Genomic DNA, 114256 nt, shown 5'->3' with positions numbered 1-114256 from the left:
CATCTGCGCCTGCCCGGCGGCGAAGGTTGTTTTGTCGGCGTGCCCGAGCGGACCCCGCACGAGGTGCTGGCGTCACACGGGATGAAGCCGGACGCGCCCTATGTGCTCGACGCGGCGCATGACGTCACGGTGACACCGTGGCGTCGGGCGTAGGTGCACTGCAACAACGCTCCCTGCAAAAACGCCCTACACGTCCCCGTAAGCCGCCTCGACCGGCCGCGTGGCGCGGCCATAGCCGATGATCATGCAGAGCGCACCGATGATCGAGAGATTCTTCAGCGCATCGACCAGCATCTTTGCGTTGTCGGGCGCCGCCAGATTCCAGAAGTCGTAGAACAGCACGGTTGCGACCGCGACGTAGACGATCAGCAGCATGGCGAAGAACCGCGCCCCGAAGTTCAGCGCGATCATCAAGCCGGCGATGATCTCGAGCGCGCCGACCGCGATCGCCAGCAGCTGCGGCGTCGTCATGGCGGTCGCCGTCTCGATCTGCTTGGCGTAAGGCGCGATGATGTCAGGCACCACGACCTTGGTGGCAATGAAATCGGCGGTCGCCTGGATGGCGAACAGTTTCGTCGCGCCCGTGTAGATGAACAGCACGGCGAACAGAATTCGCCCGAAAGTCACGAACGCTGGCATGATCGGCCTCTTGGCTCAGGCTTTCTAAGATCGGAACTTGGACGAAAGTCCTGAGCGATTATGAAGAGTCGTTGGCCGGTTTACAAACGGGGAAATGGAGAACTGTTTTGAAAAGATTGAAGGGCGGATGCGCCGGAGGTGCGCTCCCTCGCCCCGCTCTTGTCCGCCGAAGCCTTGGCGAAGGCGGATGCGGGGCCGCGACGAGCTTCGCTCGCGCTGAGAGGGTTGGGGTGAGGGGAGCCTCCACGGGGGCGGTGAGAATTGGACTCGCGGAGAGTCCCCCTCACCCGGATCGCATCTGACGATGCGATCCGGCCTCTCCCCGCAAGCGGGGAGAGGCGAAGAGGTCCCGCCTCAGGTAAACAACGTCGGCTGCTGCCGCGCCGCGCGCTCCTGCGCTTCCACGACTGCGACCGCAGTCATGTTGAGGATGCCGCGCGCGGTCACCGAGGGGGTGAGGATATGCGCCGGGCGCGCCGGGCCGATCAGGATCGGGCCGACGGGCAGTGCATCCGCGAGCGACTTGATCATCTGATAGGCGACGTTGGCGGTGTCGAGCGTCGGCATGATCATGATGTTGGCCTCGCCCTCGAGGTTGGAGTGCGGCAGCACCATCTTGCGCGCAGCGGCCGAAAGTGCCGTGTCGCCCTGCATCTCGCCGTCGGCCTCGATCTCCGGATGCTTCTCCTTCAGGAGCTGGGTCGCCCGGCGCATCTTGCGCGAGGACTCGGTGTCGTAGCTGCCGAAATCGGAATGCGAGACGAAGGCGATCTTCGGCTTGATGTTGAAGCGCTGGACGTGGACCGCCGCGAGCGAGGCGATCTCGGCGAGTTCTTCCGCGCTGGGGTTGGGGCGAACCTGCGTATCGGCGATGAAGAACGCGCCCTTGCTGGTGATCAGCAGCGCCAGCGCCGCATAGTCGCTGATCCCTGCCGAGAAGCCGACGATCTCGCGGACATGGCGCAGATGGCTCATGTAGCGGCCCTCGACGCCGCAGAGCATCGCATCCGCCTCCCCGCGCGTCACCGCGAGCGCGGCGATGACCGTGTTGTTGGTGCGTACCACCGTGCGCGCCGCATCCGGCGTCACGCCGCGGCGGCCGGCGACCTCGACATAGGACTGCACGTAGGATCGGTAGCGCGGATCGTCCTCGGGGTTGACGAGGTCGAAATCCTTGCCGGCCTTGATCGACAGGCCGAAGCGCTTGATGCGCGCCTCCACCACGGACGGACGACCGACCAGGATCGGCGTGGCCAGCTTCTCCTCCAGCACCACTTGCGTGGCGCGCAGCACGCGCTCGTCCTCGCCTTCGGCATAGATCACGCGCACCGGCTGGGTCTTGGCCTTGGCGAACATCGGCTTCATCACGAGGCCGGAGCGGAAGGCGAAGCGCATGAGCTGCGCGGCATATTCGTCGAAATTGGTGATGGGGCGCGTCGCGACGCCCGACTCGATCGCGGCCTTCGCGACCGCCGGCGCCACGCGCAGGATCAGCCGTGGATCGAACGGGCTCGGAATCAGCGAGCCCGGACCGAAGCCTCCCATCTCGCCGGTGTCGACCCCTTGCGCCACCGCATCCGACGGCGCCTCGCGCGCGAGCTGCGCGATGGCTTCGACGGCGGCGTGCTTCATCTCCTCGTTGATGGCGCTGGCACCGACGTCGAGCGCGCCGCGGAAGATGAAGGGAAAGCACAGGACGTTGTTGACCTGGTTCGGATAGTCCGAGCGGCCGGTGCAGATCATGGCGTCGGGGCGCACCTTCCGCGCTTCCTCCGGCATGATTTCGGGCGTCGGATTGGCGAGCGCCATGATGAGCGGCTTGTCGCCCATCGCCTTGGCCATCTCAGGCTTGAGGACGCCCGGTGCCGACAGCCCGATGAAGATGTCCGCGCCGCCGATGACGTCGGCGAGCGTGCGCTTGTCGGTCTTCTGCGCATAGACCGCCTTCCAGCGGTCCATCGAGGTGTTGCGGCCCTCATGCACGAGGCCGTCGATGTCGCAGACCCAGATGTTCTTGCGCTGCGCGCCCATCGACACCAGAAGATTGAGCGTCGCAATCGCGGCAGCACCTGCCCCTGACGCCACGATCTTGACGTCCGACAGCTTCTTGCCGTTCAGCCTGAGGCCGTTGGTGATGGCGGCGGCGACGATGATCGCGGTGCCGTGCTGGTCGTCATGGAAGACCGGGATCTTCATGCGCTCCTTCAGCCGCGCCTCGATCTCGAAGCACTCCGGCCCGCGGATGTCCTCGAGATTGATGCCGCCGAAAGTCGGCTCGAGCGCCGCCACGGTCTCGACCACCCGGTCGATGGTGTCGGCGGCGATCTCGATATCGAACACGTCGATGCCGGCAAACTTCTTGAACAGGACCGCCTTGCCCTCCATCACGGGCTTGGAGGCCAGCGGGCCGATATTACCGAGGCCGAGCACCGCGGTGCCGTTCGAGACCACGGCGACCAGGTTGGCGCGGGTGGTCAGCGTCGCCGCCTCGGCCGGGTTCTTGGCGATCTCGGTGCAGGCAGCCGCAACGCCCGGAGAATAGGCAAGCGCGAGGTCGCGCTGGTTGGCAAGCGGCTTGGTCGCCTGGATCTCGAGCTTGCCGGGGCGCGGCAGACGATGATAGGCGAGCGCCGCCTGGTGGAGGTCATCAGAATAGGACGACATGCGGTCTCTTGCCTCGCGTTACCGGCCTCAAACTACGTTGTCCTGACCGGTCTGTCGCGGGTCGCGGTATTCCGGGTCATGGAAACGGGATGAAGCACGGCCGGCGCCCCGGTGGCAACATCCGATTCCGCCCCCATCAACAGGCCGCACGGTCAAATATTTGAAAACCATAGCTTTCCCTGGACCGCCCCGCGCTTTGCGAATATGGCAGGTTGCGCAGTGCAAAACGAGCAACTGGAGCTGAGAATGAAGCGGATCCTGATCGGCCTGATCGCACTCGCCGTGCTCGCCGCGGGCGGATGGTTCGGCTTCAACCTCTATGCCAGACATCGCGCCACCGCGGAGATCGAGGCCGTCTTCGACCGGATCCGCAGCCAGGGCGGCAAGGCAAGCCACGGCAAGGTGGCGTTCGACGTGACGAGCCGGACGCTGACCATCGAGGACATCGCAGTCGATCCCGCCGGGCAGCCACAGGCGCACGTCAAGATCGCCGGCATCAAGGGAATGGGCCTCCGCCAGACCGATGAGACCCGCTTTGCGGCCGACAGCATCGAGATCTCCGGTTTCGAGGTCGCGCTGGACGAAGTCGGCCCCGGGAAGCTGAAAGCCTCCTACAAGATCCCGCAGATGATCATGCGCGATTACGCGGGCCCAGTTCACGTCCAGAATGCGCCGGCGTCAGGCGCCCTGATCGACTTGTACCGATTTGTGCTCGATCAGTATGCGAGCGTGACCGCATCTTCAGTCACGGCACCGACCCTCACCATCGCCTTCGATGCCGGCAAAGGCGCCGCCGGCAGCGGCGAGGTCGTCTATTCGGGGCTCGCGATCCAGAAGCTCGGCAAGGGCAAGGTCGACGCGATGAAGGCCGACCGCGCCTCCTTCACGATCAACGTGGAGCAGGCCGGCAAGGCGGACAAGCTGACCGGCGAGATGTCCGACCTCATCATCAATGATTTCGACTCGACCGCAATCGCCGCCGCCCTCGATCCGCAGAAGGCCAACGACGACAGCTACCATCGCGTTTACGGACAAATGTCGAGCGGCCTTTACGTGGCGACGTCGACGCACGGCGTGCGGATGCAGGTCGACGGCATCGCGATCGCCGATATCGCGGTCCAGCCGTCAAAATTCCGGCCGGCCGAGATTCTGGCACTGCTGCCGACGGACCGCTCCGTCCAGCCGACCCCGGCGCAATCGCGCGAGATGATGGAGAAGCTCGCCGGCCTCTATGACGGCCTTCGCGTCGGCAAGATCGAGATCGGCACCATGTCGATCACGACCCCGCAAGGGACGCCCCGGCTCAGGGCGATCAGATACCAGGAGGGCGAGTTCGCGCTCGAAGGCCTGGATGCGCCGACGCCGCAAGGCCAAGTGAAGATGGAGCGCTTCGCGCTCAAATCGCTCAGCCTGGCGAACCTGTTTCGTTGGGCCGCGAGCCTCACCACGCCCGGGCAGCCGCCCTCGCCCGATCAGATGCTGGGCCTGTTCCGGGTGCTCGAAGGCGCCGAGATCAAGGGCGTGGTCTCGCCCTACAAGAACACGCGGCAGCTCGTCACCATCGACACGATCAGCCTGAACTGGGGCCAACTGGTCGGGTCGATCCCGAGCAAGGCCAATCTGGTCGTGAAGATGGTCGCCCCCACCGATCCGGCCAATCCCACGCAGCTGCCGCTGACGATGGCCGGCATCGACAAACTGGCAATCAACCTCGATCTCGGCGCGGCCTGGACGGAGTCCTCGGGCGCGCTGGCGCTCGCGCCGGCCACCATCGACCTCGGCAACCTCGCCAAGGCGCAGGCCCGCCTCGCACTCGCCAACGTGCCGCGCGGCGTGTTCACGGCCGACCCGGTGCAAGCCATGAGCCAGGCCGGGCAGATCGAAGCCGGCGCGATCGAGCTCTCCCTGCGCGACAGCGGCGTCGTCGATCTGCTCGTGGCGCAGTTCTCCCGCATGCAGAATGTCAGCCGCGACGCGGCGCGCGGCGCCATCGTCGAGATGATCCGGGCACAGGGCGAGAAGATCGCGGCCGCCAATCCCGATGCCAAGACCGCGGTCGATGCCATCGCCGGCTTCGTCGAGACGTCAGGGCAAACGCTCACCATCAAGCTGACGCCGCTCGGCAAGGTGCCGATGCTTCAGCTGCTCGGCGCCCTGAACAGCGAGCCGATCGTCGCGCTGGCACAATTCCGCATCGAGGCGTCGACGGGGTTGTAGGCCGAGCGTTCGCTCGGCGGTCTCGTGTCCCGGACGCGGCGCGGCATGAAATGACGCGACGCAGAGCCGGGACCCAGGGTCACCGTCCGTGAAGTCTGGGCCCCGGCTCTGCAGCGCACCGCTGAAGAAGCGCTGCGCTGCGTCCGGGGTACGCATTCACTTCTGCGGCAGGTTCACTCGCACATGCAGCTCGCGGAGCTGCTTGGTCGTGGCTTCCGACGGTGCGCCCATCAGGAGGTCCATGGCCTGCTGGTTCATCGGGAACAGCGAGATCTCGCGCAAATTGGTGGTGCCGCACAGCAGCATCACGATGCGGTCAACGCCCGCGGCCATGCCGCCATGCGGCGGCGCGCCGTACTGGAAGGCGCGGTACATGCCGCCGAAGCGGTCAACCACCTCCTGCTCGCCATAGCCGGCGATCTCGAACGCCTTCACCATCGCTTCCGGCACGTGGTTGCGGATGCCGCCCGAGGCGATCTCGTAGCCGTTGCAGGTGATGTCGTACTGGAACGCCTTGATGGTCAGCGGATCCTGGCCCTTCAGCGCCTCGAGGCCGCCCTGCGGCATCGAGAACGGGTTGTGCGAGAAGTCGACCTTCTTGTCGTCCTCGTTGTACTCGTACATCGGGAAGTCGACGATCCAGGCGAGCTCGAACCGCTCCTTGTCGGTGAGGTTCAATTCCTCGCCGACCTTGTTGCGGGCAAGACCCGAGAACTTCCAGAACTTGTCGGGATCGCCGGCGACGAAGAAGGCGGCATCGCCTTCCTTGACACCGATCTGCGCGCGGATTGCAGCGGTGCGCTCAGGTCCGATGTTGTTCGCCAAGGGACCAGCGCCCTCGCCGCCCTCGCGCCACATGATGTAGCCGAGACCGGGCTGGCCTTCACCTTGCGCCCACGAATTCATGCGGTCGCAGAAGGCGCGGCTGCCACCGCCCGGCGCCGGGATCGCCCAGACTTGGTTCTTGGGGTCTTCGAGCATGCGCGCGAACACCTTGAAGCCGGAGCCGCGGAAGTGTTCGGAGACGTCCTGCATCTCGATGGGGTTGCGCAGGTCCGGCTTGTCGCTGCCGTATTTGCGCAGCGCCTCGGCGAACGGGATGCGGCGCCAGTTCTTGCTAACCGGCTTGCCCTTGGCGAACTCCTCGAACACGCCGGTGATGACGGGCTCCATCGCCGCGAAGACGTCTTCCTGCGTGACAAAACTCATCTCGACGTCGAGCTGGTAGAACTCGCCGGGCAGACGGTCGGCGCGCGGGTCCTCGTCGCGGAAGCACGGCGCGATCTGGAAGTAGCGGTCGAAGCCCGACATCATCAGCAATTGCTTGTACTGCTGCGGCGCCTGCGGCAGCGCGTAGAACTTGCCGGGATGGATGCGCGAGGGCACCAGGAAGTCGCGCGCGCCTTCCGGCGAGGACGCGGTCAGGATCGGGGTGTTGAACTCGAAGAAGCCCTGCCCCTCCATGCGCCGACGCATCGACTTGATGATTTCGACGCGCGTCATGATGTTCTGGTGCAGTTTTTCGCGACGCAGATCCAGGAAGCGATATTTGAGCCTGATATCCTCAGGATATTCCTGGTCGCCGAACACCGGCAGCGGCAGGTCGCCGGCCGGGCCCAGCACCTCGATCTCGCTGACATAGATCTCGATCTTGCCGGTCGGCAAATCGTCGTTGTCGGTGCCTTCAGGGCGGCGGCGGACCTTGCCGTCCATCTTGACCACGAATTCCGAGCGCAGCTTTTCGGCCAGCGAGAACGCCGGCGAGTCCGGGTCGACCACGCACTGGGTCAGGCCATAATGGTCGCGCAGGTCGATGAACAGCACGCCGCCATGGTCGCGAACGCGATGGACCCAGCCCGAGAGGCGGATCGTCTCGCCGATGTTGCTCTCGCGGAGCGCGCCGCATGTATGTGACCGGTAGCGATGCATGGTCGTCCCAAATTGATGTCTGAGGAAGCGAATCGGACGACTGAGGTGGCCGGTCCGAAAGTTGCGGCAGGGTTTACCCGACGAGGCCCAAGGCGGCAACCAAGGGAACGGCCTGTTTCGGGCCCGGAAGGCCCATTTTTGGCCGATCTGGGCTCAAGCCTTTGCCATCAGGCGTTCCCCGCCTATCTTTACCTCCATGACCGTCCATTTCCCCTTCCAGAACTCCTATTCGGCGCTGCCGGACAGCTTCTTTGCCCGGGTCGCGCCGACCCCGGTCGCAGCCCCCCGGCTCATCAAGCTGAACCGGCCGCTGGCGGTCCAGCTCGGCCTCGACCCGGATATGCTGGAGACCCCTGAGGGCGCCGAGATCCTGGCGGGCAAGACGGTTCCTGATGGAGCCGACCCCATCGCCATGGCCTATGCCGGCCACCAATTCGGGCAGTTCGTGCCCCAGCTCGGCGACGGCCGGGCGATCCTGCTCGGCGAGGTCATCGACCGGGACGGCGTCCGCCGCGACATCCAGCTCAAGGGAAGCGGTCCCACCCCGTTCTCCCGCCGCGGCGACGGCCGCGCTGCGCTCGGGCCCGTCTTGCGCGAATACATCGTCAGCGAAGCGATGTACGCGTTGGGCATTCCGACCACACGCTCGCTTGCCGCCGTCGTCACCGGCGAGCACGTCATCCGCGAGACCGCGCTGCCTGGCGCGGTGCTGACCCGCGTCGCCGCGAGCCACATCCGCGTCGGCACCTTCCAGTTCTTTGCCGTCCGCCGCGATACCGACGCGATCCGCCGGCTCGCCGATCACGTCATCGCCCGTCACTATCCCGAGCTGCTCGGTACCGAGCGGCCCTATCACGCGCTGCTTGCCGGCGTCGTCGCGCGCCAGGCCGAGCTCGTCGCGCGCTGGCTGCTGGTCGGCTTCATCCACGGCGTGATGAACACCGACAATTCTTCGATCTCGGGTGAGACCATCGATTACGGCCCCTGCGCCTTCATGGATGCCTACAATCCCGCGCAGGTCTTCTCCTCGATCGACGAGATGGGCCGCTACGCCTACGCCAACCAGCCGCGCATCGCGCTGTGGAATCTGACCCGGCTGGCCGAGTGCCTGCTGCCCCTGTTCGGCGAGGAGCAGGAGAAGGCGGTCGAGCAGGCACAGGACATTCTCGGCGCATTCCCCGAGACATTCAGCAAGGCCTATCAGGCGGGCCTGCGCAAGAAGGTCGGCCTGTTCACGGAGCGCGACGGCGACGAGGCCCTGATCCAGGACCTGCTCGACGCCATGGCGAAGAACCAGGCCGACTTCACCCTCACCTTCCGCAGGCTGGGTGACGCCGCCGGCGATCCGGCCGCGGACGACGCCCGCGCAGAGTTCATGGACCCCGCAGCCTTCGATGAGTGGGCCCGGCGGTGGCGCGAGCGTCTCGCCGCCGAGCCGCAATCCGCCGCCGAGCGGCAGTCCGCCATGAACGCCGTCAACCCGCTCTTCATCCCGCGCAACCACCGCGTCGAGGCCGTGATCCAGGCCGCGGTCAACGATGACAACTACGCGCTGTTCGAGGAATTGGTGAAGGTGCTGGCGAAACCGTTCGAGGACCAGCCGGACTATGCGGCTTATGCCGATCCGCCGCTACCGGACCAGCGGGTGTTGCAGACGTTCTGCGGGACGTGAAAGCTCGCACGCCCCCGCATCACCACCTCTAATTGATTCGCTGCATGGATTGCGCCTTGCGCGAATCCATTCCTGTCCGGTGGACGTTGTGGACACGTCCTGCCCGCGGGAACCGCTGTCATCAAACTGAAACACTCGCGCTCTAACGGCCTGTCAGCGCCATCTTGCCGGAGGCGCCCGTCCTCCAACAAGTCCCGACAAAGCGCGCCATGCCCTTCAAATTCATTCACATCACCGATACGCATCTCGCGAACCCCGGGCTGAAGCTCTATGGGCTCGATCCGCGCGCCCGGCTGGACGCGGCGATCGCCGACATCAACAAGCACCAGTCCGACGCTGCATTTGCTGTCGTGACCGGCGACCTCACCCATTGGGGCGAGCCTGAATCCTACGCCAATTTCACAGACGCGATGGCTGCGCTGAAAATCCCGTACATCGCCATGGTCGGCAACCACGACAAACGCGTAGCTTGCCTCGACGGCCTGAAGGCCGCACCGCGCGATTCCGACGGCTTCGTGCAGGGCACGCGCACCACCGAGCACGGCCTGTTCGTCTTCCTGGACACGCTGGACGAGACCAGCCACGCCGGCGAGATGTGCGCCAAGCGTCTCGGCTGGCTCGCAAGCACGCTGGCCGCCGCACCGGCCGACATGCCGTTCGTCGTCTTCATGCACCATCCGCCTTTTCCGGTCGGCGTCCACGCGATGGACGAGATCGCACTGAAGCAGAGCGCCGAATTCGCCGAAGTCATTGCGCCCTATCGCTCGCGCATCCGCCACCTCTTCTTCGGCCATGTCCACCGGCCGATCTTCGGCAGCTACGGCAAGATTCCGTTCTCGACGCTCCGCGGCACCAACCACCAGGTCTGGTTCGAGCTTGACGCTGCCGCCGCCGAGCATCTCGCCAGCCACGAGCCGCCGGCCTATGGCGTGGTGCTGATCGACGGCGAGAACCTGGTCGTGCACAGCCACGACTTCCTCGACGAAAGTCTGCGCTTCCCCTTCGAGCCACCGGCAGGAGTGGACGGCCGCGACTATGCGCTCAACTTCCCGGCGCGGTGAGATGAGCCTCGCTGAACCCGCGACTCTCCCGGTCGCGGCAACTGCGCCGCCGCGCCTGCTTCTCCTGAAGCGGTTCTCCGCCCGCTTCAAAGCCTCGCTGCCGGCCTATCTCCTGCTGCTGCCCTCGCTGATCTTCCTCGCGCTGTTCACTTACGGCGCGATGGGACGCGTGATGATCGACGCGCTGTATCAGCGCGCCACGCCCAAGGCGCCGGTCCGCTTCGTCGGCTTTGAGAACATCAACGCGGTGCTCGCCGATCCCGCCTTCACCGGGGCGATCGTCAACAATCTCGTCTACGCCGTCGGCACCGCGATCCCCAGCATCGGCCTGGCGCTCTTGTTTGCGCTGGCGCTGTCGCGCACCAACGCCTTCAACAGCGTGCTGCGTGCCGCGCTGTTCCTGCCGGTGCTGATCCCGATGGTCGCGGCATCCGCGCTGTTCCTGTTCATCTTCCTGCCGAATGTCGGCCTGCTCGACTATTACATCGGCCGCCTGCTGCCGGTGCTGCCGAACTGGCTCGGCGATTCCGACATCGCGCTTTACGCCATCATGGTCATCACCATCTGGAAGAACGCCGGCTACTACATGCTGTTCTTCCTCGCCGGCCTCCAAGCGGTGCCTGAGGATGTGATGGAAGCCGCCCATCTGGACGGCGCCGGTCCGTACCAGCGCCTGCGCCACATCATCCTGCCGGAGCTCAAGCCCACCTTCCTGTTCGTCACTGTCATCGCAACGCTCAATGCGGTCACGCAGGTCGACCACGTCTTCGTCATGACCAAGGGCGGGCCGTCCAACGCGACCAATCTCGTGCTGTTCTACATCTACCAGCAGGCGGTCGAGCACTACGACATCGGCAAGGCCTCGGCGGCCACGCTGCTGACGCTCGCCGTGCTGATGGGCCTCACCGCGCTCTCGTTCCGGACGATGGCGAACCGGGAGGGCGGGCCATGAAGCTGATCGACTGGCTGCTCAAGGACGCCCCGCTCGCCACGCGCCGCGAGATCACGCCGAAGCTCGGCTTCGTGCTGACCGTGCTGCTCGCGATCATCTGGCTCATCCCCTTCCTCTGGATGGGCGTTGCGACACTGCGCCCCGCCTCGGACGGCATCAACGCCATGGCCGAGCTGATGCCGAGCCTGAAGCCGACGCTCGACAATGTCAGGGATGCCTGGGAGATCGGCGATTTCCCGCGCTACGCCCTCAACACCACGATCATCTGCACCGGCATCCTGCTGGTGCAGCTCGTTACCATCACGCTGGCGGGCTTTGCCTTTGCGCGCCTCGCCTTCGCCGGCAAGACGCTGATCTTCTATTTGTTCCTGATGCAGCTGATGCTGGTGCCGGTGCTCTTGATCGTGCCGAACCTGACGCTCGTGGCGCAGCTCGGTCTCTATGACACGCTCACCGGCGTGATGATGCCGTTCTTCGCCTCCGCCTTCGGCACCTTCCTGATGCGCCAGGCCTTCGAGGCGATCCCGACCGAGCTGGAAGATGCCGCGCTGATCGACGGCGCCAGCCTGTTCCAGCGCATCCGCCACATCTACGTGCCGCTGTCGATGCCGAGCTTCTCCGCCTTCGCCATCATCTCGGTCACCAGCCACTGGAACGATTTCCTGTGGCCGCTGATGGTGATCAATTCGCCGGACAAGCGGCCGCTCACCGTCGGCCTCTCCGTCTTCACCGCAACGGCCGAAGGCACCCAGGCCTGGGGCACCATCGCCGCCGGCACGCTGATGGTAATCGCGCCGCTGCTCGTCACCTTCCTGATCTTCCAGAAGCGATTCATCAGCTCTTTCGTCACCTCAGGCATCAAATAGGAGATTTTCCGATGCTGTTTTCCCGCAGGCTCATGCTTGGCCTCGCCATGGCAGGCACTATGGCAGGCGCCCTCGCCTTTCCCGCGCTCGCCGGCGAAGGTCCGACCGAGATCGACCTGTTCTTCCCCGTCCCCGTCGACGGCAAGCTCGCCCGCGACATGGGCACCTTGATCAAGGAGTTCAACGAGACCCATCCCGAGGTCAAGGCGACCGCGGTCTACACCGGCTCCTATGACGACACGCTGATCAAGACGCGCGCGGCCATCAAGGCCGGCAAGCCGCCGTCCGCCGTGATCATGTCGGCGAACTTCCTGCTCGACATGCAGATCGAGAACGAGCTCACCAATCTCGACGGCCTGATCGCCGCCGACGGCAAGACCAAGGACCAGTTCCTCGGCCAGTTCTTCCCGGCGCTGCAGGGCAACGCGGTGATCAACCGCTCGGTCTATGGCGTGCCTTTCCACAATTCGACGCCGCTGCTCTACATCAACGCCGACAAGGCCAAGGAAGCGGGCCTTGATCCGAACAAGCCGCCGCAGACCTGGGCGGAGCTGACCGACTGGGCCAAGAAGCTCACCAAGCGCGAGGGCGACAAGGTGACCCAATGGGGCATCGCGATCCCCTGCGCCTATGACTATTGCGGCTGGATGATGGAAACGCTCACCATGACCAATGGCGGGCGCTACTACAACGAGGAGTTCGGCGGCGAGGTCTATTACGACACGCCCTCGATGCTCGGCGCGCTGACCTGGTGGAACGACCTCGTCTACAAGCACAAGGTCCACGCGCCTGGCGCGACGCCCGGTCCCGCCGTCAGCACCTCCTTCATCTCCGGCAACGCCGCGATGATGATGCTGTCCACGGGCTCGCTGACCTATGTGCGCGACAACGCCAAGTTCAACTACAAGGTCGCTTTCATCCCGCGCAACGTCCGCAACGCCGTGCCGATCGGCGGCGCCTCGCTGATCGTTCCGGCCGGTCTCGAAGCCGACAAGCAGAAGGCCGCCTGGACGCTGATCAAGTGGATGACCTCGCCCGAGAAGAGCGCCTGGTGGAGCCGCGCCACCGGCTATTTCGCCCCCAACATGGCCGCCTACAAGACGCCTGACATGGTCGACTTCCTGAACAAGAACCCGGACGCCAAGACCGCCGTCGAGCAGCTCGACGTCGCAAAGCCCTGGTTCGCGACCTACAAGACCGTCCCGGTCCGCAAGACGCTGGAGGACGAGGTGATGCTGGTCCTGAACGGCAAGAAGCAGCCGAAGGAGGCGCTCGCCGCCGCCCAGAAAGCGGCCGACGAGACGCTGAAGCCGTACAACGCGGAAACGTCGCTGAAGCTGCCGTAAGACCGACGCTTACGTCCAAACGAACTTCGGCGCTCCGTCATACGGGGCGCCGAATGCGTTTCGCAAGATGCGCGCGTTTAGATCGTCACCACGATCTTGCCGAACTGATCGTTCGACTCCAGGAAGCGATGCGCCTCGACGATCTCCTCGAATCGGAATGTCCTGGCGATGATCGGCTTCAGCGTGCCGTCCGACAGCCCATCAAGAATGAATGCCTTGGCCTTCGCAAGGCGCACGGGATCGCGGATGATCTCGTGCACGAGGTAGCCGCGCAGGACCAGACTCTTGGTCAACACGTTGAAGAGCGGGAACGGCGTCGGCGCCGGACTGAGCCCGCCATACTCGATCAGAATGCCGCCCGGCGACATCGCCGCGGTCAGCGGCTCGAATGCGGGACCGCCGACGGCGTCAAACACCACGCGGACGCCGTTTGAACCGGCGATCTCCGCGAGCCGCGCTCCGATGTCCTCCTCGTCCGAGGCGATCACGTGCGCGGCGCCGGCATCGCGCAAGGCGCGCCGCTTGGTCGAGGTCCGCGTTAGTGCAACCGGGACAGCGCCGATCCGGTTCGCGATCTGAATGGCCGCAAGCCCGACGCTGCTCGATGCCGCCGTGATGGCGACGACGTCCCCGCGCCCAAGTCCGGCGATATCGACCAGCGCGCCGTAGGCCGTCAGATATTGCATCCACATCGCAGCCGCGACCTCGAAGCCAAGCTCGGGCGGATGCTTCACGACGAGCTCGGCCGGAAACGTCGCGAGCTCGGCGTAGGCCGGCCATCGCACCATCGACAGCGGCGGCACGATGCTCACAGTGTCATCGGGCGCAAAGCCGGCCACGCCTTCGCCGACCGCCTCAACGATGCCGGCCGCCTCCAGACCAAGGCCGGACGGAAATTTCGCGGACTCGATATACGTGCCCCTCCGCAGCAGCGCCTCGGCGCGGTTGAGACCGAGTGCCCTGACCCGGATTTGAACCTCGCCCTTTGCCGGCGGTGGAACGCTGGCGGTCTCGATGCACAGCACTTCGGGACCGCCGTGCCGGTGAAAGCGAACGATGCGGGTCATGGGATATACTCCAAATCAGTTGAACTGAATGGAGCTATGCCGGTCCCGTGGAAGCGGATAAATCACCCAAACAAGCGAACAGTCGAAACCAGGAGTTTTCAATATGGACCGCCTGACCAGCATGGCCGTGTTCGTCAAGGCCGTCGATCTCGGCTCGTTCGCAGCCGCCGCCGACGCGCTGGAGCTGTCGGGGCCGATGGTCGGCAAGCATGTGCGCTTCCTCGAACAGCGCCTCGGCGCCCGCCTCCTCAACCGTACCACGCGGCGCCAGAGCCTGACCGACGCAGGGCAAGCCTATTACGAGCGCTGCCGTGCCGTGCTCAACGCGGCTGAAGCGGCTGACGCCGTAGTTGCCGACGAATTATCCGAACCGCGCGGCAGGCTGCGCGTGACAATGCCCGCGCTGCTGGGGCGGCACTGCATCGCGCCCTTGTTGATGAAGCTGGCGCGCAAACATTCGCATCTCGAGCTCGACCTCTCCTTCGGCGACCCGATCGCTGACATCGTCGAGGGCGGCTACGATCTTGCGATCCGGACCGGTGATCTCGATAACCAGTCCGGCCTGATTACGCGGCGCTTCGCTCGCCAGCGAATGGTGGTGTGCGGCGCGCGATCCTATTCGCGCGCCCATGGCAAACCGAAATCGATCGACGATCTCGCCGCCCACCAGGCGATCATCTATCGCCGCTCCGGGCGGGTCCGGCCTTGGCTGTTTCCGCGGGACGGTCAGCCTCCGCGCGAGATCATGCCGGCCGGCAGGCTCAGGCTCGACGATCTCGAGGCGATCGCGGACGCCGCGGCACAGGGCATGGGGCTCGCCTGGCTACCCTGCTGGCTGGTCCGCGAACGCCTCAACAACGGCGCGCTGGTCGGTCTCTTCGGGGGCCAACCGGAATTCCTGTACGACTGCCACGCCCTGTGGCCACGTTCGCCGCGGATGCCGCTAAAGGTCCGCGCCGCCGTGGACGCCCTCGCCGCCGCCTTGCCGAAACTGATGCCGTGATGGTGGTCGTCCGCGCCATTAACCCGCTGTCCACCATCCGGCCGCCCGCACCGCCGGTAACCATTGGAATTAACAGACCGTCAACACGCTCCCGACAAGTCTAACGGTTCTGTCGGGGGATTTTGCCGTGGATCTGTTGGTTTTCGAGTTCCTGGGACTGGCGCTGGTCGCCATGTGCGTGGTCGTGGTGGCGCTGCCCTGCGCCCGAAAACCCTCGCAAAGGGTCCGTTACGAATAGGAATTTCGTCGGAAGGAGCGATTCCGGCCCAATTGCAAGGCTCGAATTCGCTTCGAGCCCCTTGACATCACAGCGCTTTCGGCAGAACGGCTGATATCAAGTGTCATGGGCCGTTCATGGATTTGATTACCACCACCGCTGACCTTGCGGCTGCCTGCAGCCGACTGGCCAAGCACCCCGTCATTACTGTCGATACCGAGTTCCTGCGCGAGACCACCTATTACCCGCTGCTGTGCGTGGTGCAGATGGCCAGCCCCGAGGAAGCGATCGTCATCGACACCCTGGCCGTGGGCATCGACCTCAAGCCGTTCTTCGAGCTGATGGGCAACGAGGCCGTGCTGAAGGTGTTCCACGCCGCCCGGCAGGACATCGAGATCATCTGGCACCAGGCCAACATCATCCCGCATCCGGTGTTCGACACCCAGGTCGCGGCCATGGTGCTCGGCTATGGCGACAGCATCGCCTACGACCAGCTGGTCGAGAAGGTCACCGGCCACCGCCCGGACAAGACCCACCGCTTCACCGACTGGTCGCGCCGCCCGCTGACCAAGGAGCAGATGCACTACGCGGTGTCCGACGTCACCCATCTGCGCGACGTATTCGCGGCGCTCGATGCCGACCTGAAGAAGCGCCGCCGCAGCGAATGGGTCTCCATCGAGATGGAGGTCCTGACCTCGCCCCGCACCTACGACTTCCACCCCGAGCGCGCCTGGGAGCGGCTGAAGACGCGGGTGCGCAAGCCGAAGGACCTCGCGGTGCTGATGGAGGTCGCGGCCTGGCGCGAGCAGGAGGCGCAAAGCCGCGACGTGCCACGCGGCCGCGTGCTGCGCGACGAGGCCGTCAGCGACATCGCCACCCACGCCCCCAACACGCTGGAAAAGCTCGCCCATCTGCGCTCGGTGCCGAAGGGGTTCGAGAAATCCAAATGGGGCGCGGACATCGTTGCCGCGGTCGAGCGCGGCCTGGCGCGGGATTTCTCGACGCTGCCGAAGCTGGAGAAGCCGCGCAACAATTCCAACGGCGCGGCCATCGTCGAGCTCTTGAAGGTCCTGCTGCGGATGACCGCGGAGCGCCATGCAGTCGCAAGCAAGGTGATCGCGACCGTCGACGATCTCGAGGAGATCGCAGCCAGTGACGAGGCCGACGTCCCCGCCCTGCGCGGCTGGCGCCGCGAGCTGTTCGGCGATGCCGCGCTGAAGCTGAAGCGCGGCGAGCTGGCGCTGGCGATCGAGAAGGGTCGCGTGATCGGGGTCGAGCGGGCGTAAGCGCGCCCCGCTCTCCCTCCGTCGTCGTCCTGGCGAAAGCCAGGACCCATTACTCCATGGCGGAGTTTGGCGAAGACTCTGCGTTCGGTACTCCAACCGCCACAAATCGATGGATCACGCGGTATGGGTCCTGGCTTTCGCCAGGACGACACCGGTGAATGTGGTCGGCTGCTCCGGCCACATTGAAACGCTCGACCTTACGCCGGCGTCAGCTTCGCCACTTCGCCCTTCATATCCTCCAGCACGCCCGATATCGCCGCCACCAGTTCGTCGATCTGGGTCTTGTTGACGATCAGCGGCGGGCAGATGGCGATGGCATCGAGCATGTTGCGGGAGATCACACCGCGCTCCTGGAGCATGCGGCTGGCAATGCCGCCGACGGCGCCGGGTGTCGCCGCTGCCGTCTTGCGCTGCTTGTCGAGCACCAGCTCGATCGCCGCGATCATGCCGACGCCGCGGACCTCGCCGACCAGCGGGTGGCTGGCAAGCTCACGCAGCTTGCCCTGCATGTAGCCGCCAAGCTCGGCGGCATGTGCGACCAGGCCGCGTTCCTCGATGATCTTGAGGTTCTCCAGCGCAATCGCCGAGCCGACCGGATGGCCGGCCGCGGTGAAACCGTGGCCGAGCACGCCGATCTTGTTGCTCTCATCCGCGATCGGCTCGAACATGCGGTCGTTCATCAGGATCGCCGACAGCGGGAAATAGCTCGAGGTGATCTGCTTGGAGACAACGATCGCGTCCGGCTTGATGCCATAGGTCTCGCAGCCGAACATCTTGCCGGTGCGGCCGAAGCCGCAGATCACCTCGTCGGCGACCAGCAGGATGTCGTACTTCTTCAGGACCGCCTGGATCTTGTCCCAATAGGTCGCCGGCGGCACGATGACGCCGCCCGCTCCCATCACCGGCTCGCCGAAGAAGGCTGCGATCGTGTCCGGCCCTTCCTTCTGGATCAGCGCGTCGAGCTCCTCGGCCCGGCGCGTGGCAAACGCCTCCTCGCTCTCGCCCGGCGCGCCGTCCTTGTAGAAGTGCGGCGAGCCCGTGTGCAGGATGTTCGGCAGCGGCAGGTCGAACGAGCGGTGGTTGTTCGGCAGGCCCGTGAGGCTGGCCGACGCGATGGTGACGCCGTGATAGGCGCGCATCCGGCTGATCACCTTCTTGCGCTGCGGCTGGCCGAGCGCATTGGAGCGATAGGCGATCAGCTTCAGGACGGTGTCGTTCGCCTCCGAGCCGGAATTGGTAAAGAACACCTTGCTCATCGGGACCGGCGCGAGCGCCACCAGCTTCTCGGCGAGATCGATCGAGGGCCCGTGCGATTTGGCGGAGAACGTGTGGTAGAACGGCAGCGCCAGCATCTGCTTGTGCGCAGCCTCGACCAGGCGCTTCTCATTGAAGCCGAGCCCGACGCTCCACAGGCCGGCCATCGCCTCGAAATAGCGCTTGCCCGATGCGTCGAAGACGTAAGGGCCCTCGCCGCGCTCGATCACCAGGGGACCGGCCTGCTGATGGGTGCGCGCGTTGGTGTAGGGATGGAGCTGGTAGGCCACATCCCGGGCCTCTTGCGAATTCGGCAGCATGGACATTTGCGAAAGATCCTCAAGGTCGTCACATCGCCGGCGCGGCCAGCGTCATCTCTTGGCTATTGCGACAACGCAGAACTTGCAACGCCAATTCGTCGGCAGCAGGCGCTCAGCAGCGTTGCACAAAGCCGCACACGGAACAGCTCTCAGGGCGCGCTGTCATCATCATCACCATCGTCGGCGGCAGCAGCGGCTTCCCGCACCTCCACGAGCGCCATCGAGAGCAGATAGACGGTCGTGGGCAAGCCGACGCGGCGCGCCGTCTCGACGGCACGCGACAGGTCGCTTGCCAGCTCCTTGAGCTCGTCTCCCCGTGACAATGTCCCACCCCATCCATCCGCCGATCGCGGCCGCCTATACCGCAACGGCGCCGCTGGTTCTGATCAGTTCGGCGCTGGACTGGATTGTAGCAAAGTTACCGATGACATTCACTACCGCATGCTTGTAGGCGGCGGCATCGCCCGCGCCCGGTTGGCGGCAGGCCACGGCGTCGGCCACCACCTGATAACGATGGCTGCGGTGAAACCCGTCAACGGCGGTGGCGAGGATGGTCTCGTCCAGGGAGAAGCCGACCAACACGCAGCGCACATTGCGGATATTGGACATGTAATCCACAAACCGCGCCGAGCTGTAGGCCGAGGGCAGCGGGTGCTCGAACGTCATCTCGCCGGGCCGCGGCTTGGTCTCGGCGATCCAATCGGTCAGCCTGGATGCCGGATTGAACCAGGCCGCCTGGGCGATGCGCTTCAGATGCATCACGGGCCAGAGATTGTCGCGCCACAGCATCAGGAGTTCCAGGCAGCGCGCAGTGGCCGCCTCGCCGTCGAGGATGACGTGGCGACGCCCTGGGGTCAGATATTCGACCTGGAGATCCGCACAAACCAGGATCGGCGGATCATCGGTGTTGGAAGTCAGCATTATCTTGCGCAGAGCTGCACCAGTTTCAGTGATCGGCGAGCGCGAGATCCCGCAGCGGCGAGGTCACCGCCCGCCCCGCCGAGGCGTCAAGCACGCCCGGCCGGTCCCAATCGCCCTCGGGACGGATGATGACATAGGGATCGCTGTCCAGCGTGATGGCATCCGGACCCGGCTCGATCTCCAGCAGCATTTCCGTGTAGGAAAAATCCGAGAAGGTGATCTTGCGATTGTGGCCGAGCGGCTTGGCGCCGAAATGGGCCCAGAAATCGACCAGCCGGTCCTGCGCCTGGCCGTAGATCTTGCGAAACCCTTTGCGCTTCACATAGTCGACGCTCGCCTGCACCAGCTTGAACGAGACGCGCGAGCGCCGATATTGGTGTCGCACCGCGAGCCGCTCGACCTTGGCGAAATCGCCGAAGAAGCGCACCCGCAGGCAGCCCGCAGGCTCGCTGCCGACAAAGCCGATGAAATGCGCGGCTACCATGTCGTTGCCGTCGAACTCCTCCTCGAACGGACAATCCTGCTCGGCGAGATAGACCGCCGAGCGGATGGCGGTGACCAGCATGAGATCGTTGGGATTGCGCGCAAGGCGGATGGTGATGGCGCGGGAGTCGGGCTTCGCCGGGGGAATCCTAGTGCCGTGCATCTGCAAAACTCCTTGCTTGGATGATCGCGCCCGGCATGCGCATCGGCCGCCGGTGCCATGGGCGCTCGTAGCACCACAGGTCGGGTTGGAAGCTCGGGACAGGCTCGAAGCCGGTCGCCCTCATGATGTCGCGTCCGGCCACGGTTGAAGGCTGCGCATAGCAATCCGCGCCGCGAAATCTCGGCTGTCGGAGGTGCGCCGCGGCCTTGCCGAGACCAGCGATGCCACGGCCCGTCGCCGCGACCGCCCAGATGTAGATGGCAGCAACCTCCTCCTTCGCGGAAGCCAGATAGTGCGTCTCCGGCGCGGTGAGGCAAATCTCGTCGAGCAACAAGGCATCGTGCCCGCGGTCGCTCAGGAACAGGAAGGCCATGCCACCGAGCAGCTTGCCGTTCCGGCTGAACGTCAGGATGCTCTGAGGATCGAAGGTGAAGTATTTTGCAAGCTCCGCGGTTCCGAGCTGCACGCCGGGCACCAGCCGGCGCGCCATCTCGGAAAGTGCCGCAATTTCAGAAAATTGCGCGCAACGGACGTCGACATCCGGACTGAGCGGCAGCGCGTCGAAATCATGCCTTGCGGCAAAGGAGCCCCTTTCCATAGCCTGATCGCCCTTCTATCGTCTGCGGCTTTCGTGCCCCGCTATGTCGAGCTTAGCGGTTGGGGACCAGGAGTATGCAGCAGTTATTGCACCGGGGTGCTGCGATGACGCAGCACCGTGAAGAAGCCCTGGACGCGTCCTGGGACGATTTGAAGCTATTTCTAGCGTGCGCAAAATATAAAAGTTTCCGCAACGCCGCCGAAGAGCTCGGCCTCACCTCGACGACGCTGATGCGCCGGATCGACCGGCTCGAAGAGAGCATCGACTGCAAGCTGTTCCTGCGCGATCAGAGCGGGCTCACGCTCAGCGACGAAGGCACGGCAATGATTGCCGACGTCGCGCATATGGAGCGTCATGCCTTCAACGTCTTCCGGCGCGCCTCGCGCTCGTCGAACGACACGTCGGGCACCGTGCGCGTCGCAGTGACGGAAGGTCCCGGCAATTTCTGGATCCTGCCGCGGCTGATCGATTTCCAGAAAACCTATCGCAAGATCACCGTCGATCTGCGCTGCGCGATGGAGCAGGCCGACGTCGCGCGGCTCGAGTCCGATATCGCGATCCAGCTCGAGCCGCCGACCAACCCCGATCTGATCGTCGCAAAGCTCGGCCGTCTGCACATTTATCCCTTCGTCTCCAAGGAGTACGAAAGCCTCTACGGCCTGCCGGCGACGCTCGCCGAATTGAAGAACCACCGCATCATCAAGCAGAGTGCTCCGCAGGTCGACGACACCGCCTACGCCCGCGTGCTCGGGCTGGAGACGCTCGAGGGCATCGTAGGAATCAAGACCAACTCCTCGGTCGGCGTACTCTATGCGGTTGAGCGCGGCGCCGGCATCGGCTTCCTGCCGACGGTGTCGATCGCGCTCGGCGCACCGTTCATTGCCGTCGATCTCGGCGTGAGCCACCACGCCGACCTATGGCTCACCTATCACAAGGAGTTTCGCGATTCCGAGCGCCACAAGATCGTGGTCGACTGGCTGAAGAAGATCTTCGACCCCAAGACTTATCCCTGCTTCCGCGACGAGTTCATCCATCCGAATGCGCTGGTGCCGATGATGACGGCCGCGCGCGAAGGCTTCGGATTGAAAGGCTATGTCGCGACGACGCCGACATAGGCGCAGGCGAGCTGTGCCTCACCACCGATACTCGAAGCCGACCGTGCCCTGGTGCGAGGTGAGCTCGTTGCGGAACTTGCCGTCGTAATTGACGTAGAGCCGCGCGGTGTTGGTCAGGCTGAGCGAGGCTGACGCGCCGGCATCCATGCCGTAGCGGCTCTCACCGATGCCGGGGACGACGATGCTCTGGGTCCCGAGGCTGACCTGGACCGAGCCGAGGTTCTGGTAAAAATTGTCAACGAACTTGCCGTACGCTGAGAGATCCAGAATCTTCTGGTCGAAGATGAAGTAGCGCCCGACCTCGGCCCCGATCATGACACGCGCGCGCGAGAGCGCCGTCGAGCCGACGTTGAGCGGATCGAGGCCGCCAGCCTCCTGGAATGCCGCACTGGTGGCGCGGACATATTCGAGCGCACCCTTGGGCACGACGCGCATCTGATCCTTGGTCCAGTAGTAGCTGATCTCGGTCAGTGCGCCGTCGACCGCGGCGCGATAGCCGGCGGAGGCAACGCCAAAGCCGGTATCCCTGCTGGAACGGACCTTGCCGAAACCGTGCACCACCGCGAACGCCCAGGTCCACGGGCCTTTGTCGATCGAGCCGTTGAAACCGACCTGGGTCAAATCGAGCGTCGCCGACTGGAGCGCGAGCGGCACGTCGATATCGGTGTGGCTCTGATCGACGGAGAAGCCGAGATTGACGCCAGGCGCGAGTCGCGCGCCGAAGCCGGCGACGCCGCCAAACGTCTTGCGCTTGTCGCCGACGAAATCCCCCTGCGCATCGGTGCGGACCGAAATACCGTAGCCCTCGAACCAGGTGCGGTAACGGGGATCTTCCGTGCTTGCGGACGCGCCGCCGCCGCCCGGATTGGTCCGGAACGCCCGGTTGAAACCACCCGACGCCTGGTTGCCGAGCCGCTCCAGAAACCCCGACCCGAGATTGAGCGTGCTGTTACCGACCGACTGGTCGTAATTGGTCGAGGTCGGCATCGGAATTGGCGTCGGCGACGGCGTGGGCGTTGGGGTTGGGGTCGGCGTTGGCGTCGGGGTCTGCGCGTAGCCGGGCGTCGCCGCCAACATCGCCACGACGAGCGCAAGCAACATCGCGATCGCTGCCGCGCCCCGGCGGACGCGGTTCAGCCCGATCGTCTGCCGTGTCCCGGAGGGCTGCGATGTGCAGCGCATGACGACAAATCCCGAAGCAAATGGCGGCGCGCAAAAATGCAACACGAGCGGCGCACGCATGCTGCGATTTGCGCCGAACTGTTACGGAGGGTCAACCGGCTGGCGCCTTGAGACGGGGGTGATTGCTCCCGATTGTGGTTCCGCGGCCACAGGTCGGAAATTGCAGACGGGCACTCCCGGCCCGGCCTTGAAATTCGCGCATGGCTTGCTAACGCGCGATTTTCGTGTTGCAATATCCGACACAATCGGAATTGGCGCTCGGCTGTGCGTTTCGCGACATTGAGACTCAAGACTCGAACAGACTTCCGGAAGCCCGTTTGTGGCGTGGCACGCGAAAAGCGGCCGCGTCTTTTTTGTATCTAGCGGAGGAGACGAACGATGCCACAAAAGGGCACCGTCAAGTGGTTCAACCCGACCAAGGGCTATGGGTTCATCAAACCGAACGGCAGCGACAAGGACGTGTTCGTCCACATCTCCGCCGTCGAGCGTGCTGGACTCTCCACCCTCAACGAAAACCAGGTGGTTGAATACGACCTCGTGGAGAACCGCGGAAAATCATCCGCGGAGAACCTCAAGGTCTCCTGATCTCTCGTTCCACACGCGAGACATCACGACGATGCCCCCGGCTCTGCCGGGGGATTTTGTTTGTGACGACGAAACGCGACGGCGCCTCAGCTCGCCACGGGCGAAACCAGGAAATTCTCCGACGGTCCGCTGCCCGCCGTCTTGCAGACATCGCCCTCGATTTGGACCTTGCCGGTCGCCAATAGCCGCAGCGCGGCCGGATAGATGCGGTGCTCGACTTCGAGGATGCGTTCCGACAGCGTGTCCGCTGTATCGTGGTCGCTGACGGGAACCGCGCCCTGCATCACGATCGGGCCGGCATCGGTCTCGGGGATCACGAAGTGCACCGTCGCGCCAGACAGTTTCACGCCGGCGCGCAGGGCCTGACCGTGCGGGTCGAGGCCGGGGAAGGACGGCAGCAGCGAGGGATGGATGTTGAGCATCCGCCCGTACCAGGCCTTGGTGAATTCGGCCGTGAACAGGCGCATGAAGCCGCCAAGACAGATCAGCTCGATGCCGTGCTGATCGAGCGCGGCCTGCAGCACCGCCTCGAAGCCGGCGCGATCCTTGCCGAACGGCTTGCTCTCGATCACCAGCGTGTTCACGCCGCTCGCCCTGGCCCGTTCGAGCCCCGGTGCATCGGCCTTGTTCGAGATGACGAGGGAAATTTCCGCCGGAAAATCCCGCGCGCTGGCTGCCTTGATCAGCGCGACCATGTTGGAGCCGCGGCCGGAAATCAGAATGGCGACGCGGCGCTTCATCACGGCGCCAGATCGAGATGGCCATTGTAGACGACGCGATGCTCGCCCTCGGCGGGGATCACGGTGCCGAGCTGCGCCACGCTCTCGCCTGCTTCGGTGAAGACCTGCACGACCCGGTCGACCTTGTCCGGCTCGACGATCGCGATCATGCCGATGCCGCAGTTGAAGGTGCGCAGCATTTCGAGCTCGGCGATCCCGGCCTGCGCGGCCAGCCATTTGAACACCGGTAGCACGGGCAGCCGCGCCAGATCGATGCCGACGCCAAGGTTCTTGGGCAGCACGCGCGGAATGTTGTCGGTGAAGCCGCCGCCGGTGATGTGGGCGAGCCCCTTCACCGCGCCGGTCTCCCGGATCGCGCGCAGGCAGGATTTGACGTAGAGCTTCGTCGGCGTCAGCAGCGCGCCGCCGAGCGTCATGACAGGCGCGAACGGCGCCGGCGCCTCGAAGCCGAGGCCGGACTGCTCGACGATCTTGCGCACCAGCGAGAAGCCATTGGAGTGCACGCCCGACGAGGCAAGACCGATCACGGCGTCTCCGGCGGCGATGTCCTTGCGCGGCAACAGCGTACCGCGCTCGGCGGCGCCGACTGCAAAGCCGCCGAGGTCATAGTCGCCGTCCTTGTAGAGGCCTGGCATCTCGGCGGTCTCGCCGCCGATCAGGGCACAGCCGGATTCCCGGCAGCCATCGGCGACGCCGGCGACGATCGAGGCGGTCGCCTCCGGATCGAGCTTGCCGCAGGCGAAATAGTCGAGGAAGAACAGCGGCTCGGCGCCCTGCACCACGAGGTCGTTGACGCTCATGGCGACCAGATCGATGCCAATGCCGCCATGCAGGCCGGTTTCGATCGCGATCTTGACCTTGGTTCCGACGCCGTCGGTGGCGGCGACCAGGACGGGATCCCTAAAACCGGCCGCCTTGAGGTCGAACAGACCGCCGAAGCCGCCGATCTCGGCGTCGGCGCCGGGCCGCGCGGTGGCGCGCACCATCGGCTTGATCAGATCGACCAGGCGGTTGCCCGCGTCGATATCGACGCCTGAATCGGCGTAGGTGAGGCCGTTTTTGCGGTCGGTCATGCCCGATTTCCAGTGGGGTTGCGGCTGGTTACGTCGAATTCCGGGGACGCGCAATGGCTCGCATGGCGCTCGGCGCCATACTATGTAGATATCAACGGGTTCAGCCTTCAAACGGGGCGGATTCGAGGTCAGGCCGGGTGCCGGGAAGCGCCGCGTGAGTATTCCGAACATCATCACTTTGGGCCGCATCATGCTGGTCCCGATCATCGTCTGGGCCATCGTGTCGAGCCAAATGGAGGTGGCGTTCGCCGTCTTCCTGATCGCCGGGATCAGCGATGCCGTGGACGGCTTCCTCGCCAAGCGCTTCAACATGGCAAGCGAGCTCGGGGCCTTGCTCGATCCGCTCGCGGACAAGGCGCTGCTGGTCTCGATCTATATGTCGCTCGGCATCTGGGGCGCGATTCCGCGCTGGATCGTGATCCTGGTGGTATCCCGCGACATCATGATCGTCGCCGCCGTGATCGTGTCCTGGCTGTTCGACCGGCCCGTCGAGATGAAGCCGTCGAAAGTGTCGAAGCTCAACACCGTCGCCCAGGTGGCATTCGCGGCGCTGGTGCTGGCCGCGCTTGCCTTCGGTTTCAAGCCGGCGCCCTATGATATTATCCTGATGGGCCTCGTCACGATCTTCACGCTCTCCTCCGTGTCGCTCTATCTCGTCGAGTGGGTGCGGCACATGAGCACGATCGAGGCCAAATGAGCGCGAACCGGCCCCGCAAAAGGCCAACTCACGCCCGATCAAGTCGAATCTTTCAAGCGAAGCCGGCCGTCCGGCATGGAGCAAAGCAAGCGTGGCAGGCCGCGTTCACCCCCGACAATTGGCGTTCTCGCTGCCACACGCGGAGAGCCTCAGCCGGGACAATTTCCTCGAAGGTCCCGCCAACGCTGCCGGCCTCGCCTTGATCGACGGCTGGCCGGAATGGCCGAACCGGATCATGTGGCTGGCCGGCCCCGAAGGCAGCGGCAAGAGCCATCTCGCCGCGATCTGGGCCGAGGAGGCCGGCGCCCGCTCGACCACGGCCAATGCGTTGACCGCCGCAGGCGTTCCTGGCGCGCTCGCCACCGGCGCGCTGGTGGTCGAGGATCTCAAGGCCAAGGATTTTGACGAGCGCGCCCTCTTCCACCTGATGAACCTCGCCCGTGAGGACGGCGCCTACGTCCTGTTCACGGGGCGCGATGTGCCGGCTGCGCTGGACATCGAGCTCAACGACCTGCGCTCGCGGCTGCGCGCAGTGCCGGTGGTCACGCTGCTGCCTCCTGACGACCAGCTCTTCCGCGGCCTGATCGTCAAATTCTGCGCCGACCGCCAGCTCACCGTGGACGAGAGCGTGGTCAGCTACCTCGCCACCCGCCTGGAGCGATCCTCGGCCGCCGCCCGGCAGGCCGTCGAACTGCTCGACAGCGAGGCTCTGCGGCTCGGCCGCCCCGTGACCCGGGCGCTGGCCGCCGAGCTGCTCCGCGACGCCTGACCCCGCCCCAACGCCGCTTGACGGCGCGGAACGGCGGAACATCAATGTCATCGAAACGTCATCGCCCTAACACATGCTCCCGGCGGTTTTGCGCGTCAGTCGCAAATTGGGGCAAACTGGATGGACCGACTTCTCATGGACTCCGCGCAAGCTGTTGAAATAAAAGAAAAAGCCCCGGAGACCGAGAGCCTGCCGGCGATCGCATCGAGCCCCGAGCGATTCATCAACCGCGAGCTCTCCTGGCTGCATTTCAACCGCCGCGTCCTGGAGGAATCGGTCAATCCCAGCCATCCCGTGCTGGAGCGGGTGCGATTCCTGTCGATTTCCGCGAACAACCTCGACGAATTCTTCATGGTCCGCGTCGCCGGCATCAAGGCCCAGGTGCGCGAGGGCATTGCCGAGCGCAGCCCCGACGGCCTGACGCCGTCCGAGCAGCTCGCGCTGATCAACCGCACGGTCTCCCAGCTTGCTTCCGACCAGCAGGCGATCTGGCGCGACCTGCGCGCCACGCTGGCCGATGTCGGCATCGTGCTGGTGGACGGCAAGGAGGTCACCAAGGCGGAGCGGACCTGGATCGAGGACTACTTCCTCAACAACGTGTTCCCGCTGCTGACGCCGCTCGCGATCGACCCGGCCCATCCCTTCCCGTTCATCCCGAGCCTCGGCTTCACCATCGCGCTCCAGCTCACGCGCGCCGCCGACGGCAAGCAGATGAATGCGCTGATCCGCATGCCCGGCAAGATCGACCGCTTCATCCGCCTGCCGTCCGAGGGCACGATGCGGCTGATCTCGCTGGAGCAGGCGACCGCCCTGTTCATCAACCGACTGTTCCCCGGCTACAATCTGCATGGACAGGGCGCCTTCCGCATCCTCCGCGACTCCGAGCTCGAAATCGAGGAAGAGGCCGAGGATCTCGTCCGCCTGTTCGAAACCGCGCTGAAGCGCCGCCGCCGCGGATCGGTGATCCGGCTCGAGATCGACGCCAAGATGCCGGAGCAGCTGCGCAACTTCGTGCAGCATGCCCTCTCCGCCGCCGACGACGAAGTATTCCTGGTCGACGGCGTGCTCGCCATGAACGAGCTCTCGCAGCTCACCCGCCTCGACCGGCCCGACCTCGAATTCACCCCTTACGTGCCGCGCCATCCCGAGCGCGTGCGCGAGCATGGCGGCGACATCTTTGCCGCGATCCGGCAGAAGGACCTCGTGGTCCATCACCCCTACGAATCCTTCGACGTGGTGGTGCAGTTCCTCCAGCAGGCAACGCGCGACCCCGATGTCGTCGCGATCAAGCAGACGCTCTACCGCACCTCCAACAATTCGCCGATCGTGCGCGCGCTTGCCGAAGCCGCCGAGGCCGGCAAGTCCGTCACCGCGCTGATCGAGCTCAAGGCGCGCTTCGACGAGGAGGCCAACATCCGCTGGGCGCGCGACCTCGAACGCGCCGGCGTGCAGGTCGTCTACGGCTTCCTCGAACTGAAGACGCACGCAAAACTCTCGATGGTGGTGCGCCGCGAGGGCGGCAGCCTCACGACCTACGTCCACACCGGCACCGGCAACTACCACCCGGTCACCGCGCGCATCTACACCGACCTCTCCTACTTCACCTCCGAGCCGACCATCGGGCGCGACGCCGCGCGCGTCTTCAACTTCATCACCGGCTATGCCGCGCCGAGCGATCTGGAAAAGATGGCGGTGTCGCCGCTGACCCTGCGCAAGCGCATCATCGAGCATATCCAGGGCGAGACCGCGCATGCGCGGCACGGCCGCCCCGGCGCGGTCTGGATGAAGATGAATGCGCTGGTCGACCCCGACATCATCGACGCGCTGTACGAGGCCTCACAGGCCGGTGTCCAGGTCGAGCTCGTGGTACGCGGTATCTGTTGCCTCAGGCCCGGTATCCCCGGCCTGTCGGAGAACATCCGCGTCAAGTCGATCATCGGGCGCTTCCTGGAACACGGCCGAATCTACTGCTTCGGCATGGGCCAGGGGCTGCCGAGTACGAAAGCGGCTGTGTATATCTCCTCGGCCGACATGATGCCGCGCAACCTCGACCGCCGCGTCGAAGTGCTGTGTCCACTGCAAAATCCCACGGTGCATCAGCAGGTTCTCGAACAGATCATGGTCGCGAATCTCAAGGACAATGAGCAGAGCTGGCAATTGTTGCCGGATGGGTCCTCAACGCGTATGAAGACCGCGAAGGGCGAGGAGCCTTTCAACGTCCACAACTACTTCATGACAAATCCGAGTCTGTCTGGCCGTGGAAAGTCGCTCAAGGAATCCTCGCCGCGCCGTCTCACGCGCCGGAACGAACGCCATCCATCCTGATCGGACGTCGACGTGACTCGGTCGCGCAAGCGCGGCTCGAGCGTCGCGGTCATCGACATCGGTTCCAACTCGGTCCGTCTCGTCGTCTACGAGGGACTGGCGCGGAGCCTCATTCCGATCTTCAACGAGAAGACGCTGTGCGGCCTCGGGCGTGAGGTGCAGAGCACGGGCCTGCTTGCGCCCGACGCCGTCGACAAGGCGCTGACCTCGCTGAAGCGATTCCGCGCGCTGTGCCGCGTGATGCAGGTCGGTCGCGTGTTCGCGATCGCGACCGCCGCCTGCCGCGACGCCTCCAATGGCCCCGACTTCATCGCCAAGGCCGAGCGCATCTGCGCAGTGAAGATCGAGATTCTGTCGGGCCCGCGCGAGGCGCGGCTGTCGGCGCTCGGCGTGATTTCCGGCATCCACCACCCCGACGGCATCGTCGGCGACCTCGGCGGCGGCTCGCTCGAACTGATCGACGTGCGCAGGAACAGCGTGCGCAGCGGCGTGACGCTGCCGCTCGGCGGGCTCGCGCTCCAGGACCTCGCCCACAAATCGCTCAAGCGCGCCGACCGTATCGTGCGCGAGGAGCTCGACGAGGTGCCGCAGCTCAAGGCGGGGAGCGGCCGTACATTCTACGCCGTTGGCGGTACCTGGCGCGCGCTCGCGCGCATCCACATCATTCAGAGCGGCTATCCGCTCCAGGTGATGCACGGCTATTCCATCTCTGCAGCGGAAGCGCTCGACTTTTCGCGCCGCCTTCGCCGTCTGGCGGCCGCCGACATGCTCGCCGATATCGAGATCGTTGCCGATGCGCGGCGCCCGCTCCTCACCTACGCGGCGCTGGTGCTGGAGCACATCATCCGCGTGGCAAAGCCCAAGACCATCGTGTTCTCGACCTTCGGCGTACGCGAGGGCCTGCTGCACGAGAAGCTGACGGAAACCGAGCGCAACAAGGACGGGCTGATCTGCGCAGCCGAAGAGCTCAACCAGCTGCTGTCGCGCTCGGCCAAGCACGCCCGCGAGCTGATCGCCTGGACCGATCGCCTGGCGCGCGTCGTGAAGCTGCGCGAGACGGAAGAAGACCGCCGCTTGCGCCACACCGCGTGCCTGCTCTCCGACATCGGCTGGCGCGTGCATCCCGATCACCGCGGCGAGCAGACGCTGAGCCTCGTCGTCAACGGCAATTTCGGCGCGATCACCCACACCGAGCGCGCCTTCGTGGGCCTGTCCGTGTTCTATCGCTATGCGGGCCTGAGCGAGGAAAATCAGCCGCCGGCCACCATGCAGGAGTTGCTGACGCCGGCCCAGCTCGACCGCGCCCGCCTGCTCGGCGCGGCATTCCGCGTCGCGCATCTGATCTCGGCGGCGCGGCCGGGCGTGCTGCCCGCCACGCATTTCCGCAGCCAGGGCCGCAAATTGATGCTGGTGTTCGAGCATCGTCTCGGCGACATCGTCGCCGACCGCGTCGGCAGCCGCTTCCGCCAGCTCGCCCGCCTGGTCAACCGGGCCGGCTCGATCGTGCGTCGGTAGTTCACCTCTCCCTGCGGGAGAGGTGAGATATGCGTCCCTCGGAAAAGTTTACTCTGCCGACGCCTTGGCGTGGCGCTCGGAGGATTCCAGCGCCGCCTGGCTCAGGCTGCGCCGGCGCCAGATGGTGCCGACGACCAGCACGACGATGACGCCGAGCGCCGCGCAGAAATATTCGCCGCCTCCACCGCCATGGCCGAATTGGGCCGGGATGCGCAGTGCACCGAGCATATTGTCCAGCGAGGCACCGAACGGACCGTCGAACAGCGTGTGCAGCTTCGGTGCGACGCCGGGATCGGTCGCGATCACCTCGCCCGCGATCCAGCCGAGCAGCGCGGCACCAGCCCACACCAAGACCGGGAGCTTGGCGAGCAGCGCCATGATCAGCGCCGCACCGGCGACGATCAGGGGAACGCTGATGGCAAGGCCGAGGATCAGCAGCGGCACGCTGCCATTGGCCGCGGCGGCGACCGCAATGACGTTGTCCAGGCTCATGACGATGTCGGCGACGACGACGATCTGCACCGCCTGCCACAGATGCGAGGCCGACTCGACGCCGTCCTCGTCCTCGTTTTCAGGCACCAGGAGCTTGGCCGCGATCACGATCAGCGCGAGACCACCGACGAGCTTGAGATACGGCAGCTCCATTAGGCTTGCGACGATGCCGGTGAAGATGATCCGCAGCAGCACCGCCGCGCCGGCGCCCAGGATCATGCCCCACAGACGGTGCCGCGGCTTGAGGCCGCGGCAGGCGAGCGCGATCACCAGCGCGTTGTCGCCGGAGAGCAGGATGTTGATCCAGATGATCTTTCCGACCGCAATCCAGAAGGTCGGCTCGGCCATCTCATTGCGGAACTGGGTGAAGAATGCCCCGATCGTAGCGGGATCGAAGATCTGCCAGAGCCAGTTCACAATGAGTCCTTTCGCCCCGTCGCTTTAACGTATCGGCTGAATGATCAGCCGACGATCTCGTTGCCCGAGAAGAACTGCGCGATCTCGATCGCGGCGGTCTCCGGAGCATCCGAACCGTGTGCGGAGTTCTCGCCGATCGACTTTGCGTAGAGCTTGCGAATGGTGCCTTCGGCCGCCTTGGACGGATCGGTCGCGCCCATCGCGTCGCGGTACTTGGCGACGGCGTTCTCGCCTTCGAGCACCTGGACGACCACCGGGCCCGAGGTCATGAACTCGACGAGTTCGCCGAAGAACGGACGCGCCTTGTGGACGGCATAGAAGGTCTCCGCCTGTTCCTTGGTCATGCGGATGCGCTTCTGCGCGACGATTCGCAGGCCCGCCTTCTCGATCACGGCGTTAACCGCACCGGTCAGGTTACGCGCGGTCGCGTCGGGCTTGATGATCGAGAAAGTGCGTTCGATGGCCATGATCTTGTCCTTGAGAAGAAAAGCGGTGGTTCGGAGTTGCGGGGCTTATATCGGCGCCTTCGCCAGACGGCAAGCGACCGCCAAAACCCGCCTCCCGGGCGCTTCGCCGCAGGCCGCCCCGGCGGATCCAGCGATGGATTACCGAGATTTCATCGAGATGAACCCAATCTGAAGCCCCCATTCAGGCTTTGGTTCAGCTTCGCCGGCGTAAGGTTGGGTCTATCGAAACCAAAGCCTGATCATCAGGCAGACCGTTTCGGCGGCCTTTCCATCGACGCGATACCCCGCGCCGGCAGTTTTGAGGAGATCACCATGTTGAGGAAACTTTCGCTTGCCGCTGTCGCTGCGGTCGCGCTGGGTGCCGCGCTGGCACCGACCTCGGCCTCTGCTCACTGGCATGGCGGCGGCTGGGGCTGGCACGGCGGCGGCTGGCATCACGGCTATGGCTGGGGTGGCCCGCGCTTCTATGCCCCCGTCTCCTACGGTTATGGCGGCTGCTATGTGCGCCGGCTGGTCCCGACCCCCTGGGGACCCCGCTGGCGGCTGATCAACCGCTGCTACTGAGCCCGACAGCACCTTAACTCAGGGTGCCGGCCCCCCACGGCACCTTCCAAGAGAGGCCCCGGCGATCCCCCCGCCGGGGCCTCGCATTTGAGCAGGCACGACGAATTCATACAATTTTCACGAGAATGTCCGGCATTCCCCACGACCGGCGAAACCATTTGGAGGCCAACGACTTGGTACCGTGTCGTTACTCTGCAACATGGAACCTCGTGATGACGGGCCCTTTCGCCAATGACAGCGAACAAATCGACCGGCGCACCAGCCGCTCGATTTGCGATGCCGTGGGGGAACGGCTTCAGCAGAGACTCCGCCCCGACCCCCGGCTGCCCACGCATCTCGAACAGCTCCTCGACGAGCTGAAGAAGCGCGACCGCGAAGGCGGCGCTCACTGACAGGCCGTAGACATAGAACGGGCTGCGCAAAAACGGGTTGCGTTTGATCCCGGCTGCGGTGACAAGGCCGCATGCTGTCCATCACCGACCTCTCCATCCGCCTCGCCGGACGCCTTTTGATTGACCAGAGTTCCGTGCAGATCACGCCCGGATCGCGCGTCGGCATGGTCGGACGCAACGGCACCGGCAAATCGACGCTGTTCAAGGTGATCCGCGGCGAGCTCGCGGCCGAGCACGGCGCGGTGACCCTGCCGCCGCGCTGGCGGGTTGGCAGCCTCGCGCAGGAGGCGCCGAACGGCCCCGAGAGCCTGATCTCCGTCGTGCTCAAGGCCGATCTCGAACGCGACGCGCTGCTTCACGAAGCCGAGAGCGCCACCGATCCGCACCGGATCGCCGAGATCCAGACCCGGCTGGTCGACATCGACGCGCATTCGGCGCCGAGCCGTGCCGCCGCGATCCTGTCCGGCCTCGGCTTTTCCGCCGCCGATCAGCTCCGTCCCTGCGCCGAATTCTCCGGCGGCTGGCGCATGCGCGTCGCGCTCGCCGCGACGCTGTTCGCGGCCCCCGACCTGTTGCTGCTCGACGAGCCCACCAACTATCTCGATCTCGAAGGCACGCTGTGGCTCGAGGATCACCTCGCGCATTACCCGCGCACGGTGATCGTGATCAGCCACGACCGCGACCTCCTCGAAAGCTCGGTCGACCAGATCCTGCATCTGGAGCGCGGCAAGCTCACGCTCTACAAGGGCAGCTACTCCTCCTTCGAGGAGCAGCGCGCCGCGCGCGAGCTGCTCGATGCAAAGGCGGTCAAGCGCCAGGAGGCCGAACGCGCCCGCCTGCAGGCCTTCGTCGACCGCTTCAAGGCCAAGGCCTCGAAAGCGCGCCAGGCCCAATCGCGCGTCAAAATGCTGGAGCGGCTGAAGCCGATCACCGCGCTGGTCACCGAAGACGTGCGCGAGATCAGCTTCCCCGCGCCGGAAAAAATCCTGTCGCCGCCGATCATCGCCGTCGACAACGCCTCGGTCGGCTACGATCCGGCGACGCCGGTGCTCGGCCGCGTCACCTTGCGCATCGACAATGACGACCGCATCGCGCTTCTCGGCGCCAACGGCAACGGCAAGTCGACGCTGGTGAAGCTGCTCGCCGGCCGCCTCGCGCCGTTCTCGGGCAAGGTCACGCGCGCCGACAAGCTCTCGATCGCCTATTTCGCGCAGCATCAGCTCGACGAGCTGAACGAGGACGCCTCCGCCTACGATCACGTCCGCAAGCTGATGGGCGATGCGCCGGAAGCGAAAGTGCGGGCACGCGCCGGCGCGATCGGCTTCTCCGGCAAGGCGGCCGACACCAAGGTGGCAAAACTGTCGGGCGGCGAGAAGGCGCGGCTGTTGCTCGGCATTGCGACCTTCTTCGGCCCCAACATGATCATCCTGGACGAGCCGACCAACCATCTCGACATCGACAGCCGCGCCGCGCTTGCGGAAGCCATCAACGAATTCCCCGGCGCGGTGATCATGGTCTCGCATGATCGCTATCTGATCGAGGCCTGCGCCGACCGGCTCTGGATCGTCGCCGACCGCACCGTCACCAATTACGACGGCGACCTTGACGAATACCGCCGCCTGGTCCTGTCAGCGCGCAACAGCGAACCCGCCCCGCGCGAGCGCAGCACGGCAGCCGAGAAGCCGCAGCGCCCGAAGTCGGACAATCGCGGCTCGCTCAAGAAGCGCATTACCGAAGCCGAAGCCGAGATCGCCCGCGTCAGCGACATCATCACCAAAATCGACACGGCGCTCGCCCTGCCCGACATCTTCACCCGCGATCCCAAGCAGGCCGCGCAGCTGTCGAAGGCCCGCGCCAATGCGGCCGAGGCATTGGCGCGCGCCGAGGAGCAGTGGCTCGAGGCGAGCACACAATTCGACGAGGCGGCGGGCTAGTCTTGCGACCGCGGAACGTCGGTCCGGGCTCGGCCGGCCAAGGCTCCATCAAAATCTGAAGAACAACCCCATGCACAGTACAGGTATCAAAATACCTGCACGTTTCCATCTGTGGCCACTGGACAATCTGCTCCGCTGCGCCTGGCCCGGTTATCCCCCGAACTGATTGAAAACGGGGCTGGCACGTTGGCGCGCGATACGTACGCCGCGCCTGCTCAAGTCGCGCAACTGCAGGAACATCATTGCAGTCATCAATGCGTCGTTGAAAGCATCGTGCTGCCCAAGAGGCGGAATGCAGAGGTCGTGGAGGATCGCGGCGAACGACAGATCGACCTCGGTATTCGGCGGCGCGTTGCCGTATTTGCGTTCGTAGTAGAGCCGCGACACTTCGATGCGTTCGTTGGGCAGTTCGATTCCCACCAGCGGCAGGATGTACTTGTCCAGCATGGCGATGTCGAAGTCGACATAATAGCCGATCAGCGGGCGCGGCCCGATGAAATGCAGAAAGCCTGGCAGCACCTTCCAGACGATCGGCGACGCTTCGACGTCGGACCGGCGCAAGCGGTGAATCTTGATCGCCTCCGCCTCCAGTTCGCTGTCGGGATGGACGATGGCTTCGAAGCGCGCGCTGGTCAAAATCCGGTTGCCGCGGATCTTGATTGCGGCAATGGCGACGACGTTGTCCGTTCGCACATTCAGACCGGTGGTCTCGCAATCGATGACGACAAACTCGTCGTCCGGAGCGCGATCGAACATGAAGCGATAAGATTGATCGCTCAGGGTCGCCTGGTGCAACAGTCGTTTGATCGCACGGGGCAGCATTCTAGAACATGCCGAGCTTGAAATGATGACCGACAATTTCCCGAAACTTCTTCACCACCTGGAGCGCGTCACGCAGCAGATGACGTTCCATGCTGGACAAGTGCGCCGGTCTTACCAGAGTTCCCGATGCGCCCGCGGATGCGGCCAGCTGCCCGTCGAGCCGAAGCATCAGCAGGAATCGGAAGGCTTGTTTCAAGTCGCGTCCAAAGTCCCGTTGCAGCACGCCGAGATCACAGAGCCGGGAAATCCGCTTGTCGGTGGAGGTCTCGCGCAGGCCCTGCTCGAGCGCCAGGCTGCGAACGCCGTGCACGATGGGAAAGATGCCGCCCTTCTTGAGATCCAGCGCATCGCCGGTGCCCTCCGACGTGATCAGGTTGTTGAAGAGGCCGATCGGCGTTTCAAACGCGTCAACGGCGCGCGCGAAGTGTGCCATGAACGCCTGCTCGCCCCGGGTCATGTCGATCAGCGCCGTCTTGGCGTCGTTCAGGAGCTGCTCATTGCCCGCGATCGCCTGCGCATCGTAGACGATGGCCACATTCATGTGCCCGGCCTGATCGGGAAGCACGATCCAGCGGCGCAAATCCGCGCGATACTCCGAAAGCGGCCGGGACCATAGCGGATTGCGCACCATGATATCGCCCGGACAGGGCGGAAAGCCGAAGCTCTGCAGAGCGACGAAGAATTCCTGGCGGAACGCCTCCAGGATTTCGCCCTGCATCGGACCTGCGAGGATAAGGCCGTTGTCCTGGTCGGTACGGATGGTCTGCTCGCCCCGCCCTTCGCTTCCCATCACGATCAGGCAGCTGCTGGTGCGCAGCTCGGCCGGCGCGACCATTTCGAACAATCGAGACAGCAGGCGTCGATTGAGGTCGGAGACGATCTCCGCAATGACCTCTACCTTGACCCCTTGCCGTCGCAGCACGCGCGTTTGCGTCTCGATCTCCCGCGCCGCGGTGGCGAGGTCCTGCTGACTCGAGGCTCGATCGATGCGGCCGGCAATGACTTGAGCGCTTCCCGCCAAGAACCCCAGCAGATCGATCTCCTCCAGAATTCCGACGAGCTCTTCGCCGTCGCGCACGGCAAGCCGCCGCTTGTTGTGCTTGGTCATGAGCAGGAGGGCCGAGGAGACGAAATCGTCACGGCGCAGCGACACGATGTCGAAATTCGCGAGCTCGCCGACCGGCGTCTGGATGGACTGGCGCCGCAGCACCACCGCTTTGGACAGGTTCATGCCGGTCACGATGCCGATCCGCTCACCGTCCCGGACAAACAGCGCATTGCTGTTGATCTCGCGCATCAGATGCCCGGCGGCCTCGATCGTATCACTGGCAGCCAGAAACACCGGCGGATGCAGGAACAGTTCGCCGACCTTGGCGTGCATCAACGAGCCGTAACGTCCCGTCTCCTCGTCGTTGGCGAGTTCGTCCAGCTTCTGGGATATCTCCCGGTAAAAAAAAGCCGCAAAGCGCGGGTTCGCCTTGATCAGACCGAGCGCGACCTTCCGGGGGATCACGTAGCAAAGCGTCTCGTCGCGGGCGATAAACTGGTGGCCGCTATGGTCGTGAACGAGCGCGCGACTGTCGAACGTGTCCTTGGGACCGAGCAATGCCAGCAGGTCGGCTTCGTTCCGCTCCTCGACGATGCCCTTGATCACGACATAGAGCGCCTCCGCCGGGGCGTCCCGCCCGATGATCGCTTCGCCCGGACTGAAGTACCCGATGTCCAGCGCGGCCCGCAACGTCTCGGCCTCGCTCGGCGTCAGACGATCGAACGGCGGGTTGGTGATGTCGAACGCCTTGGGCATTTCGGCCTTTCGAAGATACGGACCATCCGAGGATCCGACGACTGATCATCGAAAGCGCGGCACCGGCCGGCCCATATGAGCCGGTCGGTACCGAAGCGACGTCCCGCAGATCCTCGCCTAGTGAGCCGTGGCCGAAGCAGCACCGATACCGGTCTGCGATCGGACATATTGCGCGTCAAAGCCATCGCGATCGGCCGCGGCACGCTTGCTGCGGTCCAGGATCGAGACCAGCCAGATCCCCGCAAAGGCGAGCGCCATCGAGAACAGCGCCGGATTGTCCAGCTTGATGGGAGCCGACCCCTTGGCAAAGCCAAGGGTCGCCTCCCAGACTGCCGGCGAGAGGACCACGCCCACAACCGCGCTGAACAGGCCAAGGAAGCCGCCGAACACGGCTCCCCGCGTCGTCAGGCCTTTCCAGAAGATCGACATCACCAGCACGGGGAAATTGCAGGATGCCGCGATGGCGAAAGCAAGGCCCACCATGAAGGCGACGTTCTGGTTCTCGAACACGATGCCCAGGAAGATCGCAAGCACGCCGAGCACCAGTGTCGCAATCTTCGAGACCCGGATCTCGTCCTGCTCGTTTGCGTTGCCGCCCTTGATCACCATGCCGTAGAGATCGTGGCTGATGGATGATGCCCCGGCCAGAGCCAAGCCTGACACGACGGCCAGGATCGTGGCAAAGGCAACGGCCGAAATGAAGCCAAGGAACAGATTGCCGCCGACGGCGTTCGCGAGATGAATCGCCGCCATGTTGGAGCCGCCCTTGATCGCCGCGATTCCGCTCTTGGTCTTCTCGAGAATGCTCCCATCGAGAAACATCGCGTCGGTCGAAACCAGCGTGATCGCGCCAAAGCCGATGATGAAGGTCAGGATGTAGAAATAGCCGATGAAACCCGTGGCGTAGAACACGGACTTGCGGGCCGCCTGAGCGTCCTTCACGGTGAAGAAGCGCATCAGGATGTGAGGCAGGCCCGCCGTTCCGAACATCAGCGCCAGGCCGAGCGAGATGGCCGAGAGCGGATTGGAAATCAGGCTGCCGGGCTCCATGATCGCGAGTTTCTTGGGATGCACCTCTGTTGCCTTGGTGAACAGCGCTTCCGGGCTGAACCCGTACTTGTAGAGGACGGCTCCGGCCATGAACGTTGCGCCTGAGAGCAACAGCACCGCCTTGATGATCTGCACCCAGGTCGTCGCCTTCATCCCGCCGAACGTCACGTAGATCATCATCAGGCCGCCAACCAGGACGACCGCGATCCAGTAGTCGAGACCGAACAACAGCTGGATCAGCTTACCGGCACCGACCATCTGCGCGATGAGATAGAACGCAACCGTCACCAGCGAGCCGCACGCCGCCAGGATACGGATCTCGGTCTGCCCGAGCCGAAACGAGGTCACGTCGGCAAAGGTGAACTTTCCGAGGTTGCGCAATTGTTCGGCGATCAGAAAGGTGACGATCGGCCATCCCACCAGCCAGCCGACGGAGTAGATCAAGCCGTCGTAGCCCGAAGTATAGACGAGGCCCGATATGCCGAGGAAGGACGCCGCCGACATGTAGTCGCCTGCGATCGCAAGTCCGTTCTGGAAGCCCGTAATTCCGCCGCCGGCCGAGTAGAAATCCGCGGCCGATGCGGTCCTCTTGGCGGCCCAATAGGTGATGACGAGCGTCAGGCCAACGAACCCGACGAACATACCGATCGCCGACCAGTTGGTCGCCTGCTTAACGCCGCCGTCGATGCTGCCTGCGGCGAGCGCGATGGTGGGCAGGCCTGCGAGCAGGATCGCCAGGAGCCATGAGAATTTCTTCACGAGCGGTTCTCCTCGACAATCTTGCGGATGAGCACGTCGTAACTGGAATTCGCCTGGCGGACATAGATACCCGTCAGCAGGAAGGCGAGCACGATGACGGACAGTCCGATTGGAATGCCGATCGTCGTCACGCCGCTGCCCAGCGGTATCCCGAGGAACTTGGGAGCGTAGGCGACCAGCAGGATGAAGCCGAAATAGACAACAAGCATAACCGCCGACAGCATCCAGCCCAGCGACGAACGTCGGCGCACGAGCTCCTGGTAGTTCGGATCGCGTTCAATCTTGGCGAGGTTGCTCACATCAATGGTCCCTGGATGATCCTCTGGAGTTCTTGTCGTCAAAGCGGTCCCTTGTCTGGCGGGACCATCCGAGCCTGCACTGCCGGACGGCCAAGCTCCATGATCCAGATCAAGTCCGGTTGATCCCTGTGACGTGCGTGACAAACGGCCAGCGGCCGCGCAGCTGTCGAAGGCGCGCGGCCGAGCAATGGCTCGGAGCCAGCACGCAGTTTGACGAAGCGGCGGGGTAGAGGTTGCTCCGGACTACGCGATGGTTCCGAACTCGGCCACCGGGGCAATCCAATATACGAGATTGCAGCCCGCGAACGAATGCCGGAGCTGATCGACCAGGCGCCTGGCGTCCGCTCCTGGCAGAACGATCTGGACATGCACCTGATCGGCGTGGCCCTTCACACGTTCGGCGGCCGTCGGCAACTGCACGCCTGAGCCGTGTCCCGCGGCATCGGAGACCGTGAAGCCGGACGTCTGGCCCGGCTGCTCGCTGAGAAAGTCGAGCAGCTCCTCGCGCAGCTTTCGCGCCAGGATCAACGACAGGCACACATATTCGCTGGTCATTTTGACTCCTTCGCAGTGCCGCCGAACCGGCGATAGAGGATGGGGAGCAGGATGAGCGTGAGCAGCGTGGACGACAGCAATCCTCCGATCACCACGATCGCCAGCGGCCGCTGGATCTCCGATCCCGGACCGGAAGCGAACAAGAGCGGGATCAGGCCCAATGCGGTGATGCTGGCGGTCATCAGCACAGGGCGGAGCCGCCGCCTGGCACCGTCGACCACGATCTGGTCCTCGCCGACGCCATGCGCCCTCAACTGATTGAAATACGAAACCAGCACGACGCCGTTCAGGACCGCGATTCCGAGCAGGGCGATGAATCCGACAGAGGCCGGAACCGACAGATATTCGCCGGTCGAGACGAGGGCAAACACGCCTCCGATCAGCGCGAACGGGATGTTCACGAGCACGAGCAAGGCCTGCCGGACGGAAGCGAAGGTCGTGAACAGCAACACGAAGATGAGACCGATGGCGACGGGCACGACAATCGAAAGGCGCGCGGCAGCGCGTTGCTGGTTTTCGAACTGTCCGCCCCAGGTGAGCCGATAGCCCTTCGGCAGCGAAAGGTCGGCGGCGACCTTCCGTTGGGCCGCCTCGACGAAGCCGACCATGTCGCGGCCGCGCACATTGGCGCGAACGACGCTCATCCGGTTGCCGTCCTCGCGGTCGATCTTCACCGGGCCGTCGACGCGCTGGATGCGCGCGACCTGGGACAGCGCGACGTGCTGCCCGGAGGCGAGCGTGAGTGGCAGGCTCGCGAGCAATGTGGGCGCCTCCCGCGTCGTCTCGCTTCCCCGGACCAGAATGGGCGTGCGACGGCCCTCCTCGAGCGCGGTGCCGATCGTCCGCCCCTCGATCTGGGTCCGCAGCGCATTGGCAATGGTGTCCACCGTCAGACCGAGACGGCCGGCCTCCATCCGGTTCACGACGACCGTGTAGTATTGCGCACCCTCGTTGAGCGTCGTGTAGACGTCTTCCGCACCCTCGATGCTGGTGAGGATCTCGGACAGTTTCGTCGCGATCTCGTTGAGCCTGCCGACGTCGCTGCCGAAGACCTTCACGGCGACGTCGCCACGCACGCCGCTGATCATCTCCTGCACCCGCATGTCGATGGGTTGGGTGAAGCTGAGCGAGATGCCCGGAAAGTCGGCGAGCACGTTGCGCAGCGCCTTCAAGAGCTCCGCCGTGTCCGGGGCGGCTCTCTCTTCAACAGGCTTGAGCACGAGAAACGTGTCAGTCTGGTTCGGTCCCATGGGATCGAGCCCGAGCTCGTCGGAACCGGTTCGCGCGATGATCCCGGTGACGTCCGGAACCTTCAAGAGCGCCGACTGGATCCTCGCGTTGATCGCGAGGGATTCGTCCAGATTGACCGACGGCAATGTCTCGACGCTGACGATGACGTCGCCCTCGTCCATGGTCGGCATGAAGGTCTTGCCGAGTTGCGAATAGGCGTACCCTGCCGCGACCAGCGCCAGGAGAGCTGCAGCAATAACCTTTCGCTCGTTTCGCAGCGACCAGTCCAGCGCGGGTGCGTAGACGCCCTGCGCGAGGCGGATCAGCAGCGGCTCGCCGTGCCCTGCCGATTTGAGCAGGAACGAGGTCGCGACCGGGATCACGGTGAGCGCCAGCAACAGCGAGCCGGCGAGCGCAAAGATGATTGCGAGCGCAACGGGGATGAAGAGCTTGCCCTCGAGCCCCTGCAAGGTGAGCAGCGGCACGAACACGATCATGATGATCAGCACGCCGGAAGCGACAGGTTGCAGCACCTCGCAGACCGACCGGAAGATGACGTGGATCAGCGGAAGGCCCCTGCCCGGCTCGTGGTTGCCGAGATTTCCGACGATGTTCTCGACCACCACCACCAGCGCATCGATCAGCATGCCGATCGCGATCGCAAGCCCGCCGAGGCTCATCAGATTGGCAGACATTCCAACCGCACGCATGGCCAGGAGCGCAATGACGATCGCGAGCGGCAGGCTGAGGGCGATCACCAACGATGCGCGCCAATTGCCCAGGAACAGCAACAACAGGACGACCACCAGCACGGTCGCCTCGCCGAGCGCCCGCACCACCGTGCCGACGGCGCGACCGACGAGGCGGCTTCGGTCATAGAACACGTTGAGGGATACGCTCTGGGGCAGCGCGGGCTTCAGCTCCTCGAGCTTTGCGCGGACGTCACGCACGAGTTGGCCGGCATTGGCTCCGCGCAAGCCCAGCACCAGCCCTTCAACCGTTTCGCCCTGGCCGTTCTCCGTCACTGCCCCATAGCGTGTCAGGGCCCCGACCTTGACCCGCGCAACGTCGTTCACGCGTATCGGGACCCCGTCGCGGGTGTCCACGACAATGGCCTTGATGTCGTCGATCGTGCGGATGCTGCCTTCAATCCGCACCAGGGCACTGTCCTCGCCCTGGTTGACGCGCCCCGCGCCGTCGTTGCGGCTGTTGGTTTCGACGGCGCGGCGAAACAGCTCCGACGAAATGCCGCGCGCGGCGAGCGCATCGTTGAGCGGGACGATCTCGAACGCCCGCACATAGCCGCCGAGGGCATTCACGTCGGCAACCCCGGGAACCGTGCGCAGCGCTGGTCGGATCACCCAGTCGAGCAGGGTTCGCCGCTCCGCCAGCGACAGCTCGGAGCTGTCGATGGTAAACATGAACATCTCGCCGAGCGGACTGGTGATCGGCGCAAGCCCGCCACTCACCCCCTCGGGAAGGTCACGAGCGATGTTCGACAACCGCTCGGAGACCTGGTTGCGCGCCCAGTAGATATCCGTGCCGTCCTCGAAATCGATCGTGACGTCGGCGAGCGCGTATTTGGTGGTCGAGCGCAGGATCTTCTTGTTCGGCAGGCCCAGCAGTTCGAGCTCGATCGGGACGGTGATGCGCTGCTCGACCTCCTCCGGCGTCAGGCCCGGTGCCTTCATGATGATTTTCACCTGGACCGGTGAAACGTCGGGGAACGCGTCGATCGGCAGGCTGGGGAGGAACGTTGCGCCCGCGCCGATCAGCAGCAAGACGGCGAGCAGGACGAACAGCCGCTGCGAGAGCGCAAAGGCGACCAGACGCTGGAGCATTATTGGCCGGCTCCGAGCCGCGAGAGAATGCCCCGAAGCGCCGAGATGCCCGCGATCGCAACCTCGTCCTTGTCGCTGATCGGGCCGGATATCACGACGTGATCCTGGTCCTCTGCGAGCAGCGTGACCGATACCAGCCGGAAGCCGCCCTCGATGGCTTTGAATATCCAGCTCTGCTCGCCACGACGGACGAGACCGCTATAGGGAATCTCCCAGGCGCTCTCGCCCTCGGAGAGGAAGCTGAGACGGACGGACGCCGTCTGGCCCGGGTGCAATTGGCCGCTGTTCGGCACTTCGGCCCGCACCAGGATGGTTTGCGTCGCCGCATCGGTCGTCTCGGAAATCAGAACGACGCGACCGGGCGTTGCGTAACCTTCGACCTCGACCCGCGCACCGGTGCGGATTGCGCGGATGTTGGCCGCTGGAATGGCGATTTCGGCCCACAACGGCGAAAGCCGGGCAAGCTTGACCAGCGGCGCGGACTGCTCCAGCCGCTGCCCCGGCGAGACCGCGATCTCGACCACGGATCCCGTCTGCGGCGCATTGACGGTCAGCGTCCCGCTGATTGCCGCGTCGCTCGCCAACCGGGAGATCGCATCATCGGAGAGCCCCGCCAACCGGAGCATCTGCCGGCGCTCCGCGACCGCGATGGTGGCCTGGCGCGCCTCGGTCTGGCTCGCCTCGAGAACGCGTTGTGGGACGGCCTTGCCCTCGAAGAGATCGGCGTTCCGCCTGAGCTGCTGGTTCGCAAGAGCCTCCTGCGCGACGGCGTGAAGATAGTCCCGCTGGAGTGACACGAAACCCTGGCTCTCCAACGTAAGAAGCGGCTGGCCGGCGCTCACGCGATCCCCGCGCGCGACGGCCAGATTGGTGACCATGCCGGCAACGGGTGTGCTCACCACCCACAATTGAGGCGTCGGAACGACGATCTGCGCCGGATAAGGCAGTGTCTGGTCGGTTCTGCTCGAAACCGGATGCACGACACGAATGCCGAGGCTTTCGATCTGCGTGGGCGTCAGTTTCATGTCGTCGTCGGCCGCAGCGATGCCGGGGCACCCGACGAGCGAGAGCGCAACAACGACGCGGCACGCCCTGCGTAGAAGACGTTCCATCTGATGGAAAGATCGCATCAATACCAGCTTCGAAGACCGTTGCCGGGTCTTTCTAGGCCGGATGCGATTGAAGGTGTTGACCTACGTCAACGGCAGCCCATTGCGGCAAATCGGGTATTCGAGCTGGCTGTCGCGGACGATGTTGTTGTTTTGGTCGCGCGCGGCGCGCGCTCTTCAATTGCGCGATCCGCGCGAACCAGCGGCAAGGACCGTATGTCGAGGTCGATCGCCCTGGCCGCGTTCGGATCGACGACCAGCTCGTAGCGTTGCGCCGGGACGCGGGCTTGCGCTTACGCCGACTTCTTCTTCGCCTTGGGCTTGGTCGCCTTCGGCATCACAGGCGCCTCCGGCGTGCCCTCGATCGAGGACAGGCGTCCGGCCGTGAACGTGTAGATGCCCGCGCGCGGACCGGTCGTCCATGTGACAACGGCAACGCGCCTGCCGACGGCATCATTGGAGAGGTTCACGTTCGAGGGCGCGCCGATGCCGCGCACCACGTCGCATTCGGTATGGCCGAGCGCGACTGTGCCGCCGGCGGCCGCCGGCGCGGTCGTCGATGCATTGGCATCGGCAGGTCCGGGAGGCGCCGCCATGCCGGGACAGGCGCCGTCGGCGCTGACCAGATCCTCAGCCCCGACCGGCTTTTCGGGAGTCAGCGGCGGCGATTCGATCGAGATGTTCCTGATGAACAGGCGGCTGGGCGTGTTGAACCACTGGGCATCCTTGGACAGCAGATCGGTCCCGCCCGAGCAGCCCGCGACCAGCGGTGCTACGGCAGCCAACGCAACTATGAGCGAGCCGGGAAGCTTTTGATGTCGCACGATAAACTAAATTCCCCGCGTGAAGGACCAGCCCTAAACGATTGTCCCAACATCACTTTGCGGCACGAAGGTGGCCGAAGCCAGCATCACCCGTAAAGTGCAAATTATCATTAATTGCGATCGACCGCTAATTCCGCCGCTGCCACCGACCCCGTTCGTCGGCCTGCCAATAGGTGACATCAAATCCCCGCGCCTTGCAATCCGTCCAGGCACTGCGGGCGAGCGCCAGCGCGTCCGGATCGTCGCCGTTGAACAGCAGCACCATGCGCTCATAGCCCTGCGCATCCTGCGGCAGCGCTGCGTTGTCGACCAGAAAGCGGACATGGGCGCCGTTGGGATTGTCCTCCTCGATCGCCAGCACGATCGGCTGATCGGCGGCATCGTTCACGCGCCATGTCGCGTGCGGCAGGAAGGAATCGTCGCGATAGGTCCACAGATGCGCATCGAGCGCATCGGCGCGTTCCTCCGAGGTCGACTGCACCACGACGCGCCAGCCGCGCTCGAGCGATTTCTCGAGAAGCGGCGGCAACACGTTCTCCACCGTCATGTTTTGCAGATGGTAGAACAGCACTTCAGTCATTTTGGATCATTTGCGCTCGTAGTGGTCCGCCACCAGGCGATCCAGGAGGCGGACGCCATAGCCGCTTCCCCAGCTCTGGTTGATGTCGGTCTTCGGCGCGCCCATGGCGGTGCCGGCGATGTCGAGATGCGCCCAGGGCGTGCCGTCGACGAAGCGCTGCAGGAACTGCGCCGCGGTGATCGAACCGCCGTGGCGGCCGCCGGTGTTCTTCATGTCGGCGAACTGCGAATCGATCAGCTTGTCGTATTCGGGGCCGAGCGGCAGGCGCCAGACCTTCTCGCCGCTCTCGATGCCGGCCGTCAGCAGCCGGTCGGCAAGTTCGTCATTGTTGGAGAACATGCCGGCATGCTCGGTGCCGAGCGCGACCACGATCGCGCCGGTCAGCGTCGCCAAGTCCACCATGAATTTCGGCTTCGTCTTCTTGGCCACGTACCAGAGCACGTCGGCCAGCACGAGGCGGCCTTCGGCGTCGGTGTTGATGATCTCGATGGTCTGGCCCGACATCGAGGTGACGATGTCGCCCGGCCGCTGCGCATTGCCGTCGGGCATGTTCTCGACGAGGCCGATGGCGCCGACCACGTTGGCCTTGGCCTTGCGCGCCGCAAGCGCGTGCATCAGCCCGACGACGCAGGCAGCCCCGCCCATGTCGCCCTTCATGTCCTCCATGCTGCCGGCCGGCTTGATGGAGATGCCGCCGGTGTCGAAGCAGACGCCCTTGCCGACGAAGGCGACCGGGGCCTCGCCCTTCTTGCCGCCGTCCCAGCGCATGATCACGGTGCGGCTCGGCCGCGTCGAGCCCTGGCCGACGCCGAGCAGCGCGCCCATGCCGAGCTTGTCCATCGCCTTGACGTCGAGCACCTCGACCTTGACACCGAGCTTGCGGAGCAGGCTTGCGCGGCGTGCGAATTCCTCGGGGAAAAGCACATTCGGCGGCTCGTTGACGAGGTCGCGCGCGATGATCACGCCGTCGACGACATGGCCGGCCGAGGCAAACGCCTTCTTGGCCGCGGCGACATCGCCCACCGCAAGCGAGATATCGGCGCGTGAGCCGCCCTCCTCGCCGTCCTTCTTCTTGGTCTTGTAGCGGTCGAACTTGTAGGCGCGCAGCCGGAGCCCTGCGGCGATCGCAACCGCCTGCTCGCTCGTCATGGCGCCGTCAGGCAGTTCCGCCATGATGGTCATCGCGGCAGCAGTGGCGGAGAGCTTGCCCGCCGCCACGCCGCCGAATTTGAGAAAGTCGTTCGCCTTCAGGCCTGTCGCCTTGCCGGCCCCGATCACGATCAGGCGGGTGGCCTTCACCCCCTCCGGCGCCAGGATGTCCAGCGCGGCGCCGCTTTTACCTTTGAAAGCGGCGGCCGAGGCCGCCCGCTTCACAAGTTCGGTAGCGCCGCCGAGCGCCTTGGCGGTCGCCGGGCCCAGCTTCAAACCGTCGTCGCAGAACACGACCAGGATGCCACGGGCGGCAGCAGACAACGGGACGAAGCCGACCTTGATGGCATCGGACATGGGTAACTCCTCTAAAACATGGGGCTTTTGCCGCTCGACGGGTCCGGCCACGGGCCGGCGCTGAACGGCGATTCACTGGACTTTCCCCACTATGGGCCACCGGCCGGGCAGATGCCAAGCACCGCCCGTGGCCGCCAGGCCACAAGAGGGAAATATTAACCATATGTTGAGGGTGCCACGGGGCAGCCATTTTGTTGACGGATCAAAGGGATGGTAGTGAGAGAGTAAGCCGGCGTAAGAGCTGTTTGTCCGACCTTGGGGATCCCCTTCCGGGGATTGGTTGGACGGCCAGAACTCCGGCCGACATTGGGGACTTGGTGGGATTCGTGCGGTAGCGCATGGGGTCAATCGATAGGTATATCTTCCGCACGACGCTGGCGTCGTTTGCGCTGGTCCTGGTCAGCCTCACCGGCGTGATCTGGATTACGCAGGCGTTGCGCGGCATCGACCTGATGACGAGCCAGGGGCAGACCATCCTCACCTTCCTCGGCATCACCAGCCTCGTCGTGCCCGCGCTGGTCCTGATCATCTCGCCGATCGCGCTGATGATCGCGATCTCGCACACCCTGAACAAGCTCGCGACCGATTCCGAGATCATCGTGATGAATGCCGCCGGCTTCTCGCCGTTCCGGCTGTTCTATCCGTTCTTCTACGCCACCTGCGTGGTGGCCCTGCTGGTCGCCTTCATCGCGGCCTATCTTGCGCCCGACGGCATGCGGCGGATCAAGCAGTGGGACGCCGAGATCACCGCCGACGTGCTCACCAACATCCTCCAGCCCGGCCGCTTCGCCCAGCTCGACAAGAACCTGACGATCCGGATCCGCGAGCGCCTGCCGGGCGGCATCCTCGCCGGCATCTTCATCGACGACCGCCGCGATCCCAACGAGCGCGTCTCGATCGTCGCCGAGCATGGCGAGGTCATGAAGAACGACACCGGATCGTTCCTGGTGCTGGAGACGGGAAACCTGCAGCGTTTCGAGGTCGGCAAGCGCGATCCCGCGCTGGTGGCGTTCGGCCGTTACGGCTTCGACATGTCGAAGTTCTCCGGCCAGGGCCGCGACGTCACCCTCGGCATCCGCGAGCGCTATCTCTGGGAGCTGTTCTCGCCGTCCGAGGATGATCCCGTCTACAAGCAGATTCCCGGTCAGTTCCGCTCGGCCTTGCACGACAGCCTGTTGGCGCCGATCTATCCGTTCGCCTTTGCCGTGCTGACCTTCGCCTTCCTCGGTGCGCCTCGCACCACCCGCCAGAGCCGCAATTTCTCGATCGGCTCGTCCATCGTCGCAGTGTTCGGCCTGCGCATGGCTGGCTTCGCCTGCTCGGTGATGGCGGTGAAGTCGCCCGCCGCGGTGCTGGTCCAATACGCGATGGTGTTGGGCGCCATCGGCGTCGGGATGTGGATGATCGTCGGCGGCATCGTGGTCGAGCCGCCGCCCCGCCTCATGGAGGCCATCAACAGGTCGAACGCGCGCATCGCACGGTTGTTCGGACGGCCGGCCACCGCATGAGCATGCTCACCAATACACTCGGGCGCTATTTCGCCGGCCGCTTCGTGGTCGCGGCGCTCGGCGTGTTCGCCAGCATCTTCCTGCTGCTGGTGCTGGTCGATTACATCGAGATGGTGCGCAAGACCTCCGGCCTTGCGTCCGCCTCGGCGATCATGGTGGCCGAGACCTCGCTGTTCCGGGTGCCGCAGCTCCTGGAGAAACTGACGCCGTTCTGCATGCTGATCGGCGCCATGACCTGCTATCTCGCGCTCTCGCGAAGGCTCGAGCTCGTGGTCGCGCGCGCCGCCGGCGTCTCGGCCTGGCAGTTCATCTCGCCGGCGCTCGGCAGCGCGCTCCTGATCGGGGTGATCGCCACCGTCGCCTACAATCCGATGTCGGCCAATCTGCGCGAGCTCTCCAAGCGCATGGAGGCCGAGCTGTTCGGCTCGGCGCCCGGCGGCGGCATCCAGGACGCCTCCGGCTTCTGGCTCAACCAGGTGACCAACGACGGCCAAACGATCATCAATGCGGCGCGCAGCGAGCAGCAGGGCGTCCGGCTCACGGGGCTCACGCTGTTCCGGTTTGACACAGAGCAGCACTTCAAGGAACGCGTCGAGGCGCGCGAGGCGGAGCTCGAAGTCGGCCAGTGGATATTCAGGAACGTCCGCCGCTTCTCGCTCGACGGGCCGCCGATCGAGCAGGCCGTTCTGGCGATTCCGACGACGTTGACCGAGGCCCAGGTCCGCAACAGCTTTTCCACACCCGAGACTGTGTCCTTTTGGCAACTACCGAGCTACATCCGCTCCTCCGAAAGCTCAGGCTTCGCGACAGCCGGCTATCGACTCCAGTATCACAAGCTGTTGGCGCAGCCGTTTTTGCTCGCCGCCATGGTGATGCTCGCGGCCTCGGTGTCGTTGCGTTTCTTCCGGATGGGCGGCGTGCAGAAGATGGTTTTGAGTGGCGTGGGCGCAGGCTTTCTGCTCTACGTTCTGTCGAAAGTGACTGAAGACTTGAGCAAGGCTGAGTTGATGCATCCGATCGCTGCGGCGTGGTTGCCCGTGGTGGTGGGCGGCCTCACCGGCTTTTTGGCCTTGTTGTACCAGGAGGACGGTTAGTGACTGCCGTCCATCGAGGGCCCGTGTCTCGTTTGACGCGCCGCACTGTGATGCGCGCGAACGGGCGCGGCTTGTCCGTGCGCAGGCTTCTGCTCGCCGTCGTCGCTGCCGTCTCGCTCGGCGGGCTGATCGACATTGCAGCCGTGGCGCCGGCCTCGGCCCAGTTCACCTATAATCCGCTGCCGCCGCGCCCGAAGCCGCCGAAGGCCGCCAACGACAACCAGATGCTGGTTCAGGCGACCGAGGTCGACTACGACTACAACAATTCGCGCGTCTCCGCGGTCGGTAACGTCCAGCTGTTCTACAACGGCACCAGCGTCGAGGCCGACAAGGTCATCTACGACCAGAAGACCAAGCGGCTCCATGCCGAAGGCAACATCCGCATGACGGATGCCGACGGCAAGATCACCTATGCCGAGATCATGGATCTCTCGGACGATTACCGCGACGGTTTCGTCGATTCGCTGCGCGTGGACACCGCCGACCAGACCCGCATGGCCGCGACCCGTGCCGACCGGTCCAGCGGCAACTACACGGTGTTCGACAACGGCGTCTACACGGCCTGCGCGCCGTGCAAGGACGATCCGAAGAAGCCGCCGCTGTGGCAGGTCAAGGGTGCGCGCATCATCCACGACCAGCAGGAGAAGATGCTGTACTTCGAGACGGCGCAGCTCGAATTCTTCGGCGTGCCGATCGCCTACATGCCCTATTTCTCGACGCCCGACCCGACCGTGAAGCGCAAGTCCGGCTTCCTGATGCCCGGCTACTTCCCCGGCACGACGAACACCGGCTTCGGCGCCGAAGTTCCCTATTATTGGGCGATCGCGCCCGACATGGACGCAACCTTCACCCCGCGCTTCATGTCGCGACAGGGCGCGTTGCTGCAAGGCGAATTCCGTCAGCGCTTGATCGACGGCGCCTATCAGATCCGCGCCTACGGCATCTACCAGCTCGATCCCGGGGCCTTTGCCGGGCAGCCCGGAGACCGCCAGTTCCGCGGCGCTATCGACACCAAGGGTCAGTTCGCGCTGAACGACAAATGGGTCTGGGGTTGGGACGGTGTCCTGATGTCCGACTACTATTTCTTCTCGGACTATCGCCTCGCGGCCTACAGGGACCCGCTCGGATCGTTCCTGAACCTGCCGACCGATGCGATCTCGCAGCTTTATCTGACCGGCGTCGGCAATCGCAGCTTCTTCGACGCGCGCACGATGTACTGGCTGAGCTTCTCGGGCAACCAGAACCAGGTGCCGATCGTCTACCCCGTGATCGACTACTCGAACGTGCTCAACTATCCGGTGTTCGGCGGCGAGTTCAGCTACAAGACCAACTTCGTGAACCTGTCGCGTGACACCGCCGTGTTCGATCCGATCACGACGCTCGCCAACACCAACAGCCTGTGCACGACGGCGTCGGCCGATCCGCTCGCGCGCACGCCGTCGCAGTGCCTGCTGCGCGGCTTCCCCGGCACCTATACCCGCCTGACGGCGGAAGCGCAGTGGCGCAAATCCTTCACCGACCCGCTCGGCCAGATCTGGACGCCGTTCGCCAGCCTCCGTGCCGATGCGATCAACTCCTCGGTCTCGAACCAGCCGGGCGTGTCGAACTACCTGCCGGTCGGCGACACCCAGGCGATCCGCCTGATGCCGACCGTCGGCCTCGAATACCGCTATCCCTTCATCAACGTTCAGCCCTGGGGCTCGACCACCATCGAGCCGATCGCGCAGATCATCATCCGCCCGAACGAGACCTATGCCGGCAAGCTGCCGAACGAGGACGCGCAGAGCATGGTGTTCGACACCTCGAACCTGTTCAGCGTCGACAAGTTCTCCGGTTATGACCGCGTCGAGGGCGGCGGCCGCGCCAATGTCGGCGTGCAGGCCACCACGCAGTTCGACAGGGGCGGCGCCGTCAAGACGCTGTTCGGCCAGTCCTACCAGCTGTTCGGCATGAACTCCTACGCGGTCCAGGACTCCATCAACACGGGCCTGGATTCCGGTCTCGACAAGCCTCGCTCCGACTACGTGGCGAGCATCGCCTACTCGCCCAACCGCACCTACACGTTCAGCGTCCGCTCCCGCATGGACGAGCAGACCTGGAACGTCCAGCGTTTCGAGGCGGAAGGCCGCGCCAACTTCGATCGCTGGTCGATCAGCGTGATGTACGGCAACTACGCGGCACAGCCGGAACTCGGCTATCTGACGCGCCGCGAGGGCATCCTGACCTCGGGCTCGCTCAAGGTCGCGACCAACTGGGTGGTGTCGGGCTCGGCGCGCTGGGACCTCGAGGCCAACAAGATCAACCAGTATGTGCTCGGCGCCGGCTATGTCGACGATTGCTTCGTGTTGGCGGCGAACTATGTAACTTCGTATAGCTATTCGGCGGGCACTACGCCGCCAGTGCTGAGCCATGCGTACATGTTCACGTTCGGGCTGCGTACGCTGGCGACCTCGTCGACGACCAGCAGTACCGGCGGCCTCCAGTAAACGGTTTGAAGTGCCGACCGCGTTGCCCCAATCGCAGGTTCACCGCGGCTGACATGCGAGCGAGATCCATGACGACTGCCTTGCCTTTGTTCCGCCTCCTCCTCGTCCTCGCCGCCCTGTTTCTGGCCGGCACGCCGTCGCGCGCGCAGAACATCGTCGTCATGGTCAACGGCGATCCGATCACCGATTTCGACATCGACCAGCGCTCCAAGCTCGACCTGCTGACGACGCAGAAGACCCCTAGCCGGCAGGAGGTCATCAACGAGCTGATCGACGACAGGGTGAAGCTGAAGGAAGGCAAGAAGTACGGCGTCGATCCCGGCGTCTCCGACATCAACCAGTCCTTCGAGGGCATGGCGCAGCGCATGCGCATCACGACGGATCAGCTGACCAAGTCGCTCGAGGTCAAGGGCGTCCGCCCGGAGACGTTGAAGGCCCGCATGAAGTCGGAGATGGTCTGGACCAGCCTCGTGCGCGGCCGCTTCAAGGAGAAGCTGATGGTCGGCGAGCGCGACGTCGCGCAGGCGGTGCAGGCCCAGGCCGGCGACAAGCTGCAGATCGAGGGCACCGAATACAAGATGCAGCCGATCGTGCTGATCGTGCCGCGCGGCTCGTCTCCGGCCTTTCAGGAAACGCGGATGAAGGAAGCCGAACAATATCGCTCGCGCGTTGCGAGCTGCGAGGAGGCCAATTCGCTGTTCCGCTCGACGCCGAACGCCACCATCCGCGAGAGCGTCACCAAGACGACCGCGGAGCTGCCCGAGGCGCTGCGCAAGGTGCTCGACGACACGCCGATCGGCCATCTGACCGCGCCGGAGGTGACCAAGGCGGGCATCGAGATGGTGGTGCTCTGCTCGCGCAAGCCGACCATGATCGACACGCCGAAGAAGCGCGAGGTCCGCGAGAAGATGTATCAGGAGAAGTACGAGAAGACCCAGAAGGCCTATCTCGACGAGCTCCGCAAGGCGGCGATGATCGAATATCGCAACCGCTGATGGCCAACCACGCAGCAAAGCCCCTCGCCCTGACCCTGGGAGAGCCTGCCGGCATCGGCCCCGACATCACGATCGCAGCCTGGCTCCGGCGCCGCGAGCTGAACCTGCCCGCCTTCTACCTGCTCGGCGACGAGGCGCTGATCGCGCGGCGCGCCAAGACACTGGACAAGACCCTGGGTAAGGCGCTCGGCGCCGAGATCCGGATCGCCTCCGTGAGCGCACACGAAGCCGCGGCCGCCTTCACCGAAGCCCTGCCGGTGGTTGCGACCGGCGAGCGCGCCACGGCCGAACCCGGCCAGCCCGACGCCTCGAGCGCGCCGGCTGCGCTCGCCTCGATCCGCCAGGCGGTGGCCGATGTCCGGGCCGGCCGCGCCGGCGCCGTCGTCACCAATCCGATCGCCAAGAGCGTGCTCTACCGCGCGGGCTTCCGCCATCCCGGCCACACCGAATTCCTCGCCGAGCTCGCCGCAGAGGACGGCCGCGTGCCGCAGCCGGTGATGATGCTGTGGTCGCCGCGGCTCGCCGTGGTGCCCGTGACCATCCACGTCTCCTTGCGCGATGCGCTGTCCCAGCTCACGAGCGAATTGATCGTCTCGACCGTGCGCATCGTCGCGACCGAACTGAAATCCCGCTTCGGCATCGCGCGGCCGCGTATCGCGGTCTCCGGACTCAATCCGCACGCCGGCGAGGACGGCTCGCTCGGCCACGAGGAGCAGACCATCATCGCGCCTGCGCTCAAGACATTGCGCAACGACGGCATCGACGCCAGGGGGCCGCTGCCCGCCGACACCATGTTCCACGAGGCCGCGCGCAGCCTCTATGACTGCGCGGTCTGCATGTATCACGACCAGGCGCTGATCCCGATCAAGACGGTCGCCTTCGACGACGCCGTCAACGTCACGCTCGGCCTGCCCTTCATCCGTACCTCGCCCGATCACGGCACCGCCTTCGACATCGCCGGCACCGGCAAAGCCAATCCGGCGAGCCTGATCGCAGCGCTTGAGCTCGCCAGCCGCATGGCGGCTGCCAAGACCTGATGAGCGCGATCGACGACCTCCCGCCGCTGCGCGAGGTCATTCGCCAGCACGCGCTGTCGGCCCGCAAATCGCTCGGCCAGAATTTCCTGCTCGATCTCAACCTCACCGCGCGCATCGCGCGCGCGGCGGCGCCACTGGACAACTCCACCATCGTCGAGATCGGCCCGGGCCCGGGAGGACTAACCCGCGCGCTGCTTGCGCTCGGCGCCAGGCGCGTCGTCGCCATCGAGCATGACGAGCGCGCGATCCCCGCCCTGCAAGATATTTCCGCGCGCTATCCCGGCCGGCTCGAGATCGTCCACGGCGATGCCATGACCTTCGACCCGCGTCCGCGGCTCAATGGCGAAAGCGCAAAGATCGTCGCCAACCTGCCCTACAACATCGCGACTCAGCTTCTGATCAACTGGCTCACCACCGAACCATGGCCGCCCTGGTACGACATGATGGTCCTGATGTTCCAGCGCGAGGTCGGCGAGCGCATCGTGGCGCGCGAGGACGAGGAAGCCTATGGCCGCCTCGGCGTGCTCGCCAACTGGCGCTGCGAGACGAAGATCCTGTTCGACATCGCGCCGTCCGCCTTCGTGCCGCCGCCGAAGGTCACCTCCTCCGTCGTGCGCCTGGTGCCGCGCGCCGAGCCCTTGCCATGCGATCGAAAAATGCTCGAGCAGGTCGCGGCGGCCGCGTTCGGCCAGCGCCGCAAGATGCTGCGGCAAAGCCTGAAATCGCTCGGCGTCGATCCGGCGCGGCTTGCGCAGGCCGCCGGCGTCGATGCGACGCGGCGCGCCGAGACCATTCCGATATCCGGCTTTGTTGCCATGGCGCGTGAATTGGCGGATATACGCAGCGAAGGCTAAGACAGAAATTCCGGAGGAAAGAAAATGGCGTTGATGCGTCGGCAGTCGCTGGTCAAGTTCGATGCGCCCTTGTGCGAGACCATCGTCGACACGCCAAAGCCGAAAGGCGCCGAGGTGCTGGTGCGCATCGAGCGCTGCGGCCTTTGCCATTCGGATCTGCACATCCAGGACGGCTATGCCGATCTCGGCGGCGGCAAGAAGCTCGACACCACGCGCGGCATGACGCTGCCCTTCACGCTCGGCCACGAGATCGCCGGCGTCGTCGATGAAGTCGGCCCCGACGTTCCGGGCGGCCTCGTCGGCAGCAAGAAGGCGGTGTTTCCGTGGATCGGCTGCGGCCAGTGCCGCGACTGCGCCAATGGCGACGAGAACCTCTGCGTCAAGCAGCGCTTCCTCGGCGTCTCCATCGACGGCGGTTTCGCCACCCATGTGCTTGTGCCCGACGCGAAATATCTGCTCGACTACGATCCCCTGCCCGTCAACCAGGCCGCGACGCTGATGTGCTCCGGCGTCACCGCCTACGGCGCGCTCAAGCGCCTGGTCGACCGTCCGCGCCAGCGCAACCTGCTGCTGATCGGCCTCGGCGGCGTCGGCATGATGGGCCTGTCGTTCGCGCAGGCGATGTTCAAGCAGCCGATCACGGTCGCCGATCTCTCGCCGGCCGCGCGCGACACCGCACTGAAGAACGGCGCAGCCAACGCCTACGATCCGGCCGAGCCCGACGTGATCAAGCGCATCCTCAAGGAGACCGAAGGCGGTTTTGACGAGATCGTCGATTTCGCCGGCAACGAGAAGTCGATGGCGTTTGCGGTCGCGGTCGCCGCGCGCGGCGGCAAGATCGTGGTCTCCGGCCTGATGGGCGGCCAGTTCACGCTGCCCATGGTGCAATGGGTCTACAAGCGCATGACCATCGAAGGCTTCATGGTCGGCACGCTTGCGGAGGCCAAGGAGCTGATGGCACTCGCCCGCGCCGGCAAGATCAAGCCGACGCCGATGCGCGAGGAGCCGATGGGCGACGTCCAGAAATGGATCGACGAATTGCGCGCCGGCAAGGTCGTCGGCCGCATCGTGCTGAAGAACTGACACCGCCCGCGGCGGCCGGACGCAAGTTTCGCCCGCCGCGCGGAACGGCTGCGGCCACGCCGCGTTGGCAGAGTATGTCCATTCGCTGCACCGTCGAGAGCGCATTCTTCATCGCCTGGAGCTTCCTGGAGCAGAGCGGAGAGCTCGGCCCTCCGGACGAGACAGCGAACGTCCTTCTCGACGCCATCGAAGCCCAGCTCAGAACCGGTGAACGCCGGCAGTTGATGCTCGCGAACAGAGCGATCGATACCTGGCGTGCCCACGCGGCGAAGCGCCGGCCGTCGCAGGAAGCCCGCTTCGGGTGATGGGCGGCAGGCGATACCGTCGGGCCCCGTTCCGGAAAATGCGCCCCCAATCGAGCCCAATGCCTGCCCCTTCGATGAAGCCAGGAAGCTCCGCCTCGCGACACCATCATGCCGATCGCCGGCCGATCACTTCGGCCTGACCTTGGAACGTCGCGCGCCTCGGGCGCGTTTGTCTCTCGTGAAGGCAACGACGGAGTCAGAGCGGATGACAAAACCGCTGACGAAGACAGTGCAACCTGTTCCTGAAGAAAATCAGAGCCACAAGGGCGCCGGCAGCGCGCCGTCGGTCCCGGTCGACACCACCAAGGGCCACCGCGACGACGAGAAGCAGAATATTCGCGAGCAGGCGGCGCACGGCAATCTCACCCAGAACACAAGCAACAGGCGCAAGGGATAAGCGATACACCGGGGGGTAAAACGAGGAGAGACGAACGTGGTCAGTCTCGGCAAGTGGTACGATCCGATATCCGAACGCTGGATCGTGCCGCGCGAACCCCGCCCTGAGACGCCATCCTCCCCAACGAGCGAGAACCACGTCCTGGAGCTTCAGAGGACGGTCGAAATCCAGCGCATCTGGCGCGCGCTCGTCGATTGCTGCGCACGCGATTGATGCTCGCGCGCAGCAACGGAGGAACCCGCCGTCGGCTGCACTGTTGTCATTCCGCATGAACGATCCCGCATCGCCCGCAAGGCCAGTCGCAGTCGCGATACGCTATCTGTCGATCATCGTCGGCTGCGCTTGCCTGCTGCTCGCGGCTGTTTGCTTCGCTATCGCGGCGCAAGTCTTTGTTCAGACCGGCGTCTTCGCGCAATCCTACGCGTTGGTGGGCCTCATCAGCGCCGCGCTGGGGTTGCTGGCGCTGAAATTGGCGCGCGTCTGGAAATAGGCTTCGCAATTTCCAGGAAATCACCTCCCGCTCCGTCATTCCGGGATGCGCGCGCAGCAAGCAGGCCCGGAATCCATCGGGCTACGCGTTCTGCCGTGCGATGGATTCCGGGCTCGCCCTTCCAGGGCGCCCCGGAATGACGCGCATGACCAGGCGTGGCCGTCCGCGGACGGAGAAGTCGCGTGGTCCTGACGCCCGGGGTCTGTGCGTCAAGTCCTGCGGTGATGTGGCGGCCCGACCGGGCGCGCGTATCAGCGATCGGCAGGGCGACGGGGGCAATAGTGCATCGCTCCCCGGGGAGAGCACGAAGGACACCGTTAAAACCATCCGCGCAGGGAAGGCCGGGCGACCGGCATCACCTGTGGTCCAAACCGTGTGCACTTCTATCGCGCACGGACGTGCGGGTGCCGCCGGCGCCCGGCCTTCCCTGCGCCCTTTGGCCTCCATCGGGCGGCGAACGGAAGCAAGGCTCGGGCAAGACCTGCCGCGGGAACGCACAGCCGCGCCTCTTTCCCGGCACGATGCGGACGGGCCCGTGGCCGCACAGAATGTCGCACCGCTTTTCGCCCGCGCACCTAGCTGGTACATTGGCGCCATTGCTTTGGGGAATTTTTATGCGCGCGAGGATTTTCAATCGCGTTGTGGGGCTGGCGGCACTCGCCACAGCGCTGCTCGTCGCCGCGGCAACGCCTGCATCCGCCGATAAGCGCATCGCGCTCGTCGTCGGCAACTCCGCCTACAAGAACATCACGCCGCTCGACAACCCGTCCAAGGACGCCAGCCTGATGGCGGAGACGCTCGGCACGCTCGGCTTCACACTGGTCGGCGGCCGCGCCCAGCTCGATCTCGACAAGGGCGCGATGGACATCGCGGTGCAGAGCTTCGGCCGGCAGGTGCAAGGCGCCGACGTCGCGCTGTTCTACTATGCCGGCCACGGTGTCCAGGTCGCCGGCTCCAACTATCTCGTGCCGGTCGGCGCCAATCCGACGCGCGAGGCCGACGTCGACTTCCAGATGACCGACGTCAATCTCGTGCTGCGCCAGATGCAGGGGTCCGGCACGCGGCTCAACCTTGTCATCCTCGACGCCTGCCGCAACAACCCGTTCGGCTCGCGCGGCTTGCGTTCCTCCGACGGCGGCCTTGCGCAAATGCGCGCACCCGAGGGCACGCTGATCTCCTATGCGACGCAACCCGGCAACGTCGCCCAGGACGGCAGCGACGGCCATAGCCCCTACACCAAGGCGCTGGCGACGACGATCCGGACCGCAGGTCTCGACGTATTCCAGACCTTCAACCAGGTCGGCCTCGCCGTGAAGCGCGCCACATCGGGCGCGCAGCAGCCCTGGGTGTCGTCCTCGCCGATCGACGGCACCTTCTATTTCGTGCCGCCGACGCAGACGGCACCGCCGCAGGTCGCGGCGATGCAGCCCGATCCGCTGCCGGCGGATCGCCTGCGCGCCGATCCTGACCGCGTCCCCCTACGCGATGCCGCATTGCTCAGCGAACTCAGCGAACGGCTCTACGAGCTCAATTTCGATCCTGACACACCCGACGGCCTTACTCGCTCCATCACGAAGCTTCAGCAGCGGATATCCATGGCGCCGACCGGAGAGGCGACCGAAGGCCTGCTGCTGCGGATGCGCAAGATGGACGATCTGAAGCCATGGGGCTCGATCGTTTACGGCCCCGACGGCAGCAAATGGGGCATGTCGTGGAACCACGCCTCGCGGCGCGCGGCGGTCGCGGATGCGCGCGGCAACTGCGCCGGCGCCAAATGTCCGATCGAGCTTTCCTTCTATGGCAAGGGCTGCGGCGTCTTCGCGATCTCCGACAAATCCTGGTCGCTGGTCCAGCGCGAGGGCGTCCAGCGCGCCAGGGATGCCGCGCTTGACGAATGCGGCAAGGCTGGCAAGGCTTGCCGCATTATCGGATCCGTCTGCGCCGACGGCTCCGGCCGCTGATACGATTTTCATTTTGGATTATTTGCCCATGCCCAACGCCACTGCCCGCACGTTCGCTCTCGCCTCCCTCCTCGCCCTCGCCTCGTCGTCCGCCTTCGCGCAATCCGGCAGCGCCGGTGGCTCGATCGGCAATGACGAGAAATCGCTGTCCGGCTCGCGCCAGGATCCTTCTTCAGGCCGCTCGGCCGAGCCCGCGCCCTCCGCGCGCCGGAGCAAGCCGGCGGCCGAGGAACGCTCGGCGCCGCGGAGAAGCGGCGGCGGTGGTGGCGGCGGTTTCGACGGCGCCTGGGTCGTCCTCAGCGTCGGCTGCGGCGGTTCGACCTCCGGCGCGGTGGTCGTGAGCTCGGGCCGGGTCATCGGCGAGGGCGTCAGCGGCAGCGTCAGCGCGAGCGGCGCGGTTCATACCTCCGGCGCGGGCAATGGCGTGACCTTCACGGGCGCCGGCCGCCTTTCGGGGCGCAGCGGTTCCGGAACCTTCCGCCGCTCCGACGGCTGCTCGGGAACATGGACCTCGACCAAACAATAATGGTCGAAAATGCCTGATTTCGCGGCGGAACGATCGCCGCGCAGGCCCGATTCAAGCCACATCCTCTCCGGATTTGCGGCTCATTGCCACCCAACTCTTTGAAGAGAAAGGGAAGGTTAAGAGTTGCGTCATGCGTAACCGGGAGACCAGGATGGGCAACCGCACCGCGAAATTCATATCAGCGCTTGTTGGCAGTATCATTGCCGGCGCCCCCCTCGCTGCGGTGTCGCAGAACGCGCCGAGCACGTCGAGCACGGCCAATGCGGCCGCCGACTGCCTCACCTCGCCGAAAAGCACCGCGCCGCAGGGACAGCACTGGCACTATCGCCTCGATCGCGCGACCAAGCGGCAGTGCTGGTACCTGCGTGCCGAAGGCGGCAAGGCGACGCCGAGCGCGCAAGCGACGGCCGACACGCCAAACGCAGATTCAGCAGCGCCGCCGTCGGTGCAGAATGCGCGCGCGGAATACATTGCACCGCAGACTGGTGCCGCGCCGGGCTCGCCGAACATGACCGCACCTGCGCCGGCCGCAACGAGCGCGCCACAGGTCATGCAACAGCCGCCGGGCGCCATCGCCGACAACAACGCGCAGCAGCCCGCCGTTGCCGCGCGCTGGCCCGATGCTTCCGCGAGTTCCGCTGCTCCCGCACCCGCAACGCAGCCGGGCGCGACGCCGGCAAAGGCCAACGCCCCGGTGGCGCTCGCCGCGGCCGAAATTCCCGCCGACAAGCCGACCGGCTCGCTCCAGATGCTCCTGCTCGTGATCGGCGGCGCTTTGGCGATCGCCGGCATCCTCGCCAGCGTCATCTACCGCCTCGCCGGTGCGCGCTCCCGCGTCAAGGCGAGCGACCACCGCCGCGTGAATTGGGACGATTGGGAGCCGCAGGACCAGGACGAGAGCCGCGCGCCCTGGCTCAAGGCGATGCCGGCCGTCACGCCGCGCGCGCAGCCGCCGCGCCCGATCGACTTCGATGCCGCACGCCCGCAGGCGGCACAGCTCGCCGCGATCGACCGCGAGATCGATGTGATCGAAGCGCACGAGCCGGCTGGCATCGTCGAAGTCGCGGAATCCGGCGAGCCCGAGATCGCGGTATTCGACAGGGAATTCGAGATCGAGGCCAGTTCACCCCGGTTAGCCGCGGACCGGGCCGACAGCGATGAAAAGCCGGCTGGTCGCGATGAGGATGCGGTCGACGTCGACATCATCACCGCGATGCTGGAACGGCTGGCGCAGGAAGGGCCGCGGCTGAGGCAGCCTGGCCCTGGCTCTAACCCTGCAGCTGGCCTTGCAAACCTCGCACGAAACCAACGAGGCCAATCCGCCGCTCGCGCTTGAGGCGCTCGGCCTTCAGGATCGATTGCACCTCGGCAAAGGCTTCGTCGACGTCGTGGTTGATCACGATGTAGTCGTACTCGGCCCAGTGGCTCATCTCGTGGCTGGCGCGGCTCATGCGCTTGCGGATCACCTCGTCGGAATCCTGCGCGCGCGAATGCAGCCGCTTCTCGAGATCGCCGGCTGACGGCGGCAGGATGAACACGCTGACGACGTCGGCACGCGCCTTCTCGCGCAGCTGCTGCGTGCCCTGCCAGTCGATATCGAACAGCACGTCCTGCCCGGCCGACAGCGCCGCCTCGACCGGCGCGCGCGGCGTGCCGTAGCGGTTGTCGAACACGGTCGCCCATTCCAGCAGCTCGTCGTCCCTCACCATCGCCTCGAAGCGGGGCTTGTCGACGAACAGATAGTCGCGGCCGTCGACCTCGCCGGGCCGCATCGGCCGCGTGGTCGCCGAGACTGACATTCGCAGGCCCGGCATCCGCTCGATCAACAAGCGCGACAGCGTCGTTTTGCCTGCGCCCGACGGCGAGGACAGCACGAACATCAATCCACGCCGCTCGACACCGTCAGTTCCGTGACCGCCCGTCGTCATCGATCACTCCAGATTCTGGACCTGCTCGCGAAATTGCTCGACCACGTTTTTCATGGCGAGCCCCGTATTGGTCAGCTCGATGTCGTTCGACTTCGAGCAGCAGGTATTGACCTCGCGGTGAAACTCCTGCGCCAGGAAGTCGAGCTTGCGCCCGATCGGGCCGCCCTTGCCGATCAGCTCGCGCGCCTGCGCGATATGCGAGGCGATACGGTCGAGCTCCTCGCGGATGTCGGCCCTGGTCGCGATCAGGATCGCCTCCTGCATCAGGCGGTCGGGATCGAAACGGTCGGAGGTGTCGAGCAGCGTTGCGATCTGCTCGGCGAGCCTGGCCTTGATCGCCTCCGGCTTGCGGCCGGGTGCGGCTTCGGCCTTCTTCGCCAGTTGCTCGACCTCGTCCACCCGCTGGGTCAGGATCTGCCCGAGCGAGGTCCCCTCGCGCTTGCGCATCTCGACGAGATCGGCGAGCGCCTTGTCGAAGGCCTCCGCTGCCGCGGCGCGCGCCGCCTTGTCCTCCTCCTCGTCGCCCTCGGGCTCGGCGACCTCGACGACGCCCTTAATGGCGAGCAGGCCGTCGACGCTCGGTGCCACCGCATCGACCTTTCCGGCGATCATCGAGGCGGCCTTCAGGACGGCGTTGAGCACGTCCTCGTTGACACGGACGGAGGCGGCGGCATTGGCGCGCTTGACGTTGAGATTGGCGTAGACGGTGCCGCGCGACAAAAGCTCGCCGGCGCGCTTCTTGGCGTGGGCCTCGAGCTCGTCGAACCCCTGCGGCAGCCGCACCCTGAGGTCAAAGCCCTTGGCGTTGACCGACTTCAATTCCCATTCGAACGTGTACGGCCCGCTAGCGCCGTGGCTTCGGGCAAAGCCGGTCATGGACGACAGCGCCATCAGGTCAAATTCTCCAGAAACACAGGATTCGCGAGGCCATCAAGGCACGCGAATCTTAAGACTATTTTGCCGGAAAGTGGAATCCGCAAAGTCCCGTAGGCAGGTCTGCGCGGGCCTAGCGCTGGATCACCGGCGACGAGGGCTGCACCGCGCCCTGCCGGGCAGGGGCGGGACCAGCGGGGCGAGGAGCAGCCGGCGGCTTCTTCTGCTGGTTCGGCCGTGCCGGCGTGGTCGCGGTCGGCGTGTCGGCAGCGCCGGGCGCTGCCGCCGCCGGCGGCTGCGCGTCCTCGGCCGGCTCGACCGTGTCGTTCTGGATCTGCTTCTCCATCGCGCGCAGCTTGGCGACGTTTTTCTGGTGCGCGTCGTAGGTCTCGGTGAAGGCATGCCCGCCGGTGCCGTCGGCGACGAAATAGAGGTCGCGGGTGCGGGCCGGGTTGGCGGCGGCTTCGAGCGAGGCGCGGCCGGGATTGGAGATCGGGCCCGGCGGCAGGCCTTCGATCACATAGGTGTTGTAGGGCGAGGGCTGCGTGATCTCGCTGCGCTTGATCGGGCGGCCCAGGGTGCCCTTGCCGCCGACGAGGCCATAGATGATGGTCGGATCGGACTGGAGCTTGATCTTCTGCTTCAGGCGATTGACGAACACGGCGGCAACGCGGCTGCGCTCGTCCGGCTTGCCGGTCTCCTTCTCGACGATCGAGGCCAGCGTCACCAGCTGCTCCGGAGTCTTGACCGGAATGTCCTGGCTGCGACGCTCCCAGATCTCGGTCAGCACGCGCTTGTGCGCCTGCTGCATGCGCTGGATCACCTGCTCGCGCGTGGTGCCGCGCGGGAACTTGTAGGTCTCGGGCAAGAGCGTGCCCTCGCGCGGCAGCTCGCGCACGCTGCCGGTGAAGATATCGTTGTCGGAGAGCCGTGCCACGATCTGCTCGGAGGTCAGGCCTTCCGGAATCGTGACGGCATGCTGCACCACCTTGCCCTCGACGATGGTGGCGATGACGTCGCGCAGGGATGCGTTCTTCTGGAACGAATACTCGCCGGGCTTGAGGTCCGAGCTCGCCTTCAGCGCGGCCACGCTTGCGATGAACACCCACGGGTTGACGTCGGTCACGCCTTCCCGGTTCAGCGTCTCGGCGATGTCGCGCTTGCCGGCGCGCTGCGGGATGTTGACGATCTTGTCTTCCTTGAGCGGACCCGGCGCTTCGAGCACCTGCCGGCCGTAGTAATAGACGGCGCCCGCCCCGATCATGGAGATCAAGAGAAGCGTGATGATGGCGTTGCCGACGATCACGAAGGGATTGCGCGCGCGGTCCGATCGCTTCGGCGGCGGCGGGACCTGCTCGGGCTCGAGCGCTGCCCGCGGACTCCGGGGCGAAATGGGCGGCCTTTCACTCATCGAAGCAACCTGAATCCTGCCGGTTCAATCGCGGCCTGACAACCGTTTGCCCTGCCAAATGCACGCGCCCACTACCATGACTATCGCCGAATACGGCAAAACGGTGGATTCGTTTCAAACGCAAACTAATTGGCCAAACGGCGGACGATCACCGACGCATTGGTACCGCCAAAACCGAAAGAATTCGACAACGCGACGTTGACCTCTCGCTTCTTCGCCGTGTGCGGCACGAGATCGATCGCAGTTTCGACCGACGGATTGTCGAGGTTGATAGTCGGCGGCACGACATTATCGCGAATCGCGAGAATGGCGAAGATCGCCTCGATCGCACCGGCCGCGCCGAGCAGATGGCCGGTCGACGATTTGGTCGAGGACATCGCGACCTTGGAGGCGGCATTGCCGAGCAGACGCTCGACCGCGCCGAGCTCGATCTCGTCACCGAGCGGCGTCGAGGTGCCGTGCGCGTTGATGTAGTCGAGATCGGACGCCGTGAGGCCGGCGCGCTTGAGCGCGGCCTGCATGCTGCGGAAGCCGCCATCGCCGTCGGGCGACGGCGACGTGATGTGATAGGCGTCGCCCGACAGACCATATCCGATCACCTCGGCATAGATCTTGGCGCCGCGCCGCCTCGCGTGCTCGAGTTCTTCCAGGACGAGGACGCCGGCGCCCTCGCCCATCACGAAGCCGTCGCGATCCTTGTCGTAGGGACGTGAGGCCTTCTCGGGTGTGTCGTTGAAACCGGTCGAGAGCGCGCGCGCGGCGTTGAAGCCGGCAATGCCGATGCGGCTGATCGGCGACTCAGCGCCGCCGGCGACCATGACGTCGGCATCGCCCAGCGCGATCAGGCGGGCGGCATCGCCGACCGCATGCGCGCCGGTCGAGCAGGCCGTGACCACCGAATGGTTCGGCCCCTTCAGCCCGTGCGCGATCGAGACGTAGCCGGAGGCGAGATTGATCAGGCGGCCTGGAATGAAGAACGGCGACACCCGGCGCGGTCCGCGCTCCTTCAGCAGGATGGCGGTTTCCGCGATGCCGTTAAGGCCGCCGATGCCGGACCCGATCATGGTGCCGGTCGCACACTTGTCCTCTTCGGTTTCGGGATGCCAGTTGGCATCGTCGAGCGCCTGGCCGGCTGCGGCCATGCCGAAGATGATGAAGTCGTCGACCTTGCGCTGGTCCTTCGGCTCCATCCACTTGTCGGGATTGAAGGTGTCGTTCGACCCGTCGCCGCGCACCACCGTGCAGGCGATCTTAGTCTGAAGATCGGAGACATCGAAGCTCTCGATCCTGCGCGCACCGCTTTCGCCGTTGAGGATGCGTTTCCAGGTCGGCTCGACGCCACAGCCGAGTGGCGAGACCATGCCGAGACCCGTGACGACAACCCGCCTCATATCCGCAAACTCCGCATCGAAAGATTCACGGCCAATAACAAGAAACCGGCTGACCGCTGCGAAGCGGCCCGTCCGGTTTCAATGTTGTCCCCGCGAAAATTGAAGAGCCTTAGCTCTTCGCGTTCTTCTCGAGAAACTTCGTGGCGTCGCCGACGGTGAGAATCGTCTCCGCGGCGTCGTCCGGAATCTCGCAACCGAATTCTTCTTCGAACGCCATCACCAGCTCGACGGTGTCCAGACTGTCGGCGCCGAGGTCGTCGATGAAGCTCGCAGCGTCGACAACCTTCTCGGGTTCAACACCAAGGTGTTCGACCACGATCTTCTTAACCCGCTCGCCAATGTCACTCATTGCATAACCTCGTGTTGTTCCCTGTAGACCCGACCCCCCGGGACGATACGAGCCGTCGTGGTCGTTGACTGCCTTCGCTTACGAACTTTGATTTGGCCCCATCCTAACCGATGCAGGGCCCGGCGAACGACGGCCAAGGCTCCGCATCGCCAATATACAGGGTTTCAAAAACCTGCAATGGCGTTCTTTGCCCATCCGTTGAAGGTCCGGTTACCATACTTCAACTGCCTTGACTACAAGCCTCATTTCGCATCGGAAACGGCCGTTTGCCGCATCCCGCACCGCCATGTGGGCGGCACGGAACGAGGACTTCAGATCATGGCCATGCCGCCGTTGACATGGATGGTTTGCCCGGTGACGTAGGCCGCTTCGTTTGAACTCAGGTAGACGGCGGCCGCCGCGATGTCCTCGGGCGTCCCCAGCCGGGCCGCCGGAACCTTGGTCAGAATCGTCTCGCGCTGCTTGTCATTGAGCGCGTCCGTCATCGGCGTCTTGATGAAGCCGGGCGCGATGCAGTTGGCGGTGACGCCGCGCTTGGCGTATTCGGCACCCAGCGTCTTGATCATGCCGATCAAGCCTGCCTTCGATGCCGTGTAGTTGCCCTGCCCGGGATTGCCGGTGACGCCGACCACAGAGGTGATGGCGATGATGCGGCCGAAGCGCTTGCGCATCATCAATTTGGTGGCGGCGCGCGCCAGGCGGAAGGTCGAGGTCAAATTGACGTTGATGACCTCGTCCCAGTCCTCGTCGCGGAGCTGGACGAAGAGATTGTCGCGCGTGATGCCGGCATTGGCGACGAGGATGTCGACCTGGCCCATCGCGGCTTCCGCCGCAGGCACCAGCGCCTCGACCTCGTCGGCCTTGGAGAGATTGCAGGGCAGCACGAAGGTGCGCTCGCCGAGCTTGCCGGCAAGCTCATCCAGCACTTCCTTCCGCGTTCCTGATATCGCGACCGTGGCGCCCTGCGCGTGCAGCGCCTGCGCGATTGCGCCGCCGATACCGCCGGTCGCGCCGGTGACGAGCGCCTTTTTGCCAGTCAGATCGAACATGGATAACTCCTTCAAAGCACGATCCGGAAACGTGCGCAGCGGTTTTCCGGCAAGATCGTGCGCAAACTAAAGAACCAAAGCGCGATGACGATTCATCGCGCTTCAGGCCTGCTTCGCAGCGGCCAGCGCATCCTTGGCGGCCGCAATGTCGTTCGGTCCGCCCACCGCGACACCGACGGCGCCGTCGGCGATACGCTTGACGAGACCCGTCAGCACCTTGCCGGCGCCGATCTCGAAGAAACGGGTCACGCCCTGCCCGGCCATATAGGCAACCGACTCGCGCCAGCGCACCGTTCCGGTGACCTGCTCGACCAGACGGCGGCGGATCTCATCGGGATCGGTGATGGCGGTTGCCAGCACGTTCGACACCAGCGGAGCTGCCGGAGCCTTGATCGTGACCTTGGCCAGCGCCTCCGCCATCGCGTCGGCAGCCGGTTGCATCAGCTTGCAATGGAACGGTGCGGACACCGGCAGCAGCATCGCGCGCTTGGCGCCCTTGGTCTTGGCGATCTCGACGGCGCGATCGACCGCTGCCTTGTCGCCGGAGACGACCACCTGCCCGCCGCCATTGTCGTTGGCGGCCTGGCAGACCTGCCCCTGAGCCGCCTCATTGGCGACCTCCATGGCGGCCTCGTAATCGAGGCCCAGCAGAGCGGCCATCGCACCGGCGCCGACCGGCACGGCTTTTTGCATTGCGAGACCGCGGGTGCGAAGCAGCCGCGCGGTATCGAAAACCGTCAGGCTGCCGGCCGCGGCCAGCGCCGAATATTCACCAAGCGAGTGGCCGGCGACAAAGGCCGCGTCCCGCCCTACGGAAAAACCGGCTTCAGCCTCAAGCACCCGCAGGGTCGCAACAGAAACGGCCATCAGCGCCGGCTGGGCGTTTTCGGTGAGCTGGAGGGTTTCGGCCGGCCCATCCCAGATGGTGGCCGTCAGCTTCTCCCCAAGCGCTGCATCGACCTCGTCGAACACGGCGCGCGCCACCGGGAAGGCGTCGGCCAGCGCCTTGCCCATGCCAACCGCCTGGGACCCCTGCCCCGGAAATGTGAATGCTGCCGTCATCGGCGCTCCCTGCTTGTCGAGCACGATCCCTGCGAGAACCGGCAGCCGATTACGCGCGGCCTTGGGCCATGGTTCCGGATCGTGCCTCAAAGGGGGCCGTAGACACCGTCCGGGCCTGCAATGTCAAGCCAAGATGGGAACGTCGACCGGCATTCAACTGGGGATGCGCCCCTTAAAAACCACCCGCCTTCTGATCCGCGCCGACCTCGGCGCCAGCCCGCGCGCGGCGCGCGCTGCTGACCAATTGCCCCGGCCGGTCGTCGCGGTTCGGCTTGGCGGTGGCGAGCCGCAGCACGGCGGCGTAGTTCGGCTGCACTTCCATGCGGCCGGCATGACGACTCTCGCTCAGCAGGCGATGGACCTTGGGCAGATTGTAGCAGGGCACGTAGAACAAGAGATGATGCTCGAGGTGATAGTTCACGTAATACGGCGCGATGAACAGGCGCTCGAGAAAATTGGCATGCGTGGTGCGGGTGTTGCGCAGGGGATCGCTGCTGTCGGGGACGACGGCATGCTCGGCGATGTTGCGGATGCGGGTGATGACCATCATCCAGGTGAGCAGCGGCACCAGCCATAGCAGCGGGTAAGCCCACCACACACCGGCCGCCGCAAGCCCTGCAAGCAGGATGGCGTTGAAAACGCATTGCGGGCCGAGCTTCTCCCAGAAATGCGCAGCGCGCTGCCGCCACGGCCAGTCCTGCGGGCCGAGTGCGTTGAGCAGCTGCGCCTTGCGCTGCTGGTAGCCGGTCTGCCCGGTGATGTCGCGAATGAACTTGCGGCGATAGCTCAGCTGCGTGATCGGAAATGGCGCCGACAGCACAAGATCGGGATCGTCCTCCTGCTGGGTGCGCGCGTGGTGCTGCAAGTGATAGCGGCGATAGGCGCGCGTCTCGGCAAAAACGGGATAGGCGCAGAACCACTGGCTCAGCGTCAAATTGGTGTTCTCATCGGCGGAGAGACAACCATGCGCGCCGTCGTGCATGAGGATCGACAGGCCCAGCTGGCGCGAGCCGATGACGGCGACAGCGAAAATGTACGTCAGCGGATTCGGCCACCATGCGACGAGGGCGATGGCACCGGCAATCAGCGCCCAGGCATGCGCGATCAGTGCGACACCCTTCCACGTTACGCGCTGGCGCACGTCGACGAGCTGATCCTCGGTCAGGAAATCGCGGGCACGCATGCGAAGTGCGGTCATGGCCTAGCTCTCCTCATCCGAAGTGGTCGATGCGTCGCGGTCGTCGACGAGGCGCAGGCGCGCGGCGTCGCCGGCAGATTTCGCCTGCTCGCCCAGCACGCGCAGCATCTCGGCGCAGAGCTCATCCGGCGAGCGCCCCATGGCATAGCCTTCGAGGATGACGCCGATGGCGACGGCCCAGAACCGCCGCGAGCTCTCGTCGGGCGCGCGCAGGGAACGCCAGCCGTGGCGCTCGACCTGGCTCGCATAGGCGCGTGCGCCCTCGGCGTGCAGACGCTCGATGGTGCGCTCGACCAGCGGCGCGAGATCCGGGCGACGCCGCGTCAACGTCAACGCCTCGGCGAAGAAGGCCACCGAATCGCTCGCCGTCACCGTCTCGGCCAGCGCGTGGGTGTAGTCCCGCGGCGTGCGCGCCTTCAGCGCAGCCTGCTCGGTCGCGCGGGCGACGTACAGGAGCTCGCGGCAGGCGCATTCGACGAACAGCGCCTCCTTGGTGCGGAAATAGTAGGTGATCTGGCTCGGAAATGCGTCCGCGGCGGCCGCGATGTCGGTGATCGAGGCGCCCGACAATCCCCGCTCCCGGAACAGCGGGCTGGCCGCATCCAGCAGCAACGAGCGCATTTTGCGACCGGCCGAGCGTGTGGCGCGCGCCGCATGCTTGGGGTCGCCGGCGGCCGGCTCGGATGGGGCGCGGGCAGATTTGTCTGCCATGGGATCCTCCCGTTGATTTATTTGTATGCTATACAAACAAATAAATCAAGCCGAGGGCCCCCAGCCCGGGCGCCAGGGGCGAAACCTGGCCCTCCAACCTTGCAAAGCCGGCCAAAATCCGTATAAGGCGCGCATCCGCAGACCCCGGCCGGGAGCTGAACGGACGGTCTCAACAAATCATTCGTGATTTTGGTGTGGCAGGGCCAGTCGGCCCGTCGTCCCGTGTTTCCGCCTTCTGAGCTTAATCCCAGAGTCCTTTCCGAAGGCCTCTTAAGGGCTTGACGCCGGGCGATGCGCCAACATGAGGAAAGGACTTCCATGGCTCTCTATGAGCATGTTTTTCTCGCGCGCCAAGACGCGAGCCCGCAGCAGGTCGAAGAGCTGACTGCGCAGATGACCGGTATCGTCGAGGGTCTCGGCGGCAAGGTCACCAAGACCGAGAACTGGGGCGTTCGCTCCCTCACCTACCGCATGAACAAGAACCGCAAGGCGCACTTCGTGCTGCTCAACATCGACGCGCCGTCCGCGGCGATCGCCGAGATCGAGCGCCAGGAGCGCATCAGCGAAGACGTGATCCGCTATCTCAGCGTCCGCGTCGAGGAGCTCGAGGAAGGCCCGTCCGCGATGATGCGCAAGGCTGATCGCGATCGCGAACGTGACGATCGTGGCGGCGGCTTCCGCGGCGAGCGTGAAGGCGGCTTCCGTGGCGACCGCGAGGGTGGTTTCCGTGGCGGCGATCGTGACGGTGGTGGCTTCCGCGGTGATCGCGGCCCGCGCCGTCCGCGCGAAGAAGCTGAAACCACGACGGATGGGGAGTAAGATCAATGGCTGAAGCTGGTGCACGCCGTCCGTTTTTCCGTCGTCGCAAGAGCTGCCCGTTCACGGGCGCCAATGCTCCGAAGATCGACTACAAGGACTCCAAGCTGCTGATGCGTTACGTCTCCGAGCGCGGCAAGATCGTGCCGAGCCGCATCACCGCAGTGTCCGCGAAGAAGCAGCGTGAGCTCGCCCGCGCCATCAAGCGCGCGCGCTTCCTGGGCCTGCTGCCCTACGTCATTCGCTAAGACGAATTCGGCCGGCGGCGACATCGCCGCCGGCCGCACTCTCGAAGTTTCATAAGGCTTCCGGGTCGTCCGGTCGCCGATGGTTGGGGCGAGATGCCTCTAACCGCTCGGAAGGAGCGGGACAGCTGATGATGGCCTTTGGACTGATAGCCCTGATCGCCGGCGCTGCGTCGGCCCTGATGTTCGCCTCGATCGTTTCGGGCGCGCTGATCTCGCTCGTCCTGTTCTATCTCGCACCACTGCCGCTGACGGTCGCCGCGATCGGCTGGGGACCGCTTTGCGCGAGCCTTGGCGGCATCGCCGCTGCGATCGGCCTCGGCGCCCTGTTCGGCCTGCCCTACTGCATCGCGTTCGCCGTCACCGTCGCGCTGCCGGCGTGGTGGCTCGGCCATCTCGTCCTGCTCAGCCGGCAGGTGGGACATGTCACGCCGGACGCCGCGACCGAGCCGGCGGCAGGGCCTGAGCTCGAGTGGTACCCGGTCGGCCGTATCCTGCTGTGGATCGCCGGCTTCGCCGCGCTGACCACGATCGCCGCCCTGCTCACGCTCGGCACCGACGCCGACACCATCATCGGCACGCTGCGGCGCGGCCTGATGCGCATCCTCCGCGCCACCGATCCGCAAGCCTCCGGCGAAGCCGACCAGTTCGTCGACGCACTGGTGCGCATCGCGCCGGCCGCCGCCACCATCGTCGCCATGATGACGCTGACCCTCAACCTCTGGCTCAGCGCCAGGGTGACGGCGACGTCGGGCCGGCTGCGCCGCCCCTGGCCGGATCTGATGACGGCCGAGCTGCCGCCGATGACGCTCGTGGCGCTCTGCATCGCGCTCGCTTTCTGCTTCACCGGCGGGCTCCTGGCGATCGTCGCGCAGATCACCACGGCGGCGCTGATGATGGGCTATGCGCTGACCGGCTTTGCCGTGCTGCATACGCTGACGCTCGCGCTGAAGAGCCGCACGTTCTGGCTCGGCTCGACCTACGCCGTCGTCGTCGTGTTCGGATGGCCTGTCATCGCGATGGTGATCCTGGGCCTTGCGGACGCCGTGTTCGGCTTCCGCGAGCGCTTCCTGCGCAGCCGCCAGCCGCCGCCGCTCCCGACCCCTTAAGTCCACCCCTGAAACCCAGAACTCACAGAGCACTTCAAAGGAGAACGAATATGGAAGTCATTTTGCTGGAACGCGTGAACAAGCTCGGCCAGATGGGCGAAGTCGTGAAGGTTCGCGACGGCTACGCCCGTAATTTCCTGCTCAAGCGCGGCAAGGCGCTGCGCGCCACCGCCGACAACCGCGCCAAGTACGACGGCATGAAGGCCGACCTCGAGGCCCGCAACCTCGCGTCCAAGGCCGAGGCGTCCAAGGTCGCCGAGAAGATCCAGGGCAAGAACATCATCGTGATCCGCCAGGCCTCGGAAGCCGGCCAGCTGTTCGGCTCGGTCAACGTGCGTGACATCGTCGTCGCGTTCGAAGCCGACGGCATCTCGCTCGCTCGCCCGCAGATCCAGCTCGACGCACCGATCAAGACCATCGGCAAGCACACCATCACCGTCGCCGTTCACCCCGAGGTCGAGGTCGAGATCACCGTCACGGTTGCGCGCAGCCAGGACGAGGCCGAGCGCATCAACCGCGGCGAGGACATCTCGACCCGCAACGAGGACCGCGATGCGGCCGCCGAGGCGATCGCCGCCGCCGGCGAATTCTTCGATCCGGAAGCCCAGCACGACGACGTCGAGCCGGCCCCGGCTGCGGAAGAGACCGAGAAGTAACTCCAACGTCGTCATTCCGGGATGGTCCGAAGGACCAGACCCGGAATCTCGAGATTCCGGGTCCAGCGCCGATGCGCTGTCCCGGAATGACGAAGACAAATCAAAAGCCCGGTCGCTTCAAGCGGCCGGGCTTTTCGTTTTGGCGGCGACGTCCTCGCTCAGCATCGCGATCGAAGCGAGCGCCGTTGCCGTGTGCTTCTCGACTCCGTCGCTGACACAGAACACGTCGGCCGCCACCACCGAGACCTGGCGTCCTGGCTTGATCACCCTTGCCCGGCAGATCAGCTTCTCGCCGACAGCGGGCGACAACAAATTGAGCTTGTATTCCGCCGTCAGCGCCGGCTGGCCGCGCGAAGTGGCGGCCGCGATCGTCGTGGCGTTGTCGACCAAAAAGGCGGTGACGCCGCCGTGGAAAAAGCCGTGCTGCTGGAGCAGTTCCGGCCGGCGCTCCACCGCGATCGTGCAGGTGCCGCGCGACAATTCCGAGAGCTCGGCACCGACGAGGTTCATAAAGCCTTGGCGGCCGACATTGGCATGGATGCGCTCGGCTACGGCCGCAAATTCCGGATCCGCTTCGGCTTGCATGGCATCTCTCCTTATTGTTTGTTGATGCGATCGGGCGGCCGCAGCGCGCGGATGGCGCAGGCGATCAGCGTGTCGGCCTCGCTCCGCGGATCGGCACGATCGCGGCCCGACAGGAAGGCGCGGCAGAAGATCTGCGCCGGGCCGATGAGCTGGCTGATGAACGTCACCGGCGTCATCGGCAGGAGCTCGCCGCCGGCAACCAGAGGCGCGCGCCAGCGTTCGATGCCTTCGGCAAGGCGCGCATTCTGTGCGCGCTGGGCGTCGCGGACGTCCTCGCCCCATTCGCTGCGCGAGATCTCGAAGAGATAGCGGGCCTCGCGCCGGCTCGAGACGACCCAGTCGAGATGCGCCCGGATCAGGCGATCGATGCCCTGTTCGGCGTCGGGCACGGGATCGAGCGCGGCCAGCACCGCGGCGTGATAATGCCGCAGCACCTCCAGGAACAGCGCGCCGGCCAGCTCCTTCTTCGACCCGAAGGCATGAAAGAAGCTGCCGTTGGAGGCGCGCGCCTTGGCGCGGATCGCAGCCACTGTCGCAGCCTCGAAGCCGACGCGGTCGAACACGAACAGCCCCGCCGCCAACAGGTCGTCACGCACGCTCGTCGTCATCGCGCCTCCTAGAGTATCACTCTAGAGTACTGCTCTAATCGCGGTCAAGACGATGCGAAGGCCGCGGCGAGCGCGACCTTCGCAACTTGATCTGAGAATGCGGGTTGGCTTAGCGCGAAATCGGCGGTGCTGGCGGTCCCGATGACTCCGCCGGCGGCGGGGCCGCAGCGGTCGTGGGCGGCGCCGGCTCCTGCGGCTTGACCGCCGGCTCGGAGCTTGCGGCAGGCGCGGCAGGCTTGGGAGCCGCCTCTTCCGCCGCCTTGGGCGCGGCCGGCTCGGCGGGCTTCGTGGCGGCCGCCGGCGGGGCCGGCGTCACCTGCGGCAGCGGATCGGGCCGCAGCGCCGGAGCTTCGCTGCCGCGCGGCTCGACCCTGGCGCTCTCCGGCTTCGGCTCGGCGGGTTTCTCTGAGGCCTTGGCGCTGTCGGGCTTGGCTTCGTCGCGACCGGGCTCGACCTTGGCGGTGTCGGGCTTGGGCTCGCTCTTCCTGTCGTCAGCGGCCGGCGCGGCGGCATCGACCTTCGGCGCCTCTTCGGTCTCCGGCTTGCCGCGCTTGCTGAGACGCTTGGCCTTGCGGCCCTCCGGCGTGGCTTGCCCCTCGGGCTTCGCGCCTTCCTTTACCCCCTCCTCGCTCGGCCGCGCCGCGCGCTTCTGGCGCGCGCCCTCGGCGGCTGGGGCGGCAGCTTCGCCTTCCGGCTTGGCGGCCTCCTGGGAGCGCTGGCGACGGCCCTGATGCTCAGGCGACTGCGCAGGATTGGTGCTCGCCTCCTTGTCCTTGGCGCCGTCCTTCTTGTCCTTGCCGTCCTTGGCCTGGTAGCGGGTGTCGGTGGCGCCGTTCGAAACGAGGTAGGAGGCCAGCACGCCGGCCATGTCGGAGCTGGTCGTGTAGTGCTGACGCAGGAAACCCGGGAGCGAACCCGGCGCGACTGTCTTCAGCAGCCCCCTCGGGCTCTTGTGGCAGGCACTGCAGGTCTGCGCGAAGAGCTGGGATGGGGCCTTGCCGGCCTCGAGGTTCGTCGCCTGCGCCAGAACGGCATCGGTCGCACCGAAGCCGATCAGAAGCACTACCGTCGCGAGGCTGAGCGCTCGGCTCGACATTCCCATCATCTCCATTGAATTTCCGCGAATGCAGCCGGCATCCCGGCGCGGCGGCGGTCACCTTTTACCGGATTGAGCCGCGAATGGAAGCAGGGTCCGCGCGCAAGGATGTGATTAAGCGCTTTTGGAATATCGGCTTTGAATACAGCGCAATAGCGGGAGCGGAATACCCTCCCTAGATTTAGATGCAAACGCATAGGAACCTGAGCGGGACCTGAGCGTCTGATGTGAAAGCCGGGTTGGTCGCATCTCTTCGGGTTCGCTCGAGAGGAAGGTGTCGATGGACCGTTTGTTGCGTCAATTCCTGTCTCAATTCATTCGCCGCGGGTCGATGACGGTGACCACGGCGAAGGGGTCGAAGTTCACCGTCGGCGACGGCTCAGGCGAACCGATCGCAGTCCGTTTCGTGACTGCGGACGCGGAACGAAAGATCCTCATCAATCCCGAGCTCGGGCTTGGCGAGGCCTATATGGACGGCGAGTTCGTCGTCGAGCGCGGCACCATAGCTGATGCCCTCGCGATCCTGCTCGATCAACCCGACCTGTTGCCGCAGTGGGCAAAACCCTGGTGGCACCTGCGCTATCTGACGCGGCATCTGAAGCAGTTCAATCCGCGCGCGCGCTCGCGTCGCAATGTCGCGCATCACTACGATCTCGACGCCCGGCTCTATTCGCTCTTCCTCGACGCCGACAAGCAATATAGCTGCGCCTATTTCGAGACGCCGGAGAGCACCCTCGACGACGCGCAGCTCGCCAAGAAGCGCCACATCGCCGCAAAGCTTCGCGTCAAGGGCGGCGAGCGCGTGCTCGACATCGGCTCGGGCTGGGGCGGCCTCGGGCTCTATCTCGCCGAGACCGCAGGCGCCGACGTCACCGGCATCACGCTGTCGTCAGAGCAGTTGCAGATCGCCAATGCGCGCGCGGCCGAAAAGGGCCTGACCCGATCGGCCAAATTCCTGCTCCAGGACTATCGCGACATTGACGGGCCGTTCGACCGGATCGTCTCGGTCGGCATGTTGGAGCATGTCGGCGTCAGGTTCTACGACGCCTACTTCCAGCGCTGCGCCGAACTCCTGAACGAGGACGGCGTCATGATGCTGCACTCGATCGGCCGTTCGCAGGGCCCGGATTCGACCAATCCCTGGATCGCCAAGTACATCTTCCCGGGCGGTTACATCCCCGCTCTGTCCGAAGTGCTGCCGGCGATCGAGCGTGCTGGTCTCTTGGTCTGCGACATCGAGATCCTGCGGCTGCATTACGCCGAGACGCTGAAGGCCTGGCGGGAGCGCTTCATGGCGCGGCGCGAGGAGGCCGTGCAGCTTTACGACGAGCGCTTCGCCCTGATGTGGGAATTTTATCTGGCGGCCAGCGAGATGACGTTCCGCAAGCAGCACATGATGAACTTCCAGATCCAGCTCACCAAGCGTCAGGGCGTGGTGCCAATCACCCGTGACTACGTCGCGCACGAAGAAGCCCGCCTCCGGGCCATCGAAGGCGGCGCCAAGCCACGGCTGAAGCTGGCCGGTGAATAGAGGCTAGTGGCGCGAGGTTGAAATCGGAGAAGAGCGGAAAGACGCCGTTAACGCCAACTGCGCCCGCAGTTCCGCCAGGATCTCGGGCGCGACCGGCTGGCGGCGGACTTCGGGGCGCTCGGCATGCTGCATGGCCGCGATCAGCCCGGACAGCCAGAGCCGGCTGCCTGCCTCGCTTCGCCATATCCCGTGCTGCCGTTCTGGCCGCATCGCTTGCCTCGTCCCCCTGATGGCGGGTTACCGGGGACAATCCCCTGTCCGCCCGTCCGTTCCGGCTCTACCCCCGAAAGAATCCGGGGAGATGTGATCTGCTTCACATAAGTCTGGTCGGGCCTGGCTTAGACCGTCGCCATGAGCAAAGAGACCCAAACCTCATTCGACGTGCAGGACGACCTCCGCACCGATTACGCCCTGATCGCTACCGGCGTCGGGGCGGCCCTGGTTGCACTGGTCTACCTCCTGCTGGTCTGAGCCCGAGCCGAAAGCGGCCAGCGCGCGTCATTTCGCGCGCTCTTCATACGTCTGCACCCCAATCCATTAGGTTCACTGTTTCAGTATTTTTCCGCGGCACAGTCGCGGCCGCTTCCAGGCCGGGGGGAGTTCCGCAAAAATCCGTCAAGCGCGGCGCATGCTGCGGCTGCTAATCATCCACCATTTTAACTGAGCGGTTGATAGCGGTCAGCTTTTGCTTCCGCTTTGGGCGCAGGCGGCGCTTTATCCCGGCCCCGCATCCGCCCAAGAAAATTGCTAAGCACGTCCGACCATGGCCCTGACTGATTCGAACGTTCTCAAACTCGCGCCTGACGCAGGAACTCCGACCTATCGGAGCGCGCCGCACAATATCGAGGCGGAACAGAGCCTTCTGGGCGCCATCCTGGTCAACAACGATGCCTTCTACCGCGTCTCCGACTTCCTGGAGGCGAAGCATTTCTTCGAGCCGCTGCACCAGACCATCTTCGACACCGCCGGCAGCCTGATCCGGATGGGCAAGATCGCCACGCCCGTCACGCTGAAGACGTTCCTGCCCGCCGATACCGACGTCGGGGGCATGACCATCGGGCAATATCTGGCGCGCCTCGCTGCCGAAGCGACCACCATCATCAACGCCCAGGACTACGGCCGCACCGTCTACGACCTGTCGCTCAGGCGCGACCTGATCGGCATCGGCGAGGACATGGTCAATGTCGCCTATGACGCTCCGGTCGATTTCCAGCCGCGCGCGCAGATCGAGGACGCCGAGCGAAAGCTGTACGAACTCGCCGAGTCCGGCCGCTATGACGGCGGCTTCCAGAAATTCTCGCAGGCGTTGGCGGTCGCGGTCGATCTCGCGGCAAAGGCGTTCCAGCGCGACGGAAAGCTGTCGGGCATCTCGACGGGTATGCGCGACCTCGACACCAAGATGGGCGGCCTGCAGCACTCCGATCTCATCATCGTCGCGGGACGTCCCGGCATGGGCAAGACGTCACTGGCGACCAACATCGCCTACAATGTTGCACGCGCCTACGTTCCGGAACTCCAGGCCGACGGCACCACGAAGGCCGCCAATGGCGGCGTAATCGGCTTCTTCTCCTGCGAAATGTCGGCCGACCAGCTCGCCACGCGTATCGTGGCGGAGCGCACCGGCGTTCCCTCCTCCCACATCCGCCGCGGCGGCATCTCGGAAGCCGATTTCGAGAAGATCCGGGAGGTCTCGATCGAGCTGCAATCGCTTCCTTTCTATGTCGACGCGACTGGTGGCCTGTCGATCGCGCAGCTGATGGCGCGCGCGCGCCGCCTGAAGCGTCAGAAGGGCCTCGACCTGCTCGTGATCGACTACATCCAGCTGCTCTCGGGGTCGGGCAAGCGCGCCAGCGACAGCCGCGTGCAGGAAATCACGGAGATCACGACCAGCCTCAAGGCGCTGGCGAAGGAACTCAACGTCCCTGTGATCGCGCTGTCGCAGCTCTCGCGTCAGGTCGAATCCCGCGACGACAAGCGGCCGCAGCTCTCCGACTTGCGTGAATCCGGATCGATCGAGCAGGACGCCGACGTCGTGCTGTTCGTTTATCGCGAGGAATATTACCTCGCGATGAAGGAGCCCCGCCCGGGCACGCCTGAACACGAGAAGTGGCAGCTTGACATGAGCCTTGCGCACGGAAAAGCCGAGGTCATCATCGGCAAGCAGCGCCACGGCCCGACAGGCACCGTCGATCTGGCGTTCGAAGCCTCGGTCACGCGGTTCGGTGACCTCGCGCCCGACAGCCAGATGCCGGCTCGCAGCGGCAACGACTACTGAGTTCCTTGAACCAGACCTGCCTCTTGCGTAAAACGGCGCCATGACAATGGCGTCCGACCCGAAAATGAACCCGCAATCCGGCCTTCTCTCAGCGGAGGCCAACCATGCCGCCGCGCTCGCTGCCTTCGGCGGCGTGCTCACCGTCGACCTCGACGCCATCATTGCCAACTGGCGCAAGCTCGAGAAGACGGCGGTGCCGGCCGAATGCGCGGCGGTGATCAAGGCCGATGCCTATGGCTGCGGCGCCGCGCAGGTCGCGCGTGCCCTCCACAAGGCCGGCTGCAAGACCTTCTTCGTCGCCACCATCGAGGAGGCGCGCAAGGTGCGCGCCGCCGTACCGGAGCCGACCATCTACGTGCTCGGCGGCTATTTCCAGAATACCGGCGAGCACTACGCCCAGATCAATTGCCGTCCGGTGATCGGCGATCTCAACGAGCTCGCCGAATGGGACGTGTTCTGCCGCCGCACCGGCTGGAACGGAGGCGCCGCTGTTCACATCGACACCGGCATGAACCGGCTCGGGCTGACGTTATCGGAAGCACAGGCCATCATTCCCCGCATCAATGCCGGCGACCATGGCATTACGCTGGTGATGAGCCATCTGGTCTCGGCCGAGCAGCTCAACAGCCCGGTCAATGCCAAACAGCTCGCTTCCTTCCGCGGCATCGCCAGCGAATTCTCCGGCGTGCCGGCGGCGCTCGCCAATTCGTCCGGAATCTTCCTCGGGGCGCCGTTCCAGTTCGACCTGGTGCGGCCGGGCGCCGCGCTCTACGGCGTCAACCCGACGCCGGAGGCCGATAATCCGATGCAGCCGGTGGTCGACCTCAAGGCGCGCATCGTGCAGATCCGCAATGTCGAGCGCGGCGAGAGCGTCGGCTATGGCGGCACCTGGACCGCGCGCCGGCCGACCAAGCTTGCAATCATCGCGGTCGGCTATGCCGACGGCTATTTCCGCGCCGCCAGTTCAAACGACGGCACGCGCGGCGCAGAGGTGATCGTTGCCGGCAAACGCTGCCCGGTGGCAGGCCGCGTCTCCATGGACCTGATCGCGATCGACATCACTGATCTGCCGCCGAACGCGGTACGGCGCGGCCACCTGGTGACGCTGATCGGCGAAGGCATCACCGTCGACGAGCTCGCGCATCATTTTGGCACGATCGGCTATGAGGTGCTGACCAGCCTCGGCCACCGCTATGCCCGCGTCTACAAGGGCGGCAATGTGGTGGAGCCGCTGGCAAAGCCGGCAGCCGAGCAGCCGTCCTCTCCGCCGCCGGTCGAGCAGCCGGCGAGCCCGCCGCCGCTGCCGAGCTGAGCCGTCAGCCGCCTACTTCTTCTTCCTGTTGTCCAGCGCCGCCTTGCAGGTCGCGCTGAGCTGGTCGCGCTTGCCGTTGAGGCAGGCGACGATGCCGCCGCCCGGCGCAATGCCGGCACAGAACTTGTCGTAATCCGCCTTGCACGCGCCGCGTGGATCGGACGATTGTGCCGAAGCCGCTCCGGAGATCGCGGCCACGACGACGAGAGCAGCAAAGTTCAACTTGGACATTGTATCTCCGGTGACGGAAGGCAGGAGCCGCTAGCTCTACATGAAGATCGCGACATTCAACATCAACAACATCAACCGCCGCCTGCCCAATCTGCTGGCATGGATGCGCGCGGCAAAGCCAGATGTCGTCGCGCTCCAGGAATTGAAGGCAAGTGATGGCGAATTTCCGGCGGCAGCCATCGAAAAGGCCGGCTATGGCGCAGTATGGCGTGGACAAAAAACCTGGAACGGCGTTGCCATCCTCGCCCGCGATGCCGAGCCCATTCTCACCCGCGACCGCCTGCCCGGCGGCAGCGACGATCACGAGGCGCGCTACATCGAGGCCGCCGTGCGCGGCATCATCGTCACCAGCATCTACCTGCCCAACGGCAACCCCCAGCCGGGGCCGAAATTCGACTACAAGCTCGACTGGTTCGCGCGCCTGAAGCGCCACGCCAAGACCTTCATCAAGCAGGATCTGCCCGTGGTGCTCGCCGGCGACTACAACGTGGCGCCGACGGCGATCGACATTTATCCGACGAGGTCCTGGGACAAGGATGCGCTGATCCAGCCGAAGAGCCGCGCGGCATTTGCCTCGCTGGTCGCGCAAGGCTGGGGCGACGCGATCCGCGAGCTTCATCCGGACAAGCGCATCTACACTTTCTGGGACTATAAGCGGAACCGCTGGCCGCGCGATGCGGGCCTGCGGCTCGATCATCTGCTGCTCAGCCCTGCCCTTATTTCACGCCTGGCCAAGGCCGGCGTCGACAAGAAGGTGCGCGGCGAGGACGGCGCAAGCGATCACGCGCCGGCCTGGATCGTCCTGCGCTAGATCAGCGCCCGTAATACTCCTGCACCGTGTCCCATGCCGCCTTTTGCAGCAGTTGCGCCGTCTCCGGATCCAGCCCCATCGTGTAGGAATTGCCGACCGGCGTGCGACCTGTCAGCGCGGCGAGCGTCGTGCAGGCCGCCAGATACGTGCCGGCCGGACTCGGATGCCGCCTGTCCGGCGCATAGAGATTGAGCTCGGGCTGAAGCTTGCGGACGCGCGCAAACGCAAGACCCGCGGGAATGACGAGCGCATCATTGGCATTGCCGGCGAGCGTATAGGCCTCGGCCAGTCCTTCCGTCATCTCCGGCTTGTCGGCGTAGGCCCAGGACATGAACAGCACCGGCCGCATGTCGTGGGCGCGGACGATCTCGCTGTCCTTCTTGGCGAAGGCGACGAAGGCGTCTTTCAATTGCGGATGGATCGGGCACTGACTGCAATCCATCATCACAACCGCTTCGAACTGCCTGCCGGGCTTGTTGAAGACCACGACGTTCTGCTCGTCGAAGGAGTAGGCGCCGATGCCGCCCGGCCGCAGCAGATTGTCCATGTCGTGCCAGTCGAGGCCGGAGCCGCCGATCGTGACCATGGTGTTGCGATACGCCGCCTTGTTGGCCGCATCCCCAGCCCGCTCCATGAAGGAGAGATGCCAGGGCATGCCGTTGTTGTAATAGAAGAAGCTGTTCCCGACGAACAGCGCCGCCTTGGGGAAGTCAGGTCCGAGCGTCGTGACCTTCGGCCTGGTCTGCGCCTGCGCCGCGTTGAAGCAGATTACAACTCCCAGACACATTGCGAGCATCGCTCGCGTCAAAAGACGCATCATGGGTTTCCTCGCCTTTTCTTCTCACCGAGGCCGGAAACAGATCAGCTTTCTCCGCCAGCCTCAAGAGGACGGGAGGCGGCATCCTCACCACAAATTCCTGCCGTCGATCATGTTCACCGGTACCGCGTCGAGGTCGAAATCGTCGAATAGGCGCGCGTTCACCGCGACCTTGGGGTTGTCGAAGTCAGGCTTGCCGGTCGACCAGTCCGGCGACTCCGAATAGGTGCCGCAGCCGCAGCTCGCACAGAAATGGTGTTTGACGGTGCGGCTGCCCCAGAGATAGGTCGTCACGTTTTCCGGCGGCGACAGCAGACGAAACTGCGCCGGCTTGTAATAGGCCCACAACGCGCCGCGCTTGGCGCAGAGCGAACAGGTGCAGCGCGTCACGCTGGAGGGCGCCTCCGTCACCTCGAACACCGTTTCACCGCAATGACAGCTTGCCTCGATCGACATGACCACCTCTCCGTTTTGTCAGGAGATGGTCGTAGCCGGCCCCTGCTGCCAACATGCTGTCAGCAGCGCAATTCCCTCATGGAGTCTCGTTCACGGAGAGGCGCCTGGCATTCGCGGCCACATGCTCACGATAGCGCCGGACGATGGCGGCCGGCGTTGCCCCCGCAAGCAGGCCCGCGGCGGCCTCGAAGGCTGCAGCGATCTTCTCGCTCACCATCAGCACGGCCTCCTGCCCGGCGGCCTCATCGCCATGGCTGAGCTTTTCGCAGCGCAGCCGCACCACTTCACTCGCTTCGACCGCGAGCATCGCGCCGGCGTACCAGGGAAAACCATTGTCGGACCCGCTGAGCACGGCATGGCGGTCGAGCGCGGAGAAGGAATGGTGATCGGGCATCGCGGACCTCAAATTCTCTAGGCGAGCGCTCCGATCAATACGCTTCAAATTCTAAGGACCAGGCCGCCGAGCGGGTCGGATTGGCGGTTCCTGCGACACCGCCGATTAACCAAGAGGCGATGTCGATGCGGCTGGGCACGGTTGCCGGCCACGGGCTACATTCGTCCGATTCCCGGAGCCCCGCCCTTGGCCTTCCTCTTCGTCCTCACCGTCGGCCTCGTCGCCGGCACCATCTCAGGCATCGTCGGCACCGGCTCGTCGATCATGCTGATGCCGGTGCTGGTCTACGCCTATGGGCCGAAGGAAGCCGTGCCGATCATGGCGGTCGCCTCCGTCATGGCGAATTTCTCGCGGATCCTGGCCTGGTGGCGCGAGGTCGACTGGCGGGCCTGCGCGGCCTATTCGGTGACGGGTGTTCCGGCCGCAGCGCTTGGCGCGCGCACGCTGCTCGCGCTCCCCTCCCACACCGTCGATCTTGCCATCGGCATCTTCCTGATCGCGATGGTGCCGGTCCGGCACTGGCTGGCGCGGCACGACCTCAAGGCCAATCTCTGGCATCTTGCGATCGGCGGCGCCGTCATCGGCTATCTCACCGGCATCGTGGTCTCGACCGGGCCGCTCAGCGTGCCGCTGTTCCTGTTCTACGGCCTGTCCAAGGGTGCCTTTCTCGCCACCGAGGCGGCCGCCTCGCTCGGCCTCTACTTCGCGAAGTCCGTGACCTTCGAGCGCTTCGGCGCACTGACGAGCGATGTGTTCATCAAAGGTCTGATCGCAGGATCGTCATTGATGGCCGGCGCCTTCATCGCAAAGCGTTTCGTGCTGCATCTGAAGCCCGAGATGTTCCGCCTGCTGATGGACGCGATCATGATCGCGGCCGGGCTCTCGATGTTCTGGAACGCGACACAGCCGTAGCCGCACAGCGCTCAGGCGGCAAATTCGGGCGCGATCGACGGGCTGTCGGTGACGACGCGGCTCCCAGCCGCCTGTCCCTCGAGCCATTGCAGCACGGCGTCGAGCGGCTGCGGCCGATGATAGTGATAACCCTGCCCGAGCATCACACCCATCTCGCGCATGGCGTCAGCTTGCTCGGGCCGCTCGATACCTTCCGCGACAAGCGTCAGCCCCAGCGTGCCGGCGAGCGAGGCGATGACGCCAACGATCGCCTTGTCTTCCGCGCTGTCCGGAATCTCGCTGATGAAGGCCTTGTCGATCTTGACCTTGTCGAGTGGGAAACGCCTGAGATGGGCGAGCGAGCTGTAGCCCGTGCCGAAATCGTCGAGCGCGATGGTGGCGCCGAGGCGCCGCAGGCGGTGCAACGTCTCGGACGCGCTGGCGATGTTGTTGATCAGCGAACCCTCGGTGATCTCAAGCTCGAGCGACGATGCCGCGACGCCGAAGCGCTGGCAGGTCTCGCGCAGCTCGGCGGCAAGCGAATGGTCGGCGAGCTCGGACGGCGGCAGGTTGATCGCGATCCGGATATCCGGCCTGCCGGCGGCAGCCAGATGTCGCAGCGCGCGGCAGGCATCGGTCAGCACATAGCGCGTCAGCCGTGCATTGTTGCCGCTGCGCTCGATCAGTGACAGGAATTCGCCGGGACCGATCACGCCATATTCAGGGTGGCGCCAACGAATGAGCGCCTCCAGGCCGACGACGCCCTGGCTGTCGAGGTCGACCTGGCTTTGATACCAGACCTCGAACTGGCCCTCGGCAAAGCCTGTGGGAATGGCAAGCTCGAGCTCCCTACGACGGCGGTAGTCGCGCTGGAGCGCCTCGTTCAGCACCGCGACGGTGCCGGGCGCCTTGGTCTTGGCATGGTAGAGCGCGATGTCGGCGAGCGCCGGCAGGTGCGATAGCTCGGGATCGCCGGCGCGGCGCACGGCAAGACCGATGCTGGCCCGCGGCACGACCTGCTTGTCGTGCAGCCGGATCGGCTCGGAAATCGCGGCCAGCAGATGGCGCGCGAAGGCCTGCGCGGTCGCTTCGTTGCTGACTTCGGGGCGGATCACGACGAATTCGTCGCCGCCGAGCCGCGCCACCCAATCCTGCGGCTCGACCGCCTCGCGGAGACGCCCGGAAATGTGGACCAGGAACTTGTCGCCGGCATCATGACCGAAAGTGTCGTTGATGCCCTTGAAGTCGTCCAGATCGATGAAGCAGAAGGCGATCAGGGAATCCGGCGAGCCTGCATCGCCGCTCAAGGTCACCAGGCGCTCGGACAGCGAGCGCCGATTGGGCAGGCTCGTAAGCGGGTCGTGCGACGCCATGTGCCCGAGCCGGTCGAGCGCACCTGACGTCGTGTGCTGCATCGCGTTGAAGGCGTGCGCGAGCTGGCCGAATTCGTTCGACGATGTGATGTCCGCCGGATAGGCGCGACCATCCCGCTTGCTGCGCTGGATCGCAGACATGATTGCGTCAAGCGGCTTGCCGATGAAGATGTTCGCCGATATCCGCATTGCGACCACGGTCGCAAGCGTTGCGAGCAGGCCGACGATCAGCAGCCGCATCAGACGGCTGCCCGTGTCGGCGTAGACTGTCGCGTAGGAATAGGCGATCGCGATGCGGCCGGCCTGCACGGCCATGTTGCCGTTGCTGTAGTTGATCGGACGCGACACCTCCGCGACACCCTGCCCGGAGGGGCGCGCCACCACGCGGGCGATCGCAACGCCGGTGTCGTCATAGACGGCCGCCGCAGCGATGGTCTCGTCGTGCATGATCTCATTGAGCACGTTCGTGACCTGGTCGTAACGCATCTTCCAGAGCGGCTCGGCGATCAGCTCGGCGCGGCTCTCGGCCGTGCGGGCAATGCGCGCGTCGAGCTGCCTGATCTGCGACCAGAAGCTGGATGCCTCGACGCCGGCGGAGGCGAGCAACTGCACCACCAGCAGCACCGGCACGGTGGCCCAGATCATCGCGCGGACCACCGAGCGCGAGCGCGACGGCGCCGCCGCCTGCTGCTTGCGATCCGGATCGGTCATGTCGTCACCGTTTCGCATCAGTCAGCGGTGCCTTCCGGCAGCGTCAGCGAAGAAATCAGCGCATCGACGGAGAAATCGTACTGGCCGCAGCGCCCCGCCCTCGCCCTGAAACGCGCGAAATCGATCCGATCGAAGGCGCGCGTCTTGATGAGGTCTCCGACCGCAGCGAGATTGTCGCGGGTGATCGCGGATGTCTTGGCCTCGACGCGGGGCGATGTGGCCGCGAAATCGCAGCCATCGGCGTAGTCGCGGAGCAGGATGATCGACCAGCCGCCGAGCAGGAAGTGCCCCCCGTCGGTCAGGAGCAGACGGCCGGCCCTGATCTCGCGCAGTGCATCCTCCGACCAGTTGAGGCCGACCACCTGAATATTCCGACCGGGCATGAGGCCGGCAGCGGTCGCCGCGCGAAGCGCGCCGAGCGCCATCGGATCGTTTCCGGCCCAGATGCCGGCGGGCCGTATCTCCTTGCGCGCGGCCCAGCTCAGATAATTCGCCGTGACCTGCTCGGCCTCCGACTGCGTCCAGTTGGCGAACAGCATCCGGTCCACCACCACGTCGGGCGCGGCCGCCACCGCAAGCTGGAGCCCGGCGTTGCGCGCGATCGAGGCGGGCGTGATCTCGTCGCCGCCGATGCCGAGAATGTGGATCTTGCCGTCCGGGCTCTGCCATTTCTCGGCACGCGCCGCGCTGATCAGCGCATTCGCCATCCGCGCGCCCGCGGTCTGAAGATCGGTCGTGATGTCGCCGAGCCAGGTCTTGAGCGTCCGGCGCGGCGGTCCGAGCCGCGCCGCATCCTCGCCGATCAGCGTGTTCGAGAGCAGCAGCGTCTTGACGCCCGCGGCCTCGGCCGCCTCCAGGATCGGAACGGCGGCGGATTCCTCGTTCGAGAGAATGAGGAAGTCGGGCTTGTCGGGACGTGCCACCACGCCGAACCCCAGCTCCTGCATGGTGCGGTAGTTGCGCTCGCTGGTCAGCACCTCGACATGCGCATCAAGCTTGCGGCCCGCGGCCTGCATGGTCTGCGCGACCATGTCCCAATAGACCTCGCCGGTCTTGCCGGGATTCACGAAGACGATGTTGAGGGATTTGGCGTCAGCCGCGACGACACGGCCGGCAGGCGCCAGAACGCCGCAGGCCATGCCCACGGCGAGCAATATCCGCAAAAATATCGTCATTGGTCTCGTCACCCCGTACTGGTTCCGAAACTGGACCGTCGTCCGCTAACATTTGGCAAAGCCCGGTGCGGCGCTGGGGCCTAGAACTAACAAAGGGTGTACTGGTTGCGTTGAATTGCGATATTGGGCGCGCGGGCGATCGGCCTCGCGGCCCGCCATTCCGTGCTATCAGCTGACATCAAGACCCCCGACTCAACTGTCCCCATGGCCAAGAACACGCTTTCCTTCGTCTGCCAGAACTGCGGCGCGGCCTATAACCGCTGGCAGGGCAAGTGCGAGTCCTGCGGCGAGTGGAATACGCTCGCCGAGGAGGACACGAGCGGCAGCGTCCCGGTCTCGATCCGTTCCAAGCGCAAGGGCCGGACCTTTGCGCTGGAGAGCCTTGCCGGCAAGAGCCCGGACGCGCCGCGCCTGTCCTCGCGGATGACCGAGCTCGACCGCGTCACCGGCGGCGGCTTCGTCCGCGGCTCGGTGCTCCTCGTCGGCGGTGATCCCGGCATCGGCAAGTCGACGCTGCTGACGCAGGCGACCAGTCTGATGGCGCGCGCCGGGCATCGGATCGTCTACATCTCCGGCGAAGAAGCCATCGCCCAGGTGCGGCTGCGTGCCGAGCGGCTCGGCCTGTCGGACGCGCCGGTGCAGCTTGCGGCCGAGACCTCGGTCGAGGACATCGTCTCGACGCTGTCGGAGGGCGCGGTTCCCCGCCTGATCGTGATCGACTCGATCCAGACCATGTGGACCGACACCGTGGAATCCGCGCCCGGCACCGTCACGCAGGTGCGCGCTTCGGCGCAGGCGTTGATCCGTTTCGCCAAGAAAACCGGCGCCGCCATCATCCTGGTCGGCCACGTCACCAAGGACGGCCAGATCGCAGGCCCCCGCGTGGTCGAGCACATGGTCGATGCCGTGATGTCGTTCGAGGGCGAAGGCTCGCAGCAATTCCGCATCCTGCGCGCCGTCAAGAACCGCTTCGGGCCAACCGACGAGATCGGCGTGTTCGAGATGACCGGCCTTGGTCTGCGCGAGGTCACCAACCCCTCCGAACTGTTCCTGTCGGAGCGCGATCTCGGCACGCCGGGCACCGCCGTGTTTGCGGGCATCGAGGGCACGAGGCCGGTCCTGGTCGAATTGCAGGCACTGGTCGCACCAACCTCGCTCGGCACCCCGCGCCGGGCCGTGGTCGGCTGGGACCCGAGCCGCCTCTCGATGGTGCTGGCGGTGCTGGAAGCCCATTGCGGGGTCAAGCTGTCCGGCCATGACGTCTATCTGAACGTCGCCGGCGGCTTGCGCATCCACGAGCCGGCGGCCGACCTCGCCGCGGCGGCGGCACTGGTTTCGTCCCTGGTTAATGCGCAGTTACCCACGGATGCAGTCTATTTCGGCGAGATTTCGCTCTCAGGCGTGGTCCGTCCGGTGGCGCAGACCCCGGCCCGGCTGAAGGAAGCGGCAAAACTCGGCTTCCAGCGCGCCGTGCTGCCCGAATCGGCCCGGGGCGAAGCCGGCGGCGACGCCGGACTGTCGCTCAACGCGGTGAACAGCCTGACGACTTTGGTGGCCGAGATCGCCGCCCGCGGCTCCCGCCGGGGCGAATCCGGCGGATCGGCAGAGAAAAATGCCACACCGGCAAGATTCCGCCGCGGAGAGGGGTAGCCGGAGGTGACGTCCCCGGCCCCCGCCGCTATACAGCCGTCACAAAAGCAGCATGGGATTGCGTGGTTGCGGCCTTGCCGGGAACGCCGTCTGCCCCTCTTTTAGGGCAGCGGCCAAACACCGATTCGCTGAGCACCTTTGAGAGTACGAGCGGACCAGACCAGCCGATGCCAGTAACACTCCTCGACCTGATCCTGCTCGGTGTGATGCTGATCTCGGGCCTGCTTGCAATGGTCCGCGGCTTCATGCGCGAAATCCTGTCGATCGCAGCCTGGGGCGCGGCCGCGATCATGACGCTGTACTCCTTCTCCAAGCTGCTGCCGACCGCAAAGACCTATTTCAACAACGACACGGTCGCGAGTGTGGTCGTGGTCGCCGGCGTGTTCGTCGGTACCCTGGTCGTGGTCTCCGTGATCACCGTCCGGATCTCCGACATGATCCTGGATTCGCGGATCGGCGCGCTGGACCGCACCCTCGGCTTCCTGTTCGGGCTGGCTCGCGGCCTTTTGATCGTCGTGGTCGCCTTCCTGTTCTTCACCTGGCTGGTGCCGGACAAGCAGCGCCCGGACTGGGTTACGGGGGCGAAATCCCGCGTGGTGCTCCAGGGAACCGGCGATTGGCTGATGGCGCTCTTGCCGGACGACCCCGAGAACACCATCTTGAAGAGATTCAAGAAAAACAAACCAGATGATGATCAAGCTGATTCCGAGCAGCAGCCTTCGGGCAGTGGCGACGGATACAGTAAACCTGCTCGTGACAGCCTGAAAAAGCTGATCGAGAAACCTGCGGCGCGTTGATTAGGCCCTAAAGAGAGGCGCGGACGAGATGCGACACCCTGACCAGGACGCCCAACTTGATCTCGATCCAAAAGCCGGTTTGAGCCCGGCCGCGCTAGAGCTTCAGGACGATCTGGAGGGGGATACGCTCCGCGAGGAATGCGGCGTATTCGGCATCTACGGCCACCCCGACGCCGCCGCCATCACCGCCCTCGGCCTCCACGCCCTTCAGCACCGCGGCCAGGAAGCAGCCGGCATCGTCTCCTATGACGGCAGCCGCTTTCACAGCGAACGCCGCCTCGGCCTCGTCGGCGACACTTTCTCCCGCCGCGAGGTGATCGACCGCCTGCCCGGCAACATGGCGGTCGGCCATGTCCGCTACTCCACCACCGGCGCGACCATCCTGCGCAACGTGCAGCCGCTGTTCGCCGAACTCAACGCCGGCGGCCTTGCGGTCGCCCATAACGGCAACCTCACCAACGGCCTGACGCTGCGCCGCGAGCTCGTGAGGAACGGCGCGATGATGCAGTCGACCACCGACACCGAGGTGATCCTGCACCTCGTCGCGCGCTCCCGGCGCAGCCGCTTCATCGAGCGCTATATCGACGCGCTGCGCGAGATCGAGGGCGCCTATGCGCTGGTCTCGCTGACCAACAAGAAGCTGGTCGGCGCGCGCGACCCGCGCGGCATCCGCCCCCTGGTGCTCGGTGAGCTCGATGGCTGCCCGATCCTGACGTCGGAGACCTGCGCGCTCGACATCATCGGCGCGCGCTTCATCCGCGACATCGAGCCGGGCGAAGTCATCGTGTTCGACGAGAACGGCCAGGACATCCACAAGCCGTTCCCGCCGATGGCGCCGCGTCCCTGCATCTTCGAATACATCTATTTCTCCCGTCCGGATTCCATCGTCCACGGCCGCTCGGTCTACGAGGTGCGCAAGGCCTTTGGTGCGCAGCTCGCGCGCGAGAGCCACGTGCCGATCGACGTCGTCGTGCCGGTGCCGGATTCCGGCGTGCCCGCCGCTGTCGGCTACAGCCAGCATTCCGGCGTGCCGTTCGAGCTCGGCATCATCCGCAACCACTATGTCGGCCGCACCTTCATCCAGCCGACGCAGGCAATCCGCGAATCCGGCGTGCGCATGAAGCATTCGGCCAACCGCGCCGCGATCGAAGGCAAGCGCATCATCCTGATCGACGACTCGCTGGTGCGCGGCACCACCTCGAAGAAGATCGTGCGCATGATGCGCGATGCAGGCGCGAAGGAAGTGCATTTCCGCCTCGCCTCGCCGCCGATCCTCTATCCCGATTATTACGGCATCGACCTGCCGGACCGCGGCGGCCTGCTGGCCGCAACGCATTCGCTGGAGGAAATGCGCGAGATCATTGGCGCCGACTCGCTCGCCTTCCTGTCGATCGACGGCATGTACCGCGCCATGGGCGAGCCCGGCCGCGACCCTGCCAATCCGAAGTTCTCGGATCACTGCTTCACCGGGGCGTATCCGACCCACCTCACCGACCAGACCCAGACCGAGCAGCAGCCCCGGCAATTGTCGCTGCTGGCGGAGGCGAGCTGACGGCGAAGCCGTCATCCCGGGACGGTCCGTAAGGACCGAACCCGGGATCTCGAGATTCCGGGTTCGCGCTACGCGCGCCCCGGAATGACGGGGATGCGGGGGGCTTGTCCCGGCCATCCACGGCTGTAAAACCCCGCCATGACAAATCCCCTCGCCGACCGCATCGCTCTCGTCACCGGCGCCTCACGCGGCATCGGCTTCGCCACGGCCAAGGCGCTGGCGAAGGCCGGCGCACACATCGTCGCGGTGGCGCGCACGCAGGGCGGGCTGGAAGAGCTCGACGACGAGATCCGGAAAGAGGGCGGCAGCGCCACGCTGGTACCGCTCAACCTCACCGATTCCGACGGCATCGCGCGGCTGGGCGCAGGCCTGCACGAGCGCTACGGCAAGCTCGACATCCTCGTCGGCAATGCCGGCGTGCTCGGCCCCTCCTCGCCAATTGGCCATATCGAGCTGAAGGCCTTCAACGACGTCATGGCCGTCAACGTCTCCGCCAACTTCCAGCTCATCCGCTGCATGGAGCCGCTGCTGAAGCAGTCCGATGCCGGCCGCGCCGTGTTCATCACCTCGGGCGCCGCCAACAAGGCGACCGCCTATGTCAGCCCCTACGCCGCCTCCAAGGCCGCGCTGGAAACGCTGGCGCGCGCCTGGGCGCAGGAGACCGCGAACACGCCTCTTCGTGTCAACCTGTTCAACCCCGGCCCGGTCCGCACCCGCATGCGCGCCACCTTGATGCCGGGCGAGGATCCCGCGACGCTCGACACCGCCGAGCAGGTCGCCGAATTCATCGTGCCGATGTGCGCGCCTGATTGGACCGAGACCGGCAAGTTCTACGACTACAAGACGCGAACCTTGATGAGCTTCCGCCCGCCGGCCTGATTGACCTGATTGGCTTGGCCAATTGACTTGGTCTCCTCCCCGCGATTGACTGCCCGTGCTCAAGCGGCAGCAAGCCGCAGGCCAAAAAAAGGGAGGTTGCGATGGCACCATCGCATGATCGCGGACGCGTTGACCGTGCGCTCGCACGCGTCTCTCACGCCTTCTCCATCCTGATCGCGGCACTCACATTTGCGCTTCCGGGCGTTGCGACCGCCGGCGATGTCCCGACCTTCGCCGTCGATCCCGCCTGGCCAAAGCCGCTGCCGAACAACTGGATCCTCGGCCAGGTCGGCGGCATCACGGTCGACTGGCAGGGCCATATCTGGGTGATCCATCGCCCGCGCTCGCTCACCGATGACGAGAAAGGCGCAAGCCTCAATCCGCCGCGCTCGAAATGCTGCGTCTCGGCGCCGCCCGTGCTCGAATTCGACACCGACGGCAACCTGCTGCGGTCCTGGGGCGGCTTGGGCGAAGGCTACGAATGGGTCGGCCGCGAGCACGGCATCGAGGTCGACGAGCGCGGCTTCGTCTGGGTCGGCGGCAACGCCGACAATGACAACGCCATTTTGAAGTTCACGCTCGACGGCAAGTTCGTCGCCCAGATCGGCAAGATCGCGCCGAGCCTCGGCAGCAACGACACGACGCAACTCGGCAAGCCCGCGGAGACCGCGATCGACAAGGCGGCGAACGAGATCTACGTCGCCGACGGCTATGGCAACCGCCGCGTCATCGTCTTCGACGCGACGACGCTCGCCTACAAGCGGCACTGGGGCGCCTACGGCAACAAGCCCAACGACGACAAGCAAGGTCCCTACGACCCCAAGGCGCCGGTTGCGCAGCAATTCGGAAATCCCGTCCATTGCGTGAAGCTCGCCAATGACGGGCTCGTCTATGTCTGCGACCGCATCAACAACCGCATCCAGGTATTCAGGAAGGACGGCACCTTCGTGAAGGAGTTCTTCTTCGAGAAGAACACGCTCGGCAACGGCGCGGTGTGGGACATCGCGATCTGGCCCGATCCAAAGCAGACCTGGCTGCTCAGCGCCGACGGCGAGAACAACGAGATCAGGGTGATCAGGCGCGACGACGGCAGCGTGGTCGGCAGCTTCGGGCGCAACGGCCGCAATGCCGGTCAATTCCACTGGGTGCACGCCATGGCGATCGACGCCAAGGGTAACGTCTATACCGCCGAGGTCGATACCGGAAAGCGCATCCAGAAATTCAAGCTGACGTCGGACGCGCTCAAATAGCGCCTCAACGCATTTTGCCCAAAAGTTAACCGACGGATGACGTAACGACGCAGCGTCATCCGGCTTTAGGCGCATTGCCGCCGGCCGTGGGACACGGTAGAGCCATCAGCCGGACCAAGGCTCCGCAAGAGAGCCGTCCGCATGTTTGACAATGGAGGGAATCTATTATGACGACATTCGCGCGCCGCTCCGCGGCCCTTCTGGCCTGTGCCGCCTTCGGTTTTTCCACATCCGCCTTCGCGCAAGACAAGACCGTCAAGATCGGCGTCTTGAACGACATGTCGAGCCTCTATGCCGACATCGGCGGCCCGAACTCGGTCGCCGCGGTGAAAATGGCGGTCGAAGATTCCGGCCTGAAGGCCAAGGGCTGGACCATCGATGTCCTCTCGGGTGATCACCAGAACAAGCCCGACATCGGCGTCAACATCGCCCGGCAATGGATCGATGCCGACAAGGTCGACGCCATCGCCGACACGCCGAGCTCCGGCGTTGCACTCGCGGTGAGCAACCTCGTCAAGGATAAGAATTCGGTGCTGCTCAATTCGGGCGCCGCCACGGCCGACCTCACCGGCAAGGCCTGCACGCCCAACACCGTCTCCTTCACCTACGACACCTACATGCTCGCCAACGGCACCGGCAAGGCCCTGACCAAAGCCGGCGGCGACAGCTGGTTCTTCCTGACCGCGGACTACGCCTTCGGCCACGCGCTGGAGCGTGACACCAGCGCCGTGGTCACGGCCACCGGCGGCAAGGTGCTCGGCGGCGTCAAGCATCCGCTCAACTCCTCCGACTTCTCCTCCTTCCTGCTGCAGGCGCAGTCGTCGAAGGCCAAGGTCATCGGCCTTGCCAACGCCGGCGGCGACACCACCAACGCGATCAAGCAGGCGGCTGAGTTCGGCATCGTGGCCGGCGGCCAGAAGCTCGCCGCGCTGCTGCTGTTCATCAACGACGTGCATTCGCTGGGCCTGAAAACGGCACAGGGGCTGACCTTCACCGAGTCCTTCTACTGGGACCTCAACGATCAGACCCGCGAATGGTCGAAGCGCTTCCAGAAAGTGTCACCCAAGGGCTCGATGCCCTCGATGACGGTAGCGGGCCTCTATGCGGAAATCCTGCACTACCTGAAGGCAATGGACGCGCTCGGCGGCAATCCGCATGACGGCGCCAAGGTCGTCGCCAAGATGAAGGAGCTGCCGACCGACGATCCGCTGTTCGGCAAGGGCCCGCTGCGCGCCGACGGCCGCCGCCTCATCCCGGCCTATCTCTTCGAGGTGAAGAAGCCGGAAGAGTCGAAGGGGCCATGGGATTACTACAAGCTGGTGGCCACCATCGCGCCGGAAGACGCCGCCAAGCCGCTCGAAGCCAGCGAGTGCCCGCTGGTCAAGAAGTGACCGCGTAGCGGACGCGCACAGGCTCCACGACGACATGCCCGGGCGAGAGCGCGAAGCGCGTCTTCGTCCCGGGCATTTACGTTCGGTGCCTGCACAAAGGACGAGGGTACCGGCGGGCAAGGCGCCGCTCGCGCCGTTTCTCTACGTCGCGTCTCTACAACGCGGACGAGCGCTTCCTACCAGGCATAGCGCACCACGCCCTTTCCGGAGTAGCTTGTGGTGACGTTCGAGAACTCACCCTCAAAGGTCCCGGCGAGCGAGAAACCGTTCAGCCATTTCGCCTCGGCGGTTGCCGAGGTGAGCGCCGCGTCTCGCGCAGGCGATGCACCGCCGACGACGAAGGATGCGCCCGGCAACGCCTGGAAAGTGGCGGCGATGCCGCGATCGATATTGTAGTCATGTGCCCAGCCGAAGCGGCTGCGCAGGGTGAGGATCGCTCCCGGCAATGCCAACGATCGGTCAGTGCGGAATCCCAATTCGGAGCGCGGCGAGGTAGCGGTCTTGGCCGCATAGGCCAGCGCAAAGGTGTTGGCACCGACGATGGGCCGTTCGGCATAGCCCGGCAGCTCGAAGGTCGCGAATTGCGCGGCGGCATAGGGCGTGAGGCCGATGCCGGCCCATGGGGTGATGAGGCGATAGCCGCCCTCGATACGCCCCGCCCACGCATTGGCGTTGAACTGCGCACGCAACTGGTCACTGCCCGCAATCGTGACCGTCCGGTTCGTCGTGATATCCTGCCAGCCATAGGCCAGGGCGCCGGAGACATACGCGGCGCCGGCCGTATGACGAACGAATGCACCGGCCTGGAACAGGTCGGAGCGTCCCGAACCGAGACCGTTGGCGACGACGAAGTTGGTACCGCCGCCGGCCAAGGCGAACCCGACCTGGGTGAATGGAGAGATCCGATAATCGGCGCCGACGGCCGTGCCAGCGATGCGGCTGGTGGACGTGTTCGATCCCTGTACGGCATTGCCGTCGGTGGTCTGCGAGCCCCCATAGCCCGCGCCCCATACGCTCCAGCGCTGGCCGAAATCGATCGCGCCCGGCGTCTTGGCGATCATGGCGTAGGCGTCACGCTCGGCACCGGGCCGGCGGCGACCGCCGGCATAGCTATCGGCTGCTCCCTCTTTCCCAAATGAAACGGGCGTCGGTGCGGTCCCGTCGCGGCCCGCGGTAAGCGGATCGGCCAGCAAATTGACGAAGAGGTTCATCGCGTCGAATGTTGTCTGCTGCGAACCTGTCGCCAGCTCGCCCGAGGCCTGTGTCAGGTTCGCCGGGACATTGCCGGCGAAGATGCCGCCAAACGCCGAAGGAACGTTGCCGAAGGAATTGAACGCCCTGTCGAGCGCGGTGGCGACGGCCCGCTGGTTGATGTTGAGGCCGGCAATCTCCCCAAGGCCCGAGGCCAGAACAAGCTGCACCGTGCCGCCCGAATAGGTCAGCGAACCGGAAATTCCCGTCGGCGTCGCCACCGAATCAAAGCGCGAACCGTTCAGCGCCCCCGCGGTCAGGATGGTATAGGGCGAATTGAACCGCAGGGTGCCGCTGGCGAGCGCAACCCGAACCGTCCCGGCCAACGTCGCCGCCCCCGTCACATTGGTGAGGTCGGAAGCCGCCGATGACACCTGCACGAGGTAGGTCGAGGCGGCCGTGAAGACGAGGCTGCCCTGAACGTTGATGGTGCCGACCGAGTTGCCTGGAGACAGAATGCCGCCGTTGATGACGGCATTGCCGACGATGCCGTTGCCGCCCAACGTGCCGCCGGCATTGACAACGAGATTGCTGGCCGATGCGATGTTGCCGTTCACGATCAGCGCCCCGCCGCCGACATTGACATCACCGGAGAAGGAGCCGGTGCCAGTCAGCGTCCAGACTGAAGCGTCGACCTTGTTGAAGGTCGTGAACCCCCGATACTGGGCCGCCGCACCCAACGTGCTGACATCGAAGGTCGCCGCACCGCTGCCCCCGAGTTGGAACGTATCATTGCCCCCACCGAGCACGTTGCCCGATATGACCGATCCCGGCGCGAGCGTGAGAACGTTGCCGCTACCGGCGAACTGGATCGCGGCCGTTCCTCCAGTGATGGTCCCCGCATTGAACACGTCCGACCCACCCGTGCCCGCATAGATGCCGTTGCCCGTGAGGCCGGAAATGGAGCCGTAGTTGATGACTGAGACGGACCCGAGGCTGGCGCGGACGCCGGTGTCGCCGCCACTGATCTGCGCGCCGGCATTGTTGGTCACCACCGCACTCGTCTCGGCGCGAATGGCGTAGCCAAAGCCGCCGGCACTTATGGTTCCGGAATTGACGACGGTTGCGACGCCATTGCTGGCATAGATTCCGTTGTTGATCAGGCTCGTGATCTGTCCGCCAACGCCGTTGGTTACATTGACGTCGGTGAAGGCAAAGATGGCGATATTGTTGAGACCGGAAATGGTCCCGTGATTGGTAACGTGAGCAAAGCCCAAATTGGCAACCATGCCGCCGGTAATGCTTCCAGTGACACCGTTCGTTATTGTCAGATTGGCATTCGCAGAGGCGGCAAAGCCGGTGGGGCTCGAGATGGTGCCGAAATTCGTTACCGACATCGATCCGCTGTTGGCGCGGATGGCAGCCGTTGCGCCGGTAATCGTCCCGGCGGCGGCGTTGGTGACGTCCATATTGCCGGTCACCTCCAGGCCATAGCTGGTCGTACCGGTAATCGTGCCGGCATTGGTGACATTCAACAATTGGTTGGCCTGGACACCGCTTATCCCGCCGGAAATCAGACCGCCCGCAGCGTTGGAGACGACCCCCGTGCCGTAGGCAATGAAACCGTAAGAGGTGCCGATGATATTGCCGGCATTGGTGACATTCCCGACAGCGGAATAGCCGGAATTGACGCCGAGATCGCCGGCGATGGTGGCGCCCGCATTGTTGGTAACCGTGGCGTTGACGAAGGCGAATACGCCAACGTTTGCGTTGCCCGTGATCGTGCCGGAGTTGACGACAGTCACACTGCCGTTGTTCGAGCCGATGCCGGATAGGACAGTGCCGGTGATGGTGGCGCCGGTGTTGTTGGTGACGGTGACGTCATTTTGAGAGAAGACACCGTTCGTTGCGCCTGTGATGCTTCCCGAATTGCTGACCGTAGCGTTGCCGATATTGATTCCGCTATTCACGCTTCCGGTGACAGAGGCACCGCTATCGACATTGATGACAATGCCGGTCTGGTTGCCCGTCCCGTAACCGTTGGTCCCGTTCTGATCGGTCGTCACGCCCGAGCATGTAATGGTCGTGCCTGGCGGAGGATTGGGGCTATTGTCGGCCGCCGGCGAACAGGCCGCATACGCCCCGCCCATCAGAGCCAGCGTGACGGTAACCGTGATCGCAATTGCAGCGGCAGCTCGCCAAATCAGCAAGCGCTGCCGAGGGAAACACCATATCCGAATCGGCAGGCGCGTCATTTGAATGGCTTGCTTCCGAGGCGTCGGCGGCCCCGGCCTTCAATTGCAAAAAGAACGAATCAACAGATTTATTGAATATGCTAAGTATCGCCGCCGAAAGGCTCCATGTACGCACGTCTGGCGAGAATCCGACGAATCGGAATCTCTGTTGCGAATTGGCGACAGTCGCAACCGTCCTATTCGCGGCCACCAGTCTGCCGGGCGGATGCGACTGTCGCCAGCGTCCGCATCGCGATGGCCACGCATACCACCATCAGCGCGCCCGCGAGGAGGAATGGCGCGCCGGGCAATTGCCAGGGCGCGCTGGTGCCGATGAAGTATGAAAACGTCAGCGTGAACAGGAACGGCCCGACGAGCTGCGACACGCTCTGCACGCTCGCGGTTGCGCCCTGCAGCTGACCCTGTTGATCGGGTGCGACCAGCCGCGTCATCAGCGATTGCATCGCGGCACCCGAGATGCCCCACAGCGACATCACTGGAATGCCGATCCAGAACAGCGGTCCGGTCGGCGCTGCGCCAAAGATCACGAACCCGATCGCACCACAGCACAGGCCCAGCAACAGTGTGTTCCGCTCGCCGAGCGCGCGCACGATCGGGCCGATGGCGAGCCCCTGCACCACCATGGCGCAGATGCCGACCATCGCGAGCGTCAGCCCGACCGTCTTGGAATCCCACCCGTAGCGATAGGTCGCATAGAGCACGAAGGTCGACGGCAGCACGACATGCGCGACCTGCGCGATGAAGTTGACGACCGACAGCGCAGCCAGCATCGCGTTGGAACGCAGCAGACGCAGCGCCCCGACCGGATTGGCGCTGGTCCAGCGGAACGGCGCGCGCTTGTCGGGCGCCAAAGATTCCGGCAGGACCAGGAGCCCATAGAGCGCATTGGCGAAGCTCAAAGCCGCCGACGCCCAGAACGGCAGGCGCGGATCGATGTCGCCGAGCAAGCCGCCGAGCGCCGGGCCCAGGATGAAGCCGGCGCCGAAGGCCGCGCCAATCCTGCCGAAGATCGCCGCGCGCCGCTCCGGCGGCGTAATGTCGGCAATATAGGCAAACGCCGTCGAGATGCTGGCCGAGGTGATGCCGGAGATCACGCGCCCAATGAAAAGCCACACCAGCGACGGCGCCAGCGCCATCAGCACGTAGTCGGCGGCGAGCCCGAAATTCGACAGCAGCACCACCGGCCGCCGCCCGAAACGATCCGACAGCGCGCCCAGCACCGGCGAGAACACGAACTGCATCAACGCCCAGGCGGTGCCGAACAGGCCGAAGATGCGGGCCGCGTGTGCGGTGTCGTTGTCGACGAAGCTCTCGATGAGCTTTGGCAGGATCGGCATGATCACGCCGAGCGCGAGCATGTCGAGCAGGATGGTGACGAAGATGAAGGCGACCGCGCCGCGCCGGACCGGCGCAGCGCCCCGCGCCATCGCCTCGCCGGCATCGTTGCTCACGACGGCCGCTTGCGCTTATGGGCGAAGGGGTTGGCCTTCTCGCGCAAGGTGATGCGCACGGGCGTGCCCGGCAGATCGAAAGCCTCGCGCATGGAATTGGTCAGGTAGCGCAAGTACGACTGCGGCACCGCGTCGGCACGCGAGCAGAACAGCACGAAGCTCGGCGGCCGCGCCTTGGTCTGCGTGATGTAGTTCAGCTTCAGCCTGCGGCCGGATACGGCCGGCGGTGGATTGGCCTGGACCGCCTGCTCGAACCAGCGATTGAGCGCTGACGTCGACACGCGTCTGTTCCAGACCGCGTAGGCGTCCTGGATCGCCTGCATCAGGCGATCGATGCCCTCGCCCATCAGGCCTGATACCGCGACAATCGGCACGCCCTTGACCTGCGGCAGCCAGTGGTCGGCGTCGCGGCGCAGGCCCGAGATCGCGCCGCCGCCCTTGGTCTCCATCAGGTCCCATTTGTTGGCGGCGAGCACGAGCGCGCGGCCCTCGCGCTCGACCAGATCGGCAATGCGCAGATCCTGCTCCTCGAAGCGGTTCTGCGTATCCATCATCAGCACGACGACTTCGGCAAAGCGCACCGCGCGCAGCGCGTCGGCGACCGAGAGCTTTTCGAGCTTCTCCTCGATGCGCGAGCGACGCCGCAGGCCGGCGGTGTCGAACACGCGAAAATCCCGGCCCTGCCAGTTGATCTCGACCGCGATGGAATCGCGCGTGGTGCCGGCCTCCGGGCTCGTCAGCAGGCGCTCTTCGCCGAGCAAATGGTTGATCAGCGTCGACTTGCCGGCATTCGGCCGGCCGACGATGGCGACCCGGATCGGGCGCGTCGCGGCCTCTTCCTCGGAGAGCGGTGCGTCGTCCTCGTCCTCATCCTCCTCGACGGGCTCCGGCATCAGCTTGGCGAGGGCGTCATAAAGCTCGCCCATCCCCTCGCCGTGCTCGGCCGAGATCTGGATGGGATCGCCAAGACCAAGCGCAAAGGCTTCCATCGCGCCGGCATCGCCATGCTTGCCTTCGCTCTTGTTGGCGACCAGCAGCACCGGCTTGTTGGCCCTGCGGGCGAAGTCGGCGAAGGCGCGGTCGGTCGGCGTCAGGCCGATGCGGGCATCGACGACGAAGAACAGCGCGTCGGCCTGCGCGATCGCGGCCTCGGTCTGCTCCTGCATCCGCGCGGTCAGCGAGCCCTTGGCCCCCTCGTCGAGGCCGGCGGTGTCGATGATGGTGAATTCGAGGTCGCCGAGCCTGGCCTCACCCTCGCGGCGGTCGCGGGTGACGCCCGGCAGGTCATCGACGAGCGCGAGCTTTTGCCCAACCAGGCGGTTGAACAGCGTCGATTTGCCGACATTGGGCCGGCCGATAATGGCAATCGTGAAGGACATCGGTCATTCGTGCGCTGCGAAGGCCGCGCCTGTCAATGCAATGAAATTATTAGCGCGAGAAGCTGCCGCTCGGCAGCGGCGCCGGGAAGCCGCCCTGCGACTGCTGCTGCGTGGTCTGGGTCGGTTGGGCCTGCTGGACGGGCTGATCGGGCGGCGGCGCGGTGGTGCGCTTGCGCACGATCTTCTGCTTGGGCTGCGGAGCGGCCGCGGGCGGCGCAGCCTCCGGCTGGGCCTCGCCATCGACTTCGCCGGCAGGCGCATCGGCGGGCGCGGCCGCGCTGGCAGCCGGCTGTCTCGTCTTTTTCGCCTTCGCACCCTTCGCCGGCTTGGCCGGCTCAGGCGGCGGCTCCGTGGGCAAAGCCGCAACGGCAGGCGCATTCGGATCGGGCTGCTGCTGTGCGCCCTTGTACATGTCCTTCGGCACACCCTGCTCGAGGCCCGGCACGCCCTCCGGGAAGACCGGCTTGCGGTCGCCTGGCAGCTTCTTCTTGGTGTCGAGGAAATCGAGCATGTCGCTCGGATCGAAGCTGGAGCAGCCGCCCAGCACGCCCGTGAAGGCGATCAGGACGGCGGCTGCGATCAAGCGTGGCGTGCGGCGCATATCGGTGTCTCGTCTCAGCTCTCGGGACCGTCAGCTTTTGGCGACGGGCGGCAGCAGGGCCTGGAGCGCCTCGGCGCGCGAACGCAGGCCCGGCGGCGTTTCGCCGTCCTCTGCGATCGCGTCGAGCCATTTGCGGGCTGCGGTCGTGTCGTTGTTGCGCCAGGCCGACAGCGCCAGCAACTCGCGGGCGCTGTGGCGGAAGGTCGATTTGGGTGTGGCGGAAGCCTCCAGCCGCTGCTGCATGTCGGCGTAGCTGGCGCTGTCGACCAGCAGGCCGGCGGCGCGGATCTTCGCCAGATCCTGCCACTCGCCGCCGACGCCGCGGTCAGCGGCAATGTCGTCGTACATCTTGGCGGCGGCCTTGGGATCGCGGCCAGCGGCCTCGGCCGCAGCACGCAGCCGCGCCAGGGTGCGATAGCCCGACGGAGCCTTGGCGGCGAGCTCAGTGAAGGCCGTCTCGGCCTCCGCATGCTTGTCCTGCTCTGACAGCTCGACGGCCTTCTCGAAGGCGGCGCCGGCCTCGGCGGCCTTCTTGGCCTCCAGATACTGGTAGCCGCGCCAGCCGCCCACGGCGGCCACGATGAGCACCATCAGGGCGATGAAGTAGATCGAATATTTTTCCCACAGCTTCTTGAGCTGTTCGCGACGTACTTCCTCGTCGACTTCGTCAAATAATTCAGACACTTATGCTAATCCCATGCCCGTCCGGGTGCGCGCGCCACAGCGTTCGCGTCAGGAATCCCGTCCCCCGCGTGGCGGCGAGGTAGCCTAACGATATGGCGGTGGCAAGGCAAAGCGAGCCCGATCAAGGCGTTAACCACCCGGGAGAGCCCGGAAGAAGCCCCTGCCCGGCTCAGGTTCCCAAGTGCTCCCGCAACTGCCGCTTCAGCACCTTGCCATTGGCGTTGCGCGGCAGCGGCTCGGTGGTGATCGCCATGGTTTCGGGGACCTTGTAGTCGGACAGCCGCTCGGCGCACCAGGCCCGCAAGACGTCGCCGGCGACCGGGGTGCGGGTCACCACGACAGCATGGACGCGCTCACCGAGCACCGGGCAGGCCCTGGCAATGATCGCGCTCTCGATCACCGCGGGGTGGCCCGCCAGCACGGATTCGACCTCCGCGGAATAGATCTTCAGTCCGCCGCGATTGATCATGTCCTTCTGGCGGTCGAAGACGCGGACAAAACCGTCCGCATCGACTGACCCCAGATCGCCCGAGTGCCAGAACCCACCGGTGAAGCTCTCGGTCGTGGCTTTCGGGTTGTTCCAGTAACCCTTGATGACGGAGGCGCTCTGAATCCAGAGCTCGCCGATCTCGCCATGGGGCAGCTCGCGCCCATCGGGTCCCATCGCGACGATGCGCGCGCCGGGACACGGCAGGCCCACGCTGTCGATATGGCTCGCCGTCAGTTCGCCCGGCATGATCGTCGAGGGCGATGTCGTCTCGGTCGCGCCGTAGCAGTTCATCAGCTTCAGGCCGGGAATCGTCGCCTTGAGCCTCTCGATGGTCGCGACCGGCATCGGCGCGCCGCCAAAGCCGCCGATGCGCCAGCTCGACAGATCGTAGCTGTCGAAATCGGGCTGGAGCAGGCAGAGATTGTACATCGCCGGAACCATCACCGTGTAGGTGACGCGCTCGCGCGCAGCGAGCTTGAGATAATCGGCGGCCTTGAACTCCGGCATGATGATCAGCGCGCCGCCGCAGCGGATCATGGTCGTGATGTTGGCGACGACACCAGTGACGTGACCGAGCGGCACGGCCGCGATCGAACGGTCCGCTTCCGTCAATTGCAGGCAGGACGCAAACACCATCGAGGAATGCACGATGTTGCAATGGGCCAGCATCGCGCCCTTTGGCTTGCCCGTCGTGCCCGAGGTGTAGAGGATCATCGCCGTGTCCTCTTCGCTCACGTCGACGGGCGCGGCGGCCGCGGCGTTGTCTGCGAGCACCGCGAAGCGCGACTCACGCGGGTCGTCGTCGACGGCAACGCGGTGGATCACATCGGGCACATCCCGCGCATCCGGCAGCCGCCCGGCGAGCCCTGCCTCGTGGATCAGGATCTTGGCGCCGCAATCGGTGAGCACATAGGCAATCTCCGGCTTCTGCTGACGCGTGCTGAGCAGAACCGTGACCAGCCCCTCATGCGCGGCGGCAAACAGCAGCAGCGGAAATTCGATGCGGTTGCCCAGCAGGATGGCCACGCGATCACCGCGCTTGAGGCCGAGCTTGCGAAAGCCCTCGGCGATCCGGGCGGCCCGGTCGACGACCTGGCGCCAGCTCAGCCGGACATGACCGCAGATCAGGGCCTCGCCATCGGCGTTCTGCGCAACCGCTTCCGCAATCATCGCCCAAACGCTGCCCGGCCGCTTCACAAAGGCCGGCACGACGCGGTCGCCGAAGCGCGGCTCAAGCCGCATCGACGGAAGTGCGTGCTGCGACCAGTCCATGCGCGCCCCTCCTCAGCTCTTCTTCATGTCGTAGACATGCTCCGGGCCCGGGAAGGCCCGGCTCTTCACGTCGCGCGCATAGCCCGCGATGGCTTCCTCGATCGCCGGTCCGAGATTGCCATAGCGGCGCACGAATTTCGGCGACCGCGGCGACAAGCCGAGCATATCTTCCAGCACCAAAATCTGGCCGTCGCAGGCTGCGCTCGCGCCAATGCCGATGGTAGGAACTGCGATCGATTGCGTGATCTTGCGCGCCAGCGGCTCGGCGACCGCCTCGATCACGATCGAGAAGGCCCCCGCCTCTGCGATCGCCCTGGCGTCGTTCTCGATCGGAGCCCAGTTCGCCTCCTCGCGGCCCTGCGCGCGGAACGAGCCAAGCGCGTTGATCGACTGTGGCGTCAGCCCGATATGGCCCATCACGGGAATGCCGCGCTCGGAGAGAAACGCCACCGTCTCCGCCATCCGCGCGCCGCCCTCGAGCTTGACCGCGCCGCACAGCGTCTCCTTCATGATCCGCACCGCCGACTGGAAGGCCTGCTCCTTCGAGCCTTCGTAGGAGCCGAACGGCATGTCGACGACGACGAGCGCCTGGCTGGAGCCGCGCATCACCGCGCAGCCCTGCAGGATCATCATCTCAAGCGTCACGGGCACCGTGGTCTCGAAGCCATGCATGACATTGCCAAGGGAATCGCCAACCAGGATCGCATCGCAGTGCCTGTCGACCAGCGCGGCGGTGTGCGCGTGATAGGAGGTCAGCATCACGATCGGCTCGCCATTCTTGCGGATGCGGAGGTCGGGCGCGGTCTTGCGCCTGATGGCGGATTGGACGGACATTTGTCAGACCCCTACGACGGGAACTCCGATCACGACAGGATGGAACGCAAACGCCAGCGCAAGATACGCAACCACGCCGACCGCGACCGCGATCAGATCGTTGGAGACGCCGCCTACCGGAATCGGCGGGCCGCCAGCGTCAGTGCGATGCTTCAACGAAATGCGGTCAAACACCGCCCAGCCCAGGAACGAGCCGAACAGGATGATGGAACCGAGATCGCCATTCGCGAGGAGATGCGCGGCCGCCCACAGCTTGATGCCGGCCAGCATCGGATGTTTCAGCGTCGCGTAGATGCGGCCGCGCAGGTATGACGCGACAACTAGGATGACCGCGGGCAGCATCAGCGCGAGCGTGATGTGCTTCATCGCCTTCGGCGGATACCAGACGTCGATCCAGCCGGTCGCACGGTAATGACCAAAGCCCCAGATGATCAGCGCGAGCCCCGCGAGTGAGACGAGCGCATAAAGGATCTTGTAGGTCCCCTCGCCCAGCCTCGCGATGGCCTGCGCGCGCGCCTCGCGTTTCGTTGTGAAGACATGGGCCGCGAAAAACAGCACCAGCCCCAGGATCATGACCAGCAGACCCACGACATCCTCCCCTCAACCAGCGCCCGCCTCTGGCGTAGCATCGATTGGCGGTCGGTCGCAACCGATGCGCTACTTGCCGAGCTGCCGATTGTCGACATAGCGGATCGCGATCGGCCGCCCTGCCAGGGCGCCGCCGAGACCGCTGGTGAATTTCAGCGGCAAGCAGGCCTTCAGCGAAGCATCGATGGCGTTCAGATAGGTCGTGCGGGTGTCGGCCGGGACGCCCGCGGTGGCGTATGTGAGGCGTGGCGGACCGATCAGGCCGCCCGCCTTGTTGAAGCTGAAGCGCACCGACATCTGCATGCCGGCCCGCGCGTTGTCCGCTGGCGGCGACCAGCAAGTGCGCAATTCGGCGAAGAGGTCGCCGATCGTATCGAGATCGTGATCCGGCTTCCGGTATTTGGCGCGGTCGGATTCGGACGGCACGCTGACGATCGTGAGCTGGAGATTCTGGCCGTAAGGATAGTCGATCTCGGGAATGCAGGGCCCGGGCTCGAGCGGGCTGCAATAGGACGGCGTGCAGGGCCGGTTGTCGAGCACGCTGCACGGTTCATGCGCAAACGGGATGGGATTGATCTGGCGCCGCTGCGCGTCGGCGGCCACCGTCGATATCGCCAGCAGTATAAGAAGGAGAATGCCGCGCCACATGGTATGCGAGCTCACAATGCCACTGTGGACGAAAGGTGGCATTGGTCGCGAAAGCGTCAAGTGCGCGCGCGTTCACATGCTCGCGTTTAGGCGGCCTTGGCGCGCGTTATCCCTTCTTCTTGACGTCCTTGACGTTGGTGAACTCGATGCCCTCGGCGCGTTCCCTGGTGTAGCCGAGATAGAACTCGTTCCTCGCCAGATAGACGGGATCACCATCGACGTCGTCGGCGATACTCGAGGTGTTGGCGGCGATGAAAGTGTCGAGCTTCTTGCGATCGTCTGAAGAAACCCAGCGCGCAAGCTGGAACTCGCTGACTTCGAACTCGACCGGAAGGGAATATTCCGCCTCCAGCCGTGCCTTCAGCACGTCGAGCTGGAGCGCGCCGACCACGCCGACCAGCGCCGGTGCACCGTCGCGCGGGCGGAATACCTGGACGACGCCCTCTTCCGACATCTGCTGAAACGCTTCCTTCAGCTTCTTCGCCTTCATCGCGTCGGTGAGACGGACGCGGCGGACGATTTCCGGCGCAAAGCTCGGCACGCCGACGAAGTTGAAATCCTCGCCCTCGGTCAGGGTATCACCGATGCGCAGCGTGCCGTGGTTGGGAATGCCGACGACGTCGCCGGCAAAGGCCTCATCCGCCACCGAACGGTCCTGCGCGAAGAAGAATTGCGGGCTCGACAGCGGCATGCTCTTGCCGGTGCGCACCAGTTTCGCCTTCATGCCGCGGCTGAGCTTGCCCGAGCACAGGCGCGCAAAGGCGATGCGGTCGCGGTGGTTCGGATCCATGTTCGCCTGGATCTTGAACACGAAGGCGCTCATGCGCGGATCGGTCGCCTCGACCTTGCGCTGGTCGCTCTCCTGCGCACGCGGCTCGGGCGCGAACTTGCCGAGGCCCTCCAGGAGGTCGCCGACGCCGAAATTGCGCAGCGCGCTGCCGAAATAGACCGGCGTCAGGTGGCCCTCGCGAAACGCCTCCAGCTCGAACGGTTTTGAAGCCTCGGTGACGAGCTCGAGCTCGTCCTTCACCGCGGAGACGTCGAGATTGGCGTTGAGCTTGGCGAGCTCCTCGATCTCGATCTGCTGCGCCGCGCCGGTCTTGGCGCCGCCGCCTTCGAGCAGGCGCACGCCGCCATTGACGACGTCATAGGTGCCGAGGAAGTCGCGGCCGCGGCCGACCGGCCAGGTCATCGGCGTGGTGTCGAGCGCCAGCGTCTTCTCGATCTCGTCCAGCAGCTCGAACACGTCGCGGCTCTCGCGGTCCATCTTGTTGATGAAGGTGATGATCGGAATGTCGCGCAGGCGACAGACCTCGAACAGTTTTCGGGTGCGCGCCTCGATGCCCTTGGCGGCGTCGATGACCATGACGGCGGAATCGACGGCCGTCAGCGTGCGATAGGTGTCTTCCGAAAAATCCTCGTGGCCCGGCGTGTCCAGCAGGTTGAACACGAGGCCCTCGAACTCGAAGGTCATCACGGACGTCACGACCGAGATACCGCGCTCGCGCTCGATCTTCATCCAGTCCGAGCGCGTGTTGCGCCGCTCGCCCTTGGCCTTGACCTGACCGGCGAGGTTGATGGCGCCGCCGAACAGCAGCAGCTTTTCGGTCAGCGTGGTCTTGCCGGCGTCGGGGTGGGAGATGATCGCAAAGGTGCGCCGCCGCGCCACTTCAGCGGCAAGCGGGGAACGGGCCGGCGATTCGGCTGTGGTGGTGGCGATGTCGGACATGGCGGGAGCGTTTGGCAGGGAAAATGGGCCGGATCAAGCCTGATTTGGTAATTGCGGAGCCCTTCGGCCAGCCCCATATCGCCGTTTGGGAGGGACGGCCCTCCTATCCACCAGCATATCAGCCGCGGGGACGACCCTGCCTTGAATGGAGGGTCGTCATGGCCTGGAGCATCCTGTTCGTCGCCGGTCTTCTCGAGATCACCTGGGCGATCGGCCTGAAATACACCGAGGGTTTCACCAGGCTTGTTCCCTCCGTCATCACGCTCGCGGCGATGGCGGGCAGCGTCATCCTGCTTGGGCTCGCGCTCAAATCGCTGCCCGTCGGGACCGCCTATGCGGTGTGGACCGGCATCGGCGCGGTCGGCACGGCGACGCTCGGGATCATCCTGTTCGGCGAGCCGGCGACCGCGCTTCGCCTGGCCAGCATCGGACTGATCGTTGCCGGTATCATCGGGCTGAAGCTCGTTACTTGACGAAAATCCTGACCGCCCACCAGGTCAGCGCGGCGACGATCGCCGAGGCCGGCATCGTGATCACCCAGGCATAGACGATCGAGCTGGCGACGTTCCAGCGCACCGCCGAGAGGCGGCGGGCGGCGCCGACGCCGACGATGGCGCCGGTGATGGTGTGGGTGGTCGAGACGGGAACCCCGAGGAAGGTCGCCATGAACAGGGTCGCGGCGCCGCCGGTTTCGGCGCAAAAGCCCTGCATCGGCGTCAGTTTCGTGATGCGCAGGCCCATGGTGCGGACGATGCGCCAGCCGCCCATCAGCGTGCCCATCGCCATCGCGGCCTGGCAGGACAGCACGACCCAGAACGGCACCGAGAATTCGCTGCCGAGATGGCCCTGTGAATAGAGCAGCACGGCGATGATGCCCATGGTCTTCTGCGCGTCATTGCCGCCATGGCCGAGCGAATAGAGCGAGGCGGAGGCGAATTGCAGGATGCGGAAGGCGCGATCCACGGCGAAGGGCGTCGATCGCACCGAGGCCCAGGAGACGATCGCAACCAGCAGCATCGCCAGCAGGAAGCCGACCAGCGGAGACAGCACGATGGCGATCACCGTCTTGGACAATCCGCTCCAGACCGCCGCCGAAATCCCGGCTTTGGCCACGCCGGCACCGAACAACCCGCCGATCAGCGCATGCGACGACGAAGACGGGATGCCGAGCGCCCAGGTCACGAGGTTCCAGACGATGGCGCCGACCAGCGCCGCGAAGATCACGTGGGCATCGACGATTGAGGGATCGATAATGCCGGTGCCTATGGTCTGGGCGACGTGCAGCCCGAACACCATGAAGGCGACGAAATTGAAGAAAGCGGCCCAGAACACCGCGAATTGCGGCCGCAGCACGCGGGTCGAGACGATGGTCGCGATCGAATTGGCAGCGTCATGCAGGCCGTTCAAGAAGTCGAACAGCAGCGCGACGGCGATCAGTCCGACCAGGACGGGAAGACCCAACGCAGCATCCACGGCGAGGCCCCTGCCTTAAAGTTTTCGCATGATCTCCGCGCAAACGCGTTCCGCGTTTGTCGCGAAGGAAAACCGCTGCACATTTTTCCGGATCATGCGCTACACTTGCTCGATGACGATGCTGTTGATCTCGTTTGCGACGTCATCGAAGCGATCGGCGACCTTTTCGAGATGGTCGTAGATCTCGACACCGACGATGAAATCCATCGCGTTGCCGTCGCGGTGCTTGAGGAACAGCTCCTTCATCCCGATGTCGTGGAGATCGTCGACCCGGCCCTCGAGCTTGGTCAGCTCTTCCGTGATGGCGGTCAGCATGGCCACGTTCTTGCCGATCTGCTGCATCAGGGGCAGCGCACGGCCGACCAGATTGGCGCATTCGATCAGAAGCCCGCCGATCTCGCGCATCGGCGGCTCGAAGGCGCGGACCTCGAACAGCATCACGGCCTTGGCGGTCTGCTGCATCTGGTCGATGGCATCGTCCATCGAGGTGATGAGGTTCTTGATGTCGCCGCGGTCGAACGGCGTGATGAAGGTGCGGCGCACCGCCGTCAGCACCTCACGGGTGATGTTGTCGGCATCGTTCTCGAACTGGTTGACGCGCTGGCAATAGACCGGCGTCTCCTCGCCCCCGTTGAGCATGCCCTGGAGCGCGATCGAGCCCTGGATCACGGTCTGGGCATGTCGGTCGAACAGGTCGAAGAACCGTTCTTCCTTGGGCAGGAAAGCGCGAAACCATCGCATCATGGGGATAGACTACCGGTTGGAAATGGCCCGGCCCGGAAGGGCCGTCACGAAACTGTCATAGACCATTTTCGGTCCGCGCGCGTGCCACCTCACGCCCGCGGTGCCGGATCATCCACCACTTTCACGAAGCGGGTAAATTGACCTTAAATCAATTACTTAGAGCGAACGCCGGAAGTAATGCGCGATTTCACCGACGACGCCGCGGCGGAAGGTGAGCACGCAGATCACGAAGATCGAGCCCTGGATCACCGTCACCCATTGGCCGAAGCTCGCCAGATATTGCTGCATGGCGATGATCACGAAGGCGCCGACCACGGGTCCGAAGATGGTCCCGAGACCCCCGACCAGCGTCATCAGCACGACTTCGCCCGACATCGACCAGTGTACGTCGGTGAGCGAGGCATTTTGCGCCACGAACACCTTCAGCGATCCGGCGAAGCCGGCCAGCGTGCCCGACAGGACGAAGGCCAGGAACTTGTACTGGTCGGTCCGGTAGCCGAGCGAGATCGCGCGCTGCTCGTTCTCGCGGATCGACTTCAACACCTCGCCGAACGGCGAGTTGATGATGCGGAAGATCAACAGGAAGCCGGCGAGGAAGCCGACCAGCACGACGTAGTACAGGACCGTCGGCTTGGAGAGATCGAGGACGCCGAACATGTGCCCCTGCGGAATGCCCTGAATGCCGTCTTCGCCATGGGTGAACGGCGCCTGGAGGTAGATGAAGTACAGGAGCTGCGACAGCGCCAGCGTGATCATCGAGAAATAGATGCCCTGGCGGCGGATCGAGATGTAGCCGGTCACGATCGAGAGCACGAAAGCACCGGCGACGCCGACGAGGATGCCGAGCTCCGGCGGCAACGCCCACACCTTCAGCGCATGCGCGCTGCAATAGCCGGCTGTGCCTAAGAACATCGCGTGGCCGAACGACAGCAGGCCGCCATAGCCGATCAGAAGGTTGAAGGCGCAGGCGAGGAGCGCGAAGCACAGCGCCTGCATCACGAAGAACGGATAGACCCCCGTGAACGGCACCGACGCCAGCAGCAGCGCCATCACCGCAAACACGATCATCTCGTCACGCATCGCGCGCGGGGTCGCCCGCAGCGTATCGTCCGTCAAGGCTGTCATATCAGGCCGCCCTTCCCGTCAATCCCGATGGCTTCACCAAGAGCACCAGCACCATCAGCACGAACACGACGGTGTTGGAGGCCTCGGGGTAGAAATACTTGGTCAGGCCCTCGATCACGCCGAGAGCGAAACCGGTGATGATCGAGCCCATGATCGATCCCATGCCGCCGATCACCACCACGGCAAACACGACGATGATGAGGTCGGCGCCCATCAGCGGCCGCACCTGGTTGATCGGCGCCGAGAGCACGCCGGCGAGCGCGGCAAGGCCGACGCCGAGACCGTAGGTCAGCGTGATCATGCGCGGCACGTTTATGCCGAAGGCGCGGACCAGCGTCGGGTTTTCGGTCGCGGCGCGGAGGTAAGCGCCGAGCCGCGTCTTCTCGATCAGGTACCAGGTCGCCAGACACACGATAAGCGAGAACACGACGACCCAGCCGCGATAGACCGGAAGGAACATGAAGCCGAGATTCATGCCGCCCTTGAGCTGGTCAGGAATGGCATAAGGCAGGCCCGACGATCCAAAATAGTTCTGGAACACGCCCTGCACGATCAGCGCAATGCCGAAGGTCAGCAGCAGGCCGTAGAGATGGTCAAGCCCGGTCAGCCATTGCAGCATGGTCCGTTCCAGGATCATGCCGAAGATGCCGACGACGATCGGAGCGACGATCAATGCCGGCCAGTAGCCGATACTGAGATAATCATTGTTCAGCAGGAAATAGGCGACGAAGGCGCCCATCATGTAGAGCGCGCCGTGGGCGAAATTGATGATGTTGAGCATGCCGAAGATCACGGCAAGCCCGAGACTGAGCAGCGCGTAGAACGAGCCGTTGATCAGTCCCACCAGTAGCTGAGCGTAAAGTGCCTGCATCGATCCCGCACCCGGTCCCTTCGGCGTTCCCCTGAAAGTCGCCCGCAGGCCTCAAAGGCCTGCGGGCCGTTATCCTACTTCTTCAACAGCGCGCACTTGCTCTCGGACAGCGGCGTGAAGGCCTGATCGCCCGGCACCGTGCCGACCAGCTTGTAGAAGTCCCACGGGCCCTTGGACTCCGAGGGCTTCTTGACCTCGAACAGATAGGCGCTGTGGATGGTGCGGCCGTTCGGCTGGATCTCGCCCTTGCCGAACAGATCGTCCTCCGTCGGCATCGACTTCATCTTCTCGACGACCTTGACGCCGTCGTGAGGATTGCCGCCGAGTGCGTCCAGCGCCTTGAGATAGTGGCGCACGCCGGCATAGACGCCGGCCTGCACCATGGTCGGCGGCGCGTTGTTCTTCATTTTCGAGGCGAAGCGCTTCGAGAACGCCCGGGTCTGGTCGTTCATGTCCCAGTAGAACGTCTCGGTGAAGTTGAGGCCCTGCGCGGTCTCCAGACCGATCGCCTTGACGTCGGTGAGGAACAGCAGGAGCGCGGCGAGCTTCTGGCCGCCCTTGACGATGCCGAACTCGGCCGCCTGCTTGATGGCGTTGGTGGTGTCGCCGCCGGCATTGGCAAGGCCGATGATCTTGGCCTTGGAGGCCTGCGCCTGGAGCAGGAAGGACGAGAAGTCCGGCGTGTTCAGCGGATGCTTCACGCCGCCGACCACCTTGCCGCCATTGGCGGTGACAACGGCCGTAGTATCGCGCTCGAGCGCCGCACCGAAGGCGTAGTCCGCGGTCAGGAAGAACCAGCTGTCGCCACCCGCCTTCACCAGCGCCTGGCCCGTGGTGTGGGCCAGCATGTAGGTGTCGTAGGTCCAGTGCACGGTGTTGGGTGAGCACTGCGCGTTGGTGAGGTCGGAGGTCGCCGCACCAGAGTTGATGTAGACGCCGTTCTTTTCCTTGATGACGTTGTTGACGGCGAGCGCCACACCGGAATTCGGCACGTCCACGATGACATCGATCTTGTCGACGTCGAACCACTGCCGCGCGATCGCGGTGCCGATGTCGGGCTTGTTCTGGTGATCGCCGGAGACGATGTCGATCTTCCAGCCCTTGGCGGTAAGGCCGGAATCTTCAACGGCCATCTGCGCTGCGAGCGTCGAGCCGGGGCCGCCGAGATCGGCATAGAGTCCTGACTGATCGGACAGCGCGCCGATCTTGACGGTCTTGTCCTGCGCGGACGCGACGCCGGCTGCGGCGAAGGTGAGCGCGGTGGTCAGCAGCAATGATGCAATCGACCTGGTCTTCATGCAACTTTCCTTTTTGAATTTTCTCGTTGGCAGTTCTTCTGTTTAAGCATGATCTTTTCGGAAAATCGCTTCACACCTTCCGGATCATGCCTAGACGCCGAGATAAGTGTGGAGCTTGTCCATGTTGGCGGCAAGCTCCGCATTGGAAAATCCGTCAATGATCTTGCCGTGCTCGACCACGTAGTAGCGGTCGGCAACGGTGGATGCGAACCGGAAGTTCTGCTCGACCAGGAGGATCGTAAAGCCCTCCTTCTTGAGCCGCGCAATGGTGTGGCCGATCTGCTGGATGATGACTGGCGCCAACCCTTCGGTCGGCTCGTCCAGCATCAGGAAGCTCGCACCGGTGCGCAGGATGCGCGCGATCGCCAGCATCTGCTGCTCGCCGCCGGACAACTTCGTGCCCTGGCTGTTGAGCCGCTCCTTCAGGTTCGGAAACAGGTCGAAGATCTGCTCGAGCGGCAGTCCGCCTTCGCGGACCACTGGCGGCAACAACAAATTCTCCCGCACGTCGAGGCTGGAGAATATCCCCCGCTCTTCCGGGCAGAACGCGATGCCCATGCGCGCGATCTTATCGGAGGTCGTGCGGATGATCTCCTGGGTGTTGAACTTCACCGAGCCGGTACGCTTGCCGATGATGCCCATGATCGACTTCAGCGTGGTTGTCTTGCCGGCGCCGTTTCGTCCGAGCAGGGTGACAACCTCGCCCGCGTTCACGTCGAAATTGATCCCATGCAGGATGTGGGACTCGCCATACCAGGCCTCGAGGTTGCGGACCTGGAGGATGTTTCCGCCGCTCGCAGCCTTTGCCGGAGCCTCGGCGATCGCAGTGTCAGGCATGACCGGCTCCCAGATAGGCTTCCTTGACGCGTTCGTCCTTGGTGAGCTCGCTGTAATGGCCCTGCGCGAGAACCTGCCCGCGCGTCAGCACGGTGATGATGTCGGAGAGATTCGCCACGACACTCAGATTATGCTCGACCATCAGGATGGTGTATTTCGCGGA

Annotated in this window: 108 protein-coding genes (2 of these 108 running past the window's edge); 48 read left to right on the top strand and 60 right to left on the bottom strand. The window is 65.1% G+C overall.

Features of this window, described 5'->3' with window-relative positions; genetic code table 11:
* On the top strand, positions 1–153 hold the final stretch of the coding sequence (locus tag WN73_RS35155; protein WP_028171126.1) for a dihydrofolate reductase. 399 nt of this gene lie to the left of the window's left edge; only the last 153 of its 552 coding nucleotides appear in the window; its start codon lies off the left edge, out of view; it ends in the stop codon at positions 151–153.
* A 33-nt stretch (positions 154–186) separates the two neighbouring features.
* Here the strand turns inward: WN73_RS35155 and WN73_RS35150 are convergent, their stop codons facing one another.
* Together WN73_RS35150 and WN73_RS35145 are read right to left on the bottom strand one after the other, a co-directional pair.
* On the bottom strand, positions 187–639 hold the full coding sequence (locus WN73_RS35150; protein ID WP_011086919.1) for a DoxX family membrane protein: 453 nt from the start codon (positions 637–639) through the stop codon (positions 187–189).
* Positions 640–993: 354 nt separating this feature from the next.
* Positions 994–3303 carry an NADP-dependent malic enzyme gene (locus WN73_RS35145; RefSeq protein ID WP_028171125.1) on the bottom strand — a complete coding sequence of 770 codons (2310 nt, stop codon included), beginning with the start codon at positions 3301–3303 and terminating at the stop codon, positions 994–996.
* A 246-nt stretch (positions 3304–3549) separates the two neighbouring features.
* Between WN73_RS35145 and WN73_RS35140 the strand changes: the two genes are divergently transcribed.
* Positions 3550–5520, top strand: a complete 1971-nt coding sequence (locus WN73_RS35140; RefSeq protein WP_271556799.1) for a hypothetical protein — start codon at positions 3550–3552, stop codon at positions 5518–5520.
* Between the two features lie 156 nt (positions 5521–5676).
* On the opposite strand, the gene aspS is transcribed toward WN73_RS35140, so the two are convergent.
* Positions 5677–7449, bottom strand: coding sequence for an aspartate--tRNA ligase (gene aspS / locus WN73_RS35135; RefSeq protein ID WP_271556798.1), 1773 nt, complete (start codon positions 7447–7449; stop codon positions 5677–5679).
* A 196-nt stretch (positions 7450–7645) separates the two neighbouring features.
* On the opposite strand from aspS, the gene WN73_RS35130 reads away from it, so the two are divergent.
* The 5 genes from WN73_RS35130 (at position 7646) to WN73_RS35110 (ending at position 13346) form a co-directional block, all read left to right on the top strand.
* Positions 7646–9121: a protein adenylyltransferase SelO gene (locus tag WN73_RS35130; RefSeq protein ID WP_271556797.1), complete on the top strand. Its 1476-nt coding sequence runs from the start codon at positions 7646–7648 to the stop codon at positions 9119–9121.
* 209 nt (positions 9122–9330) lie between these two features.
* Complete coding sequence (locus WN73_RS35125; protein WP_271556796.1) at positions 9331–10182, top strand: phosphodiesterase; 852 nt, start codon at positions 9331–9333, stop codon at positions 10180–10182.
* Between the two features lies 1 nt (position 10183).
* Positions 10184–11134 (top strand): carbohydrate ABC transporter permease, encoded by a 951-nt coding sequence (locus WN73_RS35120; RefSeq protein ID WP_271556795.1) that lies wholly within the window; start codon positions 10184–10186, stop codon positions 11132–11134.
* Positions 11131–12000, top strand: coding sequence for a carbohydrate ABC transporter permease (locus WN73_RS35115; RefSeq protein ID WP_060911762.1), 870 nt, complete (start codon positions 11131–11133; stop codon positions 11998–12000). Before WN73_RS35120 ends, WN73_RS35115 begins: the two co-directional genes overlap by 4 nt.
* Before the next feature lie 11 nt (positions 12001–12011).
* Complete coding sequence (locus WN73_RS35110) at positions 12012–13346, top strand: ABC transporter substrate-binding protein (protein ID WP_028171118.1); 1335 nt, start codon at positions 12012–12014, stop codon at positions 13344–13346.
* Between the two features lie 77 nt (positions 13347–13423).
* Here WN73_RS35110 and WN73_RS35105 read toward each other — a convergent pair whose 3' ends face one another.
* Entirely contained in the window at positions 13424–14413 is a 990-nt protein-coding gene (locus WN73_RS35105) for a zinc-dependent alcohol dehydrogenase family protein (protein ID WP_028171117.1), read from the bottom strand.
* Positions 14414–14516: 103 nt separating this feature from the next.
* Between WN73_RS35105 and WN73_RS35100 the strand changes: the two genes are divergently transcribed.
* Positions 14517–15416 (top strand): LysR family transcriptional regulator, encoded by a 900-nt coding sequence (locus tag WN73_RS35100; RefSeq protein WP_271556794.1) that lies wholly within the window; start codon positions 14517–14519, stop codon positions 15414–15416.
* 354 nt (positions 15417–15770) lie between these two features.
* On the top strand, positions 15771–16919 hold the full coding sequence (gene rnd, locus WN73_RS35095; protein ID WP_011086908.1) for a ribonuclease D: 1149 nt from the start codon (positions 15771–15773) through the stop codon (positions 16917–16919).
* 197 nt (positions 16920–17116) lie between these two features.
* Here the strand turns inward: rnd and WN73_RS35090 are convergent, their stop codons facing one another.
* From WN73_RS35090 to WN73_RS35070, 5 genes are all read right to left on the bottom strand, one after another.
* Positions 17117–18499 (bottom strand): aspartate aminotransferase family protein, encoded by a 1383-nt coding sequence (locus tag WN73_RS35090; protein WP_271556793.1) that lies wholly within the window; start codon positions 18497–18499, stop codon positions 17117–17119.
* 143 nt (positions 18500–18642) lie between these two features.
* Positions 18643–18816 (bottom strand): hypothetical protein, encoded by a 174-nt coding sequence (locus WN73_RS35085; protein ID WP_271556792.1) that lies wholly within the window; start codon positions 18814–18816, stop codon positions 18643–18645.
* A 34-nt stretch (positions 18817–18850) separates the two neighbouring features.
* Positions 18851–19414, bottom strand: a complete 564-nt coding sequence (locus WN73_RS35080) for an isochorismatase family protein (RefSeq protein ID WP_011086906.1) — start codon at positions 19412–19414, stop codon at positions 18851–18853.
* Between the two features lie 25 nt (positions 19415–19439).
* Entirely contained in the window at positions 19440–20060 is a 621-nt protein-coding gene (locus tag WN73_RS35075; protein WP_011086905.1) for a GNAT family N-acetyltransferase, read from the bottom strand.
* Entirely contained in the window at positions 20047–20658 is a 612-nt protein-coding gene (locus WN73_RS35070; RefSeq protein ID WP_011086904.1) for a hypothetical protein, read from the bottom strand. Before WN73_RS35070 ends, WN73_RS35075 begins: the two co-directional genes overlap by 14 nt.
* 74 nt (positions 20659–20732) lie before the next feature.
* Here WN73_RS35070 and WN73_RS35065 point away from each other — a divergent pair, with 74 nt between their 5' ends.
* Positions 20733–21773 (top strand): LysR family transcriptional regulator, encoded by a 1041-nt coding sequence (locus WN73_RS35065; protein ID WP_011086903.1) that lies wholly within the window; start codon positions 20733–20735, stop codon positions 21771–21773.
* Between the two features lie 18 nt (positions 21774–21791).
* Here the strand turns inward: WN73_RS35065 and WN73_RS35060 are convergent, their stop codons facing one another.
* The gene (locus WN73_RS35060) at positions 21792–22955 is read right to left on the bottom strand and encodes an autotransporter outer membrane beta-barrel domain-containing protein (RefSeq protein WP_028171112.1); all 1164 of its coding nucleotides are present in this window, start codon (positions 22953–22955) and stop codon (positions 21792–21794) included.
* Positions 22956–23333: 378 nt separating this feature from the next.
* Between WN73_RS35060 and WN73_RS35055 the strand changes: the two genes are divergently transcribed.
* Positions 23334–23540, top strand: coding sequence for a cold-shock protein (locus WN73_RS35055; RefSeq protein WP_008129967.1), 207 nt, complete (start codon positions 23334–23336; stop codon positions 23538–23540).
* A gap of 86 nt (positions 23541–23626) precedes the next feature.
* Here WN73_RS35055 and purN read toward each other — a convergent pair whose 3' ends face one another.
* Positions 23627–24280 carry a phosphoribosylglycinamide formyltransferase gene (gene purN, locus WN73_RS35050; protein ID WP_028171111.1) on the bottom strand — a complete coding sequence of 218 codons (654 nt, stop codon included), beginning with the start codon at positions 24278–24280 and terminating at the stop codon, positions 23627–23629.
* Positions 24280–25353, bottom strand: a complete 1074-nt coding sequence (gene purM, locus WN73_RS35045) for a phosphoribosylformylglycinamidine cyclo-ligase (protein ID WP_028171110.1) — start codon at positions 25351–25353, stop codon at positions 24280–24282. The genes purN and purM overlap by 1 nt, the downstream gene beginning before the upstream one ends.
* 154 nt (positions 25354–25507) lie before the next feature.
* Between purM and WN73_RS35040 the strand changes: the two genes are divergently transcribed.
* The 4 genes from WN73_RS35040 (at position 25508) to ppx (ending at position 30659) form a co-directional block, all read left to right on the top strand.
* Positions 25508–26050 (top strand): CDP-alcohol phosphatidyltransferase family protein, encoded by a 543-nt coding sequence (locus WN73_RS35040; RefSeq protein ID WP_011086898.1) that lies wholly within the window; start codon positions 25508–25510, stop codon positions 26048–26050.
* Between the two features lie 91 nt (positions 26051–26141).
* Complete coding sequence (locus WN73_RS35035) at positions 26142–26819, top strand: DnaA ATPase domain-containing protein (RefSeq protein WP_028171109.1); 678 nt, start codon at positions 26142–26144, stop codon at positions 26817–26819.
* A gap of 135 nt (positions 26820–26954) precedes the next feature.
* Positions 26955–29144, top strand: coding sequence for an RNA degradosome polyphosphate kinase (locus WN73_RS35030; protein WP_271556818.1), 2190 nt, complete (start codon positions 26955–26957; stop codon positions 29142–29144).
* Positions 29145–29156: 12 nt separating this feature from the next.
* A complete protein-coding gene (ppx, locus tag WN73_RS35025) occupies positions 29157–30659 on the top strand; it encodes an exopolyphosphatase (protein WP_271556791.1) in 1503 nt (500 codons plus the stop codon).
* 48 nt (positions 30660–30707) lie between these two features.
* Here ppx and WN73_RS35020 read toward each other — a convergent pair whose 3' ends face one another.
* Both WN73_RS35020 and ndk read right to left on the bottom strand, forming a co-directional pair.
* A complete protein-coding gene (locus WN73_RS35020) occupies positions 30708–31568 on the bottom strand; it encodes a TerC family protein (RefSeq protein WP_028171106.1) in 861 nt (286 codons plus the stop codon).
* A 44-nt stretch (positions 31569–31612) separates the two neighbouring features.
* A complete protein-coding gene (gene ndk / locus WN73_RS35015; RefSeq protein WP_011086893.1) occupies positions 31613–32035 on the bottom strand; it encodes a nucleoside-diphosphate kinase in 423 nt (140 codons plus the stop codon).
* Between the two features lie 312 nt (positions 32036–32347).
* On the opposite strand from ndk, the gene WN73_RS35010 reads away from it, so the two are divergent.
* From WN73_RS35010 to WN73_RS35000, 3 genes are all read left to right on the top strand, one after another.
* Entirely contained in the window at positions 32348–32599 is a 252-nt protein-coding gene (locus WN73_RS35010) for a hypothetical protein (protein ID WP_027576269.1), read from the top strand.
* Positions 32600–32811: 212 nt separating this feature from the next.
* The gene (locus tag WN73_RS35005; protein ID WP_028171105.1) at positions 32812–32991 is read left to right on the top strand and encodes a hypothetical protein; all 180 of its coding nucleotides are present in this window, start codon (positions 32812–32814) and stop codon (positions 32989–32991) included.
* 71 nt (positions 32992–33062) lie between these two features.
* On the top strand, positions 33063–34925 hold the full coding sequence (locus WN73_RS35000; protein WP_271556790.1) for an ABC-F family ATP-binding cassette domain-containing protein: 1863 nt from the start codon (positions 33063–33065) through the stop codon (positions 34923–34925).
* Positions 34926–35075: 150 nt separating this feature from the next.
* Here WN73_RS35000 and WN73_RS34995 read toward each other — a convergent pair whose 3' ends face one another.
* The 10 genes from WN73_RS34995 to WN73_RS34950 all read right to left on the bottom strand — a co-directional run bounded on the left by WN73_RS34995 (position 35076) and on the right by WN73_RS34950 (position 47304).
* Positions 35076–35747: a 3'-5' exonuclease gene (locus tag WN73_RS34995; RefSeq protein ID WP_011086891.1), complete on the bottom strand. Its 672-nt coding sequence runs from the start codon at positions 35745–35747 to the stop codon at positions 35076–35078.
* 1 nt (position 35748) lies between these two features.
* A complete protein-coding gene (locus WN73_RS34990; protein ID WP_231166703.1) occupies positions 35749–37485 on the bottom strand; it encodes a putative nucleotidyltransferase substrate binding domain-containing protein in 1737 nt (578 codons plus the stop codon).
* 183 nt (positions 37486–37668) lie between these two features.
* The gene (locus tag WN73_RS34985) at positions 37669–39360 is read right to left on the bottom strand and encodes a cation acetate symporter (RefSeq protein ID WP_011086889.1); all 1692 of its coding nucleotides are present in this window, start codon (positions 39358–39360) and stop codon (positions 37669–37671) included.
* Positions 39357–39659 (bottom strand): DUF485 domain-containing protein, encoded by a 303-nt coding sequence (locus WN73_RS34980; RefSeq protein ID WP_028171101.1) that lies wholly within the window; start codon positions 39657–39659, stop codon positions 39357–39359. Before WN73_RS34980 ends, WN73_RS34985 begins: the two co-directional genes overlap by 4 nt.
* Before the next feature lie 243 nt (positions 39660–39902).
* On the bottom strand, positions 39903–40214 hold the full coding sequence (locus WN73_RS34975; protein ID WP_011086887.1) for a DUF3240 family protein: 312 nt from the start codon (positions 40212–40214) through the stop codon (positions 39903–39905).
* Positions 40211–43285 (bottom strand): efflux RND transporter permease subunit, encoded by a 3075-nt coding sequence (locus WN73_RS34970; RefSeq protein ID WP_271556789.1) that lies wholly within the window; start codon positions 43283–43285, stop codon positions 40211–40213. Before WN73_RS34970 ends, WN73_RS34975 begins: the two co-directional genes overlap by 4 nt.
* Positions 43285–44397 carry an efflux RND transporter periplasmic adaptor subunit gene (locus tag WN73_RS34965; RefSeq protein ID WP_039184384.1) on the bottom strand — a complete coding sequence of 371 codons (1113 nt, stop codon included), beginning with the start codon at positions 44395–44397 and terminating at the stop codon, positions 43285–43287. The genes WN73_RS34970 and WN73_RS34965 overlap by 1 nt, the downstream gene beginning before the upstream one ends.
* A gap of 290 nt (positions 44398–44687) precedes the next feature.
* Entirely contained in the window at positions 44688–45179 is a 492-nt protein-coding gene (locus WN73_RS34960) for a hypothetical protein (RefSeq protein ID WP_028171098.1), read from the bottom strand.
* Between the two features lie 166 nt (positions 45180–45345).
* Positions 45346–45798 (bottom strand): DNA polymerase III subunit chi, encoded by a 453-nt coding sequence (locus WN73_RS34955; RefSeq protein WP_011086883.1) that lies wholly within the window; start codon positions 45796–45798, stop codon positions 45346–45348.
* A gap of 6 nt (positions 45799–45804) precedes the next feature.
* Positions 45805–47304, bottom strand: a complete 1500-nt coding sequence (locus WN73_RS34950; RefSeq protein ID WP_028171097.1) for a leucyl aminopeptidase — start codon at positions 47302–47304, stop codon at positions 45805–45807.
* A 338-nt stretch (positions 47305–47642) separates the two neighbouring features.
* On the opposite strand from WN73_RS34950, the gene lptF reads away from it, so the two are divergent.
* The 14 genes from lptF to WN73_RS34880 all read left to right on the top strand — a co-directional run bounded on the left by lptF (position 47643) and on the right by WN73_RS34880 (position 61376).
* The gene (gene lptF / locus WN73_RS34945; RefSeq protein ID WP_011086881.1) at positions 47643–48812 is read left to right on the top strand and encodes an LPS export ABC transporter permease LptF; all 1170 of its coding nucleotides are present in this window, start codon (positions 47643–47645) and stop codon (positions 48810–48812) included.
* The gene (gene lptG / locus WN73_RS34940) at positions 48809–49906 is read left to right on the top strand and encodes an LPS export ABC transporter permease LptG (RefSeq protein ID WP_038966780.1); all 1098 of its coding nucleotides are present in this window, start codon (positions 48809–48811) and stop codon (positions 49904–49906) included. The genes lptF and lptG overlap by 4 nt, the downstream gene beginning before the upstream one ends.
* Positions 49906–52392: an LPS-assembly protein LptD gene (locus tag WN73_RS34935; protein ID WP_028171095.1), complete on the top strand. Its 2487-nt coding sequence runs from the start codon at positions 49906–49908 to the stop codon at positions 52390–52392. The genes lptG and WN73_RS34935 overlap by 1 nt, the downstream gene beginning before the upstream one ends.
* 68 nt (positions 52393–52460) lie before the next feature.
* Complete coding sequence (locus WN73_RS34930) at positions 52461–53387, top strand: SurA N-terminal domain-containing protein (RefSeq protein ID WP_028171094.1); 927 nt, start codon at positions 52461–52463, stop codon at positions 53385–53387.
* Positions 53387–54424 (top strand): 4-hydroxythreonine-4-phosphate dehydrogenase PdxA, encoded by a 1038-nt coding sequence (pdxA, locus tag WN73_RS34925; protein ID WP_271556788.1) that lies wholly within the window; start codon positions 53387–53389, stop codon positions 54422–54424. Before WN73_RS34930 ends, pdxA begins: the two co-directional genes overlap by 1 nt.
* Entirely contained in the window at positions 54424–55278 is an 855-nt protein-coding gene (rsmA, locus tag WN73_RS34920; RefSeq protein ID WP_271556787.1) for a 16S rRNA (adenine(1518)-N(6)/adenine(1519)-N(6))-dimethyltransferase RsmA, read from the top strand. The genes pdxA and rsmA overlap by 1 nt, the downstream gene beginning before the upstream one ends.
* Positions 55279–55302: 24 nt before the next feature.
* Entirely contained in the window at positions 55303–56361 is a 1059-nt protein-coding gene (locus WN73_RS34915; protein ID WP_110116073.1) for an alcohol dehydrogenase, read from the top strand.
* A 74-nt stretch (positions 56362–56435) separates the two neighbouring features.
* A complete protein-coding gene (locus tag WN73_RS34910) occupies positions 56436–56666 on the top strand; it encodes a hypothetical protein (protein ID WP_028171091.1) in 231 nt (76 codons plus the stop codon).
* 205 nt (positions 56667–56871) lie between these two features.
* Entirely contained in the window at positions 56872–57063 is a 192-nt protein-coding gene (locus WN73_RS34905; RefSeq protein WP_271556786.1) for a hypothetical protein, read from the top strand.
* A gap of 36 nt (positions 57064–57099) precedes the next feature.
* Positions 57100–57276 carry a hypothetical protein gene (locus tag WN73_RS34900; protein ID WP_202633022.1) on the top strand — a complete coding sequence of 59 codons (177 nt, stop codon included), beginning with the start codon at positions 57100–57102 and terminating at the stop codon, positions 57274–57276.
* 55 nt (positions 57277–57331) lie between these two features.
* Positions 57332–57553: a hypothetical protein gene (locus WN73_RS34895; protein ID WP_271556785.1), complete on the top strand. Its 222-nt coding sequence runs from the start codon at positions 57332–57334 to the stop codon at positions 57551–57553.
* Positions 57554–58167: 614 nt separating this feature from the next.
* Complete coding sequence (locus WN73_RS34890) at positions 58168–59514, top strand: caspase family protein (protein ID WP_271556784.1); 1347 nt, start codon at positions 58168–58170, stop codon at positions 59512–59514.
* 28 nt (positions 59515–59542) lie between these two features.
* Positions 59543–60040, top strand: a complete 498-nt coding sequence (locus tag WN73_RS34885; protein WP_060913066.1) for a hypothetical protein — start codon at positions 59543–59545, stop codon at positions 60038–60040.
* A 130-nt stretch (positions 60041–60170) separates the two neighbouring features.
* Positions 60171–61376 carry a hypothetical protein gene (locus WN73_RS34880; RefSeq protein WP_271556783.1) on the top strand — a complete coding sequence of 402 codons (1206 nt, stop codon included), beginning with the start codon at positions 60171–60173 and terminating at the stop codon, positions 61374–61376.
* Here WN73_RS34880 and gmk read toward each other — a convergent pair.
* The 9 genes from gmk to WN73_RS34835 form a co-directional block, all read right to left on the bottom strand.
* Complete coding sequence (gmk, locus tag WN73_RS34875) at positions 61309–61968, bottom strand: guanylate kinase (protein WP_011086862.1); 660 nt, start codon at positions 61966–61968, stop codon at positions 61309–61311. The two genes, WN73_RS34880 and gmk, sit on opposite strands and share 68 nt — an antisense overlap.
* 3 nt (positions 61969–61971) lie before the next feature.
* On the bottom strand, positions 61972–62859 hold the full coding sequence (locus tag WN73_RS34870) for a YicC/YloC family endoribonuclease (RefSeq protein WP_028171087.1): 888 nt from the start codon (positions 62857–62859) through the stop codon (positions 61972–61974).
* A 115-nt stretch (positions 62860–62974) separates the two neighbouring features.
* On the bottom strand, positions 62975–64252 hold the full coding sequence (gene mltG, locus WN73_RS34865) for an endolytic transglycosylase MltG (RefSeq protein WP_028171086.1): 1278 nt from the start codon (positions 64250–64252) through the stop codon (positions 62975–62977).
* 125 nt (positions 64253–64377) lie between these two features.
* Positions 64378–65643 carry a beta-ketoacyl-ACP synthase II gene (fabF, locus tag WN73_RS34860; protein WP_110116071.1) on the bottom strand — a complete coding sequence of 422 codons (1266 nt, stop codon included), beginning with the start codon at positions 65641–65643 and terminating at the stop codon, positions 64378–64380.
* A gap of 109 nt (positions 65644–65752) precedes the next feature.
* The gene (locus WN73_RS34855) at positions 65753–65992 is read right to left on the bottom strand and encodes an acyl carrier protein (protein WP_008130699.1); all 240 of its coding nucleotides are present in this window, start codon (positions 65990–65992) and stop codon (positions 65753–65755) included.
* Positions 65993–66303: 311 nt separating this feature from the next.
* Positions 66304–67041 (bottom strand): 3-oxoacyl-[acyl-carrier-protein] reductase, encoded by a 738-nt coding sequence (gene fabG / locus WN73_RS34850; protein WP_011086858.1) that lies wholly within the window; start codon positions 67039–67041, stop codon positions 66304–66306.
* Between the two features lie 102 nt (positions 67042–67143).
* Positions 67144–68103 carry an ACP S-malonyltransferase gene (gene fabD, locus WN73_RS34845; RefSeq protein WP_271556782.1) on the bottom strand — a complete coding sequence of 320 codons (960 nt, stop codon included), beginning with the start codon at positions 68101–68103 and terminating at the stop codon, positions 67144–67146.
* A 172-nt stretch (positions 68104–68275) separates the two neighbouring features.
* The gene (locus WN73_RS34840; RefSeq protein ID WP_271556781.1) at positions 68276–69301 is read right to left on the bottom strand and encodes a fatty acid desaturase family protein; all 1026 of its coding nucleotides are present in this window, start codon (positions 69299–69301) and stop codon (positions 68276–68278) included.
* A gap of 3 nt (positions 69302–69304) precedes the next feature.
* Complete coding sequence (locus WN73_RS34835; protein ID WP_011086855.1) at positions 69305–70012, bottom strand: TetR/AcrR family transcriptional regulator C-terminal domain-containing protein; 708 nt, start codon at positions 70010–70012, stop codon at positions 69305–69307.
* A 318-nt stretch (positions 70013–70330) separates the two neighbouring features.
* Here WN73_RS34835 and rpsF point away from each other — a divergent pair, with 318 nt between their 5' ends.
* The 4 genes from rpsF (at position 70331) to rplI (ending at position 72838) form a co-directional block, all read left to right on the top strand.
* Entirely contained in the window at positions 70331–70831 is a 501-nt protein-coding gene (rpsF, locus tag WN73_RS34830; RefSeq protein WP_028171082.1) for a 30S ribosomal protein S6, read from the top strand.
* A 5-nt stretch (positions 70832–70836) separates the two neighbouring features.
* A complete protein-coding gene (gene rpsR, locus WN73_RS34825; protein ID WP_007592020.1) occupies positions 70837–71076 on the top strand; it encodes a 30S ribosomal protein S18 in 240 nt (79 codons plus the stop codon).
* 128 nt (positions 71077–71204) lie between these two features.
* Positions 71205–72182, top strand: a complete 978-nt coding sequence (locus WN73_RS34820) for a DUF2232 domain-containing protein (protein ID WP_271556780.1) — start codon at positions 71205–71207, stop codon at positions 72180–72182.
* A gap of 50 nt (positions 72183–72232) precedes the next feature.
* Entirely contained in the window at positions 72233–72838 is a 606-nt protein-coding gene (rplI, locus tag WN73_RS34815) for a 50S ribosomal protein L9 (RefSeq protein WP_011086852.1), read from the top strand.
* 117 nt (positions 72839–72955) lie between these two features.
* Here the strand turns inward: rplI and WN73_RS34810 are convergent, their stop codons facing one another.
* From WN73_RS34810 to WN73_RS34800, 3 genes are all read right to left on the bottom strand, one after another.
* Positions 72956–73423: a PaaI family thioesterase gene (locus WN73_RS34810; RefSeq protein WP_271556779.1), complete on the bottom strand. Its 468-nt coding sequence runs from the start codon at positions 73421–73423 to the stop codon at positions 72956–72958.
* Between the two features lie 11 nt (positions 73424–73434).
* The gene (locus WN73_RS34805; protein WP_271556778.1) at positions 73435–74031 is read right to left on the bottom strand and encodes a TetR/AcrR family transcriptional regulator; all 597 of its coding nucleotides are present in this window, start codon (positions 74029–74031) and stop codon (positions 73435–73437) included.
* 109 nt (positions 74032–74140) lie between these two features.
* Positions 74141–75127 carry a c-type cytochrome gene (locus WN73_RS34800; RefSeq protein ID WP_271556777.1) on the bottom strand — a complete coding sequence of 329 codons (987 nt, stop codon included), beginning with the start codon at positions 75125–75127 and terminating at the stop codon, positions 74141–74143.
* Between the two features lie 280 nt (positions 75128–75407).
* Here WN73_RS34800 and WN73_RS34795 point away from each other — a divergent pair, with 280 nt between their 5' ends.
* Positions 75408–76658, top strand: coding sequence for an SAM-dependent methyltransferase (locus tag WN73_RS34795; RefSeq protein WP_271556776.1), 1251 nt, complete (start codon positions 75408–75410; stop codon positions 76656–76658).
* A 3-nt stretch (positions 76659–76661) separates the two neighbouring features.
* Here WN73_RS34795 and WN73_RS34790 read toward each other — a convergent pair whose 3' ends face one another.
* Positions 76662–76868, bottom strand: coding sequence for a transcriptional regulator (locus WN73_RS34790; protein WP_082756721.1), 207 nt, complete (start codon positions 76866–76868; stop codon positions 76662–76664).
* 553 nt (positions 76869–77421) lie between these two features.
* Here WN73_RS34790 and WN73_RS34785 point away from each other — a divergent pair.
* The gene (locus WN73_RS34785) at positions 77422–78933 is read left to right on the top strand and encodes a replicative DNA helicase (protein ID WP_271556775.1); all 1512 of its coding nucleotides are present in this window, start codon (positions 77422–77424) and stop codon (positions 78931–78933) included.
* Positions 78934–78979: 46 nt separating this feature from the next.
* Positions 78980–80245 (top strand): alanine racemase, encoded by a 1266-nt coding sequence (alr, locus tag WN73_RS34780; protein WP_271556817.1) that lies wholly within the window; start codon positions 78980–78982, stop codon positions 80243–80245.
* 12 nt (positions 80246–80257) lie between these two features.
* Here the strand turns inward: alr and WN73_RS34775 are convergent, their stop codons facing one another.
* Positions 80258–80476 (bottom strand): hypothetical protein, encoded by a 219-nt coding sequence (locus WN73_RS34775; protein ID WP_028171072.1) that lies wholly within the window; start codon positions 80474–80476, stop codon positions 80258–80260.
* A 40-nt stretch (positions 80477–80516) separates the two neighbouring features.
* Here WN73_RS34775 and WN73_RS34770 point away from each other — a divergent pair, with 40 nt between their 5' ends.
* Positions 80517–81287, top strand: coding sequence for an exodeoxyribonuclease III (locus WN73_RS34770; protein ID WP_011086845.1), 771 nt, complete (start codon positions 80517–80519; stop codon positions 81285–81287).
* Between the two features lies 1 nt (position 81288).
* Here WN73_RS34770 and WN73_RS34765 read toward each other — a convergent pair whose 3' ends face one another.
* The 3 genes from WN73_RS34765 to WN73_RS34755 all read right to left on the bottom strand — a co-directional run bounded on the left by WN73_RS34765 (position 81289) and on the right by WN73_RS34755 (position 82954).
* Positions 81289–82107: a DUF4886 domain-containing protein gene (locus WN73_RS34765; RefSeq protein ID WP_271556774.1), complete on the bottom strand. Its 819-nt coding sequence runs from the start codon at positions 82105–82107 to the stop codon at positions 81289–81291.
* 84 nt (positions 82108–82191) lie between these two features.
* Positions 82192–82560 carry a GFA family protein gene (locus tag WN73_RS34760; protein WP_271556772.1) on the bottom strand — a complete coding sequence of 123 codons (369 nt, stop codon included), beginning with the start codon at positions 82558–82560 and terminating at the stop codon, positions 82192–82194.
* Between the two features lie 76 nt (positions 82561–82636).
* Entirely contained in the window at positions 82637–82954 is a 318-nt protein-coding gene (locus tag WN73_RS34755) for a hypothetical protein (RefSeq protein ID WP_271556770.1), read from the bottom strand.
* 186 nt (positions 82955–83140) lie between these two features.
* Here WN73_RS34755 and WN73_RS34750 point away from each other — a divergent pair, with 186 nt between their 5' ends.
* The gene (locus WN73_RS34750) at positions 83141–83866 is read left to right on the top strand and encodes a sulfite exporter TauE/SafE family protein (RefSeq protein ID WP_028171067.1); all 726 of its coding nucleotides are present in this window, start codon (positions 83141–83143) and stop codon (positions 83864–83866) included.
* An 11-nt stretch (positions 83867–83877) separates the two neighbouring features.
* Here WN73_RS34750 and WN73_RS34745 read toward each other — a convergent pair whose 3' ends face one another.
* Together WN73_RS34745 and WN73_RS34740 are read right to left on the bottom strand one after the other, a co-directional pair.
* Positions 83878–85947: a putative bifunctional diguanylate cyclase/phosphodiesterase gene (locus WN73_RS34745; protein WP_271556767.1), complete on the bottom strand. Its 2070-nt coding sequence runs from the start codon at positions 85945–85947 to the stop codon at positions 83878–83880.
* Positions 85947–87104: an ABC transporter substrate-binding protein gene (locus tag WN73_RS34740; protein WP_271556765.1), complete on the bottom strand. Its 1158-nt coding sequence runs from the start codon at positions 87102–87104 to the stop codon at positions 85947–85949. The genes WN73_RS34745 and WN73_RS34740 overlap by 1 nt, the downstream gene beginning before the upstream one ends.
* 204 nt (positions 87105–87308) lie before the next feature.
* Between WN73_RS34740 and radA the strand changes: the two genes are divergently transcribed.
* From radA to WN73_RS34710, 6 genes are all read left to right on the top strand, one after another.
* On the top strand, positions 87309–88754 hold the full coding sequence (radA, locus tag WN73_RS34735; protein WP_271556763.1) for a DNA repair protein RadA: 1446 nt from the start codon (positions 87309–87311) through the stop codon (positions 88752–88754).
* A 167-nt stretch (positions 88755–88921) separates the two neighbouring features.
* Positions 88922–89551 carry a CvpA family protein gene (locus WN73_RS34730; protein ID WP_271556816.1) on the top strand — a complete coding sequence of 210 codons (630 nt, stop codon included), beginning with the start codon at positions 88922–88924 and terminating at the stop codon, positions 89549–89551.
* 28 nt (positions 89552–89579) lie between these two features.
* Positions 89580–91103, top strand: coding sequence for an amidophosphoribosyltransferase (gene purF / locus WN73_RS34725; RefSeq protein ID WP_011086836.1), 1524 nt, complete (start codon positions 89580–89582; stop codon positions 91101–91103).
* A gap of 138 nt (positions 91104–91241) precedes the next feature.
* A complete protein-coding gene (locus tag WN73_RS34720) occupies positions 91242–91982 on the top strand; it encodes an SDR family NAD(P)-dependent oxidoreductase (RefSeq protein ID WP_011086835.1) in 741 nt (246 codons plus the stop codon).
* A gap of 101 nt (positions 91983–92083) precedes the next feature.
* The gene (locus WN73_RS34715) at positions 92084–93232 is read left to right on the top strand and encodes a hypothetical protein (RefSeq protein WP_011086834.1); all 1149 of its coding nucleotides are present in this window, start codon (positions 92084–92086) and stop codon (positions 93230–93232) included.
* Positions 93233–93396: 164 nt separating this feature from the next.
* Entirely contained in the window at positions 93397–94623 is a 1227-nt protein-coding gene (locus tag WN73_RS34710; RefSeq protein WP_028171062.1) for an ABC transporter substrate-binding protein, read from the top strand.
* Positions 94624–94799: 176 nt separating this feature from the next.
* Here the strand turns inward: WN73_RS34710 and WN73_RS34705 are convergent, their stop codons facing one another.
* From WN73_RS34705 to WN73_RS34660, 10 genes are all read right to left on the bottom strand, one after another.
* Positions 94800–97880 carry an autotransporter outer membrane beta-barrel domain-containing protein gene (locus WN73_RS34705; protein ID WP_271556758.1) on the bottom strand — a complete coding sequence of 1027 codons (3081 nt, stop codon included), beginning with the start codon at positions 97878–97880 and terminating at the stop codon, positions 94800–94802.
* 365 nt (positions 97881–98245) lie between these two features.
* Positions 98246–99520 carry a TCR/Tet family MFS transporter gene (locus WN73_RS34700; protein WP_271556756.1) on the bottom strand — a complete coding sequence of 425 codons (1275 nt, stop codon included), beginning with the start codon at positions 99518–99520 and terminating at the stop codon, positions 98246–98248.
* Positions 99517–100899: a ribosome biogenesis GTPase Der gene (der, locus tag WN73_RS34695; protein WP_271556754.1), complete on the bottom strand. Its 1383-nt coding sequence runs from the start codon at positions 100897–100899 to the stop codon at positions 99517–99519. Before der ends, WN73_RS34700 begins: the two co-directional genes overlap by 4 nt.
* Positions 100900–100948: 49 nt before the next feature.
* Positions 100949–101500 carry a hypothetical protein gene (locus WN73_RS34690; protein ID WP_028171058.1) on the bottom strand — a complete coding sequence of 184 codons (552 nt, stop codon included), beginning with the start codon at positions 101498–101500 and terminating at the stop codon, positions 100949–100951.
* 30 nt (positions 101501–101530) lie between these two features.
* On the bottom strand, positions 101531–102184 hold the full coding sequence (locus WN73_RS34685; protein ID WP_271556751.1) for a tetratricopeptide repeat protein: 654 nt from the start codon (positions 102182–102184) through the stop codon (positions 101531–101533).
* A gap of 169 nt (positions 102185–102353) precedes the next feature.
* Positions 102354–103946 carry a class I adenylate-forming enzyme family protein gene (locus WN73_RS34680; RefSeq protein ID WP_271556750.1) on the bottom strand — a complete coding sequence of 531 codons (1593 nt, stop codon included), beginning with the start codon at positions 103944–103946 and terminating at the stop codon, positions 102354–102356.
* 12 nt (positions 103947–103958) lie between these two features.
* Complete coding sequence (panB, locus tag WN73_RS34675) at positions 103959–104780, bottom strand: 3-methyl-2-oxobutanoate hydroxymethyltransferase (RefSeq protein WP_271556748.1); 822 nt, start codon at positions 104778–104780, stop codon at positions 103959–103961.
* A gap of 3 nt (positions 104781–104783) precedes the next feature.
* Positions 104784–105368: an NnrU family protein gene (locus WN73_RS34670; protein ID WP_011086823.1), complete on the bottom strand. Its 585-nt coding sequence runs from the start codon at positions 105366–105368 to the stop codon at positions 104784–104786.
* A 69-nt stretch (positions 105369–105437) separates the two neighbouring features.
* Positions 105438–106016, bottom strand: a complete 579-nt coding sequence (locus tag WN73_RS34665; RefSeq protein WP_028171054.1) for a hypothetical protein — start codon at positions 106014–106016, stop codon at positions 105438–105440.
* Positions 106017–106122: 106 nt separating this feature from the next.
* Positions 106123–107745, bottom strand: coding sequence for a peptide chain release factor 3 (locus WN73_RS34660; protein ID WP_271556744.1), 1623 nt, complete (start codon positions 107743–107745; stop codon positions 106123–106125).
* A 158-nt stretch (positions 107746–107903) separates the two neighbouring features.
* Here WN73_RS34660 and sugE point away from each other — a divergent pair, with 158 nt between their 5' ends.
* Positions 107904–108218, top strand: coding sequence for a quaternary ammonium compound efflux SMR transporter SugE (gene sugE / locus WN73_RS34655; protein WP_028171053.1), 315 nt, complete (start codon positions 107904–107906; stop codon positions 108216–108218).
* On the opposite strand, the gene WN73_RS34650 is transcribed toward sugE, so the two are convergent.
* From WN73_RS34650 to WN73_RS34620, 7 genes are all read right to left on the bottom strand, one after another.
* On the bottom strand, positions 108211–109218 hold the full coding sequence (locus tag WN73_RS34650; RefSeq protein WP_011086819.1) for an inorganic phosphate transporter: 1008 nt from the start codon (positions 109216–109218) through the stop codon (positions 108211–108213). The two genes, sugE and WN73_RS34650, sit on opposite strands and share 8 nt — an antisense overlap.
* A gap of 99 nt (positions 109219–109317) precedes the next feature.
* Positions 109318–109962 (bottom strand): DUF47 domain-containing protein, encoded by a 645-nt coding sequence (locus tag WN73_RS34645; RefSeq protein ID WP_011086818.1) that lies wholly within the window; start codon positions 109960–109962, stop codon positions 109318–109320.
* A gap of 156 nt (positions 109963–110118) precedes the next feature.
* Positions 110119–111087 (bottom strand): branched-chain amino acid ABC transporter permease, encoded by a 969-nt coding sequence (locus WN73_RS34640; protein ID WP_011086817.1) that lies wholly within the window; start codon positions 111085–111087, stop codon positions 110119–110121.
* Between the two features lies 1 nt (position 111088).
* Positions 111089–111958, bottom strand: coding sequence for a branched-chain amino acid ABC transporter permease (locus tag WN73_RS34635; RefSeq protein WP_011086816.1), 870 nt, complete (start codon positions 111956–111958; stop codon positions 111089–111091).
* Positions 111959–112032: 74 nt separating this feature from the next.
* Complete coding sequence (locus WN73_RS34630; RefSeq protein ID WP_011086815.1) at positions 112033–113256, bottom strand: ABC transporter substrate-binding protein; 1224 nt, start codon at positions 113254–113256, stop codon at positions 112033–112035.
* Between the two features lie 90 nt (positions 113257–113346).
* Positions 113347–114093, bottom strand: a complete 747-nt coding sequence (locus WN73_RS34625; protein ID WP_011086814.1) for an ABC transporter ATP-binding protein — start codon at positions 114091–114093, stop codon at positions 113347–113349.
* Positions 114086–114256 carry the end of an ABC transporter ATP-binding protein gene (locus WN73_RS34620; RefSeq protein ID WP_011086813.1) on the bottom strand. 585 nt of this gene lie beyond the right edge of the window, so 171 of the gene's 756 nt are visible here — the last part of the coding sequence; its start codon lies beyond the right edge, outside the window; the stop codon is at positions 114086–114088. The genes WN73_RS34625 and WN73_RS34620 overlap by 8 nt, the downstream gene beginning before the upstream one ends.

Source organism: Bradyrhizobium sp. CCBAU 45394 (assembly GCF_028128655.1).
Taxonomy (GTDB): domain Bacteria; phylum Pseudomonadota; class Alphaproteobacteria; order Rhizobiales; family Xanthobacteraceae; genus Bradyrhizobium; species Bradyrhizobium diazoefficiens.
The sequence above is the reverse complement of the archived record's forward strand: the minus strand, read 5'-3'. Positions and strand labels throughout refer to the sequence as shown.

What these genes read in the sequence shown, in the direction of transcription:
- WN73_RS35150 (WP_011086919.1), bottom strand. Translation starts at nt 639, where the DNA reads ATGCCAGCGTTCGTGACTTTCGGGCGAATTCTGTTCGCCGTGCTGTTC.
- WN73_RS35145 (WP_028171125.1), bottom strand. Translation starts at nt 3,303, where the DNA reads ATGTCGTCCTATTCTGATGACCTCCACCAGGCGGCGCTCGCCTATCAT.
- WN73_RS35140 (WP_271556799.1), top strand. Translation starts at nt 3,550, where the DNA reads ATGAAGCGGATCCTGATCGGCCTGATCGCACTCGCCGTGCTCGCCGCG.
- aspS (WP_271556798.1), bottom strand. Translation starts at nt 7,449, where the DNA reads ATGCATCGCTACCGGTCACATACATGCGGCGCGCTCCGCGAGAGCAAC.
- WN73_RS35130 (WP_271556797.1), top strand. Translation starts at nt 7,646, where the DNA reads ATGACCGTCCATTTCCCCTTCCAGAACTCCTATTCGGCGCTGCCGGAC.
- WN73_RS35125 (WP_271556796.1), top strand. Translation starts at nt 9,331, where the DNA reads ATGCCCTTCAAATTCATTCACATCACCGATACGCATCTCGCGAACCCC.
- WN73_RS35120 (WP_271556795.1), top strand. Translation starts at nt 10,184, where the DNA reads ATGAGCCTCGCTGAACCCGCGACTCTCCCGGTCGCGGCAACTGCGCCG.
- WN73_RS35115 (WP_060911762.1), top strand. Translation starts at nt 11,131, where the DNA reads ATGAAGCTGATCGACTGGCTGCTCAAGGACGCCCCGCTCGCCACGCGC.
- WN73_RS35110 (WP_028171118.1), top strand. Translation starts at nt 12,012, where the DNA reads ATGCTGTTTTCCCGCAGGCTCATGCTTGGCCTCGCCATGGCAGGCACT.
- WN73_RS35105 (WP_028171117.1), bottom strand. Translation starts at nt 14,413, where the DNA reads ATGACCCGCATCGTTCGCTTTCACCGGCACGGCGGTCCCGAAGTGCTG.
- WN73_RS35100 (WP_271556794.1), top strand. Translation starts at nt 14,517, where the DNA reads ATGGACCGCCTGACCAGCATGGCCGTGTTCGTCAAGGCCGTCGATCTC.
- rnd (WP_011086908.1), top strand. Translation starts at nt 15,771, where the DNA reads ATGGATTTGATTACCACCACCGCTGACCTTGCGGCTGCCTGCAGCCGA.
- WN73_RS35090 (WP_271556793.1), bottom strand. Translation starts at nt 18,499, where the DNA reads ATGTCCATGCTGCCGAATTCGCAAGAGGCCCGGGATGTGGCCTACCAG.
- WN73_RS35080 (WP_011086906.1), bottom strand. Translation starts at nt 19,414, where the DNA reads ATGCTGACTTCCAACACCGATGATCCGCCGATCCTGGTTTGTGCGGAT.
- WN73_RS35075 (WP_011086905.1), bottom strand. Translation starts at nt 20,060, where the DNA reads ATGCACGGCACTAGGATTCCCCCGGCGAAGCCCGACTCCCGCGCCATC.
- WN73_RS35070 (WP_011086904.1), bottom strand. Translation starts at nt 20,658, where the DNA reads ATGGAAAGGGGCTCCTTTGCCGCAAGGCATGATTTCGACGCGCTGCCG.
- WN73_RS35065 (WP_011086903.1), top strand. Translation starts at nt 20,733, where the DNA reads ATGCAGCAGTTATTGCACCGGGGTGCTGCGATGACGCAGCACCGTGAA.
- WN73_RS35060 (WP_028171112.1), bottom strand. Translation starts at nt 22,955, where the DNA reads ATGCGCTGCACATCGCAGCCCTCCGGGACACGGCAGACGATCGGGCTG.
- WN73_RS35055 (WP_008129967.1), top strand. Translation starts at nt 23,334, where the DNA reads ATGCCACAAAAGGGCACCGTCAAGTGGTTCAACCCGACCAAGGGCTAT.
- purN (WP_028171111.1), bottom strand. Translation starts at nt 24,280, where the DNA reads ATGAAGCGCCGCGTCGCCATTCTGATTTCCGGCCGCGGCTCCAACATG.
- purM (WP_028171110.1), bottom strand. Translation starts at nt 25,353, where the DNA reads ATGACCGACCGCAAAAACGGCCTCACCTACGCCGATTCAGGCGTCGAT.
- WN73_RS35030 (WP_271556818.1), top strand. Translation starts at nt 26,955, where the DNA reads ATGGACTCCGCGCAAGCTGTTGAAATAAAAGAAAAAGCCCCGGAGACC.
- ndk (WP_011086893.1), bottom strand. Translation starts at nt 32,035, where the DNA reads ATGGCCATCGAACGCACTTTCTCGATCATCAAGCCCGACGCGACCGCG.
- WN73_RS35010 (WP_027576269.1), top strand. Translation starts at nt 32,348, where the DNA reads ATGTTGAGGAAACTTTCGCTTGCCGCTGTCGCTGCGGTCGCGCTGGGT.
- WN73_RS35005 (WP_028171105.1), top strand. Translation starts at nt 32,812, where the DNA reads ATGACGGGCCCTTTCGCCAATGACAGCGAACAAATCGACCGGCGCACC.
- WN73_RS35000 (WP_271556790.1), top strand. Translation starts at nt 33,063, where the DNA reads ATGCTGTCCATCACCGACCTCTCCATCCGCCTCGCCGGACGCCTTTTG.
- WN73_RS34995 (WP_011086891.1), bottom strand. Translation starts at nt 35,747, where the DNA reads ATGCTGCCCCGTGCGATCAAACGACTGTTGCACCAGGCGACCCTGAGC.
- WN73_RS34975 (WP_011086887.1), bottom strand. Translation starts at nt 40,214, where the DNA reads ATGACCAGCGAATATGTGTGCCTGTCGTTGATCCTGGCGCGAAAGCTG.
- WN73_RS34970 (WP_271556789.1), bottom strand. Translation starts at nt 43,285, where the DNA reads ATGCTCCAGCGTCTGGTCGCCTTTGCGCTCTCGCAGCGGCTGTTCGTC.
- WN73_RS34965 (WP_039184384.1), bottom strand. Translation starts at nt 44,397, where the DNA reads ATGGAACGTCTTCTACGCAGGGCGTGCCGCGTCGTTGTTGCGCTCTCG.
- WN73_RS34955 (WP_011086883.1), bottom strand. Translation starts at nt 45,798, where the DNA reads ATGACTGAAGTGCTGTTCTACCATCTGCAAAACATGACGGTGGAGAAC.
- WN73_RS34950 (WP_028171097.1), bottom strand. Translation starts at nt 47,304, where the DNA reads ATGTCCGATGCCATCAAGGTCGGCTTCGTCCCGTTGTCTGCTGCCGCC.
- lptF (WP_011086881.1), top strand. Translation starts at nt 47,643, where the DNA reads ATGGGGTCAATCGATAGGTATATCTTCCGCACGACGCTGGCGTCGTTT.
- lptG (WP_038966780.1), top strand. Translation starts at nt 48,809, where the DNA reads ATGAGCATGCTCACCAATACACTCGGGCGCTATTTCGCCGGCCGCTTC.
- WN73_RS34930 (WP_028171094.1), top strand. Translation starts at nt 52,461, where the DNA reads ATGACGACTGCCTTGCCTTTGTTCCGCCTCCTCCTCGTCCTCGCCGCC.
- pdxA (WP_271556788.1), top strand. Translation starts at nt 53,387, where the DNA reads ATGGCCAACCACGCAGCAAAGCCCCTCGCCCTGACCCTGGGAGAGCCT.
- rsmA (WP_271556787.1), top strand. Translation starts at nt 54,424, where the DNA reads ATGAGCGCGATCGACGACCTCCCGCCGCTGCGCGAGGTCATTCGCCAG.
- WN73_RS34915 (WP_110116073.1), top strand. Translation starts at nt 55,303, where the DNA reads ATGGCGTTGATGCGTCGGCAGTCGCTGGTCAAGTTCGATGCGCCCTTG.
- WN73_RS34910 (WP_028171091.1), top strand. Translation starts at nt 56,436, where the DNA reads ATGTCCATTCGCTGCACCGTCGAGAGCGCATTCTTCATCGCCTGGAGC.
- WN73_RS34905 (WP_271556786.1), top strand. Translation starts at nt 56,872, where the DNA reads ATGACAAAACCGCTGACGAAGACAGTGCAACCTGTTCCTGAAGAAAAT.
- WN73_RS34895 (WP_271556785.1), top strand. Translation starts at nt 57,332, where the DNA reads ATGAACGATCCCGCATCGCCCGCAAGGCCAGTCGCAGTCGCGATACGC.
- WN73_RS34890 (WP_271556784.1), top strand. Translation starts at nt 58,168, where the DNA reads ATGCGCGCGAGGATTTTCAATCGCGTTGTGGGGCTGGCGGCACTCGCC.
- WN73_RS34885 (WP_060913066.1), top strand. Translation starts at nt 59,543, where the DNA reads ATGCCCAACGCCACTGCCCGCACGTTCGCTCTCGCCTCCCTCCTCGCC.
- WN73_RS34880 (WP_271556783.1), top strand. Translation starts at nt 60,171, where the DNA reads ATGCGTAACCGGGAGACCAGGATGGGCAACCGCACCGCGAAATTCATA.
- gmk (WP_011086862.1), bottom strand. Translation starts at nt 61,968, where the DNA reads ATGACGACGGGCGGTCACGGAACTGACGGTGTCGAGCGGCGTGGATTG.
- WN73_RS34870 (WP_028171087.1), bottom strand. Translation starts at nt 62,859, where the DNA reads ATGGCGCTGTCGTCCATGACCGGCTTTGCCCGAAGCCACGGCGCTAGC.
- mltG (WP_028171086.1), bottom strand. Translation starts at nt 64,252, where the DNA reads ATGAGTGAAAGGCCGCCCATTTCGCCCCGGAGTCCGCGGGCAGCGCTC.
- fabF (WP_110116071.1), bottom strand. Translation starts at nt 65,643, where the DNA reads ATGAGGCGGGTTGTCGTCACGGGTCTCGGCATGGTCTCGCCACTCGGC.
- WN73_RS34855 (WP_008130699.1), bottom strand. Translation starts at nt 65,992, where the DNA reads ATGAGTGACATTGGCGAGCGGGTTAAGAAGATCGTGGTCGAACACCTT.
- fabG (WP_011086858.1), bottom strand. Translation starts at nt 67,041, where the DNA reads ATGTTCGATCTGACTGGCAAAAAGGCGCTCGTCACCGGCGCGACCGGC.
- fabD (WP_271556782.1), bottom strand. Translation starts at nt 68,103, where the DNA reads ATGACGGCAGCATTCACATTTCCGGGGCAGGGGTCCCAGGCGGTTGGC.
- WN73_RS34840 (WP_271556781.1), bottom strand. Translation starts at nt 69,301, where the DNA reads ATGACCGCACTTCGCATGCGTGCCCGCGATTTCCTGACCGAGGATCAG.
- WN73_RS34835 (WP_011086855.1), bottom strand. Translation starts at nt 70,012, where the DNA reads ATGGCAGACAAATCTGCCCGCGCCCCATCCGAGCCGGCCGCCGGCGAC.
- rpsF (WP_028171082.1), top strand. Translation starts at nt 70,331, where the DNA reads ATGGCTCTCTATGAGCATGTTTTTCTCGCGCGCCAAGACGCGAGCCCG.
- rpsR (WP_007592020.1), top strand. Translation starts at nt 70,837, where the DNA reads ATGGCTGAAGCTGGTGCACGCCGTCCGTTTTTCCGTCGTCGCAAGAGC.
- WN73_RS34820 (WP_271556780.1), top strand. Translation starts at nt 71,205, where the DNA reads ATGATGGCCTTTGGACTGATAGCCCTGATCGCCGGCGCTGCGTCGGCC.
- rplI (WP_011086852.1), top strand. Translation starts at nt 72,233, where the DNA reads ATGGAAGTCATTTTGCTGGAACGCGTGAACAAGCTCGGCCAGATGGGC.
- WN73_RS34810 (WP_271556779.1), bottom strand. Translation starts at nt 73,423, where the DNA reads ATGCAAGCCGAAGCGGATCCGGAATTTGCGGCCGTAGCCGAGCGCATC.
- WN73_RS34805 (WP_271556778.1), bottom strand. Translation starts at nt 74,031, where the DNA reads ATGACGACGAGCGTGCGTGACGACCTGTTGGCGGCGGGGCTGTTCGTG.
- WN73_RS34800 (WP_271556777.1), bottom strand. Translation starts at nt 75,127, where the DNA reads ATGTCGAGCCGAGCGCTCAGCCTCGCGACGGTAGTGCTTCTGATCGGC.
- WN73_RS34795 (WP_271556776.1), top strand. Translation starts at nt 75,408, where the DNA reads ATGGACCGTTTGTTGCGTCAATTCCTGTCTCAATTCATTCGCCGCGGG.
- WN73_RS34790 (WP_082756721.1), bottom strand. Translation starts at nt 76,868, where the DNA reads ATGCGGCCAGAACGGCAGCACGGGATATGGCGAAGCGAGGCAGGCAGC.
- WN73_RS34785 (WP_271556775.1), top strand. Translation starts at nt 77,422, where the DNA reads ATGGCCCTGACTGATTCGAACGTTCTCAAACTCGCGCCTGACGCAGGA.
- alr (WP_271556817.1), top strand. Translation starts at nt 78,980, where the DNA reads ATGGCGTCCGACCCGAAAATGAACCCGCAATCCGGCCTTCTCTCAGCG.
- WN73_RS34775 (WP_028171072.1), bottom strand. Translation starts at nt 80,476, where the DNA reads ATGTCCAAGTTGAACTTTGCTGCTCTCGTCGTCGTGGCCGCGATCTCC.
- WN73_RS34770 (WP_011086845.1), top strand. Translation starts at nt 80,517, where the DNA reads ATGAAGATCGCGACATTCAACATCAACAACATCAACCGCCGCCTGCCC.
- WN73_RS34765 (WP_271556774.1), bottom strand. Translation starts at nt 82,107, where the DNA reads ATGATGCGTCTTTTGACGCGAGCGATGCTCGCAATGTGTCTGGGAGTT.
- WN73_RS34760 (WP_271556772.1), bottom strand. Translation starts at nt 82,560, where the DNA reads ATGTCGATCGAGGCAAGCTGTCATTGCGGTGAAACGGTGTTCGAGGTG.
- WN73_RS34755 (WP_271556770.1), bottom strand. Translation starts at nt 82,954, where the DNA reads ATGCCCGATCACCATTCCTTCTCCGCGCTCGACCGCCATGCCGTGCTC.
- WN73_RS34745 (WP_271556767.1), bottom strand. Translation starts at nt 85,947, where the DNA reads ATGCGAAACGGTGACGACATGACCGATCCGGATCGCAAGCAGCAGGCG.
- WN73_RS34740 (WP_271556765.1), bottom strand. Translation starts at nt 87,104, where the DNA reads ATGACGATATTTTTGCGGATATTGCTCGCCGTGGGCATGGCCTGCGGC.
- radA (WP_271556763.1), top strand. Translation starts at nt 87,309, where the DNA reads ATGGCCAAGAACACGCTTTCCTTCGTCTGCCAGAACTGCGGCGCGGCC.
- WN73_RS34730 (WP_271556816.1), top strand. Translation starts at nt 88,922, where the DNA reads ATGCCAGTAACACTCCTCGACCTGATCCTGCTCGGTGTGATGCTGATC.
- purF (WP_011086836.1), top strand. Translation starts at nt 89,580, where the DNA reads ATGCGACACCCTGACCAGGACGCCCAACTTGATCTCGATCCAAAAGCC.
- WN73_RS34720 (WP_011086835.1), top strand. Translation starts at nt 91,242, where the DNA reads ATGACAAATCCCCTCGCCGACCGCATCGCTCTCGTCACCGGCGCCTCA.
- WN73_RS34715 (WP_011086834.1), top strand. Translation starts at nt 92,084, where the DNA reads ATGGCACCATCGCATGATCGCGGACGCGTTGACCGTGCGCTCGCACGC.
- der (WP_271556754.1), bottom strand. Translation starts at nt 100,899, where the DNA reads ATGTCCTTCACGATTGCCATTATCGGCCGGCCCAATGTCGGCAAATCG.
- WN73_RS34690 (WP_028171058.1), bottom strand. Translation starts at nt 101,500, where the DNA reads ATGCGCCGCACGCCACGCTTGATCGCAGCCGCCGTCCTGATCGCCTTC.
- WN73_RS34680 (WP_271556750.1), bottom strand. Translation starts at nt 103,946, where the DNA reads ATGGACTGGTCGCAGCACGCACTTCCGTCGATGCGGCTTGAGCCGCGC.
- panB (WP_271556748.1), bottom strand. Translation starts at nt 104,780, where the DNA reads ATGTCCGTCCAATCCGCCATCAGGCGCAAGACCGCGCCCGACCTCCGC.
- WN73_RS34665 (WP_028171054.1), bottom strand. Translation starts at nt 106,016, where the DNA reads ATGTGGCGCGGCATTCTCCTTCTTATACTGCTGGCGATATCGACGGTG.
- WN73_RS34660 (WP_271556744.1), bottom strand. Translation starts at nt 107,745, where the DNA reads ATGTCCGACATCGCCACCACCACAGCCGAATCGCCGGCCCGTTCCCCG.
- sugE (WP_028171053.1), top strand. Translation starts at nt 107,904, where the DNA reads ATGGCCTGGAGCATCCTGTTCGTCGCCGGTCTTCTCGAGATCACCTGG.
- WN73_RS34645 (WP_011086818.1), bottom strand. Translation starts at nt 109,962, where the DNA reads ATGATGCGATGGTTTCGCGCTTTCCTGCCCAAGGAAGAACGGTTCTTC.
- WN73_RS34640 (WP_011086817.1), bottom strand. Translation starts at nt 111,087, where the DNA reads ATGACAGCCTTGACGGACGATACGCTGCGGGCGACCCCGCGCGCGATG.
- WN73_RS34635 (WP_011086816.1), bottom strand. Translation starts at nt 111,958, where the DNA reads ATGCAGGCACTTTACGCTCAGCTACTGGTGGGACTGATCAACGGCTCG.
- WN73_RS34630 (WP_011086815.1), bottom strand. Translation starts at nt 113,256, where the DNA reads ATGAAGACCAGGTCGATTGCATCATTGCTGCTGACCACCGCGCTCACC.
- WN73_RS34625 (WP_011086814.1), bottom strand. Translation starts at nt 114,093, where the DNA reads ATGCCTGACACTGCGATCGCCGAGGCTCCGGCAAAGGCTGCGAGCGGC.